113 protein-coding genes and 1 tRNA gene (2 of these 114 cut by a window edge) are annotated in these 115343 nt (G+C 36.2%); 29 read left to right on the top strand and 85 right to left on the bottom strand.

Going from position 1 to position 115343, the window contains the following annotated elements; translation table 11 throughout:
• The 4 genes from DF185_RS20045 to DF185_RS20030 form a co-directional block, all read right to left on the bottom strand.
• Positions 1-615: the 5' portion of a sensor histidine kinase gene (locus DF185_RS20045; RefSeq protein WP_110362999.1), read on the bottom strand. It extends 876 nt beyond the left edge of the window; 615 of the gene's 1491 nt are visible here — the first part of the coding sequence; its start codon is at positions 613-615; its stop codon lies off the left edge, out of view.
• 541 nt (positions 616-1156) lie between these two features.
• A complete protein-coding gene (gene rnc, locus DF185_RS20040) occupies positions 1157-1897 on the bottom strand; it encodes a ribonuclease III (RefSeq protein ID WP_110362997.1) in 741 nt (246 codons plus the stop codon).
• A gap of 3 nt (positions 1898-1900) precedes the next feature.
• Entirely contained in the window at positions 1901-3154 is a 1254-nt protein-coding gene (fabF, locus tag DF185_RS20035; RefSeq protein WP_110362995.1) for a beta-ketoacyl-ACP synthase II, read from the bottom strand.
• A 21-nt stretch (positions 3155-3175) separates the two neighbouring features.
• Positions 3176-3412, bottom strand: coding sequence for an acyl carrier protein (locus tag DF185_RS20030; RefSeq protein ID WP_054718918.1), 237 nt, complete (start codon positions 3410-3412; stop codon positions 3176-3178).
• Positions 3413-3609: 197 nt separating this feature from the next.
• Between DF185_RS20030 and purN the strand changes: the two genes are divergently transcribed.
• Positions 3610-4170 carry a phosphoribosylglycinamide formyltransferase gene (purN, locus tag DF185_RS20025; RefSeq protein WP_110362993.1) on the top strand — a complete coding sequence of 187 codons (561 nt, stop codon included), beginning with the start codon at positions 3610-3612 and terminating at the stop codon, positions 4168-4170.
• Positions 4171-4200: 30 nt separating this feature from the next.
• Here purN and DF185_RS20020 read toward each other — a convergent pair whose 3' ends face one another.
• From DF185_RS20020 to leuS, 4 genes are all read right to left on the bottom strand, one after another.
• On the bottom strand, positions 4201-5514 hold the full coding sequence (locus DF185_RS20020) for a peptidoglycan DD-metalloendopeptidase family protein (RefSeq protein ID WP_110362991.1): 1314 nt from the start codon (positions 5512-5514) through the stop codon (positions 4201-4203).
• Between the two features lie 96 nt (positions 5515-5610).
• Positions 5611-6477: a YitT family protein gene (locus tag DF185_RS20015; RefSeq protein ID WP_110362989.1), complete on the bottom strand. Its 867-nt coding sequence runs from the start codon at positions 6475-6477 to the stop codon at positions 5611-5613.
• 11 nt (positions 6478-6488) lie between these two features.
• Entirely contained in the window at positions 6489-7349 is an 861-nt protein-coding gene (locus DF185_RS20010; RefSeq protein ID WP_110363066.1) for a YitT family protein, read from the bottom strand.
• An 87-nt stretch (positions 7350-7436) separates the two neighbouring features.
• Positions 7437-10196, bottom strand: a complete 2760-nt coding sequence (leuS, locus tag DF185_RS20005) for a leucine--tRNA ligase (RefSeq protein WP_110362987.1) — start codon at positions 10194-10196, stop codon at positions 7437-7439.
• A 212-nt stretch (positions 10197-10408) separates the two neighbouring features.
• On the opposite strand from leuS, the gene DF185_RS20000 reads away from it, so the two are divergent.
• A tRNA-Arg gene (locus DF185_RS20000) sits at positions 10409-10482 on the top strand.
• 99 nt (positions 10483-10581) lie between these two features.
• Positions 10582-11793 (top strand): site-specific integrase, encoded by a 1212-nt coding sequence (locus tag DF185_RS19995; protein WP_110362985.1) that lies wholly within the window; start codon positions 10582-10584, stop codon positions 11791-11793.
• 93 nt (positions 11794-11886) lie between these two features.
• Here DF185_RS19995 and DF185_RS19990 read toward each other — a convergent pair whose 3' ends face one another.
• The 44 genes from DF185_RS19990 to DF185_RS19765 form a co-directional block, all read right to left on the bottom strand.
• Positions 11887-12429: a DUF4468 domain-containing protein gene (locus tag DF185_RS19990; protein WP_165836081.1), complete on the bottom strand. Its 543-nt coding sequence runs from the start codon at positions 12427-12429 to the stop codon at positions 11887-11889.
• Between the two features lie 46 nt (positions 12430-12475).
• The gene (locus DF185_RS19985) at positions 12476-15265 is read right to left on the bottom strand and encodes a hypothetical protein (protein WP_133250100.1); all 2790 of its coding nucleotides are present in this window, start codon (positions 15263-15265) and stop codon (positions 12476-12478) included.
• A 45-nt stretch (positions 15266-15310) separates the two neighbouring features.
• The gene (locus DF185_RS19980) at positions 15311-15760 is read right to left on the bottom strand and encodes a hypothetical protein (protein ID WP_110362979.1); all 450 of its coding nucleotides are present in this window, start codon (positions 15758-15760) and stop codon (positions 15311-15313) included.
• The gene (locus DF185_RS19975; protein WP_110362977.1) at positions 15753-17963 is read right to left on the bottom strand and encodes a hypothetical protein; all 2211 of its coding nucleotides are present in this window, start codon (positions 17961-17963) and stop codon (positions 15753-15755) included. The genes DF185_RS19980 and DF185_RS19975 overlap by 8 nt, the downstream gene beginning before the upstream one ends.
• Positions 17960-19105 (bottom strand): hypothetical protein, encoded by a 1146-nt coding sequence (locus DF185_RS19970; RefSeq protein WP_110362975.1) that lies wholly within the window; start codon positions 19103-19105, stop codon positions 17960-17962. The genes DF185_RS19975 and DF185_RS19970 overlap by 4 nt, the downstream gene beginning before the upstream one ends.
• Before the next feature lie 2 nt (positions 19106-19107).
• Positions 19108-19605 carry a hypothetical protein gene (locus DF185_RS19965; protein ID WP_110362973.1) on the bottom strand — a complete coding sequence of 166 codons (498 nt, stop codon included), beginning with the start codon at positions 19603-19605 and terminating at the stop codon, positions 19108-19110.
• 84 nt (positions 19606-19689) lie between these two features.
• Positions 19690-19995 carry a helix-turn-helix domain-containing protein gene (locus tag DF185_RS19960; RefSeq protein ID WP_110362971.1) on the bottom strand — a complete coding sequence of 102 codons (306 nt, stop codon included), beginning with the start codon at positions 19993-19995 and terminating at the stop codon, positions 19690-19692.
• Positions 19996-20002: 7 nt separating this feature from the next.
• Positions 20003-20212, bottom strand: a complete 210-nt coding sequence (locus tag DF185_RS19955; protein WP_110362969.1) for a hypothetical protein — start codon at positions 20210-20212, stop codon at positions 20003-20005.
• Positions 20213-20354: 142 nt separating this feature from the next.
• Positions 20355-20630: a hypothetical protein gene (locus DF185_RS19950; RefSeq protein WP_110362967.1), complete on the bottom strand. Its 276-nt coding sequence runs from the start codon at positions 20628-20630 to the stop codon at positions 20355-20357.
• Positions 20630-21532 (bottom strand): hypothetical protein, encoded by a 903-nt coding sequence (locus DF185_RS19945; RefSeq protein ID WP_110362965.1) that lies wholly within the window; start codon positions 21530-21532, stop codon positions 20630-20632. Before DF185_RS19945 ends, DF185_RS19950 begins: the two co-directional genes overlap by 1 nt.
• A 32-nt stretch (positions 21533-21564) precedes the next feature.
• On the bottom strand, positions 21565-21843 hold the full coding sequence (locus tag DF185_RS19940; protein WP_110362963.1) for a co-chaperone GroES: 279 nt from the start codon (positions 21841-21843) through the stop codon (positions 21565-21567).
• Positions 21840-22229, bottom strand: coding sequence for a hypothetical protein (locus DF185_RS19935; protein WP_110362961.1), 390 nt, complete (start codon positions 22227-22229; stop codon positions 21840-21842). The genes DF185_RS19940 and DF185_RS19935 overlap by 4 nt, the downstream gene beginning before the upstream one ends.
• Positions 22226-22789 (bottom strand): P-loop nucleotide/nucleoside kinase family protein, encoded by a 564-nt coding sequence (locus DF185_RS19930; protein ID WP_110362959.1) that lies wholly within the window; start codon positions 22787-22789, stop codon positions 22226-22228. The genes DF185_RS19935 and DF185_RS19930 overlap by 4 nt, the downstream gene beginning before the upstream one ends.
• Positions 22786-23277 (bottom strand): N-acetylmuramoyl-L-alanine amidase, encoded by a 492-nt coding sequence (locus tag DF185_RS19925; RefSeq protein ID WP_110362957.1) that lies wholly within the window; start codon positions 23275-23277, stop codon positions 22786-22788. Before DF185_RS19925 ends, DF185_RS19930 begins: the two co-directional genes overlap by 4 nt.
• Positions 23264-23488: a hypothetical protein gene (locus tag DF185_RS19920; protein ID WP_110362955.1), complete on the bottom strand. Its 225-nt coding sequence runs from the start codon at positions 23486-23488 to the stop codon at positions 23264-23266. Before DF185_RS19920 ends, DF185_RS19925 begins: the two co-directional genes overlap by 14 nt.
• On the bottom strand, positions 23485-24480 hold the full coding sequence (locus tag DF185_RS19915) for a DUF6712 family protein (protein WP_110362953.1): 996 nt from the start codon (positions 24478-24480) through the stop codon (positions 23485-23487). The genes DF185_RS19920 and DF185_RS19915 overlap by 4 nt, the downstream gene beginning before the upstream one ends.
• Positions 24480-25838 (bottom strand): hypothetical protein, encoded by a 1359-nt coding sequence (locus tag DF185_RS19910; RefSeq protein ID WP_110362951.1) that lies wholly within the window; start codon positions 25836-25838, stop codon positions 24480-24482. Before DF185_RS19910 ends, DF185_RS19915 begins: the two co-directional genes overlap by 1 nt.
• Entirely contained in the window at positions 25835-26110 is a 276-nt protein-coding gene (locus DF185_RS19905) for a hypothetical protein (protein ID WP_110362949.1), read from the bottom strand. The genes DF185_RS19910 and DF185_RS19905 overlap by 4 nt, the downstream gene beginning before the upstream one ends.
• Before the next feature lie 266 nt (positions 26111-26376).
• Positions 26377-28029 (bottom strand): hypothetical protein, encoded by a 1653-nt coding sequence (locus DF185_RS19900; protein ID WP_110362947.1) that lies wholly within the window; start codon positions 28027-28029, stop codon positions 26377-26379.
• Positions 28029-28649 carry a hypothetical protein gene (locus DF185_RS19895; RefSeq protein WP_110362945.1) on the bottom strand — a complete coding sequence of 207 codons (621 nt, stop codon included), beginning with the start codon at positions 28647-28649 and terminating at the stop codon, positions 28029-28031. Before DF185_RS19895 ends, DF185_RS19900 begins: the two co-directional genes overlap by 1 nt.
• Positions 28650-28687: 38 nt before the next feature.
• Entirely contained in the window at positions 28688-29545 is an 858-nt protein-coding gene (locus DF185_RS19890; protein ID WP_110362943.1) for a hypothetical protein, read from the bottom strand.
• Between the two features lie 123 nt (positions 29546-29668).
• Positions 29669-29884: a hypothetical protein gene (locus tag DF185_RS19885; RefSeq protein WP_110362941.1), complete on the bottom strand. Its 216-nt coding sequence runs from the start codon at positions 29882-29884 to the stop codon at positions 29669-29671.
• Positions 29884-30423 carry a hypothetical protein gene (locus DF185_RS19880; RefSeq protein ID WP_110362939.1) on the bottom strand — a complete coding sequence of 180 codons (540 nt, stop codon included), beginning with the start codon at positions 30421-30423 and terminating at the stop codon, positions 29884-29886. Before DF185_RS19880 ends, DF185_RS19885 begins: the two co-directional genes overlap by 1 nt.
• A gap of 96 nt (positions 30424-30519) precedes the next feature.
• Complete coding sequence (locus DF185_RS19875; protein WP_110362937.1) at positions 30520-31494, bottom strand: hypothetical protein; 975 nt, start codon at positions 31492-31494, stop codon at positions 30520-30522.
• 12 nt (positions 31495-31506) lie between these two features.
• Complete coding sequence (locus DF185_RS19870) at positions 31507-32784, bottom strand: S49 family peptidase (RefSeq protein WP_110362935.1); 1278 nt, start codon at positions 32782-32784, stop codon at positions 31507-31509.
• 66 nt (positions 32785-32850) lie between these two features.
• On the bottom strand, positions 32851-33162 hold the full coding sequence (locus DF185_RS19865) for a hypothetical protein (protein ID WP_110362933.1): 312 nt from the start codon (positions 33160-33162) through the stop codon (positions 32851-32853).
• A complete protein-coding gene (locus DF185_RS19860) occupies positions 33162-33452 on the bottom strand; it encodes a hypothetical protein (RefSeq protein ID WP_110362931.1) in 291 nt (96 codons plus the stop codon). Before DF185_RS19860 ends, DF185_RS19865 begins: the two co-directional genes overlap by 1 nt.
• A gap of 61 nt (positions 33453-33513) precedes the next feature.
• A complete protein-coding gene (locus DF185_RS19855) occupies positions 33514-37812 on the bottom strand; it encodes a hypothetical protein (RefSeq protein ID WP_110362929.1) in 4299 nt (1432 codons plus the stop codon).
• Entirely contained in the window at positions 37802-38284 is a 483-nt protein-coding gene (locus DF185_RS19850; protein WP_110362927.1) for a hypothetical protein, read from the bottom strand. Before DF185_RS19850 ends, DF185_RS19855 begins: the two co-directional genes overlap by 11 nt.
• A 70-nt stretch (positions 38285-38354) precedes the next feature.
• Complete coding sequence (locus DF185_RS19845; RefSeq protein WP_110362925.1) at positions 38355-38849, bottom strand: hypothetical protein; 495 nt, start codon at positions 38847-38849, stop codon at positions 38355-38357.
• 853 nt (positions 38850-39702) lie between these two features.
• Positions 39703-40077: a hypothetical protein gene (locus tag DF185_RS19835; RefSeq protein WP_110362921.1), complete on the bottom strand. Its 375-nt coding sequence runs from the start codon at positions 40075-40077 to the stop codon at positions 39703-39705.
• A gap of 29 nt (positions 40078-40106) precedes the next feature.
• Positions 40107-40331 carry a hypothetical protein gene (locus DF185_RS19830; RefSeq protein ID WP_110362919.1) on the bottom strand — a complete coding sequence of 75 codons (225 nt, stop codon included), beginning with the start codon at positions 40329-40331 and terminating at the stop codon, positions 40107-40109.
• Complete coding sequence (locus DF185_RS19825) at positions 40324-40797, bottom strand: hypothetical protein (RefSeq protein ID WP_133250099.1); 474 nt, start codon at positions 40795-40797, stop codon at positions 40324-40326. Before DF185_RS19825 ends, DF185_RS19830 begins: the two co-directional genes overlap by 8 nt.
• The gene (locus tag DF185_RS19820; RefSeq protein WP_110362915.1) at positions 40787-41311 is read right to left on the bottom strand and encodes a hypothetical protein; all 525 of its coding nucleotides are present in this window, start codon (positions 41309-41311) and stop codon (positions 40787-40789) included. Before DF185_RS19820 ends, DF185_RS19825 begins: the two co-directional genes overlap by 11 nt.
• Positions 41312-41330: 19 nt before the next feature.
• Complete coding sequence (locus DF185_RS19815; RefSeq protein WP_110362913.1) at positions 41331-41723, bottom strand: hypothetical protein; 393 nt, start codon at positions 41721-41723, stop codon at positions 41331-41333.
• A 3-nt stretch (positions 41724-41726) separates the two neighbouring features.
• Complete coding sequence (locus DF185_RS19810; RefSeq protein WP_110362911.1) at positions 41727-42113, bottom strand: hypothetical protein; 387 nt, start codon at positions 42111-42113, stop codon at positions 41727-41729.
• Positions 42114-42125: 12 nt separating this feature from the next.
• Positions 42126-42503, bottom strand: a complete 378-nt coding sequence (locus tag DF185_RS19805) for a hypothetical protein (protein ID WP_110362909.1) — start codon at positions 42501-42503, stop codon at positions 42126-42128.
• Between the two features lie 21 nt (positions 42504-42524).
• Entirely contained in the window at positions 42525-45503 is a 2979-nt protein-coding gene (locus tag DF185_RS19800; protein WP_110362907.1) for a C1orf53 family protein, read from the bottom strand.
• Positions 45500-45847, bottom strand: a complete 348-nt coding sequence (locus DF185_RS19795) for a hypothetical protein (RefSeq protein WP_110362904.1) — start codon at positions 45845-45847, stop codon at positions 45500-45502. Before DF185_RS19795 ends, DF185_RS19800 begins: the two co-directional genes overlap by 4 nt.
• Before the next feature lie 152 nt (positions 45848-45999).
• Positions 46000-46215, bottom strand: a complete 216-nt coding sequence (locus DF185_RS19785; protein ID WP_110362900.1) for a hypothetical protein — start codon at positions 46213-46215, stop codon at positions 46000-46002.
• A gap of 314 nt (positions 46216-46529) precedes the next feature.
• Positions 46530-46808 carry a hypothetical protein gene (locus DF185_RS19780; RefSeq protein WP_133250098.1) on the bottom strand — a complete coding sequence of 93 codons (279 nt, stop codon included), beginning with the start codon at positions 46806-46808 and terminating at the stop codon, positions 46530-46532.
• Positions 46789-46980 carry a hypothetical protein gene (locus tag DF185_RS19775; RefSeq protein WP_110362896.1) on the bottom strand — a complete coding sequence of 64 codons (192 nt, stop codon included), beginning with the start codon at positions 46978-46980 and terminating at the stop codon, positions 46789-46791. Before DF185_RS19775 ends, DF185_RS19780 begins: the two co-directional genes overlap by 20 nt.
• A gap of 11 nt (positions 46981-46991) precedes the next feature.
• Positions 46992-47549, bottom strand: a complete 558-nt coding sequence (locus DF185_RS19770) for a response regulator transcription factor (RefSeq protein WP_110362894.1) — start codon at positions 47547-47549, stop codon at positions 46992-46994.
• Positions 47550-47563: 14 nt separating this feature from the next.
• Positions 47564-47770 (bottom strand): hypothetical protein, encoded by a 207-nt coding sequence (locus DF185_RS19765; RefSeq protein ID WP_110362892.1) that lies wholly within the window; start codon positions 47768-47770, stop codon positions 47564-47566.
• Positions 47771-47898: 128 nt separating this feature from the next.
• On the opposite strand from DF185_RS19765, the gene DF185_RS19760 reads away from it, so the two are divergent.
• A complete protein-coding gene (locus DF185_RS19760; protein ID WP_110362890.1) occupies positions 47899-48339 on the top strand; it encodes a hypothetical protein in 441 nt (146 codons plus the stop codon).
• A gap of 186 nt (positions 48340-48525) precedes the next feature.
• Complete coding sequence (locus DF185_RS19755) at positions 48526-49017, top strand: hypothetical protein (protein ID WP_110362888.1); 492 nt, start codon at positions 48526-48528, stop codon at positions 49015-49017.
• Here DF185_RS19755 and DF185_RS19750 read toward each other — a convergent pair.
• Positions 48946-51063, bottom strand: a complete 2118-nt coding sequence (locus DF185_RS19750; RefSeq protein WP_110362886.1) for a CHAT domain-containing protein — start codon at positions 51061-51063, stop codon at positions 48946-48948. The two genes, DF185_RS19755 and DF185_RS19750, sit on opposite strands and share 72 nt — an antisense overlap.
• A gap of 60 nt (positions 51064-51123) precedes the next feature.
• Between DF185_RS19750 and DF185_RS23640 the strand changes: the two genes are divergently transcribed.
• A complete protein-coding gene (locus tag DF185_RS23640) occupies positions 51124-51267 on the top strand; it encodes a hypothetical protein (RefSeq protein ID WP_165836080.1) in 144 nt (47 codons plus the stop codon).
• 322 nt (positions 51268-51589) lie between these two features.
• On the opposite strand, the gene DF185_RS19745 is transcribed toward DF185_RS23640, so the two are convergent.
• The 10 genes from DF185_RS19745 to DF185_RS19700 form a co-directional block, all read right to left on the bottom strand.
• Positions 51590-52063 carry an ExbD/TolR family protein gene (locus DF185_RS19745; RefSeq protein ID WP_110362884.1) on the bottom strand — a complete coding sequence of 158 codons (474 nt, stop codon included), beginning with the start codon at positions 52061-52063 and terminating at the stop codon, positions 51590-51592.
• A complete protein-coding gene (locus DF185_RS19740; protein ID WP_110362882.1) occupies positions 52063-52641 on the bottom strand; it encodes an ExbD/TolR family protein in 579 nt (192 codons plus the stop codon). The genes DF185_RS19745 and DF185_RS19740 overlap by 1 nt, the downstream gene beginning before the upstream one ends.
• A 44-nt stretch (positions 52642-52685) precedes the next feature.
• Positions 52686-53135 (bottom strand): hypothetical protein, encoded by a 450-nt coding sequence (locus DF185_RS19735; protein ID WP_110362880.1) that lies wholly within the window; start codon positions 53133-53135, stop codon positions 52686-52688.
• A 9-nt stretch (positions 53136-53144) separates the two neighbouring features.
• Positions 53145-53954 carry a MotA/TolQ/ExbB proton channel family protein gene (locus tag DF185_RS19730; protein ID WP_110362878.1) on the bottom strand — a complete coding sequence of 270 codons (810 nt, stop codon included), beginning with the start codon at positions 53952-53954 and terminating at the stop codon, positions 53145-53147.
• Between the two features lie 214 nt (positions 53955-54168).
• Complete coding sequence (locus tag DF185_RS19725; RefSeq protein WP_110362876.1) at positions 54169-55203, bottom strand: asparaginase; 1035 nt, start codon at positions 55201-55203, stop codon at positions 54169-54171.
• A gap of 11 nt (positions 55204-55214) precedes the next feature.
• Complete coding sequence (locus DF185_RS19720) at positions 55215-55982, bottom strand: TatD family hydrolase (protein WP_110362874.1); 768 nt, start codon at positions 55980-55982, stop codon at positions 55215-55217.
• Positions 55983-56104: 122 nt separating this feature from the next.
• On the bottom strand, positions 56105-57439 hold the full coding sequence (gene gdhA, locus DF185_RS19715) for an NADP-specific glutamate dehydrogenase (RefSeq protein WP_110362872.1): 1335 nt from the start codon (positions 57437-57439) through the stop codon (positions 56105-56107).
• A 204-nt stretch (positions 57440-57643) separates the two neighbouring features.
• Positions 57644-58750: a DNA-processing protein DprA gene (gene dprA / locus DF185_RS19710; RefSeq protein ID WP_110362870.1), complete on the bottom strand. Its 1107-nt coding sequence runs from the start codon at positions 58748-58750 to the stop codon at positions 57644-57646.
• A 49-nt stretch (positions 58751-58799) separates the two neighbouring features.
• Positions 58800-59390 carry a putative outer membrane beta-barrel protein gene (locus tag DF185_RS19705; RefSeq protein ID WP_110362868.1) on the bottom strand — a complete coding sequence of 197 codons (591 nt, stop codon included), beginning with the start codon at positions 59388-59390 and terminating at the stop codon, positions 58800-58802.
• A gap of 62 nt (positions 59391-59452) precedes the next feature.
• Positions 59453-59914 (bottom strand): hypothetical protein, encoded by a 462-nt coding sequence (locus DF185_RS19700; protein ID WP_110362866.1) that lies wholly within the window; start codon positions 59912-59914, stop codon positions 59453-59455.
• A 315-nt stretch (positions 59915-60229) separates the two neighbouring features.
• On the opposite strand from DF185_RS19700, the gene DF185_RS19695 reads away from it, so the two are divergent.
• Both DF185_RS19695 and DF185_RS19690 read left to right on the top strand, forming a co-directional pair.
• Entirely contained in the window at positions 60230-60760 is a 531-nt protein-coding gene (locus tag DF185_RS19695) for an adenine phosphoribosyltransferase (protein WP_110362864.1), read from the top strand.
• An 81-nt stretch (positions 60761-60841) separates the two neighbouring features.
• Positions 60842-62068, top strand: coding sequence for a 3-phosphoshikimate 1-carboxyvinyltransferase (locus DF185_RS19690; RefSeq protein ID WP_110362862.1), 1227 nt, complete (start codon positions 60842-60844; stop codon positions 62066-62068).
• Positions 62069-62781: 713 nt separating this feature from the next.
• Here DF185_RS19690 and deoD read toward each other — a convergent pair.
• Complete coding sequence (deoD, locus tag DF185_RS19680) at positions 62782-63498, bottom strand: purine-nucleoside phosphorylase (protein ID WP_110362858.1); 717 nt, start codon at positions 63496-63498, stop codon at positions 62782-62784.
• A gap of 253 nt (positions 63499-63751) precedes the next feature.
• On the bottom strand, positions 63752-64213 hold the full coding sequence (locus DF185_RS19675) for a nucleoside deaminase (protein WP_110362856.1): 462 nt from the start codon (positions 64211-64213) through the stop codon (positions 63752-63754).
• Positions 64214-64421: 208 nt separating this feature from the next.
• Here DF185_RS19675 and aspS point away from each other — a divergent pair, with 208 nt between their 5' ends.
• Positions 64422-66173 carry an aspartate--tRNA ligase gene (gene aspS, locus DF185_RS19670; RefSeq protein ID WP_110362854.1) on the top strand — a complete coding sequence of 584 codons (1752 nt, stop codon included), beginning with the start codon at positions 64422-64424 and terminating at the stop codon, positions 66171-66173.
• Positions 66174-66231: 58 nt separating this feature from the next.
• Here aspS and DF185_RS19665 read toward each other — a convergent pair whose 3' ends face one another.
• The 4 genes from DF185_RS19665 to DF185_RS19650 all read right to left on the bottom strand — a co-directional run bounded on the left by DF185_RS19665 (position 66232) and on the right by DF185_RS19650 (position 68622).
• Positions 66232-66513 carry a hypothetical protein gene (locus DF185_RS19665; RefSeq protein ID WP_110362852.1) on the bottom strand — a complete coding sequence of 94 codons (282 nt, stop codon included), beginning with the start codon at positions 66511-66513 and terminating at the stop codon, positions 66232-66234.
• 259 nt (positions 66514-66772) lie between these two features.
• Positions 66773-67051, bottom strand: coding sequence for a hypothetical protein (locus DF185_RS19660; RefSeq protein WP_207784709.1), 279 nt, complete (start codon positions 67049-67051; stop codon positions 66773-66775).
• A gap of 81 nt (positions 67052-67132) precedes the next feature.
• On the bottom strand, positions 67133-67348 hold the full coding sequence (locus DF185_RS19655; RefSeq protein WP_110362850.1) for a hypothetical protein: 216 nt from the start codon (positions 67346-67348) through the stop codon (positions 67133-67135).
• A gap of 104 nt (positions 67349-67452) precedes the next feature.
• A complete protein-coding gene (locus DF185_RS19650; protein WP_110362848.1) occupies positions 67453-68622 on the bottom strand; it encodes a 1-acyl-sn-glycerol-3-phosphate acyltransferase in 1170 nt (389 codons plus the stop codon).
• Between the two features lie 275 nt (positions 68623-68897).
• Between DF185_RS19650 and DF185_RS19645 the strand changes: the two genes are divergently transcribed.
• Together DF185_RS19645 and DF185_RS19640 are read left to right on the top strand one after the other, a co-directional pair.
• Positions 68898-69575, top strand: a complete 678-nt coding sequence (locus DF185_RS19645; protein ID WP_110362846.1) for a zinc metallopeptidase — start codon at positions 68898-68900, stop codon at positions 69573-69575.
• 111 nt (positions 69576-69686) lie between these two features.
• On the top strand, positions 69687-70124 hold the full coding sequence (locus tag DF185_RS19640) for a hypothetical protein (protein WP_110362844.1): 438 nt from the start codon (positions 69687-69689) through the stop codon (positions 70122-70124).
• 148 nt (positions 70125-70272) lie between these two features.
• On the opposite strand, the gene DF185_RS19635 is transcribed toward DF185_RS19640, so the two are convergent.
• Positions 70273-71853, bottom strand: a complete 1581-nt coding sequence (locus DF185_RS19635; RefSeq protein WP_110362842.1) for a M28 family peptidase — start codon at positions 71851-71853, stop codon at positions 70273-70275.
• Positions 71854-72352: 499 nt separating this feature from the next.
• Between DF185_RS19635 and DF185_RS19630 the strand changes: the two genes are divergently transcribed.
• The 14 genes from DF185_RS19630 to DF185_RS19565 all read left to right on the top strand — a co-directional run bounded on the left by DF185_RS19630 (position 72353) and on the right by DF185_RS19565 (position 86391).
• Positions 72353-73003 carry a CoA transferase subunit A gene (locus DF185_RS19630; RefSeq protein WP_110362840.1) on the top strand — a complete coding sequence of 217 codons (651 nt, stop codon included), beginning with the start codon at positions 72353-72355 and terminating at the stop codon, positions 73001-73003.
• Between the two features lie 14 nt (positions 73004-73017).
• Positions 73018-73401 carry a 3-aminobutyryl-CoA ammonia lyase gene (gene kal, locus DF185_RS19625; protein WP_054718840.1) on the top strand — a complete coding sequence of 128 codons (384 nt, stop codon included), beginning with the start codon at positions 73018-73020 and terminating at the stop codon, positions 73399-73401.
• 9 nt (positions 73402-73410) lie between these two features.
• Positions 73411-74235 (top strand): 3-keto-5-aminohexanoate cleavage enzyme, encoded by an 825-nt coding sequence (gene kce, locus DF185_RS19620; protein ID WP_110362838.1) that lies wholly within the window; start codon positions 73411-73413, stop codon positions 74233-74235.
• 34 nt (positions 74236-74269) lie between these two features.
• On the top strand, positions 74270-75304 hold the full coding sequence (kdd, locus tag DF185_RS19615) for an L-erythro-3,5-diaminohexanoate dehydrogenase (RefSeq protein WP_110362836.1): 1035 nt from the start codon (positions 74270-74272) through the stop codon (positions 75302-75304).
• Positions 75304-76566, top strand: a complete 1263-nt coding sequence (kamA, locus tag DF185_RS19610; protein WP_110362834.1) for a lysine 2,3-aminomutase — start codon at positions 75304-75306, stop codon at positions 76564-76566. Before kdd ends, kamA begins: the two co-directional genes overlap by 1 nt.
• A complete protein-coding gene (kamB, locus tag DF185_RS19605) occupies positions 76553-77581 on the top strand; it encodes a lysine 5,6-aminomutase reactivase subunit KamB (RefSeq protein ID WP_110362832.1) in 1029 nt (342 codons plus the stop codon). Before kamA ends, kamB begins: the two co-directional genes overlap by 14 nt.
• A complete protein-coding gene (gene kamC / locus DF185_RS19600) occupies positions 77568-78980 on the top strand; it encodes a lysine 5,6-aminomutase reactivase ATPase KamC (protein WP_110362830.1) in 1413 nt (470 codons plus the stop codon). Before kamB ends, kamC begins: the two co-directional genes overlap by 14 nt.
• Positions 78980-80548 carry a lysine 5,6-aminomutase subunit alpha gene (kamD, locus tag DF185_RS19595; protein WP_207784708.1) on the top strand — a complete coding sequence of 523 codons (1569 nt, stop codon included), beginning with the start codon at positions 78980-78982 and terminating at the stop codon, positions 80546-80548. Before kamC ends, kamD begins: the two co-directional genes overlap by 1 nt.
• A gap of 66 nt (positions 80549-80614) precedes the next feature.
• Complete coding sequence (gene kamE, locus DF185_RS19590; protein WP_110362827.1) at positions 80615-81403, top strand: lysine 5,6-aminomutase subunit beta; 789 nt, start codon at positions 80615-80617, stop codon at positions 81401-81403.
• A gap of 33 nt (positions 81404-81436) precedes the next feature.
• Positions 81437-82099: a 3-oxoacid CoA-transferase subunit B gene (locus DF185_RS19585; protein WP_110362825.1), complete on the top strand. Its 663-nt coding sequence runs from the start codon at positions 81437-81439 to the stop codon at positions 82097-82099.
• A gap of 4 nt (positions 82100-82103) precedes the next feature.
• Positions 82104-83309 (top strand): acetyl-CoA C-acetyltransferase, encoded by a 1206-nt coding sequence (locus tag DF185_RS19580; protein WP_110362823.1) that lies wholly within the window; start codon positions 82104-82106, stop codon positions 83307-83309.
• Between the two features lie 122 nt (positions 83310-83431).
• The gene (locus DF185_RS19575; protein WP_110362821.1) at positions 83432-84571 is read left to right on the top strand and encodes an acyl-CoA dehydrogenase; all 1140 of its coding nucleotides are present in this window, start codon (positions 83432-83434) and stop codon (positions 84569-84571) included.
• A 32-nt stretch (positions 84572-84603) separates the two neighbouring features.
• A complete protein-coding gene (locus tag DF185_RS19570; RefSeq protein WP_110362819.1) occupies positions 84604-85389 on the top strand; it encodes an electron transfer flavoprotein subunit beta/FixA family protein in 786 nt (261 codons plus the stop codon).
• 9 nt (positions 85390-85398) lie between these two features.
• Entirely contained in the window at positions 85399-86391 is a 993-nt protein-coding gene (locus DF185_RS19565; protein WP_110362817.1) for an electron transfer flavoprotein subunit alpha/FixB family protein, read from the top strand.
• Positions 86392-86487: 96 nt separating this feature from the next.
• Here the strand turns inward: DF185_RS19565 and DF185_RS19560 are convergent, their stop codons facing one another.
• The 10 genes from DF185_RS19560 to DF185_RS19515 all read right to left on the bottom strand — a co-directional run bounded on the left by DF185_RS19560 (position 86488) and on the right by DF185_RS19515 (position 101476).
• Positions 86488-87114 (bottom strand): hypothetical protein, encoded by a 627-nt coding sequence (locus DF185_RS19560; protein ID WP_110362815.1) that lies wholly within the window; start codon positions 87112-87114, stop codon positions 86488-86490.
• Between the two features lie 93 nt (positions 87115-87207).
• A complete protein-coding gene (locus tag DF185_RS19555) occupies positions 87208-87804 on the bottom strand; it encodes a hypothetical protein (RefSeq protein ID WP_133250097.1) in 597 nt (198 codons plus the stop codon).
• Positions 87805-88162: 358 nt separating this feature from the next.
• The gene (locus tag DF185_RS19550; protein WP_110362811.1) at positions 88163-91087 is read right to left on the bottom strand and encodes a T9SS type A sorting domain-containing protein; all 2925 of its coding nucleotides are present in this window, start codon (positions 91085-91087) and stop codon (positions 88163-88165) included.
• Between the two features lie 815 nt (positions 91088-91902).
• A complete protein-coding gene (locus DF185_RS19545; RefSeq protein WP_110362809.1) occupies positions 91903-92379 on the bottom strand; it encodes a hypothetical protein in 477 nt (158 codons plus the stop codon).
• Between the two features lie 276 nt (positions 92380-92655).
• Positions 92656-93258, bottom strand: a complete 603-nt coding sequence (plsY, locus tag DF185_RS19540; RefSeq protein WP_110362807.1) for a glycerol-3-phosphate 1-O-acyltransferase PlsY — start codon at positions 93256-93258, stop codon at positions 92656-92658.
• Positions 93255-93842 carry a peroxiredoxin gene (locus DF185_RS19535; protein WP_207784707.1) on the bottom strand — a complete coding sequence of 196 codons (588 nt, stop codon included), beginning with the start codon at positions 93840-93842 and terminating at the stop codon, positions 93255-93257. Before DF185_RS19535 ends, plsY begins: the two co-directional genes overlap by 4 nt.
• A gap of 16 nt (positions 93843-93858) precedes the next feature.
• Complete coding sequence (locus DF185_RS19530; protein ID WP_110362805.1) at positions 93859-94641, bottom strand: DUF1295 domain-containing protein; 783 nt, start codon at positions 94639-94641, stop codon at positions 93859-93861.
• Between the two features lie 163 nt (positions 94642-94804).
• A complete protein-coding gene (locus DF185_RS19525) occupies positions 94805-96589 on the bottom strand; it encodes a DegV family protein (protein ID WP_110362803.1) in 1785 nt (594 codons plus the stop codon).
• A 460-nt stretch (positions 96590-97049) separates the two neighbouring features.
• Positions 97050-100421 (bottom strand): PKD domain-containing protein, encoded by a 3372-nt coding sequence (locus tag DF185_RS24120; RefSeq protein ID WP_110362801.1) that lies wholly within the window; start codon positions 100419-100421, stop codon positions 97050-97052.
• Between the two features lie 2 nt (positions 100422-100423).
• Positions 100424-101476, bottom strand: coding sequence for a right-handed parallel beta-helix repeat-containing protein (locus tag DF185_RS19515; protein ID WP_110362799.1), 1053 nt, complete (start codon positions 101474-101476; stop codon positions 100424-100426).
• 404 nt (positions 101477-101880) lie between these two features.
• Between DF185_RS19515 and DF185_RS19510 the strand changes: the two genes are divergently transcribed.
• Together DF185_RS19510 and DF185_RS19505 are read left to right on the top strand one after the other, a co-directional pair.
• On the top strand, positions 101881-104790 hold the full coding sequence (locus tag DF185_RS19510) for a sensor histidine kinase (RefSeq protein ID WP_110362797.1): 2910 nt from the start codon (positions 101881-101883) through the stop codon (positions 104788-104790).
• 7 nt (positions 104791-104797) lie between these two features.
• Entirely contained in the window at positions 104798-105637 is an 840-nt protein-coding gene (locus DF185_RS19505; protein ID WP_110362795.1) for a LytR/AlgR family response regulator transcription factor, read from the top strand.
• A 474-nt stretch (positions 105638-106111) separates the two neighbouring features.
• On the opposite strand, the gene DF185_RS19500 is transcribed toward DF185_RS19505, so the two are convergent.
• The 3 genes from DF185_RS19500 to DF185_RS19490 all read right to left on the bottom strand — a co-directional run bounded on the left by DF185_RS19500 (position 106112) and on the right by DF185_RS19490 (position 111513).
• Complete coding sequence (locus DF185_RS19500) at positions 106112-106702, bottom strand: GDYXXLXY domain-containing protein (RefSeq protein ID WP_110362792.1); 591 nt, start codon at positions 106700-106702, stop codon at positions 106112-106114.
• Entirely contained in the window at positions 106692-108002 is a 1311-nt protein-coding gene (locus tag DF185_RS19495) for a DUF2157 domain-containing protein (protein WP_110362790.1), read from the bottom strand. The genes DF185_RS19500 and DF185_RS19495 overlap by 11 nt, the downstream gene beginning before the upstream one ends.
• Before the next feature lie 313 nt (positions 108003-108315).
• Positions 108316-111513: a S41 family peptidase gene (locus tag DF185_RS19490; protein ID WP_207784706.1), complete on the bottom strand. Its 3198-nt coding sequence runs from the start codon at positions 111511-111513 to the stop codon at positions 108316-108318.
• 354 nt (positions 111514-111867) lie between these two features.
• On the opposite strand from DF185_RS19490, the gene DF185_RS19485 reads away from it, so the two are divergent.
• On the top strand, positions 111868-112179 hold the full coding sequence (locus DF185_RS19485; protein WP_110362788.1) for an STAS domain-containing protein: 312 nt from the start codon (positions 111868-111870) through the stop codon (positions 112177-112179).
• Positions 112180-112184: 5 nt separating this feature from the next.
• Here DF185_RS19485 and DF185_RS19480 read toward each other — a convergent pair whose 3' ends face one another.
• Both DF185_RS19480 and miaB read right to left on the bottom strand, forming a co-directional pair.
• Positions 112185-112703 (bottom strand): GNAT family N-acetyltransferase, encoded by a 519-nt coding sequence (locus tag DF185_RS19480; protein ID WP_110362786.1) that lies wholly within the window; start codon positions 112701-112703, stop codon positions 112185-112187.
• Positions 112704-112769: 66 nt separating this feature from the next.
• Positions 112770-114101, bottom strand: coding sequence for a tRNA (N6-isopentenyl adenosine(37)-C2)-methylthiotransferase MiaB (gene miaB / locus DF185_RS19475; protein WP_110362784.1), 1332 nt, complete (start codon positions 114099-114101; stop codon positions 112770-112772).
• A 410-nt stretch (positions 114102-114511) separates the two neighbouring features.
• On the opposite strand from miaB, the gene DF185_RS19470 reads away from it, so the two are divergent.
• On the top strand, positions 114512-115343 hold the 5' portion of the coding sequence (locus tag DF185_RS19470; RefSeq protein ID WP_110362782.1) for a universal stress protein. Its footprint extends 5 nt past the window's final position; only the first 832 of its 837 coding nucleotides appear in the window; it begins with the start codon at positions 114512-114514; its stop codon lies off the right edge, out of view.

The following is a 115343-nucleotide window of genomic DNA, read 5'->3' as shown; positions in this document are numbered from 1 at the left end:
CTTGATAGCCGATGGATTTCTAAAATAATTTTTTGATGCGGTTTCAAATTTGATATTGTTTATTTTAACGGCATACTCGAAATTCAGTTTAATACCATTATCTCTCAGAATCTGTTCAATTAGTTTCGGAAGTTCTTTAAGGTCAATGCGGTCGTTTAATTTTAAATTTTCGTTTCTTAGTTTAGATGCAAATTGACCAATATTACCACCACTGCTTCTTAGAGCTTTATTGAATTGCTGCTGAAAATTAGCTAATCCACCCGATTTTAACGGTCCTGAAGCGATATTAATATTTTTATTCTCATGAGAAATACTAAAGGTCGCCATGTCGTGTTTTGGATCCATGGTATAGGTAAACTTTGAACTTTCATTTATGATGGAAGTTTGTCCGGAAGTACTAGAACTATTCGTGCCATTCCCTTTTACTATGGAATGCCATTTTTCATCATGTTCCAACTTTTTAACAACTTGATCTAAAGCTTTGCTAACGGTTAAAGCAAATTGTTCTTCTTTAAGTTTTGATGCAGATTGAAAGTATTTTATTTGGACCAATATTAATCCAAACAGTGATATACACAAAACAATCGTAACTAACCAAATGTACTTCTGATTCATCTTTTTTTATTTTCTTCCACTAGTCATCCCAATATTAATGGGAGGAAGCTGCAAGATAAAAATAATCATTGTTGTGTGTCCCCGATAGCTATAGGAAGAATAATTATTTTAATCATGCTTGTTTCACGTATACAAAGATAAAAAAATCATCATCCTACAATTACGACTTAACAATCTTTAACACAAGTGATGTATAAGTTTGTTATTGATCAGGATATTAGAAAATTTAAATGAAATTTAGCTTCTCTAAATTAGGATTGATTATAATTAAGGCAAAAATTCGTTATTTCAACAAATTTTTACTGAAAAGGTATTTGAAGTTTATAATTTGATACTATATTTGCTAACGGAGAGCGAATCTATAAGGAACAATCTCCTTGATTAAAAATTTTGGTTAATAGTTAGATGAAAGGGCGGTTGTGGTTACCGTCCTTTTTTTTGTGCCTATTATTTACCAAAGGATCCTTTCAATTAGACATAGCAATTCCTGTCAGGTTAATTCAGACCTGAAGAATTTTAATAATACAAAGGGTAAATTGAATTAAGATGCCAGTTCTTTCTGGTTGATTCTTTTCAGGGCTTCACGAGCAGCTTTTTGCTGGGCTTCTTTCTTCGAAGTTCCAATACCTTTACCCATTTTAACTTCTTCTACTTCAACTTCAGAAATAAATAAAGGCAAACGCAATGTTTTATCAACACCATCTTCTTGAGTATCGAAGAAAACGTCTTTTTTGTTCTTTTGAGCCCATTCAATCAATTTGCTCTTAAAGTTGGTTTCAACGGTTACAACTTCTTCCAAATTGATGTATTTCTTAAAGATTTTATCTTCGATGAAAATACGGGTTTTAAGATATCCCTGATCCAAATATATTGCTCCAATTAAAGCTTCGAATGCATCACCATAAATATGCTTGTTGTTATTCATATTTACATTGGATACAACATGATTGTCCAAGCCAATTTTAAGAGCAAGTTTGTTCAGTGATTCGCGACTAACAATTTTAGAACGAATTTGAGTTAGGAAACCCTCGTCTTTGTTAGGGAAATACTTGTAAAGAATATCGGCAATTACGGCACCAAGAATTGCATCGCCCAGATATTCCAGACGCTCATTATTCATGTTGAAGCCATTCTTAGGTATACTGGCCGATTTGTGTATGAAAGCTAGTTCATACAGGTCGGGTTTATTAGGATAAAACCCTAGAAAATCAAATAACAATCCATAAAACTCCCTCCTAGGAAAGAAAAAAAGTTTTATGGATTGAATAATAGACTTAATCACAAATTATTCACTAAATGATTTGAAAATTACGGATGCATTGTGTCCGCCAAAACCAAAAGTATTACTCAAAGCAGCTCTGATTTCGCGCTTCTGAGCTTTGTGAAGTGTAAGGTTTAGTCTTTCATCGATTTGTGGATCTTGCTCCTTGTGATTGATGGTAGGAGGAACTGTTTGATTGTTCATTGCTAAGATACTAGCAATTGCTTCAACAGATCCTGCAGCACCTAACAAGTGTCCTGTCATCGATTTTGTAGAACTAATGTTTAATTTATATGCATGCTCGCCGAAAACAGTTTGTACCGCCTTAGTTTCAGGAATATCACCAACTGGAGTTGATGTTCCGTGAACATTGATATAGTCGATATCTTCTGGTTTCAAATCAGCGTCATTCAAAGCCATATTCATTGAGTTAATGGCTCCTCTACCTTCAGGGTGAGTTGCAGTAAGGTGATAAGCATCACCGGACATTCCTCCACCAACAACTTCAGCATAAATCTTAGCTCCTCGTGCTTTGGCATGTTCATATTCTTCAAGAATTAAACAGCCTGCTCCTTCACCCATAACGAAACCGTCACGAGTTTTACAGAACGGACGAGATGCAGTTTCAAACTCTTCATTGTTAGTAGACAATGCCTGCATTGAATTAAAACCACCTAATCCTGCTTCATTTACTGATGCTTCAGATCCACCTGTGATAAAGACATCAGCTTTACCTAGACGGATGTAGTTCATCGCATCAATAATAGCGTGTGAAGAGGAGGCGCATGCAGAAACTGTACCGTAGTTTGGTCCTTGGAATCCATACTTCATCGAAATATGGCCGGCAGCAATATCCGAAATCATCTTAGGAATGAAAAACGGAGAGAAACGAGGAGTTCCATCCCCGTTTGCATATCCTTTAACTTCATCTAAGAAAGTTTTAATACCGCCGATACCAGAACCCCAAATTACTCCGGCTTTTGTTAAATCTTCCGATTCAAGATCTAAATCACAATCAGCCATAGCTTCTTTAACAGCTACAAGCGCATACTGAGTATATAAATCCAGTTTGCGAACTTCTTTGCGATCAAAATGCTCTTTAGCGTCGAAATTTTTAACTTCGCAAGCGAACTGAGTCTTGAATTTAGAGGCATCGAAATGAGTGATCATTCCAGCACCGCCTACACCATTCTCCAAATTCTCCCAATATTCGGCAATACTATTACCAATTGGGTTAATTGTTCCGAGCCCAGTTACAACTACTCTTCTAAATTCCATAAAAAAGGGTCTGGTTAATAATTACTTAGCGTTTTCTTCGATGTAAGAAACAGCGTCACCTACTGTACCGATGTTTTCTGCTTGATCATCTGGAATAGCGATGTTAAACTCTTTTTCGAATTCCATGATTAGCTCAACTGTATCCAATGAGTCAGCTCCTAGATCGTTAGTGAAGCTAGCTTCTGGAGTTACTTCAGTTTCGTCTACACCCAACTTATCAACAATGATAGCTTTTACTCTAGATGCAATATCAGACATAACTTTAAAATTTAAATGATTAATATTAAACTAATTAATTTTCAACTGTGCAAAGAAATAAATTTACTTGAAAAAATTCAAATCTTTTTCACAAAGTTGGGGACAAATGTAATTCTTTTTCCTTTTCTAGCGAAATTATTTTACATCCAATGGCTTTTATATACCTTTGAACATACCTTTTAAACAACAAATTCACCATGAAAAAAATCGCATTATTTGCTTCGGGGTCAGGGACTAACGTAGAAAATATAGCATCGTATTTTAAAAATAACTCGAATGTTGAGATTGCTTGTATTCTCACAAATAATCCTAATGCTTTTGTGCTAAATCGAGCAGAAAAGTTAAAAATTCCTTCTTTAGTTTTTTCTAAATCAGACTTTAAAGAAACATCTATAGTGGTGGATTATTTAAAAGAAAAGCAAGTTGATTTTATAGTGTTAGCTGGGTTTTTATGGTTGATACCAATTAATTTATTGCAAGAATTTTCAGGTAGAATTATAAATATACATCCTGCTTTGTTACCAAAATATGGTGGAAAAGGAATGTATGGCATGAATGTTCACAAAGCGGTTGTCGAAAATCAGGAAGCAGAATCAGGAATAACCATTCACATGGTAAGTGAGAAATATGATGAAGGGGAAATTGTATTTCAGGCCAAATGTCCTGTCAACTGCCATGATACAGCCGAGGATGTTGCAAATAAAGTTCACAAATTGGAATATGAACACTTCCCAAAAATAATAGAGCAATTACTTTAATGTAATTGCTCTATTATTTTTGACTGTTTTTTATTTTGTTGATGCTATAGAATTGTTTAAAGAATCCTGTATTAATTGCTCTGGAATATTATCTAAACCATTTAATTCTTTCATCAATTTGTTTTTAAGAACTTCAAATTGAGCCTGATTTTCTTTTTTAACGGGAGCTACTGGAGGCGATTTCATTTTTAATGGGTTAATTGGACTTCCATTTTTATAAACTCTAAAATCGAGATGCGGTCCTGTTGATAATCCCGAAGAGCCTACATATGCAATAGTTTGCCCTTGTTTTACCCTAACACCTGTGTTCATTCCTTTGGCAAAACGCGATAAATGCATATAAGTTGTGGTGTATACACTATTGTGTTTTATCTTTAAATATCTTCCTCCGCCTCTTTTTTGGTAGCCTTTCTTGATAATTACTCCATCTCCAATTGTGTGAACCGGAGTTCCAGTTGGTGCAGCATAATCAACTCCATGATGGGCTCTATATCTTTTTAAAACAGGATGGTATCTCCTGTTTGAAAACCTGGAGCTGATTCTGGAATATCTCAATGGAGCTTTTAAAAATGCTTTTTGTAGGCTTTTTCCTTCTTCATCGAAAAATCCATCTTTATCACCTTCTTTAAAAGCAAAAGCATAATTATCTGATTTGTGATGAATAAAGTTGGCTGCCAGTACCTTTACATCATGAATTGGCTTATCATCTACAAATGCTTCCTCATATATAATATTGAACTCATCTCCTTTGCCAATACCAAAAAAATCTATAGTCCAGGCATAAATTTCGGATAATTCAATGGATAGAACAGGGTCAGCATTAGCTTCAACCATGGCATTCCAAAGTGAACTTTCAATGGTTCCTTTGATTTGTTTGCGCTTATAAATAATCTCTTTTTCCCCTTTGTATACATGCAAAGTATCGCGTAAATCAAAAACAATATATTCTACCGGAGTATTTTCGTATACAAAATACTCTGGAGTTCTTAAGCTATCTTTAGAGAATAAAACTGAATACTCTCGTCCTGATTTTATTCTTCTTACATTAAAAACCTTTTTTGCTTTTTTGGCAATTTTGTCGATTGCAGCATATGAAACATCGTATTGTCTTAGAATTGTTGACAAGCTTTGATTTCTTTTTACTTTACTTTCTTCAACTTCGAAATCATCAATAGGGAATCCATATTTTAAATTAATAGGCTCTAAGGCAATTGAATCGATCATTTCATGACTATCACTTTTTACTTCCTCAGGTACATCTGACTTAAAGTATTTAAAAAGCAAGAGGCCAACCAATACAAGCGCTGCAATAAATAGAGTTTTATAGTTGAAGAAGTTTTTCATTTGGGAAATTTTGAATTCGAGCCTAAAGGTATAACTATTTTTATAGTCACACAACTTGGAGGGCTAGAGATTCCAGTATTTAAGCTTTTTTAAGTTTTAAGATTTGATCTTGTCGAAACCTTGTCCATAAACACCCATTACACTGCCCATCGATATGAATGCGTCAGGATCAATATGCTTTATCATTTTTAAAATGGTCTGCGAATCACGCTTTTTTGCCAGTAGCATTAGAATCTTTACATCCTCATTACTATAGCCTCCAGTGGCATTTATTACAGTAAGTCCTTGATCTAAATTGTGAATCACTTCATTTCGAATTAATTCAGGCTTCTGTGTAAATATTATTATTTGTACAGACTGCTTGCTTCCTTCAATAATCATATCGACACAATAAGCACTTACTCCCATCGTAACAAATCCATACACGACTTGTTCTATTGAATTCTCCAAAAAATAAGAGGAAGAGATTATTATTACATCGATTGTTAAAAGTAACTGGCCTGGACTGTAGTTTTTGTACTTGTTGATCATCATGGCCAAAATGTCGGTGCCACCTGTACTTCCACCACGTGAGAGAATCATTCCTGCGCCTGCACCAGCCATAATACCGCCAATAATTGAACACATAAATCGATCAGAAACCAAAGGTTCGGTAATAATGGATTGAAACAGCCAAAGAAAAAATGAAATTACGGTTATTCCATACAATGTTTTTATTCCAAATGAGAAGCCTAGTACACGTAATGATATCAGTAGAAATACAGTATTAATTAAAAATACACTATAGCCAACCTTTATCCCTGTTACAAAATAAATCATGGTTGCAATTCCACTAACTCCGGAGCCTACAATTCCAGATGGTATGATGAAACCGGTCCATGCCAAAGATCCAATAAGTAACCCTATAGTAATAATAAAATAGGAACGAATGTTTTCTGATAAACTGATTTTCTGAGTAGTCATTATTTCTTTTTTTATGCTCTAATTTCTTCAAAACCTAATCCATAAACACCCATTACACTTCCCATGGAGATAAATGCTTTTGGATCTACTTCTTTAATCACTTTAAATACGTGCTGTGTTTCATGCTTTCTCACAACAAGCATTAACATCTTTGTTTCCTCACGAGTATACCAACCTGTTGTATGTACCATGGAGAGTCCACGTCCTGTTTCTTCGCTTAATTTGGCAGCAACTTCTTCGTAATTTTTAGAAATAATAAATAGCTGAGCCGATTGTTTTGAACCGGAAATCATCATATCTATGGTATAAGCAGCAATTGCCATTTCCACATATCCATAAACTATGGTTGAAATATCTTTAAAGATAAAGTACGAGGATGCAATGATAAAAATATCGATATAAAGGATAATTCTGCCAGGACCAATATTTCTGTATTTGTTGATCATCATGGCAACAATATCGGTACCACCTGTACTTCCTCCTTGTGTGATGGTTATTCCTACGCCAACACCAGCAAGAATCCCACCAATGATACTTGCCATAAACTTATCGTCCACAAAAGGTTCAGTAATCCATCTTTGTTGAAGGGCCAATAGTACTGATCCGACAACAATAGCGAAGATGGTTTTGATTCCAAATCTGCTACCTAAAATACGCAGTGCAATTAAAATTAACACCGAATTGATGGCAAAAAAGGAGTATCCAACAGGAATTGATTTTCCTGTAGCGTAATAAATAATTGTACCAATACCTCCAACGCCTCCTGCAACAATCTCAGAAGGAATTAAAAAAGCTGTCCATCCAAAACTATAGATGAACAATCCTAAAGTAATAATCGCGTACGATTTTATTTCAGAAATTGATATTCTCATTGGTTTGTATATGTTAGATGTGAAAAAAGGCTTCATTTTACCAAGAAAACGAAGCCTTTTGTGTTATTTAAACTGTTTGTTTTCTACTTATACTACTATGTTGATGATCTTTTTAGGAACGATAATCACTTTTTTAGGAGTTTTACCATCAATCCATTTTTGTGCTTGCTCGCAATTTAGAACTTCCTGTTCAATTTCATCTTTACTCATACTTAATGATAATTCTAACTTAAATCTCATTTTACCATTAAATGATACTGGGTATGAATGAGTATCTTCAGCAACAAAACTTTCATTGAATTCGGGGAAACTAGCTTTGGTAATACTTTCGTTATTTCCACACTTGCTCCAAAGTTCTTCAGAAATATGTGGTGCGAAAGGAGCAAGAAGTTTTAGTAAGTCTTCTAATACCGCCTTGTTGTTACACTTTAAGCTACTTAATTCATTCACACAAATCATGAAAGCAGAAATTGATGTATTAAAAGAGAATCTCTCAATATCGTCCTGAATTTTCTTGATGGTTTTATGAAGAACTTTTAATTCATCTTTTGTTGGTTCAGCATCAGAAACTTCAAAGGTTTCTCCTTTATAGAATAATCTCCAAAGTTTCTTTAAGAATTTGTGAACACCATCAATACCATTAGTATCCCATGGTTTGTGAGCTTCCAATGGTCCAAGGAACATTTCGTATAAACGAAGTGTGTCAGCACCATATTCTTCAACAATAACATCAGGATTAACAACGTTGAACATCGACTTTGACATTTTTTCAACAGCCCAACCACAAATGTATTTGTCATCTTCAAGAATGAATTCCGCATCTTTAAATTCTGGTCTCCAAGCTTTGAAAGCTTCTGTATCCAATACATCATTCTTCACGATGTTTACATCAACGTGAATTGCGGTGGAATCGTACTCTTTTCTTAATCCGTAAGAAACAAATTTGTTGGTGTTTTTTACTCTGTAAACAAAGTTCGAACGACCTTGAATCATTCCTTGGTTGATCAATTTCTTGAACGGCTCATCTTTGCAAACTTCGTTGATATCGAATAAGAATTTGTTCCAGAAACGTGAATAAATCAAGTGACCAGTTGCATGCTCGGTACCTCCGATATACAAGTCAACATCTTGCCAATATTCATTTGCTTCTTTAGAAACCAACGCATCGTTATTGCGTGGATCCATATAACGTAAATAATATGCTGATGATCCTGCAAAACCAGGCATTGTATTCAATTCAATTGGGTGACCATCTGCTGTTTTCCAATCTTTAGCACGTCCCAATGGTGGTTCCCCACTTTCAGTTGGCAAGTACTTGTCAATTTCAGGTAATTCCAAAGGCAACTGATCCATTTCCATCATGTATGGCATGTTTTCTTTGAAATAGACTGGGAATGGTTCACCCCAATATCTCTGACGAGAGAAAATAGCATCTCTCAATCTATAGTTTATTTTTTTCTTTCCTAAGCCTCTTGCTTCTACCTCTTCGTTTGCCTTTACAATGGCATCTTTAACATCTAATCCGTTTAGGAAATCAGAGTTCATCGATTTTCCTTCCTTGGCATCATACGATTCCTCAGAAATATCACCACCAGAAACAACCTGGATGATTGGTAACTCAAAATGCTTCGCAAATGCGTAGTCACGGCTATCGTGAGCAGGTACAGCCATAATAGCACCAGTACCATATCCAGCCAATACGTAATCGCTTACCCAGATTGGAATTTCTTCTCCAGTAAATGGGTGAATAGCATAAGCACCGGTGAACTCACCGCTAACTGTTTTTACATCAGCCAAACGCTCTCTTTCGGTTCTTTTCTTAGTAGCTTCAATATAAGCATCAACTTTTTCTCTGCATTCTGCAGTGGTTAAAGTATCAACCAATTCACTTTCTGGAGCCAATACCATAAAAGTAACTCCAAAGATGGTGTCAGGGCGAGTGGTGAAGATCTCCATTTTGATATCAGAATCTTTCACTCCAAAATTAACCTCAGCACCAACAGAACGGCCAATCCAGTTTTTCTGAATTTCCTTTAATGAATCGGTCCATTCCAAATTGTCAAGACCATCCAATAATCTTTTTGCGTATGCAGATACACGCAGTGACCACTGGCGCATTTTCTTTTGTACTACTGGATGTCCTCCACGTTCAGATAAACCATCTTTCACTTCATCGTTGGCTAAAACGGTTCCTAATTCTGGACACCAGTTTACCATTGTGTCTGCAAGGTAAGCCAGGCGGTAATTCAAAAGAATTTCCTGCTGTGCTGTATTTGATAAAGCTTTCCATTGTTCAGCTGTAAAAATTTCAGTTTCTGAACAAGCAGCATTTACATTTGCATTTCCTTCTGTTTCGAATTTTGCTACCAATGCTGAAATTGGCTGAGCTTTTTCTGTTTCGTTATCGAAATAGTGGTTGAACATTTGAATGAATGCCCATTGTGTCCATTTGTAATATTCAGGATTACAAGTGCGCACTTCTCTGTCCCAATCGAATGAAAAGCCAATTTTATCCAATTGTTCTCTATAGCGTGTAATGTTTTGCTCTGTGGTAATTGCCGGGTGTTGCCCGGTTTGAATTGCATATTGCTCTGCAGGCAATCCGTATGCATCGTATCCCATTGGGTGGAGCACATTAAAACCTTTGAGGGTTTTGTAACGAGAATAGATATCAGACGCAATGTAACCGAGTGGGTGACCAACATGTAATCCCGCTCCTGATGGGTATGGGAACATATCAAGCACATAAAATTTTGGCTTGTCTGCATCGACATTAACCTTGTAGGTTTTATTGTCGTTCCAGTACTTCTGCCATTTTTGTTCTATTTCTTTAAATGTGTACTCCATTGTAATATTTTGATAAAATATGGTTATTTCAATGTATTCAGTCCGCAAAATTAGTAAAAGTTTAGAAATAAAAGAGCTGTTTTTGAGTGAACTGATGTTATTATTAAAAATTGGTTAATAGAGGATTAGAAGAGTTGTTAAAAATCAATTATAGATTGAATGTTGGAGTAGGAAAGGAGAACAAAATAATTTTTTAAATTTGTGCACACATTGGCCCGTTAGTTTAGCTGAATAGAACATCAGATTCCGGTTCTGAAGGTCACAGGTTTGAATCCTGTACGGGTCACAATTGTCACATTTTAGACCAAAATGGAAAATTTAAAGCAAAGTGTATTTTACTGATGTACTTTGCTTTATTTCTATTTACACCATTGTTGAAAATTGAATGGAAACAGGGCTTTCAGATAAAAACTTCCCACAAAACTTCCCAACAAAAATGAGTGGGAAGTTGACACATAAGATAATCATCAAGAATGATTACGTGAGAGCCGATGGAACATGCGCTTTGTATGTTCAAATTTTCCTTGATGGAAAGATGAAAAGACTGCCTTTAAACATATCTATTGAGCCGAAAAACTTTGATAAAAAAAATCAGAGAGTAAAGGGGAAAAGTCAACATGCAAAGGATCTAAACCTAATTATATCCCAAAAATTGGCCGATATAAATAAGATTGCAGTCTCATATAGATTAAATGGAACTTATTTATCACTGGAGAAATTACTGGAGGAACTGGCAAATCCATCGATCAAAGCCGACTATTTGAAGTTTTACGAATATCATTTAGAAAAGCAAAAGGAGATTCTTAAACCAGGAACTTACAGACAACAAAAAGCGACCTTAACCAAGCTGAAGAAATTCAGAGAAAATATCTTCTTCTATGAAATCACTGATGAGTTCCTGAATGAGTTGGTTGCTTATTGCAAAAACAAACTAGGAAACGAAAAAACAACAATTCAAACCACACTTAAAAACTTCAAGAAATATCTTCATATTGCCAATAAGAATGGCATCAGAACACCATTAATATATGAAGACATTGAAGTGAAATCTTTCAAAGGCCAGAGAACCTATCTAAATTCTAATGAGGTGAAAGCCTTATATGAGTATAGAAATTCAAGTTTCACCATTGATTCACATCGATGTGTATTGAATAGATTTTTGTTTTCATGCTTTACCGGATTGAGAATTTCTGACAACCTAGCCATAACAGAAGAAAATGTTATTGGAGATCATCTGGTATTCGTTGCTTCTAAACCAGGAAAGTTTCAAAAGATCTTATTAACCGAATCAGCAAAGAAGTTTATAAATATTAATGGCCCTTTATTCAATGATAATTTTACTGAAGAGCATATTAATAGAGAGCTAAAAAGCATTGCCAAGGTTTGTGGAATAAAAAAAACACTAACCTTTCATGTATCCAGACATACATTTGCAACCAACTTCTTACTTACTGGTGGAAGGGTAGAGGTGCTGCAGAAACTTTTAGGACATTCCAATATTCGGGAAACAATGATCTATGTCCATATTACGGATTCAATAATGGATGAGCAAATTGTAAATCTCGATACCATTATAAAAGAACCCCAACCTGACTAAGTTGGGGTTCTTTTTTTTATCAATTTGTATGTTGGGAATACATACTTATAGTAATAAGGCAATTATACCATTACAGAAAAATTACAAACAATTTTACCAATCATCTTCATTGGCCAACATTGCTTTCTTCAAACTTTTGGCAATTTTTTCAATTTCCTGTTCAAACAAAGGATAGTTTAATTTATTAGCAGCCATTGTTTTTTGAATCAATTTATCCTTTGGGTTTCTCATACCTGCTTTTATTAATGCAGCTTTTGCACCTTCATAAGTACATGCATGCTCATATTCTTCCAAAGTACTTTTATACTGGCCACCTATAAGAATACTATTAATATCATATTTGTATTTTCCATCTTTCACAAAAACCTTAATAGAAAAACTCATATCAACAGGCACCGTCATACTTCTAACTGTAATATGAACCTGACTAATTCCATTACCAATCAACTTTCCGGCAACAGGATCATCCATCTGCAGTACAGCATTTGCAGACTTGAAAGTTTCAGCAAACCACTCTCGAGCTGAAGAGTATAGTTGATCTGCAGTTTTTCCATCAACATTCACAACTTCAGTATATTCTTTAGAGAATCCAGTGAAGCTGCACAATAGCATTATTGCTACTAAAAGCTTTTTCATTTTCACAAATTTTAATTTTACAACAATCGAATTTAACAAAAATATTTTAATCAATTCTTCCCATTTTATACAGATTAGCCATTTCGTTGTTTGCTTTCTGCAATTCATCCCAAATTATATAAGCTTTACGGTTATTTGGATCCGACAAATAAAGCAGTAATTGCTCATTTTGGGCAATAATAACATCAAACTTGTCACTCGAACCGCTTCCTTGATTGTTGGTTGTATAATTATTGGTAACAGTATTTGAACTATCACCATAACCACCAACTTGAAATCCAACTGCAGGAAGAGCTTCTTCAAAATTCGGAGAAGAAGAAAAATTCTCAATCCACTCTGGAGTCCTGATCCCTCTCTGGTAATCATCCAAATCTCGAATAATAGGAGCTGTTACTGAATCATTGGTTGTCCTGGCATTTGATACCCATTCATTGGAATGAACAACACCAGCAACTTTCTTATTGGATCCATCCCGATCTGTGTACCCTCCAGATTCAAATCCGGTTAGAGTTTGAGCAGCGATCAAAGCTGTGCTGGCAATTGCCTGTGCAGTATTAATACCAACCCAAGGCTGTCCAAAAGTTAATGGTGAAGCTGCTGTTGCTTTTGCATTTGCAATCTGAGTATTAAACCAAACCTGACCAATAGCAAAAGCTTGCTGTGCCAAATAAGCCAATTTACCAATAGCTGTTTCTTCTCCCAATGCCGTTTTAACTGCTTCCAATGCAGTATTGGCAACCGCTATTTTTGCATCACGAATTTCCCTTTCCTGTTCTAATCGTGCAATTTTTTGTTGTAAGGCATCCTGTTCAAGCTTATTAACTTCCTTCTGGTAATTCTTCTTAGCCTGCAGCTGTTTCAATTGGTTATCTCCAGCCAAAGCCATTTCCTGATCATACCTCGATTGCAACAATTCCAATCTAGCCTGAAACTCTTCTTCATCAGTTTCAGCCTCCAGTACTTTCAATTCCTGGGCTGCAATATCTTCAGCAATTTTCCTATTCTTTTCAGCTTCATCTAATTCAGCCAATCTATCAAAGTGAGCCTTTTTCTTCTCTTCCAGAATACCATAAAGAATCTCATTTTTCTCTAATTCTTCAGCATTGGCAAAATCCTTATTAATCAGTTTGGCCTCCAGGTTCTCTTTCTCTTCAGCCCAACGCGCTTCCTCCATTGCACGCTCTTTCGCAATACCATCCTTCATGTTGGCAATGCCTGAATCTTTTAACTGAGTTTTAAGAGCTTGTACCTCCTTTTGGTATTTATCCCATTCTGCCAAATACTTTGCCATATCTGCATCCATTTCAGCTTCCCATTCAGCATCATCATCATACAAGGTCAAATTCGATTCAATGGTTTTTACCTCATGAGTTTCCACTTTCTTTTGTTCCGATCCGGAAAGCAATTCCTTCTCCAGCTCCTTTTTCTCTTTAATGCTTCTACCTAGTTCTTCATTATAATTATAGAACTGAGTTTTGTATATTTTGTAAGAATTCAAAGCATTCCCTAGGTCAGCATTACCAAAACTACTTTCCTTAAAAGCCAAACTATTCAAAGCTTCCGCCTTTTCTATAGTTCGTTTCGATTCATCGTTTAAAATGGCATTGGCTTCTTCCTGGTATTTCTCAAACCACTGAACTTCCTCTCTCATGGTATCAATCAATCTTCTTTTCGATTTACCTACCAATTCCAAAGCTTCATTTTTTTTCTTTTCCTGCGAAGCAATCAACTCATCTTCCTTCTGGAGAACAATCTTATTCTCCATTTGCTCATTGTACTTGGTTAAATTTTCAGTAAGCTTTTCATAGGAGATATTTTCAGCATCAATATTTTCGATAACCTGTGGAGCAATACGCTGCAATTTGCTAAGAATATCCTTTCTTCTCTCTTCCGATAAATTGGCATCATTCAGTTCAATAGTCAGGTTATTAACTGCATTTTTCTCACGCTCCATCTTTTCCGATGGCTTGGTCAAATAATACTCAACAACAGCTTCCTTCTGTTTTTGCCACCACTTAACAACATCCTTTTTAATACGCAAATACTTGCTTTCTTCCGCTAAATAAGCAGTTTGTGCATCAGCAGATTTGTTCTTGATCATTTCAAGAGTAGCCAATGCTTTTGCCTGTTCAGTAGTCGCTCCAATATCTTCCTTTTTCTGTTTTACCAACTTACGGAACTCTTCACTTTCCATACTCACGGCAATACCCAGTTGCTTCAGCTGTTCATTTTCACCCAACAATGCTTTGGTTAAAATTTCACTCACCTGTTTAGCACCCAAATGGCCACCGGTCCAATCATTCAATGCTCCCGATAATCCAATCAATTCAGTTGACATCTTTGCCGATTCCTCTCTGGTAAATCCTAACGGAATAAGAAGGTCACCTGCAGCTGTTGCAGCTTCTTTAAACTGCAAAACGGTTAATCCCATTTTATCAGCCATTCTCACAGCACCTTCCTCCACTATATTGGCACTATCACCAAATACAATATTAAAACGCTTCTCCAGCTGTTCAGTCTGAATGGTTAAATTAAAGATTTCTTTTCCTGCAGCTATTGCACCGGTAATTACTGCAGCGAATGAAACAGTTGGAAGCAAAGCTTTCAATCCACTCCACGAAGCAGAAGTATAACCCAAAGTTTTATTGTGATCCTGCAGATGCTTTTTCAATCCTTTTACTTCTGCAGCTTTCTTATTGTATTCTTTCGAACCAATAATCATTTTATTGAGCTGATTGTTCGATTTTTTATACTCAGCTCGTATTCCTTTTACACTATTCTCAACCTCTTTACCATTTATATAGAGGTTAATCCTTCTGTTTTCTGTCTTAGCCATATTACTCCCCATTTATTGGTTTGGGGGTTGATAAGAGGGAGTAATCTATTTAAGTCTTGAAATTTGCATTGCATTAACCGAAGCATCAGCCTGGTGTTTCACTACCATATCGGCCAATATTCCAATTCGAGAATCCAGTACCGGATTTGCCCAGTCTTCTTTCCTTCTTGGCGATGAAAGTTTGTGACCACTACTTACACCCTTCAGCATAAACAAACCTTGTTTCGGGAACGAAAAACCAACTCTAAAAACAACACCTTCGGTTTTGCTACTATTGGAAACAATGTCATTGGCCAAAATACCTTCCTTATTAATTCTATCAAGTACACCTTTTAAGCCTTTAGCACTTTTTACTTTCATTAATAACTTCTGTTTCCCACGAATATCCAATCTGGAAACCATGGCAGAAAGCTCCTTTTTTGTGGCTACCTGCCATTTCTTTATATCTCGATTATATTCTTTTGGTAAGAAATTACTTATTCCCTCATTACTCATGCTCACCTCCTTTCTTCACCAGTATCGATTCTGTATCTTCAATACCATTCATTGAAAGCAATGCAGTAAATTGTTTAGGAATGTAGTTGATAGATCCAACTCTAATCTTTCTCACTTTATCACCTGCAGGTTTTTTTTGCGGACCAAACAACTCAATAACCTGCAACAGCTGCTGTGTATTAATCAGGAATTTTCTTTTTACTTCTTCCGAGTATTGCATAAAATCACACCATGGCTTCCAATTTTGTTTAAATAAACCTTTGATTCCATCATGCCTTAAATCCAAATTTCCAACTTCATTTCCCCTGGCATTAAATCTGGTTGATGATGCCGATGGAAAACTAGTAGGTGTTTGTGGATCCTCAAATCCATGATAAAACATCAATCTAAATTCAGGCTTATCACCATCCGAATTAAACGATGAAGTATAACCTTCCTGCTTTATCATTGGAATAAAATTATCCTTCATCAACATCGGAGAAACACCCGAATTAATATCTTTCTGATTTTCCGAACTTCCAATCTCCAGTATTTCATGATTGCCACAATAATATTTCCAATCCAATTCTCCTTCCGAATTATAAACAGTCACATAAATACTATTGTTTTTTGTAGCAATTGCGTAGTGGTTCTCTTCCGGAACAGGAAAAGCAGCCCTAGTCAAATATTCACCGGCAAAAGTTCTATCCTGTATCGATTGATCATCATTGTATTCATCATCCGATCCCGATCCTAATGAAAACTTCCATCCTGCAGGTTCAAACAATTCAAAGTCTTCATCCCACAAAACAGATCGGGTCAAATCAATATAATTCCTACTTTCTACAATATTCTTGATCAATTCAAATTCCACTTGCTTCATTTGGGAATCAATGAACACAGCCAATCCAAACTGATTTTTCAGATTGTTCAAAAACTCTCCAATTCTCAATTCAGGCACCAATGTTTTCATGTCAATGGTATTCGAAAATGAATTGATAATAGAACCTCCAGCATTGGTTATTTTAATATATCCTTCAGCAAAGTATCCCCAAGCTCCAGCGATTAAATGGCCATCTTCCTTTGCCTGAAACTCCACTCGAAAGGTAAATTTCTCCCCAACTTGTTCTTCAGTGATATCAACTTCCTGATCAACATCTACAAATTCAGGGAACAATCCATCTGCAACACCTTCCATAAAAGGAGTCTCATACGACCAAACACTATTGCTTTCTTGCAGTAGCGATAATCTATACTTATAAGTATAGATTCCTTCTTCATTTCCCCTTTCAGGATCATATTTAATACCACCATTAATTATCCCAATTTTGGCAACAATTCTATGCAAACCGCTTCTTCCGATAGTATACCTGGTTCCATCAAACAAAGCTTGAGGATCTCCATTATCCAAACTGCTTTCATCCGGAAACTCCAAACTTCCAAATCCAGATATTTCTTGTGGATCCCCTTCATTTCTCGAAGCCTTCATAAAGCCTTCTTTCCTGTTGTCCATCGCTCTATTACTATAAATCAAAAGTTTCTGCATTTCTGCATCTTCATACCAGGAACCAAACCTATCAAACTTCTCGAGAGCTTTTGCAATCACCTCAAACAAGTAAGGTTGTGGACACATTACATACTTATTCCCATTAGCATCATTTCTAGGAAAACCGCTAGCAGTATTGTAATAATTCATGTGTTCCAGGTAAGCAGGATTATTACTTTCTATTTGCCCTTCATCATTAGTTTTTCGCTCACCGTAAAAATCAGAATTGAATATGGTAGGAAATTGCATAGGTACTTCTGGCCACTTCTTCTTTACAGCATCATTGGCATAAGTAACAATATCACCGGCATTAATAAACTGCAGCTCCAGTTTATTCAACTTTACATCCTTTAAATTCTCATTGTCCTGGTTTAAAATAATCGAAATCCTAAACTTTTTCTTGGTAGGATTCAGCAGAACCAAACGACCATACAGCTCTAAGCTATCATCAAATTCTAACTGACAATTATAAACCCTCTTTTTATTCCAGGTTTCAACGTAATTCGAATGTTTAAATATCCTGGTATTTATCCCACTGTCATCAACCGGAACATCAAAAGGATAAACCACATTTGGAGGAATGGCCTCCGAATCAAACATTGGCATATTCATCTCCAGTCTCAATTGAGTCTTCGGATCCAATACCAATGTTTGTGAATCAATCTTCAATCTAATCATCGTTCAAAGGCATATTTGTATTTAAATTTTATTGGATGATTATCATTTTTATCATCCGTAATCGCAAAAGATCCACGATCCAATTCACATCTTATAAACCTTCCATATTCCATAGAGAATAATACATTGTTGGTAAGCATCCCTTCCAAATGAATAGCCTCATAGTCTGGCTTCAACCCTGTTGATATTTGGAAATTATTGCGCGATTCATAAATAACACTTTCATGCTCCGAATCTGTAGCCTTATAATCATATGGCAATTCCTTCCGGTACGACTCACCTGCAGTCTTCAGTTTTCTTTTCTTCTGGCCAGTGCACAGCAAACTTTCAAACACACCAAAATCATTCATAAACAAAAATTCATACGAATACAATGGTTTAGGAATAATTCTGAATTGCAGTGTTGCCTGATCTTCTGTCGGAAGAGTAGTTTTTACCAGAGTCAAATCATATCGATAGATGGATCCATTGCCGGCAATCGAATTTAAATCCAATTGCGCAGCTCCAGTCGGAATCAAAACAATCTCCTTTGGCTGAATATTGGCAAAACTCAACAAATCCTGTTCTACCACATCACCACCCGAAAAATATGCTTTCACCTTCAGTTTTACCGATACTGCAGTATCAAAGTAATTTCCCCAGTATAAATATTGTTGGGCATCATACCAGGTCTTTACTCGCTTTCCAATATTGGTTAAAAAGCCTTTTCTAGCTTTCAAGTCTCCCCAAAAATTATGTCCGGGAAATTGCCAAAATGGTAATTTCCCCTTCAGCATAAAACAATGAGAGCTTTCAGTCCATCCATGCAGCTCCGGAACTTCACCATAGTACTCCGATACTTTGATATAATATTCCTTTATAGAATGTTGACATCTCGATATCACAGATTGATTGTAACCAGGTAAATCCATCTGATCAAACATATCTCTCACATTCCTACCAACCGAAACAACAGCAGCTCCATCTTTGTCCACATCCAGCAATCGCATTGGCAATTCAACCCAACCTCCATTCTGATACACCACCACAACAACAGCCAGTTTATAGTTTGGCTGTGCAGTCTCAGTTCCCGATACAACAAAAGCAACCGGACTCTTACAAAAATCCACTACTTGTGGACTATGAATAACATTTACACTCATATCTATTCAGCTTTTATCCACAAATCCGGATTCGTTTTTAATGGTGCCAAAGCATCCAGCTCAAACACATATCTAATTGCATACACTCTATCAGGTGCAGTAAATTGCACCCCACTTACATTATCCAAATCAAACCCCTTCAAAAATGGATGCTCTCTGGTTGCTGCATCATTGGCCATGCTTACAAATATTTCATCTCCAATTTGTTCGCATTCCACAAAAGCCTGCTCAATATCCTCTGCAGAACAGGTTTTCGAAAGTCTTTTACCAATAACAATGGCACAAGTCATTCCTTTTCGTCTTTTCCCAGCTTTGTTATCCTTGTAGTTAAATTCGTAGTTCTCGAGAGAATAAATCGGATAATTCAAATCCTTTTCACCAAGTAGAATATCCTCAATATTTAAGCGGTAGAAATGCTTATCCTTTTCAGTATGTGCAATTCCTCTCAAGCGCGTAGCCTGATCCTTGCAGTAATCCTTCAAATTATTAAATGTTGCCATATTCTCTGTTTTCTGGCAATATCAATTTTATCCGGATTTCGAAAAAGGACAAAAAAAGCCCCTGCAAATGCAGAGGCTTGTACTTTAATTTTGAGATAAGTCATCTGGCCTGCGACCTAATTCAGTCATTGCCTTTTCAAATATCTCATTTAATTCTGTTTTAGATTCTTTGTCTTCAAAGAAAAAGTTCACTTTAATGGCTTTTGCTATTGCCAGAAAATTGGACATCGAAGGACAATACTTTAATGAAAACATTCTACTGACATTCGATCTTTGTAAACCAGTTTCATCTGCAATTTGTTGCTGAGTAATACCTTTTTCTTCTGCTATTAATTTTAGCATTAAAACGAGCAACCTCCAGTGCTGCTCGTTTGCTTGTTGTTTGTTCATGTAATTCTTATTTAGAATTTAATTCCTTTGCTTGTTCACCTCTTAACTCCCAAGCTGCCTTTTGACTTTCAGTTTTAGAAAATTTGATACCAATTTTTACTTTAAAGTCAATTACTTCCTCTACTGAAATACCTTTTCTTTCTGCAAGTTCAACTGAAGAGTTGAATAAGTTTCTTACTTGAATTTCGTTTTCTTTAACTGCTAATCTTGCGTTCATCTTTTATTTTGCCGTATTGTTACTGTTGCCGCCAGCTTTAGTTGAATATTGTATTACAAAGATAGTATCGTTTTTGATACATACAATAATTTGGAGTAAAAAAGTATCGTTTTTGATACTAATTAAATTCATTCTAAATAATTCACTTTTCCTTCAGCATCCAATAAAAACTAAAATCACCTGGAGATCTAACAATGGTCAAATGAAAACCAGATTCTTTCAATGCCTTATGAACCGAAAGCAACGGAACTTCCATAGGAAATAACTCCTGAACCTTTTCTGCAATTTGCTTTGTTGTCATCAAAATACAGCCCTTTGGCATAATCGAAGGACCATAAAACATACAAATTACATTAATGTATGGACTAAGATCTATACCATCACTTACCCCTTCATCATTAATTTCTTCATCTTCCATCACTTCTTACGTTTTGATTTTCTCGACTCAACAATCCGCTGATCCATTTCATCTAAAATAGCATGAAGCAAAGCTTTCCCAACCTTATCATCTTCTGTAGGATTTCCACCAGTAAACGACCTTACAACCTTCAACCAATTATTATGAGTTCTCAGCTTTTTCTTATTGCGTTTTACTGCTTCCGGATCATCCTCATGTATTGGCAACACATTCGGATACTGAGTACACAACCATCGACGAATCCCAATGTAATTCCAGAATATAGCCATTCTATAATCCAAATCCATTTTACCAATTTCTTCAGCTCTATAGCTCAAAATATGCTCATTAAATACTTCGCGCCTGTCACCACCGTAAGCCGATGAATGAGGTTTGTATCCTTTCCTTTGTGGTCGATACATCGCGGCAATCATCTTATTCAAAGTATTCTCATCCTTGTTAGCCTGGTAAGCCAAAAAGTAACTATCCACAAAAATAAATTCAGCAAAAGTCATGTTCCTAAACTTGTCTCCAGGTCCATAATACTTTTTCGATTTCACTTTCACCTTTGGCATCAAGTTATTCTCAATAATCAAATCATTCTTGATGAAATCACTCAATTTAATTACTGCATTCAAGTTCTCCAATCGCTGAAACTTTTCATCCAACTCAGCATCAGTATCAGTCAACTTTGCAGGCTCAACATCAAAAGTTCTCACAAACAAATCACCAGGAATACTCAAAAGCGCAAAAGCAAACAACACCCTATCCTGAAAAGTTATCTTCCCTTTTCTATACAACTTTACCAGGTGGATCCATTGCGGAGAATTCAACTCATTAAATCCATCTGGATGTTTTGCCACCAATGTTTTCTCTTTTGATATTTCCGGTACAGGTCGATAATTGAAGGTTAATTCTGTCATTTTTTAGATTTTTTTTTGAAATGGATTACTGATTAATAGATGTATAAAACATCACTTTGTGACATTAACAGATAGTTTTCAGCTTCGATATTCAATTCTATTCCAGAATATTTTGCATAGAAAACAACATCACCTACTTTTAATTCCATAGGTGCATCCTTTTGGTCTGCTCCAACCAGAATAACTTTTCCTTTTATGGGTTTTTCTTTTGCAGAATCTGGAATAATGATGCCACTTGTAGTTTTTCCCTCTGCTTTCATTGGCTCAACTAGAATCTTTCCTGCAAGAATTTTACCTTTTAATTCTGTCATAATTTAGCTTTCTTTTTAAATGGATTGTTGTGAATAAAGGCATATGTGCCAAAGAAGAAAATAACTACTGCCAAGAATGCAGTTCCAAGGAATTTAGCTAACTCAAGAAGAAATTTTGCATATTCTGGATCAAATTTGTAAGCTACTGCAGCAGCCAACACCAACAATAATTCCACATCCACAATTTTACAAGCAATCTTTCTTCTTGTAATAGATCTCACTGTGCTTTCGCCAAGTGTTTTGGTAATAAATTCTAAATACTGATCATGCGAAGCCTTTAAATCATCAGCTTGCTCCTCTCGAGTGTAAAATAACTTATCAACTCCAGAACCAACCAGATCAGTTACCTTTTCTGCTAAATCCTTTTTCTTTCCAAATATTTTCATCTCATGATATCATTAATCAGCTCAATAGCCTCGTTTGAATAATCTGTCTTTATTGTATTTATAATTGAATCTGCAATGAGTTCAGTACTCAACTTAGTACTATCATATTTCAAATCTGTCTCCAGCTTTTTTTGTTCCCAATGGAAATACCTAATTCCCTCTTTTATATTCTTTCCTTTGGCATAAGCAAAAGGAGCCTGAAAATGGCCCGAAGCTTTTCTTTTCTTGTATCGATCCCAACACGTTTCCTGGTCACACATCAACATCACCTTGGTAATTTTATAATCCTGCCTAACCAGTTCTTTTATTGCTTTGCTGTAAAATCTGGTTACTCCTGTCGATTCAAAAATTACCAGATCTTCAGCTGTCAGTTTTCTCAGGCAAAGTTCTTGAGCAAGCCGATCAGCATGTCCACGACCATTTCCCAATCCCTGCTCAACAACTTCAACCCTCGAATCATCCAAACACACAACAACACAATTAAGCCTTTCAGCCAATACTTTACTCAAAGTACTTTTACCTGCAGCAACATTTCCAATAACTAGAATACAATGCTTCATACAATCAAATCTTCAGGAATTTCAATCAACTCTAAAAATTCACCAACATTAAAATTCGGACAGGTTTTAGTGTCAGAGAAATAGTAATGTCCTACAACTTTATCATTTGGATCTTTAGCAATAAACTCTTTTGCATATTCTTGCAATGCACAAAATTGTTCTGCAGTAAACAAATCCATAAAATCAGCCATGCCAGGATCCTTATTCTCTTCAGTTCTTCCACCTTCTAAAACCACATGTCGAGCATAAGCATTTACACCAGCTGCACCCCAAGTCATTTCTGAGCTCGATACAAAATCATCATCATCGTAAGGAGTCAGATTGATAACAGATCCATCACGCTTGATCAGATCAGAATAACCCAAACGATCCCAACCACGACCTTTCGGCTTCGGACTCATATGCCATTCCTCCAACTTGGCCTTATCAACATTCATGTTCGGAGGCGTATCAGTGCAATGCACTACCAAATACTTAAGCTTTCCCATTTTCCTCTATTGCTTTTTGAAGTTGTTTAATCTGCAATCTCTTGTGCCTTATCGAAATCACCACAAGGTATAAACCCAACAAAGCTCCACCCACCTGGATAATCCTTTCCATGTTTTCAACCAATGGCATTCCAATACTCATAATCATACCGACAACACCCTTTTTTGTGTTTGTATCCATCAGTACTTCAATAAAGATTTTCAAAATCATACTCTACAAGTTTTCTTGTTTGTGTTATCAAATCCCCATGCAGGGGTTTTCTCCTGGTAAACTTCCGATGATTGATATGTTGGGAAATCTGCAGCTTTCTTGTACAGATAATCTTTTAGGTCCGATAAATAACTTTCACCTCTCGATCTGGCACGATCAACAGCCGAATATATTTTGCCATCCGGTAGAGGTTCCTGGCTTGGCAAGTTGTTACCACTGTAATCTTTACTCGATTCAAAAACCAATCCTTTATCATTGATTTTTATTCCAAGATCATCAGCAGCTTCGGCATAACTCATAAAGGCAAAAGCTTTCTTTAATAACTGAATAGGCTCTTTATACTTAGCATCACTATCAGCTTTCTTCATTTCAGCTTTCAATTCCTGAAGGAACTCAGCTCCCAATTTTGGAGACAACTGCAGATCTTCCACAATCCCCATAAATGGCTGAATATTTCTAAATACTAGGTAAGAATGGCCAATTGGCTGAATCGCATTAAACTCTTCAGTTCTGGTAATGATATATTGAGTAGCTACTTTGTAAGCATCCGAATTGGCAAACAATGGGAACTTATCCAAATTATCAAACAAGTACTCCATCATTTCCTCCAGGGCATTAAAACCATCATACTGGAATTTCATTCTGGCTCTTTCCTTATCCGATGAATAAGCCGATTTCTTATCTCCACTCTCATTTCTGTTGGCACCACCATCACCCACATCAATAATCATGTGTGGCCAATACAAGAAATAACCCAAATTCACTTCAGCACATTGGGCCAGTTCCAGCAATCCAACCAAATGCTTTTTCTCTGCAGGAATAGGATCCGGAACATCATCACAAAAAGCCTGCAGCTCATTAAACTGCTCAGTACCCATCAGCTTCTTCAGGTAACTCTTATCAGCTTGCCTCAAATGTGGATTAACCGTATTAATATCTGCACCGGTAACAACAACAAATTGCTTTATTTCACTTACATTTTTTACTAACATCAGCTAACGGTTTTTTTAGTTCCTGCACCAGTATCCAAGGTGGTTAGTACAGTTTGACGAGTTCTAATACTTATTTCTTCATTTCTGAAATTGATCCTACAAGCCATTTCTATTGGAGAAATCACCTCCTGTCTATCAGCCCAGCTCAAAGCCAAATCAACCAAAAAAGCTTCCCTGATATCCGATCCGGATCCTGCACTTCCTGCATATGGACCTGCAGCCATACTCATTCCCTTAATCGATGGATTAATACTCATCGATGTCATAACTTCAGCATTACCAGCTGCAGATTGAGGCAAATACATGTCATTCTTGAATTTGTCATCCATAACCTTCACTTCCCACTTCTCTTCAGGTTTCCCCTGTGCATTCAACTCAAAGTGAGAAAACAATGCTTTCTTGGCATTTTTGGTACTTGTCAAAGCTTCCTCAATTTTATCAAGCTCTTTTCCAATCAAGATTTTTCGCTCCTTTGGATCTTTATATTCGCTTTTAGGAAACATCTTTTCCCAATAGGCATAAGGAATCTGAACATGATATTTAATCGACATCTGATTATCGAACATTGCATTCAAGTACTCTGGAATCTTCTCAGTAATTTTCAACCAACCGGCTTGTCTGGCTGCATCCCAAGCAGGAAGTGGGTAATACAAATTTCCTGTAGTTGGAATATTCACTGGAAAAACTGATCTCTCGAAAAACTTCATTTGAGCCATGATCTCATCATCAGTAGCATCAATATCAATCACATCAATTGCATCAACATCCGATTTTTCAACAACATTTGGCCACTTTCCAGAAAACAAACACTTGTCAAAAACTCCATTCTTCATCTCAGTAAACCTGCAGAAAGGAGAATCTTTCACTACTAATTTTGAAATGTAATTCTTAGTGGCATTGGGAATAACAGTTGGGAAAGCAATACCATACTCATACATATTCATATAAGCTTTCAATCGATATCTATACAACATCCTTGATCGCAAAAATTTATCAATACTTGCGTCAAATATTGGCTCAATAATTTCAGCACCATCATTATCGTAACCCTTCACTTTGCATGCGAACAAACCTTGTCCCATTCCAAGTCTCACCTTGTAATCAATACTCGAGCGCAAAATTCCCGACTTCCTTAAATGCTTCTGCAGTACTGAAGGGAAATCATTATCATCACCCCAAGGCGAAACCTTGTAACTTCCAACCTGTGCCAAACCATCATCATCCAGCTTAATATTCACATCAGCTTTCTTTTTCTTTCCGGAAGCAGTTCCACCACCCCCCATCGATGTAGCAACAAAGTTTCCACCAACCGCAAAAATCGGATTACCACCTTTATCAAACTCAGCTCTTACACTCATAAATACACTCTTTTACCATTGAACTCCAAAATACTCCAGATCAGCACCGGATAAACATGTCCTAGATTTTGCCCAAACTCATCTACTGGCCTAACACCACGCATCGCATGTTTGGTCATATCCATCTTAAGCCCAGTTTTTACAGCCCTGTTCAAATACACAACTTCACCACCTTTTTTCACAAACTTTATCGCGAAGGTTTTCTGTGTACCTTCCGGAGTTACTGTCTCATTCAACTCACGAACTACTTCCGCCAAACTGATTGTTTTCATACCTCCAATTTGGTATAATCCTCATGTCTAAAAAAGGACAACAAACCCTCCTAAAAACGGCTGTCTCAAAATCTCAAAATCAATTACTTAAGTATCAATCACTTACTTGAAAATCACCCCTTTTCTGATATCAAACTCTGAGCAGGGGGCACGGCTCCGGCCTACCTATCTGGGCAACTGCCCGGAGGCAACCTTATGATATATGAGCATGTGTTGCCTGACAGTCAGGCAACTGAACAACAAAAAAGGCAACTGAAATCAGTTGCCTAGAATCGTATAGGGATGAAGCCTGCCGACGGTCGGTGTACATCATGGTAGTCTATCCATATGACCTTATCCGCAGCATCGGTTGAGTGAGTTGCCTCCTCGGGTGGTACTCCAGAGTTCTTATGCTCTGAGCTTTTATCTTTCTTGAACTTGTTATTGCGTTCAACAACCTTTGTGTTATTCATTGCAATAAGAAGGAATTTACAGTTGTTTCCATTGATCCTAACAATAGGATGAGATGGATCCTTCTCCTTTAGGATATTTCCCCATAACAAGTACTTCTCATGATGTGGAGGTTCTTTTCCTGCATATTCCTTTATATCAACAAACCAACCTTTCTTCTGCAGTCTGTCTATTGCTTGATCGTTATAAGTGAAAGAATTATTCGCCTGACCTTCATCACCATATTTATCGCGATAGTAAACTACTGTCTTATCCTGGTGATATTGGTAGTAATCGCAAAAATCATCAATGATATCATCAATCATTACATGGCCAACATCAGGCTTAACAAAGAATTCCTTTAGGAAGTTGAAGCTGCCACGTCCTTCTTTAACCACTCTATGATTCTCTTGACATGCCAACATTACCGAAATATTAGACCCCCAATCTACCACTAACTTAATAGGCTCATTGGCAACACAGTCACCATCGAACCTACTGTCTGGACTTCCGAGTTTCTTCCAATCGTAATCCAGGGAATCTATATAAGAGTAATCGTAACAATCATAGTAGATTTGCTTTTCCTCATTGATGTTATAATAACAATCTTCAACGCGATCCATCACCATATTCATGATCTCAATCAGGAAGTTCAGGTGGGTCATTTTCTTACGTTCACGCTTAATATACGATAGGCCAATGTTGTGGATGTTATCAAAGCAATTCCCCAGCTCAAAATAAAATCCATCCTTACTGGTGAATGGTATAATCTTTCTTCTTCTTCGTTGGATCTCGTTCCACTGTAATTTAAAATCGTGTGGATCCTCGATATCCAACAAATCAATTTGCATCCTTACAATCTGATTCCATTCATCGAACAAACGAATACCAGCTTCAGTTTCATAGTACTCCCCAAACTCCAGCAACCACTTACCAGTATTACTAAATGGCATCGAACTTACATAGTGAAAACCATGATGCCAGGGAAGATGTTTGAAGTATTCCAGGTTCCCACGGTTAGCAGCTGATACTTCCTGATCATACCGTTCTTTATTAATGGTCAATCCTTCATCCATAATCTCAAAATCGATGGAAGGACCTCTACCACTTCCGGCCCGATCTTGAGAAATTAGCATAGCACCAAGGCCAGTATTGAAAGAAATAAAATTATCATAGCTCAATGGAGCATTATAAGGCTTTGGCCAGTTCTTTGGAGGCTTTTGATTTATCACATAGTGAACATCGCGTACATATCCCAACCTTTCCAAGAAACCAAATGTTGGAGTTAATGTTCTGGTAAGTAGCTGAGCAAAACTACTACCTGTTACAGATATAACCCCTCTAGGCATGTGGTGATTGAATACATTAAAATCCCATGCCATTTCGGAAGACTTACCAGTTGCACGGCCTTTTACTCCAATCTTACAAGGAGCAGGTGAGGTAATGGAGCAAAGCTGAGAAGGATTAAAAGTAAGTTGTTTTATTGCCATTATGAATTCATGATTTCTTCACATTCAACATCTGTAGCCGGTCCAAACGCAGCCTCTAAAACTTGTTTTCTGGAAGCTTCCGGAGTATCCTTCATTTTCATCAGATCCAACTTCACCGGCCTACCGCCTGAGTTCACAACAATCATATATTCATCCTTTTCAAACATTGATGGATCAATTGCATTGGCAGGATCGTTCTGATCCAATCTTTTCAGCTTGATCATATTGCTGATGGCACGGTTCATTCCTTCCACATCATGATTATCAACAGCCATTCTAAATGTTTTCATGGCCAGCTCATTCAATATGTATCTATCAGCTTCTTTGTTTGATTGAGTGATATCACCAAACAATTGCTTGGCATTGGCAATATCGCGGTAAGCAGCAGCTCTGGAAATGCCAAAACGCTGCATAAGAATAGGAAGAGATTGCTCATTACTGTGATAATTACACAGCAAACTAAAAGCAGCTTCCCACCTTTCTTTTAATTCCTGGTCTTTATGTGAAAGCACCAAACGATCATCATCGTACAGGAAGGAAGCCTGAATCTTATCGAAACTGGTTCCTTCCTGGATAACTTTCTGAATATGGCTTTCTTTGGCTTTGGCTGGTAATTTCATCAGCTAACTGTTACAGTTATAGGAAAGGAGAGAAGGGCTTACCCCTTCATCAATCCTTTTTTAATCAATTCATCTTTCATTTCTGCTAGCTTAGCATCCTTTTCCTCCAGGCGTTGCTTAGCAGATTCCTTTTTTGGACCTTCAGGAAGTGGATCCTTCTTTTTCTTTGGATCACCATACACTTTTATATAGTCCTTTCTTCTCGAGCTTTGCAGGTTCTTGTATTGCTTCACTAAGTCCACATCACTGATCTCATTCTGCTTTTCTGGAGTGGTATCCTGTTTTTCTGGATTTTTATCCTTGTTTTCAGAATTCTCATTTTCTGGTTTTTCAATAGGAATAATATCAGCTGCAGGTAATTCTTTGGTAGTTTCGTAATGACGAATAGCCTTGTAGATAGTCTCAATTGTTCTCGAGTGTTCCACAACCAGCTCACGAATCTCACCACGGCGAGTAACTAATTCCTGGATATTCTCATCCGGCATTCGAACCATTTCAGAATGAAGCTTTGCTCTTTTGTTGAACAATTGACCTTTGTAGATAACCAACTTCTGAAGCATATCAGGAAGATCTTTAAAATGGATCTGATATTTACCCTTATCTTCCGGATGACGTTGCCCATTTAAATACACCTTTCGAAATTCTTCCGGATTAGTTGCTTTCAATAATGCTTCATCGAATGGCTCCAGGCGAATATCTTTCTTGGGAACAAAATTTGGAGCCGTTAGTTTCACAATTTTCTCCAGCTCATATTCCAATCTCTTTTGCCATGCAGGTCCGCGCCTAATTAGCAATCTTCTTTTTAGCAATGGGCTACCTCCATATTCCTGGTATAACTTTACACCTTCTTCAAAATTTCGGTCACCATCCAACCATTCTTGTATTTCTGATTTCATAACAAAACTCTTTGGTGAATACTGTTTACTTCAAATCTATTTGCAGGCAACAAAATGAAAAAGGACAAAAAAAGGGATCCATTTAGGATCCCTTTTATTCACTTATAAACCTTATAACCATGATTATTCCATGGAAACTTCAACTTCTAATTTGTACTTCTTTTTCCCTTCTTCTGTAGGAACAATGTAAACACATTTGGCATCGTACAATGCTTTAATCTGTTCTACCGGAATACTTTCATCAGAAAGATCTATTCTACCAAGTTTGGTATGCTGGATTATTCCTGGTTTAATTCCCTTAACAGAAAAATACTTGGTCCAATTCGATTTCCTTGCCATTACGCTGCAGGAGTCAACGGTATTACTCCTTCAATAATAGGAGCAGGACCAGGACCATAAGAATAGAATGATAATCCGGCACCATTACGACCTTCGTTGTTGCCAGTTCCCGATCCGCCTCCAGCTTGACGCATTGCAGGAAAATTTTCATTACCAATCATTACATTATTGCCATTCGCATCAGGAACAACAAGGAAAACTTTTCTATTTAATGAAGCTCTTGCAAAACCACGCAATTGAGCGTTCATCTTGGTAATAAACAAATCGAAAATATGTTTGTAACTCATACCTCCAACTTCACCAATTTCTTCATCCTTGGCTTCTCCAGAGTTCAATGCAATTTCCACTTCGTACATACGTTTCCCAGTTTCCATCTCAATAGTTCCGGTTACCTTTCCTAGTGCTTCCAAATCAGCAGCTGCTTCAGGAGAAGGCAAAGTTGGCCAAGTCTTCACTTCATCGCAAAACCCATAGTAAAACCTCGGTAAAGTTCCACCCTGGTTATCGCTGTCATCCCTTTTTATATCAGTAAAATCCATAAAGCCTTTAATTAACTATTAGAAAAACAATGAGTTCTTTTTTTAGGGAAAAGAACTTTAGAAAAACCACACCCTCTATATCAACCCAAAATTATTTTAAGATATAACTACCTCACTCATTCTGAATCTTAGTTTACTGAAGGTTCCGAATTGAATGCCGAATACATATTTCATTGCTGCAGTAAACTTGTAAATATTACTGAAGAATGGAATCAATTTCTTCATGTCTTTCAATTTGTCGAATCCCCAGAAACGATTCTTCTTATCAGTGAAGATTGTAGTTTGATCATCTGAAGGAATACAAGTCATTCGTATCAATCGACATTTTTTATTCGATCCTTCAAGAAAAACTTGACCGTGCTGATCTACTCCAGGTGGACGATCGTGCTGTGTTTCGTACCAATCATCGTACATTTCACCCATTGTTACACTTAAGATACAATCAACACCTTTCTTTTTTTGCTTTTCAGGTAAGGCTCTGAAATCCGCTAATAATCGATCACGAATATTACCAGAGTCGTAAGCAGAAGTGTAAGTTTTAAGATTTCCTTTTGCCACACTAATCTTACCATCAGTTTTACCTGTTTCCAAAACTGTTTTGATACCATCAAAAGAATCTTCCAACTCTTTTTTAGCAGGATCAGGATCATACTTTGCAGACCAAAGAGCATCGTGCAATTCTTCCGAAGCACCATCTAATCCAAATTGCAACAACCACTTTTCAAATGGATGCTTTCCTGGTTCTAAACCACCGGCAACTTCAGTAATATACGATTCGCGATAACGCTCCGGCTCATCGCTCATTTCGTAAACAATTGGGCGAACCTTGATCTTGTTAGGCTCAATCTCACCAATCTTACCTGATCCAGTAAATTCACCATCGTATTTCTTAGAACCTTTACCAGTTCTAATCACATTAGTCAATGTTTTTTCATCCGTGATACCTGGTACCGGAGTAAAGTGCTGTAGTACTTCAGCAGCTTGTAATTGACTAATAACTCTCAGCTGGCCATCCCACTTTTTGGCAGCTCCTTGTACTTTTTGAATGTCAATAGGTTGCGTTAAATCCATATTATCCTCCTATCAAATTGATTTTGCATACTCAGTTACAGGATCAGATACAAACTCTTCTTCAGTTTCAATATCATCCTTTTTGCCTTCTACTTTAGGATCTTCAGTCCCTGGCTTTTCTGCCAACTTTTCAGTCAAAGTGGTGATTTCACCTTCCTTTTCCTGAATGGTTGTATTAGCAGTGGCCAATTCACCTTCAGCATTTTCTCTGGCAGTTTTTTCGGTAGCCAATTCAACCGAAGCCTGGTTACCGGTCCCGATACATAAATCAAGGGCTTGCAACTGATCTTCGTTCAAGTAAACCCCTTTATCATCGGCACTCTCTAGCTTGTCAACACCTAGAGTTTTGTTCACATTTTCAAACTGTTTCATATTCTCATTTTTTGATTCTAAAACTTCATCCTCCAAAACATTTGCATCTTCCACTTCAGTAACGGTCATAGCAATTGCATCCTGTAAAGTTCCTTTGGCATCGGCTAAACCTGCAGCAATAGATTCCGATCCGAAGTAAACCTTACCCTTCAAAGCATCTTCATCTTCAATCTCACGATAATCTTCCATTGTAGTCATGAACAACACATTCACCTTATCAACTTCAGCTTTCATCGGATTAAAGTTTCCTTTCTTCGCTTCTCTCCAGTCATGATTTTTCAAAGTAGAATGAGTGGCATAAATGTCTTCAGTCTTTACACCGTTCTGTTCATACCATCCAGCATCATCGAAAAAAGTACGGTAAGTACCAATGGATCCCAATCGGGTCATTTCATCAGCAAACAAAATTTTGTCGCAAGCTGCAGCAATCCAATAAGCAGCACTGCAAGCTCTACCACTACAAAAGGCAACCGTTTCAGTTTTGATTGATTTAATCAACTCAGCAAAAAGAAGAGTACCATCAGCTTCTCCTCCTGGAGAATCGATATCGAACACCATTCTTACGATGTTCTTATTGGCTTCAGCTGACTTTACAAATTCTGATAGGGTTGTAGTTCCTGGAGATCCACAGTAATTATACTTACTGATAACATCTTTAATAGGAATTACAATGGTGGTATTCTCCGGAACATCTTGGAATTCGTTCCAGCGAATTTCCCAGGTAGGAACTTTCTTCACATATCCTGCAGCAGCAAAACAAGTGATATTAAATTTAGCATCTTGTTTCTCCGAATCCTGATCATACGCAACCGCTTCACCTTTAAAGGCTGCAGCTACTATTGGCAGGTAAGCTTGAACACTTTCGTGCTCAATCAGGAATACAGAGTTACGTGCTTCAACTAAAATCCTTGGTAACATATACTTTTCTTCAATCGTTCAAAGCAATGTTATCAAGGATTTGTTCTACTAAAAAGGACAACTATATTAATCTTCCAACTCCTTTAACAAGCCATCAACAAAGCAGCTTGTAAGTGGGCAATTGTCTTGATTTAGGTAGGTGATTAAAACGATTCTTTCTTTTGGATCAAATGTTACTTTGCCACCATCGAAAATTCTTGATGCTAAACGACTGCCACGTACTCCAATTAAATTGGTGTAAAGGATATCACCTAATCTTTCGTGAAATTTACCATCGCCTTTAATTTCTTTACCTTGTAAAGTGGTGAATTTGATATTGTCAAAATCTATGGTCCATTCTGTTTTTTTGGCTTCTGGTGTTGAGTTTTTCTTTGCCATTACGCAGTAGTATTAAAAGATTCAACAATAGCGACAATTTCAGTTTCGATAGCTGAAGTTATCAGAGCTAACTCACCTTTTGGCATATTAAACACCTGGTATCTCGAATAGGATTCTGTGGCAACATCAAAAATCATTTGGATATTTTCCGATTTACCATCCTTAACGGTTTGAGCATTCACATTAATTGTTTTAGGCTTTTCGCCTTCGGTGTGCTCATAGGTAAAAACAACTTCGCGGCCTTCGATAGTTGCTTTACCTGTTTCTTTCAATTGTTTTTCAAAATTCATGATTCTAAATATTTAGTTACACATTAAAATTGCTTGTTATCGGTATTTTTGGAAAGGACAATTACCAGTTGTTATTGTGCCAACCTATAATCACCCAGTAGCCTCCCGATTTACTTGGTAGATAAAAATCGGATGTAAAGTATTTAGCAATAATACCACCGCCACCTTCAAGACCATAGTATTCGTTAGCAGTTGCTGAATTATGAATGAATCCTTGCACCCAAATGCTATTCCCCTGATTTCTGTTTACAATAATTACCTCTTGGCCATCCTTCATACCCGACATCTTATAATATCTGTCGCTTGAAGGACCTCCCAAAAGCAAAGAGTGCTTGTTGGTCATATCGATATTAGTAGGATAATTTGAATTTGTTGATCCATGGTTTTCATACACATCATTTACAACTCTTCCTCCAACTTCTAAATTCCTTGTAATTTTTACATCGCCAATAAACAAACCTGCTCCTTTGTGATTTCCTGAGCTTTCGGCAACTATACCATAAGCGTTTTCCGAATCATCATTGGTTCTGGCATATACACCTCCTGAGTAATTACGATTTGACATTAATAGATCCGATGCACCTTGGTATCCAAACAATCCAAAGGCCCCGTCTTCGGTTGAAGTATGAACAGCTACTATCGCACCCCACCCGACACTAGCATCGTTGTCTTTCCAAATTTGCACTTCACCGGCTCCCAAATACGATGATCCTTCATTACCATCATGTTTTAATATGCCATTTTGGATGATCCAATCACCAACATTACCAGATTCCGCCTCGATATGTCCGGTAAGATGCACATTGTTACCACTTGCATTATCGAAGTTGATTTGTGCTGCAGTTAACTGATCGAGAATATTAACGGCACGAACTTTCATTTGCTCGGCAATTACATTGGTGGTTGCTATGGTATTGTTGGTGATAGTGGTAATATTATCATCTACATCATTAATTGATCTTGACCATGGTGCAGGTTTGTTTCCTTGCGTAAGTTGAAACCCATCGTGCAGAGTAATATCAATTGTACTATACGAGTAAATAAATAAGGTTACTGAAGTACTAGTTGGGATAAAAGTTAAAGAAAACATTTTTCTCCTATCTCCATTGTTTACTGTCAATGTATTGCTCCAAGTGTTATCATCTCCAGTTCTTGCACGAAGCTTCATGTTGATATTCCAATCGGCAGAAAATTCACAGGAAAATGTCAACTCTTTACCTATATATTCTTCAGGAATTGTTCTAACCAAGGCTAAATAACAATCGCTATCAGATGAAAGAGTTTTCTTAAATTTTAGGGTGTTCTCAATATATTGAACTGTTGCACGCCCTGATGAATAGCTATTGTCTTCAAAATAGGTATTATTAAGAAGGTTAATTGTATTTATTTGAACATCGGTTACCTTATCCCATGCGATAACGGCATTTGAACCCATTGCAATTTCATTACCAACTTGCAATGATAAACCTGCAATAAATGGAGATGTTACTGTATTTTGAGTAATTACTGTTGCTTCTGCAACAGTAATCTTTGTATCTGCCAAACTATAAGCAGAATCGGCTTTGCTTTGAGCTGCATTGGCTACGGCAGTAGCATTACTTTCGGCTGCATTGGCTTTATTGGTAGCATCGGCAGCTGCAACAGATATGGCAGAATTTTCAGCAGAATCAGCTTTTGATTGCGATCCTGTAATGGTTTCAACATTTTCATTGTCGTCAACATTATTCCAACTAATTCTAGCATTTGCACCCATTACAATTTCATTACCAACTTGTAATGATAAACCTGCAATGAATGGAGCTGTAACAGTATCCTGAGTTATTACGGTTGCTTCTGCAACAGTGATTTTAGTACCTGCCAAACTGTATGCCGAATCAGCTTTCGATTGAGCTGTGTTAGCAACGGCTGTGGCAGCAATTTCAGCAGCATCGGCTTTAGCTTGAGCATCATTTTGTATATCTAAAAAAGAAGGTGACCAAACAATAGGTTTGCTTCCTTCAGCAAGCATGAACCCATCGTGTAAAGTTAAATCAATAATACTTGTAGAATAAACAAATAAGGTGATAGATGTACTGTCAGGAGTAAATGTGATATGAAGCGTTTTTCTTCTATCTCCATCATTTACAGTTAATGTATTTGTCCATTCGTCAACAGTATTAGCACGAGCTCGCAGTTGTACATTAATATTCCAATCAGCAGAGAATTGACAAGAAAAGGTTAATTCCTTTCCGATGTATTCTTCAGGAATCGTTTTATTAAGCGCAAAATAGCAATCCGAATCCTGAGAGCTTGTTTTTTTAATCTGTACAGTATCACCAACATAAACAACTGTTGCACGGCCTGAAGTGTACGCTTGATTTTTAAATGCAGTATTATCAATTATATTGGAACTGGCAATTTGAACATTATTAACTCGCTCCCAAGAAATCACAGCATTTTCACCCATCAGAATTTCATCGCCAACCTTTAAGCCTAAAGTTGCGATGTATGGTGCTTTAATCTCACGATGAGTAATGGTAACGGCATCGGCTTCGGTAATTTTTAAATCGGCAAGATTGTAAGCGGTATCGGCTTTGGTATCAACTAAAGCAACATCGGCTTGTGTGGCTGCATTACCACCAGTAACATGTATTTCGCCCGATACCTTAACGTTTTCGAAGTATCCGTTATCTTTCACATAGATACCTTTATCCATATCGCCAAACACAGCCGAATGCATATTAAGATATCCTATTTGTGTAATGATGTTCGAGAAATCGGTATTGTGATCGTTTACACCGCCAAGCACACAAATAAAACCATTTAAACCATCAACAAAAACTGAGGTTTGTCTATCGGTATCAGTCTCGTTTCCTTTACGTGCCAACACCATATATTTACTTGGTGCTATTCCGTTTCGAGAATTCAATACTGCCTGGTTGTTTGCCAAATCAACCGATACAACATCGAAGTAAGCGGTTTCGAATCCGTTACCATCGTTGTATATCCCGATCAGGATATCATCAACTTTATGGGAAACTCCATCGCCTTCCTCAATTTTATAAGTAATGGTATATGGTCCGGTTCCCGATACATCTTGAATGATACCAGGATCGGTAAACCAAAATTCATTACCTGCCACTCGCACCTGATTCTTAATCAATTCAGGAGTACGAATAAATTCACGAACGATTAAAGATTGCAGTTCCATGTTCCCTGCCTGATCCATACGGCCACCAACTCCGCCAATTATTCCTGGAGCAAAGTTCTTGGTTGTAAATGTGCCGTTTACTATTGCATCGGCCATTTCCCAATTAATGGTTGGCAAATCGGCATTGTACTTATTAAAATAATCAGCAGCAGCTATACCTCCTAAATGATTTGCATCGTTGGCAATGTCGGCATAACCGGCTTTAATCTTGTCATTGGCAATTTTAAGATATAGGGAATCATTAACAAGCTCTGTTTTATTCCAGTAATCAGCTGCAGAAATATTTCCCAATCTGTCGGCATTGGCCACCCATACTTCACCTCCGTTTTGCTCGAGGTAATTGGCGGTTATTGCAATAGAATCGAGCAGCGCTTTTTGTGATGGATTGTGTACATCTACTTTTTTGGCGTAGGGTGTTAAATCAATATTAGCATCATCACCATCCACACCTTTCAAATTCACAGCAACACCCCAAGTTCCATCCTCATTCTGAAATTGCAAACTTGTACCAACCCAACGATGAGCAGGAACCTCACCACGAAGATCCACTTCAGCTCCCCAGGATAAATTTGGTTTTTGAAGCTGGAGCTTCGATCCATTCCAACGATGATCCGGCATTGGTCCGGCCGGACCTTGTTCACCTGTAGCCACATGAGGAACCATTTCCAATTCCTCATTACTACGGTTGAATTCATCAACAAGATCCTGGCTAAATAAATATGGAGGATTCTCCGGAAGTTGGGCCGAAAACTTAAGAACGTATCCTTTTCTGTCTTCAACTTTTTCTCCAGAGTTAAAACTATTCGTATAAGTAAGAGCCACATCTACGCCCAATAAACGCATTCGCGCCCTATGGTCCTTCACTATCAGCACAAACTTATGCTGATCCATTTTTGCAAGTAGAGTGGTAAAAGCAAGTGAGTCTCCAGGAATAAATACAGTAAAATCGATATTGTAAACAACACCATCAGCAGTATCCTTTTCTTTAATCTGCAGCTTTGCCGATTCTTGAGCAAATTCAATTTCACTCCAGGAACATCCCTCCAGTAAAGAAACTGAATTTACAATACCATTAATAACATCACTGATATTTGAAACTTCTTTTTCTGGAGCAAACCAAAATTTCCAAATTCCTCCCTGATCTTCCGGATACTTTACTTTATGAATCATTCAAAACGCCCTCGCTAACTTTTACAGACTTCTGTGGAAACGAGCCTGTAAACTTTAGCCAATAGCCTTTTCTATCTTCAACTTTCTCCCCTGAGTTATAATCAGAAATACCTTTTAAGCCACCATCTTCGGTACCCAACAGAGTCAATCGCTGTTCATGATCACCAACTATCAGCATCAGTTTACAGGTCTCAATACAGTTGGCAAGATCAGAACCTTCGAAATCATCGCAAAGGACAAACAGCTCGAGCGTTGGTTTGTACACGTTGCCATCACTTGTATCCTTTTTAGGTTCTTTAAACTTTATCGATTCCAAAACGAATGGAATCTTTTTCCAATTCGTTCCTGGAACACGATCGATATTTAACACCAATCCTTCAGCTGGAGGATCTATTGATTCCAAATTTGGAAAAGGAAGATAATGCAGCTGAGCCATTCCTCCCATGTTGTCAAATATTTTGCTATCTGTCATGATCTGCAATAGTTTGCATGAATCAATACTGATTCATAAGTTTTAATTTATGTATGTTGTGAAAGGACAATTATGCAGCTTCAGCTGTTGATTTTTTTTGTTTTTTCTTCGATCTTTTTTTGTTGTACTTTCTTTGCCTCCATCTGTAGAAATCTTTCTTCATTCGTTCAATGGTTTTTTCATCATCTGGCAATCCGTATTTATAAATTAGCATGATTATGGCATCGTTTTTCAGATATCCATCAGAATGCAATTTGCACATGTCGCTATGGAACTCCAGTTGGTAAAGATCAATTACCCTTTGCTGGAACAAAATCAAAGCTTTTTCCGGAAGGTAATAATTCACCTTCTCATCATACGGCTGGAGTGGAAATTCTATTTCGAATGTTTCATCACCAAAATCATCAGTCTTTCTTCCTGGAGGAGTTGGCTTCTTGCAAAACGACAATAAGGTGTTTAAATCATGATCGCGCGGAAACTCAAAATTCAAGCGATTTGATTTAAAATGATTCTTTAAAAAAAGTTGATAGAAGGGTTCAAGTTTGGTAATAATTACTGTACTCATGTGCAAGTATTTAGAATTGAATATAAGTGAATGGTATTTCAATTAAAAAGACTTGTGGCGGCTATGAAATCAAAGATAATAAAAACCGTAGTTAAACAAATCAAAAACTTTCAATTTTCTTAACAATAATCCAAAATGGCATTTTTCCACTAAAAAGTAGCACCCCTAAAAGTTGAAGCTTTTTTGTATTAAAATGTAATGACCTTTGCAAGTTGTTAAATATCAATCTGTTTACAATTACAATATACAAAACTCTAAAATGTATGTGCTTGATTTTCATCAATTACATTTTTGTAATTGGATGCCAATTTATGTAATTCCTCAATTTCTTTTAAATTGGACTTAATCTAAATAAGGTTAAAGCCTTGAAAATTACAATCTTCAATTAAAAATGTAATTCTTTTGTAATTCTATAAGTATTTAATTTCGACCAATATATATATGAAAATTACAAATTACAATTTTTTTAAGAGATTGGGGTTTAAGGGGGAAGGGGGCTAAAGACCGCAGGGCGAACTATGTTTTTAGTTGTCGATTTTGTACGCATTTGGTTTCGCAGATTTGCAAGGGCAAATGTTGAAATATGGCGTGCCTATCTGGTGCCTGGTTAATGCAGTAAATAGGAGCTGCAATTTGAAGTTTTTGATTCGCCTGAAGCTTTGGTATTACTTGAGCTGAAGAATCTCTGAGTGGGGGAGTGTAAAGCTTGTGGCCAATACAACAAATAAAGGCAATCGGCACACAATAAAAATGCCCCTGGAGGGGCATGGCATAACCGGCAGCATAGTCCGGAAAAGAATAGTGAATAATACTGCAGAAAAAAACCGAACTGATTAGGTCCGGTTTAATGTATTTAGAATGGCAAATCATCCTTTTCGTTTTCTGTGAGAGTCTCATCTGGCTCTATTGGGTTAGGTTCTCGTTTGCCCCAGTAAATAGCCCCCCCAAGTATGGCCATTGCTTCCTTTTGCTCTTTGCTCATCTTCTCATACACTTCTTTCGGAAGATCCTGCTTCAATAAGTGCGTATCCTTACTTTTATTATCGGCACTCTTGTTCTTTATCTCAAAAGCTCTAACGTTTAAATACAAGCCTTTTTCACCTCTAAACAAATGATTGTTATCGATAGGAATTACAAGGCATTCTTGCTTTCCTGATTTCTCTCCGTTATAAGTTCTAACGAAGCTTTCTAGTTGTCTTAAATTGATTTTAATGCTAATGTCAGCCATAATATTAAATTGTATAGATTGTTAGATATTTAATTCTTTTTTGCTGGAGCTTCTCGCTCCTCTATTAGTTCCCAGGAAAAGATATCATGGATGAAATGAAACTGTCCATTATCCAATAAAAACATATCATCTTTCTCGATGTAAGTTCCTACTAAATCATCATAGTTGTAAATCTCAAATCTGATTCTCTGTCCATCTTTAGGCAAAGTTGATCTGTCAATCTTTACCACATTATTGTATGAATAATTACTCATAGCCTAACTTCTCCATAACCCAAAGTCCAAATTCTTCAAGATCCATTACATCCATGCTATTACCAGACTTCAGATCTATCTCATCATAAGCAGCTGCTTTTGCCTTTAATTTGTCCAAACAATGAGTGCACAGCATCCGATCCACATCTACCCAGGAGCAATTCCCTTTCTCCGGATCAGCACAAGCTCTATTGTCAGTGCAACCACAAATTGAACAAACACCAGGAACTTTGTTTTCCTGCAGGAATTCAGTTCCTTCTTTCGTATCAATCATTGCAATAATCTGAGCTTCTTCACCTTCATCCAACGTTTCATTAAACTTCTCAATGCAGTTTAATACTCCAGTTGCTTCAACAATTCGGCTATACTCTTTTGTAAATACTTCGTAGGTTATTAGTTTCATCTTCTTTTCGTTTTCAATTGGAACAATATTCAATTCGCCTGGCAAATGATGCTTATGCTTCATTTCTATCATTTAAGTCTTTTTTAAATGTTTCTGCAAGAACTCTTCTTGGATGTTTGATATTTTCACCGTTAATTCCTGTCAGTCCAACATCTCTGCAGGCACCTCCAGTACAATCATCTTTAACTTCAATACATTCATACATGATTAGTGAAGTTTCGAACACTTCAGTTATTATAGCCTTTACGCCCAATTCTTTAACGATCACTTCCAACCCTTCTTCTGCAACTATATCAGGTTTGTCTGGATCCATTTCTTTTTCCCTAAGATCAATTTCACGAATTGGGAATGGCTTAGTCCATTGTGCCTTTTTCATTCCTTCTCGTTTCAACAGCAATTCAAATGTAGGATGACACTCTTCCATTGTTTTCATATCCATAATTGTTGCCGTTCCCTTTCGAATGTCTAATACATCAAACTCAAGAGGTTCTTTAATTTCATTTTTATATGAAAATAGCGAGCCACTACATTTCTGTTTTGTCCCAACTAAATCCTGATATTTTTTAGGTAAATCCATCCGTTTATAAGTTTATTTGTTAGTATTTAAATCTAGGTCCAGCAGACATTCTCGGCTTATCTATTCTGGTGTTTTCACGTCCAAAACCTTCTAGTATTTGATATAGCTGCATTATCTCATCCGGATGAAAAGTGTATGTCTTAACAATCTCTTCTTTTCCTCGTTTCATAATTATTAAAACACTGGGTTCATACTTGAAATTAACATCTGCAGCAACGCAAAATTCTTTGTTCAAAAATCGAACATGGCTTAATATGGTTTGATTTGTATCGTTAACTTCAGCAACAATATTTATCAAGTTTCTTAAGTGATTTTCTAAAGTCTCAATTCTAGTCTTTTGGTTAATCAATCTATTCTCAATTGAAGTAACTCCTAGCTTCAATTTAATCCAGGCCTTTATCTTTTCTATCATCACTTATTCTTTTGGTTTCTCAGCTAATGCAAATTCCATTGGCTCGTATGGAGAAGTATTCACAAAATCCTTTAATTCGCACTCAACCTTGGTAAATACAGGATATTTGTATCTGAATGGATGAAAGTGCAGATCTTCTTTCTTTACTTTCATTTCTCCATAACCTTCCATTGCATTCATTACAGAAAATCCAATCGATAGGATATCATTGATCATGGCACCAAGTCCATTTTGATAAGATGGATTATCATCGTATGCAAATCCTGGATTCATCTTTGCCATTCTATAATATGACTCAATCTCTTCCGGACCAAAACCATCTATTTCACAAAGCTTCTTAAGCTGCTGTTCTGATAAATGTATTTGAATATTGAAAACTGTTTTTTTCATTGGTTTATAAGTTTATTGGTTAGCTGTAATTACTTCGTAGTATTGATTAAAATATTTTTCGTAAAAGTGATCAGGCTTTCTATCAGTAATGAATATGAGCTTTGGCGTTTTTCTAATGAATGGAGCTTTACCTTTACTATTAACAAGTATGTTACCATTGATAAACGGAAACCAAAAGGTGTAATTATGCATTGGGTCCCGATCCCATAAGTAAATTACTATCACATCAGTTTCTTCATTAACGCTGCCAAATAGGAAAGTTCTAATCTCTAAACACTTGTTACTGTAAATCTCCATTCTACATGGATGCTCATAATTTTCTAATAATTTGGCTACTTCTTTTTCGCCTGTGTGTATTCTAGAACTTACAATAATTGTTGCTTTTTCCATCGGTTTATAAGTTTATAAGTATTAAAATGCCATTGATGCCTGTTCTGCTTCGGTTAATTTCTCATCCTTTGGAATTGATACTTCAGCACCTGTGAAGATGTAGAAGTACTCTCTGGTAGTTCCTTCAGTAGTTTTAGTAATTCTTCTGTGAACTTTATCGTTACAAGCTCCTAGTGGATTAAACTCAAAATCATGATAATCACAGAATGCCATAATAGCTTTCTTAAACTGAGTTTTCTTGTATTCTTCGCGCTGTTTAGAACTTAAACCACGTTTGAAATCTTCAAAAGCAGTTTCCTTGTTTATTAAAGTATTGTAGTAACCAATTCCTTCAGGTGAAATTGTAGGCTTATTATCTCCTTTGTACAATTGGAAATAACCGCTTGCCCAGTAGAAGAACTCTTCATCCTTCGATCTTAAACCTTCAGTCATTTTTCTTCTCAATTGACGTTTGTCCAGGTTACCCATCGGAGGATTAATCTTCTCAAATCGCATGGTCATTTGTATTGCATATGCAATAATGTTATCAAATACCACCCATTCTTCATCCGTAAAATCATCGAATAAACGCTTGCCAAATTTCATGGCCGGATTAACCGTTTGCTTGTAGTCGTTTTGCTTGGTGCTTTCATGGTAATAATCCGAAACACCAGAAAAAAGCATTCTGGCCAAAGTGGAGTTATCGGTATTTCTCAATTCAAAGTTCGATGATATAAGCATTTTACCTGAATCCTTATATTCCAATGTTTCCGGAGAAAGGTGTTTGTTATTCACTTCACGCTTACCGGTTACCTGAGTATAGAAGAAATCCATTTCGGCATACTCATGCAAATCATCAACCTCAATAGCCTGGTGAAACTTAGTAAAACCATCGTAAATAAACTGGTTCTCTGTTAACTTCTTATTTCTACCACCAATGTAATAACAAGGTCGAACTTTATTAATGGCCATAGTTAAAAGCGATTTTCCCGAACGTCCGGAAGATTTTCCTACTTCAGAAATCTTAAGATCCTGAAGGAATACCATCCAAGGCTTAGCAGGATCCTTGTACTGTGCGCACATGTAACCAAGCGTGAAAAGGATATTGGCCAATAACAGATCCTGTTCTTTCTTTTCCTGTTCAGTTAGTCCTTTCTTCAGCTCCAGTTCCTTTTTCCAATATATATGAGAGATATCTTTCAAGAATCGAATAAAAATATTCTCCTTGTCATTAATGGTTACTTTGTAACGTTCCGACTCTTCAATCTGTGAGATTTTAATATTCAACTCTTCACGTTTATCCTGGTCGGTAGTTTGTCTCAGCTCGTCTATCAGCTTTTTATACTCACCAGTTTCTTCCACCTCAATTGGTGGTTTCTTCAGTAGCCTGATACTTCTATCATTTATATGAGAAATATCCTTTTTGTTCACGGTAAGTTTTCCCAGAATATAATTCGGAAGATCTCTGTGATCTATTCGTGTAATTTCATCCTTGGTTATTTTTAAAGCTCCATTTCGGTAACAAATTGTATCAAACTTAGAATTGAAATTATTGAACTCAGGTGCAATTTCTGCAAGTTCCTGTAGGTTGTTTTCCGATATTTGGTTACTCGAGTTAATCTTGTTTAAAATGGCATTTTCATCCATTAGGTAACGCGATCGGATCCACTCCTTACTAAATCGCTTTGTAATTTTCTTGATGTCATCCGGATGAATCAGCTCTACAGTTTTACCATTAACCCTGGCATAACAGTAACCTGCTTTTTTGTGATATTGCGAATCCATCACATAAAAACCATTCGCCTGGAGAAAGAAATAATAATACTCTAAATTGATATTGTATGTATCATTACCATTCTTGTCTTGCGACTTGGTCCAAAACTTCATTGGTTTGGCATTCGCCTTAAGTACTGTAAATTTTCGGCTTGTTTCTTCCTGATTTTTGCCGGCAACATTTACAAAATCTTTAGCATCCTTACAGGGATTTCCTCTCCAGTCTTTTTTAGTTTCAATCCATTTCGGAAGCTCCAGAGTGAAAATGTTAATGTATTTCAATCCCATTTTAATGGCCTGAGCTCTTCCGGTAGCATCACGATCCATAATTTGGTAGTGGTTCTCACACATATAATCAAGCTGCTTATATTGGCCATCGGCATAATTAGCCGATTCTGAGTTCAACCAATAAACATGAAAACCAAGCGAAGCAACATTTAAGGCATCACTTTCACCACTGCAGCGAAACAGATCTTTAATATGTGGTTTTTTGTGATCAGGACCTTTGTAGGTACTTTCACCTTTTTCATCTACCAATTCATTTTTAGCATCCTTAAGTTGCTTTAATCCATAGATGTAATTTTTCGGCTTTTCACCAATGTAAAGAAATCGATATCTTTTCTCCACTTCCATTGGTCGGTAAAGCTTTTTAAAATCACCATAGTCGAATAGGAAAATTGGAAAATCTTCCGTTGCAGCGTATTGGTGAACCACATCACGATTCATCTTCTTTGAAGTGCCGCAGTATTCGTAACTCTTTACAACCCTACAATTAAACTTCTCCAGTAATGCTGGAGTAACATATCGGCCAAAGTATCGGCAATCTGCTTCATTTATCTCACTTCGTTCTTTAAAGTTCCAGGAATAATCTCCTTTTACATCTTCAGGCTGCATTTCCCTGAAGGAATAATCAGCTTTATATTTTGGCTTCTTAAAGTCACCACCCGAAAGATCTTTTCGAACAATTACTTGTTCTATAAATTTCAATGCATCGGGAAATTGCAATCCTTCAGTACGCATTACATACGAAATGGAATTCATGCTGTTTACCTCGTTCTGATTACCAAAATCAGTAATTCTCCACTGACCTTTGTAAAATGCTACTCGAGCCGAAGCTGTTTTTTCTTCACCGCGATCTTTAACTCTATGTTGTGGATTATTGAAATCCACTCCATGGAAATAATAGGCAAAAATGTCATATCCTTTATTTGTTTCTTCAAAAACAATTTCTTGATCAATGTAGCTCATACTTGTTTAAGTAGTAGAAATTCAACTTCAGAGTTAGTTTTTAGTATATCGTACTTTTCAATTAGCTGGTGTCTTAGCTTTTTCATTGGCAAACCATAAGAGGCAATTGCAAAAGCATTCATGGTTTCACCTTCTGGTCCATTCAAATCAAATCGAGTCCAAACATCCACCAATTCAGCACGAATTATTTCTTCCGGATTTTTCGGGTTGGTCATTTCGTAAACCGGAGCTTCAAAATCCTCTTTCTTGTCCCAGTTTACTCTTTCACCATAAGGAGTATCGCTTGCCGGTAAGCAAATGGTGAAATAATCATGGTTTGGTCGGGCATGTTGTAGTTGTATCATCTGGTTTGTCGGTTTTTAGTTTTTCAAAAAAGAAATCTTGAGTGTATTTATCTAGGTTTAAAGCATTCAAGGAAAAAACAGTCTTATATTGTATTTGCAACTTCGGTTTTCTATGGATTAATGCCATGTATGACATTCCATCTCTATTGTCTTTATTTTGACTCATAATCATTCCCCTTAACCATTATTTCCAGTTCATGAGCAATTTGCTCAGCTCTCATTTTCTCTTTCAATTGATCAATGTCCATTACTCGAGCTGCAGCTCCTAAAACAATATCTCTGGTTCTATCGTGCTGTAACATCAAGAGAGCCAATTCAGAAATGCAATCTTCTGTTGATCCTACCGCTAAAATTCGTACTTTTGACATACTGATTAATTTAAATTAGTTAACAACATGAAAGCCGTCCTAGCCTCCAAGCAATGTGGACGGCTTTCTTAATTCTCACTCTAAACTAAAAGGTTTTGCAAAAGGCTTCGAGCTTCTGTTGCTTTCACGCACCAAAGCGGAAGCCTTTTGTTCTGATCAGAAAAATATCTTTTAAATGGAGCTGCCGAAAGCCCCACAAGTGGCAGCCCCATTTATATCGTGCGTTTCGTTTCCCGGCTTTACTGATGTTGTAAATAATGAAAAAGTAAAATGAGGTTGCTCCCCAGATTTCGGTATCCACACACACATTATCTTTATTCTTTTTGTTGACAGCTGCACTGTTTATTTTCATGTACGATTCCTTCGGTATGGCCATGAAACTCTTCAGAATCTATAACACCGGTATCTTTACAGCGGTAACATTTATATTTTGGCTTTTGTACCAACATAGCTTTCACCTTATTGGCTGTACATTTAATCGAATTCTTATAATGGCCAACATTACCAGGAGTCAATCGATCCGCTTCGTTTTCAATTACATTAAGCAGTAACTCAACCATCTGTAAATCTTCTTTAGATATCGTGCAATTCATTTTTAATCGATTTTTTAATTCTTACTATTCTTTGTTTTCTCTCCAGATGATCATTCTTATCGGAGAATGAAAGCTGATTGAGCTCAGAACTCACAGCCTCAAATATTATCTTGAGATCGACTTCATCCAGCTGATGTATCGAATACTCATTATCTGATTTATCAACATACATGATTGATCATTTTAAACGATTCCCTTACTTTGCGCCCATAGTGCAATCTCAATCCGGTTATTTACTTGCAGCTTTTCTCGAATGTGATTTAGATGAGTTCTAACTGTTGGAATTCTTATATTCAAATCAAGAGCAATCTCTTTGTCTAATTTTCCATTACCAACCAAACGGATGATAAAATATTCCTGCTTGGTAATCTTTCCATTAGGAGCTTCAGGGATTTTACACAATACATTAAAACCCTTGCAATGCTTTTCTTCTGAACAATTAGGAGCGTCATGCGTAGTTATTCCATTGGCCAAATCAGGAGTTTTATCCCAATTTCCATATCTACAACCAACAAACTTTTCTTCCTGGGCATCGGCCAATTCAATTCCAAAATCATTTACAATACAATGCTGAGCAGCTTTATCTGCTATATATTCGGCCTGAAATGGCTCTCTCATTTCCATTGGTAAATCAAGGTAAGAACCTTTCTTTCCGTCATAAACGGCATTAACCTCTTTTCCATAACGGTAAATTTCAAGGTTCTTATCTTCTATTCCTGCTGGTAGTTTAGTGTGTGGCATAACTAGAATTACTCTTAGTTCAACAATGCATTTTGATCAGCTTCTTTCTCTTTTTCTTCCTTTAAAATCTCAAAAGCAGCATCAATAATTTTCTGGTTAAATCTTCTACCTCCAAAAACTGCATCAACATAGGAAAGAGTAAAACCTGTTCTTTTTGTAATCTCTTCTCTGTGTCCTCGAGGTAACTTGTCTTTTAATTTTCTTAACTTTTCTTCTTTCATCACTTTACTGTATTGTTTTTGTATTGCGGTTGTAGTAATATTGTATTGTAATTGTAGTGTAAAAGTATAGTAAAAACACTATACCAACAACTGAAGGTATAGTAAAATGCACTATTTAGAATTATTCTATGTTTGATAAAGCTGTAAATAAACGTGTTAAGTTGTTTCTGGAAAACAAAGAAATTTCTCAGGAACAATTCAAAAAGGATATAAGTGTAAAATCAAAGCAACAGGTTTCAAATTGGATCAATTGCAATGAGAAAATACCAGAGCGTCATCTGTTTACTATGATCCATATTTATAAGGATCTAAATGCACGCTGGTTAATTACCGGGGAAGGAGAGATGAATGAACCCGAAGGTAAAGACATTGTTATCCACGATGGACAAACCATTTTTGCCGATAATGTTGGGCAATATGGAGGTAAAGGAAACGTAATTGGTAAGCAAGCCCCAGCTGAGGATTCATCACTGAAAAAGATGGTGGAATTAAAAGATATGGAAATCGACTTACTAAAGAAGACCATCGAGCAAAAAGATAAAATGATAGAAAAATTACTAGACAAATAAGCCTCACAAGCATATTTGAAAGGAGAAGTGAAAGCTTCTCCTTTTTTTTATTACTGTTATTTACGTATTACAGCTATCAAACTGACCCTCTAGTGTGTTACAAAACAGTGTTAATTTAGGGTTACTTTTTACGAAAATCAGGAATTAACAGATGTACGTACAAAATACTTGAAGATTAATCACCTTATGAATGTAAACAACGTTAAAATTACTGGAGGCGAAGTATTTTTCACTTTCCAGTTTAATTTTAAATACCTCTTATTTACTGCTTTATTAATATTAATGGCAGTTACTACTTATCTTCTTTACCCTAAAGGAGACTATACAAACGAAGCTCTTTTTAAGGAGTACTTTGCCGATTTGCATTATAACGATCGGGCCGGAGATGATGAGATAGGTGCTATGGTTCGAGCAATGCAATTGATAAAAGATGAACATTATCATGATGCAATTCAAAAACTCGATGAGATATACCAGGATAAAAAGATTTACTCATCAAAAGCACAATGGTACAAAGGTCTTTGCCTCCTAAAAACCAATGCCGAAGATGATGTTATAATGCAGCACTTTGGGCGAATCATTATGGAAGGAGGCGATTTTGCCAATTTATCTCTTGAGATACTTAGCAAAAGGAATCAGCAAAAGAAGAAGAAACAACCAAAGATATTGGCTCCTTGATTCCGGAAGAGCTTCAGGATTCCCCAGTAAAGTTAAACCACTCCAAAAAACTGGAGCTCTTAATTCGCTGTCTGCATTATTCAAATGATTTCTCATAGCTTTCTGAAGAGCTTGATCTTTGGCATTACCTTCTGAGTAATACCAATAGAAATCGCTCATTATTTCGGAAGTAACCTTGTCATTTACTCTCCAGAGTGAAGCAATAACCGAACTGGATCCGGCTTCAATAAACTTTCTAGCCATACTCATATAACCTTCGTTCATCTTTATACTTCCAGTATTACTTTCACAAGCAGATAATACTGTTAGAGAATTATCAAGATTAAGCTGATAAAGATCTTCACTATGGATAGTATCATTCTGTAAAAGGATTTTACCTGTTAAACCATGGCCAATAACAGATATGATATCATGTTCCGGAAGCTCCCTGAAGAAGTTCTCTTTACTTGCATCTTCATCTTGCAATACTTCAGCATTAAAATACTTGTCAAGTGCTTTAAACTCGTTCTCAGCAAACTTTAATTGTTTCTTATCCGAATATTCAGGTATAAATGCAATTGCAGATCTACTGCCATATTTTGAGCTTTGAATCGTAGATAAGGATGATGAATAAGATATTGCATACTTTTCTATCAAGTATTTTGTATCTGAGAAACTTGCCCAATCCATCGATGGATCCGAATTTGTCAAACAAGTAAATGGCACCTGGTATAATTTCCCATATGGAATGATTAAAACTCTTTTAATATTCTGAGATATTTCCGGAACAAGTATTGAATAAAGATATTTCGATGCCTTAAAAAAGCTATTGTAATCATTGAATGAATCCTTAGATCTATCGGAAGCATTCAAATAAAAGTCATTTATTCTATTCTGAAAATGTTCATTTATCCTGGTTAAATCTATTTGTGTATTTGTACCGGTGGAAATAGTGCGAACCAATAACGAATCGGAATATGAATAATTCAATACTGCCATATCTTCTGGAAGAACCTCCAGCACTTCCTTGTAGTTTCTTTGTCCAGGAACAGGAAACTGCTGCAGTAATTTCCCCTTTTCGGTTACCAACTTATCTAAATCTTCGAGTTCATTTTTTAATGCCTGGTTAATCTTGTGATCTAATTCTTTCAACTCCACTTTTACCGAATCCGGCAATAAGTTTTCTCTAATCTTAAACGACAAAACAGGAGCTTTCAGTTGTTCCAAATAATAATTAGCAAGATCTTGATTAGAGATCTTAGCAGCACATTCAATGGCAGAAGTATAAATATCCCTAACCATTACTGAAGAATTTAATTTGGTTTGATCTATTAAGTACAGATCACGCAATCTTTCATAGGAATGAATTGCTGTGTTGTAATATTTAATAGCCAATTCTTTATTATTTCTTGAATAATACAAATCGGCAATTTCTTTATTCAAATCAATCGCAACAGGTGAATACTGATTTTCATGTATGTTTAAAGCCTTTTGGTAATTCTCAACTGCAGATTCAATATCATTAATATTGGCATATAACCTGGCTAAGTTCTGATAGATTTGATAAATCTTAAGATCTCCTTCAGCTAACTTTTTGAAATAAGTAATCCCTTCAGTATAATCTCCAGTAGTAAAAGATAACCTTCCAATATTATTTAATGCTGATACTTTAGTTTGGCTCGATTTTGATTGTTCGAAACTTTTCTGGTAGCATTCCAATGCTTTACATGTTCTATTTAACAACCTATAAGAACCCCCCATATTTATTAATGTTTGGGAAGCAGCTTCCTTGTTTTTGTCCTGCTGGTAATGCTTTAAAGCAATATCATAGTACTTGATTGCTGATAGATAATCCTTTTGTAAGTAATGAAGCAAACCAATATTGTTCATTGTTTTCCCTTTATTCTCATTTGATGTAGAAATGGAATAAGCTTTTTTAAAATATAGCGTTGCATTATTAAAGTCACGTTTCATTGCAAATTCTCTTCCAACTTGCATTAAACTATCAACTTGACCGTAACTAATAGAAATATAAAAAGTAAGAAGAACTGTTACTAGTAATCTCATTATTTTAATTTTACGAAGAATAAGCAATAATGCTTAAGTAATCAAAAAACATTTAAAGTTATGAAAAATTTAAACTTGTTTGAACAATGTGCTTTAGAGCAGAACGAAATGTCTAATGTCAAAGGTGGAGTTAACGAAACAGATAAAGCCGCGACTAGTGATAATAACGATGGAAACGATGGTGATGTTATCATTTGGCAATAGATAAGAAGGTCCGACGTTTGTCGGACTTTTTTTATGGATTCAAACTTATTCTTTTGTATTGTTATTGTCGTGTATTTGTATTAGTTTTGTCGTGTTGTGGTTGTGTTTCAATCAGATAGAAGGTCAATATTTTACATTAACACTTCCCAAAAACTTACCACACGATAACTTACAAAACTGAAAATGAATAAAATAAAAAAAATAAGTGAATCCTGTACGGGTCACAAAGCTTGGAAATACTTCCAAGCTTTTTTTATACAATTCATTGTACAAAAAAAAGGAGCCCTAATGGACTCCTTTTATATTTTAAGCGCGAAAACGTTTAGTTTCCTTCAGCACCTTGAAGAGCTGAGTAGTTCAGTTTCAAAGCACTTGCTTTTCTTAACTCTTGTTTGATGTCAACAATGATACCCATTTTAGTGTATCTGTCAACTTTTAGAGATGTTGTCAACTTGTTACGTAATTCTTCTTTTCTAGCTTCTCTTTCAGAAGCAATGAAAGCTTGAATATCATCAACAGTTGCAAACTTGTCATTTAATTGGATTCTTGATTCAGTACCAAAAGTTTTTTGGTATTTTCTCAAAGGAACACCAACATGGATGTTACTTACCAAATCCTTTTTTTCAAGCTTTGTCAATTCCTTAGCTTGTGGCTGTACATAGCTTACATTCAATTCTACATCGCGCATGGTAGTTGATACCATAAAGAAGAAAAGAAGCATGAATACGATATCAGGAAGTGACGCTGTTGAAATTTCCGGAGTTTCTTTACCTCCGCCTTTTCTAAATTTTGACATTATCTTTTCCCTCCTACGTTTTTAGGTTCAGCCTCGGATATTGCCATTGGGACATATTTCTTCACAGCATCTTGTTGTTCTTTATCCAACTCGCTGTAAACTTTCCCCCATTTCGACATTGCTTTTTCGTCTTTTAATTCACGTGCAGCAATTGCCAGCTCATCCTGTACTCTAATATACATTTCGTAACTCGTACCGCGGTCGTTCTGTAATGAAACCAATCCTTTCGAAACCATAACATCTCCAAAATATGGAACAGTTTTAACATGTTTTTCAGGAAGGTCTTCACTATTGTTTGGATTCAAGATAAACTCTTTGGTTTTTTCACGCAATTGTGAAATGTCTAAAAGTTCTCCATTCACCAACAACTCATCGTTACGGTTCACCAATATCGCTAAAACATTACGTTTTTTTACCTTAATTTCTTCATCATTGGTTTGATCTTCTGGAATAGGAGGTAACTTTTTATAGATACCAGTGTCCACATCCATCGTAGTCGATACCAAGAAGAAAATCAGCAACAAGAATGCAATATCGGCCATCGAACTTGAGTTAATCTCTGGTGTTTTTCTTGCTATAATAAAGGTATTGCGATCCGAATCCTTAAATTCGGATCATATTCTTAACGTAATCTTCTAATAATTTCAGTAACTACAATTGAAGCTACAGTTCCTATACCTAAGATGTACATAGTGTAAAGTACTGTATCAGCAAATTGAAGTGAAGCAGGGTTGTTGTCAGTACCTGTGTAACCTGGAAGGTTTAACAAAGTAGCATCTGACATACTATATGATACAAGGATTACTAATCCAAGTACTACTAATCCCATCAAACCTTTAAGTGCTCCTTTTGGGTTAACAACGATCTGAATGATTGGGAAAAGAATCGCTAATGCAGCAGATGCAAAAAACAATACTTTAGCCCAGTTGATCAAAAGATCAGTGTAAACTGGAGTTGTGTGTGCTTGATTTGGGATTTCTCCACCTAAGTAAAACATGATCACAAAAACAGCTGTAAGACCAATCATTACATAGGTAAGAATATTTAAATATTTACTCAATGTATTTGACATAGTCTATAATTATTTTTTCATGTTGTATTTTACAAGGATATCTAGAAGAGAGATAGAAGCATCTTCCATGTTGTTTACAATACTGTCAACTTTAGCAGTACAGTAGTTGTAGAATACTTGAAGAATCATTGCTACGATCAAACCAGATACAGTTGTAATCAAAGCGATTTTAATACCACCTGCTACAGCTGCTGGAGAAATAGTACCCATAGACTGAATTGAGTCGAAAGCGTCGATCATACCGATTACAGTACCCATAAATCCTAACATAGGAGCCAAACCGATCATCAAACCAATCCAAGAAAGACCTTTTTCCAATAGACCCATTTGAACAGATCCGTAAGAAACAACTGATTTTTCTACTACTTCAATACCTTCATCTACACGGTCAAGACCTTGGTAGAAAATGCTTGCGATAGGACCACGAGTATTTCTACATACTTCTTTAGCAGCTTCAACTCCACCGTTGTTTAATGCATCTTCAAGGTTAGCAATTAATTTCTTAGTGTTTGTAGTTGAAAGGTTCAAATAAATAATTCTTTCAATAGACAAAGCAAGACCTAAGATAAGAGCTAGCAATACGAAGCTCATAAACATTGCACCACCTTGGATGAATTGCTTCTTAACAACTTTGTGGAAAGATGTGCTTTCGATAGCTTCTTCCTCCATAACTGGAGCTGCAGGCTCTTCAACAGTAGTTTCTTCTGCAACCTGAGTTGTGTCTACAGCTTCTGCTGTCTCATCCTGAGCAACTGCGTAAGATGATGCTCCTAAGCTTAGCATCCCGATAACTGCTATAAATGCAAATAACTTTTTCATAGTCTGTTTTTCAAATTTTAATTAACGAAATTATTTTTTACAAAATTAAACGATTGCGATCTTATAAACAACTAATTCCTTAGTTGTTTGTGTATTATTCTTTAAAACTATTCTGTTTTTAATGCTTTCAACAACCTTTGATTAGGTATTTATGTAATATAGAAAGCTTTAAACAGTGCACCAAATTACAAAAAAAATGTGAAAAACAAATATTCTATTGGCTTAATTCGCCCTTTAGAGATTTATTTAAAAGCAATTTGGTTTGTTGCATGTCTAGCTTTTTACCTAAGATGAACATCAGTTTGCTAATTGCAGCCTCAGTGGTGATGTCGTGTCCGCTTACTACTCCTGCGTTAAGTAGTTCTAAACTTGTCTCATAAAGGCCCATTTCAACACTTCCAGCTGCACATTGTGTAATGTTGTATACAACAATTCCTCTGCTGATTGCTTCCTTTATGGAATCGATAAACCATTTATCGGTTGGGGCATTGCCTGCACCATAAGTTTCCATTACTACTCCTTTTAATCCTTCGATATTTAAAATGGAATCGATTACCTGTTTGTTGATTCCTGGGAAGATTTTTAAAATTGCAATATTAGTATCAAACTCAGTGCTAATTTCAAGTTGTTTTGGATGACTTGGATAATGTATTGCGGAATAATTGTAATTGATATTGATTCCAATTTTTGCCAAATCAGGGTAATTGTAAGAGTAGAATGCGTTAAAATGTTCTGCATTGTGTTTTGTGGTTCGGTTTCCTCTGAATAATTGATTTTCGAAAACAATACAAACCTCAGGTACCATTGCTTGTCCATTTTTGTATGCAGCAGCAATTTCGATAGCTGTTATTAGATTTTCTTTCCCATCTGTTCTTAAGGTTCCAATCGGTAATTGAGAGCCAGTTAATATTACTGGTTTTTGCAAATTATCAAGCATAAAACTTAAAGCAGATGCAGTAAAAGACATTGTATCTGTGCCGTGAAGAACAACAAATCCGTCATAGTTGTTGTAATTCTCCTTAATCAGTTCTGCAATTTTCACCCAAACTTCTGGATTTAAATTTGAAGAATCGATTAATGGATCAAAGGCAATGGAAGTAAGTTCATATCCGAATTCTTTTAATTCTGGAACTTGTTTTAGGATATGATCAAAATCAAATGGAATTAAAGAACCAGTTTCTGGATCGTTTACCATACCGATAGTACCTCCGGTATATAATATTAGAATAGAAGTTTGTTTTTTGTCCATTGAGAGAGGTGTTATAAGTTGAACAAATTTCTTGCATTGTGGCTGGTTATTTCGGCCACGTTCTCTATTTTAGTTTGATAAATTTCTGCAATTTTTTGTGCGGTGTACTTTACGTATGAACTTTCGTTTCGTTTTCCTCTTTTCGGAACAGGAGCCAGGTAAGGGGCATCCGTTTCCAACATTAGCTTTTCAAGAGGTATTTCAGCAATGGTTTTATCTAAACCTGAATTTTTGAAAGTTACGATACCATTAATACCAAGTAAAAAGCCCAATTCAATAGCTTTGTTTGCTTGCTCAAGATTTCCTGAGAAACTATGAAATACTCCCTTTAAGTTGGAATTTTTATAATTCTCTAATATCTGAAATATTTCATCAAAAGATTCTCTGGAATGGATCACTATTGGTAGATCGAAGTTTAAGGCCCAATTAATTTGGGTATCGAAAGCTATTTGTTGCTCTTTTACGAATGTTTTATCCCAGTACAAATCAATTCCAATTTCACCAATTGCACAGTATTTTCTGGAGTCTAACCAATTTTTGCAAATGTCTAATTCATTCTGATAATTCTCCTTTACCGATGTAGGATGTAAACCCATCATTGGAATGCAGTAGCCAGGAAACATCTCTTCCAAAGTGTGCATTGGATCAATTGATTGAGAATCGATGTTTGGTAAAAGTATTTTTTCAACTCCTGCTTCTTTCGAATTTTCAATGATTTGATGAATGTCACCATTAAAATCTTCAGAATAAATATGTGAGTGTGTATCGATTAGATTCATGTTTTTACTTTTTGTGCAAACTTATTGAATCGCAATAGGAATACAAAAGGAATTGGAACAGAAATTAGTTAAAAAAAAAGCCGGCAGAGCCGGCTTCTTTATATATTAGGCGTGATTGTATATTAAACGCAACCTTGAGCTAGCATAGCTTCAGCAACTTTAACAAATCCACCAACGTTAGCACCTTTAACGTAGTTGATGTGACCGTTTTCTTTACCGAAACGTACACAAGTATCGTGAATATCTTTCATGATACGACCCAATTTTTCATCAACTTCTTCAGCTGACCAGTTGTAACGCATAGAGTTTTGAGACATTTCTAAACCAGAAACAGCTACACCACCAGCGTTAGCAGCTTTACCAGGAGCGAATGCACAATTTTCTACCAAGTAGATCATAGCTTCAGCAGTACAACCCATGTTAGAAGTTTCTACTACATACTTACATCCGTTTTCAACCAATTGCTTAGCATCTTCTTCGTTCAACTCGTTTTGAATTGCACAAGGGAAAGCTAAGTCAACTTTACATTCCCAAGGCTTTTTACCAGGGAAGAACTCAGCACCGAATTTTTCAGCGTAAGGAGCAACAACGTCGTTGTTAGAAGCTCTAAGATCCAATAAGTATTCAATCTTTTCAGCATCTAAACCTTCTTTGTCGTATACATATCCGTCAGGACCTGAAATTGTAACAACTTTAGCACCTAGCTCAACCAATTTAAGAGCAGCACCCCAAGTTACGTTACCGAATCCTGAAAGAGCAACAGTTTTTCCTTTGAAATCTTCGTTGTTTTCAGCCAACATGTGTTGAGCGAAGTATACAGCACCAAAACCAGTAGCTTCAGGACGAATTAAAGATCCACCGTACTCAAGACCTTTACCAGTTAATACACCAGTAAACTCGTTACGGATTCTCTTGTACTGTCCGAATAGGTATCCGATCTCGCGACCACCTACACCTATATCACCAGCTGGTACGTCAGTGTTAGGACCAATGTGCTTGCAAAGCTCAGTCATAAAGCTTTGGCAGAAGCGCATGATTTCGTTATCTGATCTTCCTTTAGCGTTGAAGTCAGAACCACCTTTACCACCACCCATAGGTAGAGTAGTTAATGAATTCTTGAAAGTTTGCTCGAAACCTAAGAATTTTAATGCACTTAACGTTACAGAAGGGTGGAAACGTAAACCACCTTTGTAAGGTCCAATAGCACTATTGAACTCAACGCGGTATCCACGGTTGATTTCAACTTCACCGTTATCGTTGATCCATGGTACGCGGAACATGATTACGCGCTCAGGCTCACACATTTTTTCAAGAATCTTTGCAGCTTTATACTTAGGATTTGCATCATAAGTATCCCAAACTGTTTCTACTACTTCTTGTACTGCCTGATGGAACTCAGCTTCACCTGGAGTTTTAGCCTTAAGGCTATCCATGAATTCAATTATTTTTGCTTCCATATCCAAACTTGTTATGAAATTAAAATTGTTTGTTGTGTTTTAATTATTAGTTCTTGGTGTCAAATGTATACAAATTTTCATAATCACAAATTAAAAGCTGATTTTTTTTACAACGTTTTCGAAAATTTTAAAACGCAGTAAATCAATCAAATAAAAAGGTGTGATTTCTGTTCTACAACATGAAACCATAAAAATTGACAATTTTCATGAATTTAGGGAGTAGATTTTTCCCGGATGTGACTTCACCATGCCATCAAATTCTAATTTTAAGAGCAAACTTGATACCTTGCTCATCGGAAAAGAACTCTTCAAACAAATTAAATCAATAGGTGTTTTTCCGGTATCACGAAGTGCCGAAATTATTTTTTCTTCCTCCTTAGTAAGCTCTACAAATAGTTTCGTTTGGATTTCCTTTGTTTTTGGAGCTTGATCGTCCCAACCTAAGATATACTCTAGGTCTGCGATGTTTTCTATTAAGTGAGCTTGGTTGGTTTTGATTAGAAAATTACAACCTTCAGAATATTTGTCGCTGACTCTTCCTGGGAAAGCAAATACATCTCTATTATATGAATTAGCGATGTCGGCAGTCACCAATGAACCGCCCTTTCTTGCAGATTCTATGACTATAGTTGCATCCGACATGCCTGCAATTATTCTATTGCGACGGACAAAGTTTTTAGGATCGAACTTGCTGTTTGATGTGAACTCACTAACAATTGCTCCTCCTTTATGGATGATTTCCTCGGCATAGTTTCTATGCTGGGCAGGATACATTTGCTGGAAACCATGACCAATAGCTGCAATAGTAGGAAGTTGATATTGCATGGCGGCTTTGTGTGCACAAATATCAATACCGTAAGCCAGGCCACTAATTATTGTTGATTTTATCGATTTTTCAGATAAATCCTTAACCAGTTTGGTGCATTGTTCTTTTCCGTAATCGCTCGCATTTCTTGTGCCGACTATACTGATATTTCTGCTTGCATTAAAATCAGCATTACCTTTATAATATAGTGTGCAAGGCGAATCGGAACAATTAAGAAGTCTTTTTGGGTAATCGGCATCCAGGTAGAATGCAATTTGAATTTCATTCTGCTCAATAAACTTGAGCTCCTCTTCGGCTTGAAGAAGAGCTGTTTCTCTATCGAGCTTTTGAATAAAGGCCTGACCAATTCCTGGAATTTTCAGAAGATTTTGTTTCTTCTCAGTAAAGAAAGCTTCAACACTTCCTATGTAAGCAATGGCTTTTTTAATATTAACTGGTCCAAAACCAGTGATAAAGCTTACTGCAATTTTGTATATTCTATCCATACCTTAATTAATAGGAATACCATAATATGGATATGAATTTACAAAAGATTTATAAAGTAAATGATGTTCCGATGGTTAAAAAACCGGCATTAGCCCAACCTAATTCTGTAAATAAGCCAAATTGATTTGAAAAATGATAACGTGCACCCAGAACAACTCCTAAATCAAACAACAAATCATTTGATGTGTTGTCAGAATATACCGCATTAGAACTTGAATTTGGGCTTACGTTTTCATATTTCTTATGCTCCCATGAAATACCTGCCTTTACTGAGGTGTATAAGTCAACATCATAACCAGTAGAGATATTCATGCCCGATAGCCAATCGTTCAACTCGTAAGTAAGAACACTTCCCAACCTGTAATAATTGTAGTTTGTTTCGCTGTGGCCAAAATCGTATTCGTGTTTCTGGCCGGCATAACCAATGTATGCACCTATGCTTAAATTGTCCTGCCATTCTTTTTCAAGTTGTATTAAAATTGACGGGTGGTTGGATTCATCCGAACCTGCAAAGTTGTGATCGAATTTGCCATACTTGCCTAAAGGAATTCCTATATTAAGGCGTAAATCGTTGTTTTGAGCAAAAGAGTTTAAAGACAATGTACATAGCAAAATTGCTACTAGTGTTTTAATTTTCATTCCTAATAGTATTTGTTAATGGTATGGCTAACGCTTAAATAATAATTATAGTATGCTCTTAATTATTTATTCAGGCTGTTTCGAGATAGAGAATCAATTAATTTCTTTCTTTCTGTTCCGGAAAGTGCAGACAAACAAACCGATGGATACTTTGCAATTCCTTTTTCGGTTAATTGATACAGAGTAACAATTGGTTTAAGTCCAAATGTTTTGGTTTCCAAATCGTATTTGGCAAGACAATTTTTAGGAATCTCGATAGATTTAAAATTATCATGAAAAGGATGAAGGGGATAGTATCGAAGAATAATTTTATCATCGCCTTCCTTATATATGATGAAATTAAAATTCAAATGAAAGGAAAAGATAATTACCGAAATTACAGAAGCACTTATGATTCCAATAACCTGATATGGTTTGTTGATATTTAAATACAACAAAAGAATAATAGTAGCTAAAAAAAGGAATATTAATAAATAGTAGGCTAGTTTGATCCAGCTTGCTCGATTTTGATTGTTTATTGTCATGATTTGTGTGTAAAATTACATACCAAAGGTAAAAACTAATGGATATATTCGACAAGAACTGATCGAAAATATCTTTCAGAATGTTGTTGATAGTCTTTATTTAAATATCTGTAAAAAGATTATGCGATTTTTGCAATTTAGAATGTTTATTTAAACGGACTTTTTTATTTTTACCCGGAATTATCCCACACTTTATCAAGTAAATATTTTGAATAATTAAGTGATGAGGGGGTGAATATTCCACTTCTTCCGAATTGTTGCGCCTTTTAGCCAAGTCGGATTTGTGTTTTTTACACCTGGAAAAATAAATTAATAATGGAAGCAAGACTTCAAGAAGCAAAAGATTCAATCAGAGACGTGATTGACTTCCCAAAGGAAGGAATCGTTTTTAAGGATATTACTACAATGTTGAAAGATGAAAAACATTTGGCAACATTGGTAGAAACATTATACGAGCAATATAAAGACAAAGGAATTACCAAGGTAGTAGGACTTGAGAGTCGCGGTTTTATTTTGGGAACAGTGTTGGCTTACAAATTAAATGCTGGATTTGTGCCAATTCGTAAACCAGGTAAATTGCCTGCTGCAACTTATTCTGAAAAATATACATTGGAGTATGGCGAGGATGAAATTCACATCCATCAGGATGCGTTAACAGAAGATGATGTTGTTTTGTTGCATGACGATTTGTTGGCAACAGGAGGAACAGCTGCAGCTTCTATCAAGCTATTGGCAAAATGTGGTGTGAACAAAGCTTTTGTAAATTTCCTTGTGGAGCTTGACTTCTTAAAAGGTCGTGATAAGCTAAATACTGAATTCAAAGTAGATTCTTTATTCCACTTTTAAGGAGTTTTACTTTTATATGATATGCGGCCAACAATCATTCAAAATTGTTGGCCTATTTTTGTAATACAAAATCAATAGATCATGCAATATTCCATTTCTAAAGCCAATAAAGTTCTGGAAGGAAGAGTTGTACTTCCATCGTCGAAAAGTATTTCGAACCGAGTTCAGATAATTAATGCTTTAAGCAATAGTTTCGAACCGATTAAAAACCTATCGGATTGTGATGATTCGAGAGCAATGCAAAACATTCTATTCTCGAATACCAATACTTTTGATGTGGGGCATGCAGGAACAACCATGCGTTTTTTGACTGCCTACTTGTCGAAAATTGTTGGAGAATGGACTTTGACAGGATCTGATAGAATGAAAGAACGTCCCATTGGTGTTTTGGTGGATGCATTAAATTCTTTAGGAGCTCAAATTTCTTACCTGGAGAAAGAAGGCTATCCGCCTTTAAAGATTTTTGGATCAAATATCACTGGTAAAGAAGTAGAGCTGAAAGGTGATACCAGTTCACAATACATATCGGCACTTTTATTAATTGCGCCAACTCTGGAAAATGGATTGCGCATTAAATTAAAAGGGGATGTGGTTTCACGATCGTACATCGAAATGACTCTGAATATTATGGAAGAGTTTGGTGTAAAATCGGAATTTAAAGGGCAAGAAATATTTGTTGCCAAACAAGCTTACCAAAGAATTCCGTATACGGTTGAAGGCGATTGGTCAGGAGCATCATACTGGTGGTCGTTTATGGCATTGGCCGCTGAAGGGAAATTGTACCTGGATGGATTGAGAAGAAGAAGTTTCCAGGGGGATTCGGGTTTGGTACCTGTGTTCGAAAAGTTGGGTGTGAAAACACAATTCTCGAAACGAGGCATGTTTATTGAAAAGAAGGAGAGCGATTGCAAAAAGTTGGTGTATGATTTTTTGCAAATGCCCGATTTGGCTCAGACTTTTGCCGTGTGTTCCTGTTTAAAAGGAATTTCTTTTCACTTTAAAGGACTAGAGACTTTAAAGATTAAAGAGACCGATAGAATTCACGCCTTAATTACAGAGCTTGGCAAGTTGGGATATGTACTTCATGAACCAGCAGAAGGTGAGTTGGCCTGGGATGGAGAACGAAAAGAGGAGGATGAGAAAATTGTGATCGAAACCTATCACGATCATAGAATGGCCATGGCATTTGCTCCGGTTGCCATCTTACGAAACGATGTTTTGATTGACGATCCGCAAGTGGTGAAAAAATCTTACCCTGAGTTTTGGGAACAGTTAAAGTCTTTAAACTTTGAGGTAAAAGAAATATAATATTAGAAGCTCGGTTTGATTCCGAGCTTTTTTTATGCTCACTAACACTTGATGGAAAAGTGTTTTAAATCTTTTGAAAGCAAAGCCGTCAGCTTGTATGAGCTTCAAAACTTTTTTGAATACCATCATGAAAGCATGAAATATCTTCCTGACTTTTTTGAATGCCAACATGAAAGTAGGAGATAGCTTCCTGACTTTTTTTAGTGCCATCGACAATGCTTGATGGTGTTTCCAGGGTTTTTTGAAAGCCATCATGGAGTGGAGAATGATTTTTGGCTCACAAAAAATTGAATCCACAGCACGTGATGAGGCTCAAAAAGTTTGAGAAGTGCCTTCCTGAGGTTAGGTTGGCATTCAAAAAAGTTCAAAAGGGCATTTGTGAGTTGTGGGTGAGGCTAAAAAAAATCAAATACAGCTTTCCTGTTATGTTGATGGCATTCAAAAAAGTTAAGTAGTGCTTTCGTATTTTTGGTTTGGTTCTAAAAAAAGTTGGGAAGTGATAACCGCAATGTTCCAAAGCTTTCAAAAAAGTTGGGAAGTGTTTTTCCTTTCGGTGTTTTGGATTAAAAATACTGGAGAAGCTATTTCAAGATAGAGGGTGTGGATTCAAAATATCGGGTTAATAACAATTTATTTTAAGATTTCCCCAAAAAAAGAAAGAGGAGCCCCGATAGCTCCTCCATTCCGTACATTAAAAATGTATCTGATCTAAATTATTGCCTAATTGCAGTTTCCAAACCAATTTCAATCATCGTGTTCAAAGTGGTTTGACGCTCATCAGCACTTGTTTCTTCTCCTGTAAGGATGTGATCACTTACAGTCATAATTGCTAGTGCTTTTGCGTTAAATCGAGCAGCTAGAGTGTACAATGCAGTAGCTTCCATTTCTACAGCAAGAACTCCGTAATCTGCCCATAGTTTAAATGGTTCAGGATTGTTGTCAAGGTCGTGATAGAAAATATCAGAAGTTAAAGTTGATCCAACTTTTACATTTACACCTTTTTCAACTGCAGCTTTGTGTGCATCGCTTAACAATCCAAAGTCAGCACATGGAGCATAATCCATTCCTCTAAATAAATTCTTGTTGATTGCAGAATCGGTACATGATGTCATCGATAAAATTACGTCGCGTACGTGAACATCTTTGTTGAATGATCCACAAGTTCCAATTCTAATCAAGTTTTTTACACCATATTGGTTGATTAACTCATGAGCATAAATAGAGATTGATGGAACTCCCATTCCTGTTCCTTGAACCGAAATTCTTTTTCCTTTGTAAGTTCCGGTAAATCCAAGCATGTTTCTTACTTGGTTGTAGCATACTACATCTTCCAGAAAGTTATCAGCAATGTATTTTGCTCTTAGTGGATCGCCTGGTAAAAGTATAGTTTCGGCAATTTCGCCCATTTTTGCTTCGTTGTGTGCACTCATGGTATCCTTTTTTAAAAATTACTAATAAAGATAATCGTTTTACGTATAAAATGAATCATACCGCAATTAATATTGCGCTTTACTCGCTTTCTAAAAAAAGAGAATGGATTATAAAATGGGTTGGACGGTAGTATGCTTTTTGATTTTTAAGCAGGCGAAATTATCTCTAACACAATCTGCTTAAAAATTTAAAGCCGAGCACAAAAGTAATCTTTTTTTGTAAATAAGTAATTCTGATTTGATTTTTTTAAAGCTAGTTTCTTTTTTTTGCGAAAAAGCTTTTGATGAGTTCTGAGCTTTCCTCTTCTAATATGCCAGATACCACTTCGGTTCTTGGGTGAAGGGGAGAAGGCGTAAATCGTGAGAAGCCTCTTTTTTCGTCGCCAGCGCCATAAACAATTCTGGAAATTTGCGACCAGGCCAAAGCGCCTGCGCACATGTTGCAAGGCTCCAAAGTAACGTAAAGGGTGCAATCTTTTAAATACTTTCCGCCCAAATAATTTGCGGCCGAAGTAATGGCTTGCATTTCGGCATGGGCGGTTACATCGTTCAATCGTTCGGTTAAATTGTGCGAACGGGCAATTATTCTATTGTTACTAACGATTACAGCACCCACAGGAATCTCATCTTCTTCGAAAGCTTTGTAGGCTTCCTGCATGGCTTGTTTCATAAAATATTCATCGGAGAAGGGAGTAATTGTATCGTTCGAATTCATAAATAATCTTTTTTATAAATCTGTTAATGAAAGCTATTCTGTTTCACAAATTGTTAGTATTTTCGCAAAGTTAACAAAACCAGTAACAAAGAATGAATTCCATTTTAGAATTGATGGTGTGATTTGGATGTTCTGGTGTGGAATTTTAAAAGCTAAGAGCTAATAGCTAAAGGCTAAAAGCTAATTTAATTCAATTAATTGGTAAAAGATGTACAGAACTCATACTTGCGGAGAATTAAGAATTGAGAATGTAAACGAAACGGTAACATTAAGTGGTTGGGTGCAAAAAGCACGCGATTTGGGTGGAATGACTTTTGTCGATCTTCGAGATCGTTATGGCATTACACAGTTTGTTTTCAATATGGAAACAAATGCTGAATTGTGTGAGCAAGCTCGTAAGCTAGGACGTGAGTTCGTTGTTGCCATTACAGGTAAGGTTGCAGAAAGAGAAAGCAAAAACAGTAAAATGTCTACTGGTGATGTAGAAATTATTGCTGAAAAACTTGAGGTGTTGAGCAAATCGGCTTTGCCTCCATTCACAATTGAAGATGATACCGATGGTGGTGATGAGTTAAGAATGAAATATCGTTACCTTGATTTGCGTCGTTCTTGTGTTCGCGAAAATCTTGTGATGCGTCATAAAATGGGTATCGAGGTTCGAAATTATCTTGACCAATTAAACTTCATCGAAACAGAAACTCCTGTTTTGATTAAATCTACTCCTGAAGGAGCACGTGACTTTATCGTTCCATCGAGAATGAATCCGGGTGAGTTTTATGCATTGCCACAGTCGCCACAGGTGTTTAAGCAATTGTTGATGATTTCTGGTTTCGACCGTTACTATCAAATTGTAAAATGTTTCCGCGATGAGGATTTGCGTGCCGACCGTCAGCCTGAGTTTACTCAAATTGACTGCGAAATGGCATTTGTGGAGCAAGATGATATCTTGAATACTTTCGAAGGATTGACCAAAAACTTATTCAAGAAATTGAAGAATGTGGATATCGATTACGATTTCCCACGTATGGATTACGCTACAGCAATGGAAAAATATGGTAGCGATAAGCCAGATATCCGTTTCGGTATGGAGTTCGTTGACCTTAGTGTTATTGCAAAAGGAAACGACTTTAAAGTATTCGACGAAGCAGAATATATTGGAGCAGTTTGCGCCGAAGGATGTGCAAGCTATACTCGTAAACAATTGGATAAATTAACTGATTTTGTAAAGCGTCCACAAATTGGTGCTAAAGGATTGGTTTACGTGAAGTATAACGAAGATGGTTCATTTAAGTCATCGGTAGATAAGTTCTACAGTGCTGAAGACCTACAAAAGTGGTCCGAAGCTTGTAATGCAAAACCAGGCGATTTGATCTTGATTTTGGTTGGTGATAAGAAATCAACTTTATCTCAACTTTGTGAGTTGCGTTTGGAAATGGGTACTCAGCTAGGTTTACGCGATAATAATGTATTCAAACCAATGTGGGTTGTTGATTTCCCTCTATTGGAATGGGATGAGGATTCTCAAAGATATCATGCAATGCACCATCCATTTACTTCTCCTAAAGCAGAGGATTTCCACATGTTGGAAACAGAGCCAGGAAAAGTTCGTGCAAATGCTTACGACCTTGTTATTAATGGTGTTGAAATTGGTGGAGGTTCTATTCGTATTCACGATACCGATTTGCAAGCTCAAATGTTCAAGCATCTTGGATTTACCGATGAGGAAGCAAAAGCTCAGTTCGGTTTCTTAATGGATGCATTCCAGTATGGTGCACCTCCTCATGGTGGTATTGCTTTTGGTTTCGACCGTTTGGCATCATTGTTCGCAGGAATCGAATCTATCCGTGACGTAATTGCATTCCCTAAAAACAATTCAGGTCGTGATGTGATGATTGATTCACCTTCAACTATTGCTGACGAGCAAATGGTGGAGCTAGGACTTGACTACAGAAAAGAATAATTTAAAATTCAGATAAAGAAAAACCCGATCAATCGATCGGGTTTTTTTATGAGGCAATTTATAGTGTCGTTTCTTCTTCGTTTTCTTCACTTGAAGAAGTTTCTCTTTTTATCATGTCTTGGTACATTCTTCTCATGAATCTGGTACCGTATTTTACAGCTTCATCTTTGCTTGTAAAATTCCCTTTAATTAGTTGGTGAACACTTAATTCTTCGTTTGGATCATCTGTATAGTAAAAGATACTAACATTAGGCCTGCTGCCTTTCTTTTTGATGTCCATGCCAAACCAGGTTTCGAATACCTGATCATCAACTTTAATATGACGTTTAAACTTTATCATCTCTTTAAATTTTATCAGCTGCGAAGTTAAGCTAATTTTTCGAATTGGAAATGGGTCACTGATAGTAAATTATACCATTTAAATTTCAGAGTGAGCTTTAGCGAAACTGTGGAATATTAAATTGAAATGCCGATATATAATTAGTTAGTCTTTTGGAGTAATGCGAACAAAAGGCTCCTACTAATTAATAATCGGTATTACAAACACAAAAAAAAGAGAGGTGTGATACACCTCTCCGTATTATTGGTTGTTACAAATATTATAAAGACAATTGTGGGTGGAGAACTTCACTTGCGATTTCATCGAATCTTCCTGAAAAATTTTCCGAACACCAGTTTTTAAGAGCGGCTACTTCTGATGGTTGTAACCATTTAAGAGCCTTAATAAGTTCTTTTCGAAATAAGCCTAAGTCAAAGCTGACATTAGATAGTACAATTTTTGTTTGTTCAAGCATTAATTTTTCTTTTTGTTTTGAGCCTGCATTCGAATATACCAAAATCTTTATTGAAATATTGAATGCATTAACAAGCCTTAACATTATTTAGGATTTGGGTAATTCAATTTTTAAGGTTTCTTAATGCCATAGATTTGTGAATTTTAAGCATAAAAAAAGGAGCCATTAAAGCTCCTGATCCTGTTTGTTTTCCAATTGTTTCATCTTTTTTTCTACGTTGTTCAATAATACCATCGTAAGCGTAAGAACGAACATTACAACAAGTTCGATGTAAACACCTGTTCTATCCGGCGCTTCTGCATTAGCATTTAAAAGATTAAAAATTGCGGCTACCATTATTAAAAAGGTAGACATGATCAGAAGAAACTTTATCAATTTCATAATTGTATAGTTGATTTTTCGTTGACCGAAATTATTAAAATTCTCGTTCAATAAAAAGAAAAAGCAATAAAAAAGGCTTTCGTTATGAAAGCCTTTTGAGTTATTTAATCTTCAACAAATTCTGGTTTTGTTAATTCTAGCCTGTTTTTTACAGGGTTTGCGTAAATCTCAAAGAAGATCTGGTGTAATCTTTCCATGTCTTCAGCACGATCTTCGATTGTAGCAATTTTCTTCTCCATGTGTTTAAGGAACAATTCTTTTTCCTCAATGGTATACTTGTCAAGAAACTCTTTGCTGTTGTTAACAATGTCGTATGCAATATAATTATCAGGCCACAATTTGTAATTTTTGTGAATTCTGTAATCAATTAAATCAGCAAGAGCTTTGAATTTATCTTTGCTTTCATCCATATCTTCAATGGTATCCAACATGTGAGATATTGGTTTGCCGATATTGAAGTGAACACGACCTTTTTCGTTGATCATTCCGCGAATCATACTTCTTAAGTCATCTTTCGCAGTTTTTTGATACCCAGATTCAGTTTCTTTTAAATGAACCTCAAGAGTTTTCATTGCATCGCAAGGTTCATATTCATAAGAAATGGCAACAGGAACAATTCTTAGGTTTTTAAAGTGAGAACAAAATTCTTTTCCGCCACTCATTTGTAGCATTTTTAAAAGACTTTGTTGGGTTCTGTCATCACCATCTTTTGTTCTACCTTCACGTTGAGCAATCCAAATTGAGGATTTCTTGGTGTTTAAGGCAAAGTTAATGTAATTGGAAAGTTGTTTTGAACTTTCCAACATTTGGCGAACAGTTACATTTCTGTTTACGACAAAACTTTTGTTCAGCTTTACTAAATCAGCAATCCAAGGCTGAATTAATAAGTTGCTTCCAATTGCAATTTCAGTAGTTTCAAAACCATGGTGATGCATCATTACATTAAGCAATGCTGAATCAAGGATAATATCACGATGATCAGAAATGAATAGATAACTTTCGTTAGGGTCTAAGTTTTCCAATCCGTCAATTGTGATTCCTTTGGTTGTGTTGTCGATAATGTGTTGCGCCAATCGGATAATAAAATTACCCTGAAATTCCTTGATGGATTTCACTTCGCTCAAGGCTTTTTCTATCATTTCTTTTGTGAAACCAGGAAAAAGTTGCTGCGCAAACTTAATAAACGCTTCTTCTTGAAGAAGGCGATTAATTACTTCAACTACCTCTGAATCGTTATATGGTCTTATGTCATCAAAATCTGATTCGGTGATCATTCTTTGGTTGAATTAGTTTTTTAAGGAGTGGCAAAAATAAGCATTATATGTGTAAATCTAAGAAAATGTAGCGATTTTTTGGATTTCAAGCTCTTAAATCTGTCTGAAATTCAAAGATTTGGATTTTAGGATAACAGGTTTAGGGGTGTGATTTTGATAGTGATACAAACAGCATGTGCTCAAAGTTGTGACTGACAAATCGGCACTAATATGAAATGATTATATATTGGCAAAGAATTTGATCCACTTGAATTGAAATAATAAAATGAGAGAATATGAGTATTTGGATAGTTTTTATAGGATTTACTTTGTTGAGTTGGCTGGTGAGTCATCAGTTGAAGTCACGATTTCAAAAATACTCTCAAATTCCTACCTCGAATGGAATGAGTGGAAAAGAGGTGGTAGAGCAAATGTTGAGAGATCATGGGGTAACAGGAGTTAGGATAGGATCGGTGAGTGGGCAGCTGTCAGATCATTACAATCCAGCAGAGAAAACCATTAATTTGAGTCAGGAAGTGTATCATGGACGAAATGTTGCAGCTGCAGCAGTTGCTGCTCATGAAACAGGGCATGCAATTCAGCATGCGCAGGCTTATTCGTGGTTGCAAATGAGATCCGCTTTGGTGCCAGTGGTGAGTTTTAGTTCGAAATGGTTGCAGTGGATTTTATTGGCTGGTATCATCATGATTAATTCTTTTCCTGAGCTTTTACTTGCAGGTATTGTAATGTTTGCCGCAACTACATTGTTTAGTATTATTACTTTGCCAGTTGAAATTGACGCCAGTAATAGGGCTTTAAAATGGTTGAAGACAACTGGGATTACAACCTATGAATCGCAAAAAAATGCAGATGATGCATTGCGATGGGCAGCTTACACCTATATCGTGGCTGCATTATCCTCATTGGCTACATTGATGTATTATGTGATGCTCTACATGGGAAGAAGAGAGTAGATGTTAGAATAAATTATAATAGAAAAGGCTTCATTGTAAATGGAGTCTTTTTTTTGTTTGTACTAATTAATCTTTTTTTATTTTTAATGGTTCAAAATAAAAATAAGATATATGGGTAGATTTATAAAATACGGCTTTGTAGTCACTTTTATTTGGGCAGGCTTTATTCTTGCCATTAGTTTTATGGAAGCTTGGGTTAAATTTCGTGCAGAATCACTAGATACTCCAACAGCTTTAGATGTGGGAATGCATGTGTTTGGGGCATTAAATTTTGTAGAGCGGATTTTTACTGCCATTATGCTGGTGTACCTGTTTGTATACTATGCCGATAAGGTGGTTGTGGTGACCGGGATCACAATCTTTACATTTATTGTGGCGCAATCGGGTTATCTCCTTCCGGAACTTAATGAGCATGCACAATTAATAATGCAAGGAATGCAGCCCGAAAAAAGCTCGGTTCATATAATGTATATAGTGATGGAAGTGATTAAGTTGCTTGCTCTTTTTGTTCTTGGGTACAGACAAGTTAAAACATATAAAAACATGTAAAAGATATAGAGAAAAGAATTATTATCTCGTCACAAGTTGTTGTGGCTTATTACCTCAAAATATAAACCGAGGTTTGTTGTATTTATACGGCAAGCCTCGGTTGTTTTTTAATAGCCTATTTATTCTCCGATTGTTATCGAAAGCTTTCTTATTTCTGTGTTAGTTCTTTTTTATCTTTCTCTTCTAGATAATATCCTTCACGGGAAAGAAGATGATTCAGGTTCGCAATTCCATATACCACAACGGCTGTTACGATAGAAGAATGTTCCTGGTATTCTGCAATGCTCATGTTGTACAAATCTCTCTCGGTATGCCAGATTTCCCTGTAGCTGAAATCATATCCAAAATGATCGGTTTTTCCAAATTCCATTGTAGGAACGCCTGCTACGGCAAATGGACCACTATCTGTTCCCCATGGTGTTTTAGGGCGCTTGGTTGGCTTTCGCTTTTTAAGTATAAAAGGAATATTTGGATTAATTGTTGATAGAGGTTTACAGATCTTTTCCATATCGTCCCACATGGCTTTTGTGACACTTAAGCTTGTTGTTGCTGTTGGTCCGCTGTCGCGGTTAAACATGTTGGCAATTTTATCCAGCTTATCCTGATTTGTTTTGATCCAATGTTTTGAACCTAGTAAGCCAAATTCTTCTCCTGCCCATAAACAAACCAGAATTGTTCTTTTGGGTTTTCCTCCTGCTTTCATTATTAGGCGGGCGGCCTCCATGGCTGGCGAAACACCAGATCCATTATCAACACCTCCTGTTGCAATATCAAAAGCATCCAAGTGTCCACCCATAATTACATACTCATTTGGGTATTTGCTTCCCTTGATGACACCAATTACACTATGGTATTTCACAGGTCCCATTCTAAAATGATTGCGAATATCAAACTCCAGTTCAAATCGCTGACGTTCTTTTGCCATTTGTGCAATGGTTTTATATTGATGTTCATTTAGTTTGATGTCTGGAATTTTGGGTAGTGTCTCGAAAGTCATATTCATTAGGTTCTTTCGGTCGTACATGGCAGTAATTGGAAGTTTTGCAGATTGAATAATTCCTAGAATGCCCGCATCTACCATTTGTTTGTAAAATAAGGCTGGCTCTTCTTTCAAAGGAATTAGTTCAATTTGTTCTCCATGTCTGTTTCTCCAGTTGATTCTTCTGATGCTGTCGTTTTTCTTCTCAATCTTTGCATTTTCCGCGCGAATTTCTGCTCTATGTTCTTCAGCTTTTTCCGAATAATCGATTGGCCATCCTTTGTTTTTTCCACCGATAAGCACCCATGCTCCTTTTAATTTGCCCTTCATTCGATCGAATTGTCGCTGGGTTTTTGGTTCTAACAGTACATGGCCTTTTTGTACTCCTTTTGTCCCTACAGTGTACGAAGGAGTTGCAAAGTGAAGGTGCATGTTGTCTCCGCCAAGCATTCTCCCGAACCAAGGACCACGATTAAATCCCACTGGTAAACTGCCAACTTCATCCATGATGACCTCCATGCCCCATTCTTTGAATTTGCTTGCCGCCCATTCTGCAGAATTGTCATATGCATTTGAACCGATTAACCTTCCTCCAAATCGGTTACTCAGAATGTCGAGGTGGGACATGCACTGATTATCATTTTTTCCGATTTCGATAATTTTTTTGACTACAGGATCTTTTTGTCCAAAGGAATTGTGACCTGCCAGAATTAAAATGGCAATGACAATGATTTTTAGGTTGCGTTTCATAAAAAGTGTGTTTTGGTTGTTTAATTAAAGGTTGAATTGTGAGCACTAAAAGTAGTGAAATCAATTGAGCTGATATGATGTTAAGATATGTTGAATGGCAACTTGATGTGATTTTGTATAATTAGCTTGGATTACGTCATTTTAAGCTTCATGCTGTATAACATATGCTTAGAATGATTCTGTATTACATGTTTTGTAGCAGTTACTTTTTTTGTATGTGATTTATTATTTGTGATTTTTTGAAATAAATAGTTAAAAATACAACAAGGAAATTGGATTTTTTAACGAAAAATTGTTCGATCTTGATCTTGTTTAGAATGGTTTTACGCAATAAATGTTTCTTGGTTTTTTCGTTTAGAATCAGTCTTAATATGAAGATTTGCAATCGTTTTCAAGAAATGAATATTCCGTTATCTTTGTCATTGAATTAATCAATGTGATTTCTGATTTTCCTTGAAAATAATGGGATGAGAAGAAATCTCTCCAAAAAATTATTTCAATGAACAAGATAATCTCAATTAACGAAGCAGTGTCGAAAGTAAAAGACGAAATGACTCTTATGATTGGAGGCTTTATGTCTGTAGGTACTGCAAATAATATGGTTGATCAGCTGGTAAAAGCTGGTGTTAAAAATTTAACTATCATTTGTAATGATACTGCTTTTGCAGATAAAGGTCTTGGTAAATTGATTGCTAATAAGCAAGTGAAGAAGGTAATTACTTCTCATATTGGTACCAACCCTGCAACTATCGAGCAGATGAATAATGGTGAAATTGAGGTTGAGTTTAGCCCTCAAGGAACGCTTGCAGAACGTGTTCGTTCAGGAGGGGCTGGCCTGGGAGGTGTTCTTACTCCAACTGGTTTAGGTACCATTATAGCTGAAGGAAAAGAAGTTGTAAAGGTCGATGGTAAGGAATATTTGCTTGAGAAACCTTTACGTGCTGATATCGCATTGATTGGTGCAAGTATCAGTGATAATCAAGGAAACTTGATTTACAAAGGAACCACTCAAAACTTTAATCCGTTGATGGCTACTGCAGCTGATTTGGTAATTGCTGAGGCGGAAAAAATGGTTGAAGTTGGAGAGATTAGCCCTGAACAGGTAAGAACTCCTTCAATCTTTGTGGATTATATCGTTAACAACAACTAAACTAATATAGACAAATGGAAAAGGCAATGATTAGAATGCGTATGAGCTCTCATGACGCACATTATGGTGGAAATCTTGTTGATGGAGCAAAAATGCTTCAATTATTTGGTGATGTAGCAACAGAACTATTAATCCGTCGTGATGGTGACGAAGGATTGTTCGCAGGTTATGAAAATGTTGAGTTTTTAGCTCCTGTTTATGCTGGTGATTATATCGAAGCAGTTGGTGAAATTATTAAAGAAGGAAATTCAAGTCGTAAAATGACTTTTGAAGCTCGTAAGGTTATCGTTCCTAGAACTGATATCTCTGAATCTGCTGCAGATTTTCTTGAAGAACCAGTAGTAGTTTGTCGTGCTACAGGAACTTGTGTTACACCTAAAAATTGTCAACGTAAATAATATACTGCCATGGAAAAATTGATCATCACAGCTGCTATTTGCGGCGCCGAAGTAACTAAAGAGCATAATCCAAATGTACCTTACACTGTAGAAGAATGTGTTCGTGAAGCAGGTTTAGCTTTCGAAGCTGGTGCAAGTATAATTCACCTTCATGTTCGTGAAGATGATGGTACTCCTACTCAAAATAAAGATCGTTTTAAAGCGGTTATGGATGCGATTCATGCAAAATATCCAGATGTAATCATTCAGCCATCGACTGGTGGAGCTGTTGGAATGAGCAACGATGAAAGATTGCAGCCAACAGAGTTGAATCCAGAAATGGCAACTCTCGATTGCGGTACTTTGAACTTTGGAGGAGATGAGATTTTCGAGAATACTGAAAATACCATCAAATACTTTGGTGAAAAGATGATCGAAAGAGGCATTAAGCCTGAGTTGGAAGTGTTTGACAAATCAATGATTGACATGGCACTTCGTCTTCACAAGAAGGGATACATCCAATCGCCAATGCACTTCGATTTTGTAATGGGTGTAAATGGAGGTATTTCGGGAACACTTCGTGATTTTGTTTTCTTGCGTGAAAGTATTCCTGCGGATGCCACATATACTGTAGCTGGTATTGGACGTTTTGAATTCCCATTAGCAGTTGCTGCTATTATTGATGGAGGTCACGTTCGTGTAGGATTTGAAGACAACACAATGATTGCAAAAGGTCAAGTTGCAGAATCAAATGGTCAATTGGTTGAGAAAGTGGTTCGTTTGGCTAAGGAATTAGGTCGCGAAATTGCTACTCCAGCTGAGGCAAGAGAAATTTTAGGATTAAAACAAAAATAGAGGACAGTCTTTGTACTTGATACTAATATAGAAAATGAACAAAGGAAATAAATACGGAACTCATAGAGTACTTGAACCAAAAGGTACTCTTCCACAGCCAGCTCAAAAGTTGGATAACACAATGTCGATTTACGACAATGAATTGTTGATTGATGTTCAGACTTTGAATATCGATTCTGCAAGTTTTACTCAGATCAAAGGTGCTTGCGATGCTGATACCGCTAAAATGGAAGAAATGATTCTTTCAATTGTTGGCGAGAGAGGTAAAATGCAAAATCCGGTTACCGGTTCGGGTGGAATGTTGATTGGAACCATCAAAGAAGTTGGCCCTAATTTCCCAAATCAGGATTTAAAGGTTGGTGATAAGATTGCAACATTGGTTTCTCTATCATTAACTCCTTTAAAAATTAATAAAATCAAGAATATAAATGTTTCTAACGATCAAGTTGATGTTGATGCAGAAGCAATTTTATTCGAGAGTGGTTTGTATGCAGTTCTTCCAACTGATGTTCCTGAAAAATTAGCTTTAGCAGCTTTAGATGTTGCTGGTGCTCCTGCTCAGGTTGATCGTTTGGTAAAAGAAGGCGACACTGTTTGTATCATCGGTGGAGGTGGTAAATCGGGTGTGCTTTGCTGCTACCAGGCTATGGAAAAAGTTGGTCCTAAAGGAAAAGTAATCGTTGTAGAATATTCTGAAGAGAATGCACAGCGTATTAAAGATCTTGGATTGGCTCACGAAGTACTTGTTGGTGATGCAACTGATGTGATGGATGTTTACACAAGAGTTACTGAAATTGCAGGTGAAGAAGGATGTGATGTTGTAATTAACAACGTGAATGTTGCTTCAACTGAGATGTCTTCAATCTTGATAACTAAAGACAGAGGCTGCGTTTACTTCTTCTCAATGGCTACATCATTTACTAAGGCTGCTTTAGGAGCTGAAGGTGTTGGTAAGGATGTTGACATGATTGTAGGTAATGGATATGCAATTGGGCATGCCGACCTAACTTTAGATATTATTAGAAAATCAGAAGGAATTAGAGAGTTGTTCGAAAAATTATACGTGTAATGGCTAACAACAGTAGAAGAAAAGAATTATTTCCAGAGGTAACTGACATTCAGTGGAACGATTGGAAATGGCAGGTGAGAAACCGTATTGAAACTTTAGAACAACTAAAGAAATACGTTCATCTTACAGAGGAAGAAGAAGAAGGAGTTAAAAAATCATTGGCAACTTTGCGTATGGCAATTACACCATACTACTTGACTTTGATTGATCCTGAAAATCCAAATTGTCCTGTTCGTAAGCAAGCGATTCCTACTGCAGCAGAGGTTCATAAGGCAGATGCTGATCTATTGGATCCATTGCATGAGGATGAGGACTCACCAGTTCCAGGATTGACTCACCGTTATCCGGATCGTGTATTGTTCTTGATTACTGATATGTGTTCGATGTATTGTCGTCACTGTACTCGTCGTCGTTTTGCAGGTCAGTCAGATGCTTCAACTCCACAAGATAATATCGAGAAAGCAATTGAATACATTGCAAATACTCCACAAGTTCGTGATGTTGTTCTTTCTGGTGGTGATGCTTTATTGATCAGCGATGATAAGTTAGAATACATCATTAGCCGTTTGAGAGATATTCCTCATGTTGAAATTATCCGTATTGGTAGCCGTACACCTGTTGTATTGCCACAGCGTATTACTGATGGTTTGGTTAATATGTTGAAGAAGTATCATCCAGTTTGGTTGAACACTCACTTTAACCACTCAGACGAAATTACTCCTGAAGCGGAAGAAGCAGTTGCACGTTTGGCTAATGCTGGTGTACCATTGGGTAACCAATCAGTATTGTTGAAAGGGATTAACGATTGTGTTCACGTTATGAAGAAGTTGATGCATAACTTGGTAAAGAACAGAATTCGTCCATATTACATCTATCAGTGTGACCTTTCTATGGGATTAGAGCACTTCAGAACACCAGTATCGAAAGGTATCGAGATTATCGAGAACCTTCGTGGTCATACTTCTGGTTTTGCTGTGCCAACTTTCGTTGTTGATGCTCCAGGTGGTGGAGGTAAAACTCCGGTAATGCCTCAGTATGTTGTTTCACAAAGCCCAGGTAAAGTGGTGTTGAGAAACTTCGAAGGGGTAATCACAACTTATACTGAGCCTACTCATTACGAAGACAAATGTACTTGTCCGGAATGTGCAATGGATGATCACCGCGAAGGTGTTGCTTCATTGTTACATGGTGAGAAATTGGCAATTGAGCCAGATCATTTAGCAAGAAAAGAAAGAAATAAAAAAGAAGATGCCCTTTCTTAAGGACATAGAAAAATATAAAAGTCTTTCAATTGTTGGACTTGAAAAGAATACCGGGAAAACCGAGTGTTTGAATTATGTGCTGTCCCGATTAAGGGACAGCCATAAACAAATTGCCCTGACTTCCATTGGTATCGACGGTGAAAATCGTGATCAAGTCACACAAACACATAAACCTGAAATTGAATTGAGTGAAGGAATGATGTTCGTAACATCTGAAATTCATTACGCCAAGCGCAGATTGTTTGCAGAAGTTATTGATGTTTCGAATCAGACCACTAGTTTAGGAAGATTGGTAACTGCTAAGGCAATTCATTCAGGAAAAGTGATGTTATCGGGACCTGCTAACAATGCAGAAATTATCAGGTTGATTGCTGATTTAAAAGAAAAGGGTGTTGACCTTACCATTGTAGATGGTGCGCTATCTCGTAAAAGTTTAGGTTCACCTGCGGTTACCGAAGCCATGATTTTGGCTACAGGAGCAGCTTTGTCGGCAAACATTCCTCAATTGGTTTTCAAAACACAATATGTGTATGATTTAATTCAGTTGGCTGAGATCAATCCTGAATTGAAACCAAAATTTAGAGGAATTGAAAATGGAATTTGGGCATTGGATGAATCAGGAGAAATTAAGGATACTGGCATTTCATCTGTATTGATGATCAAAAACAAAAAGGACCAACTGTTTCAGCATGGCACCGATTTTTTTGTGAGTGGAGCAATTACCGATCAGTTTCTTGATTTCCTGAAGAATCAAAAGCAGGTAGATAAAATCAGATTAATTACCAGGGACTTTACAAGAGTCTTTGCAAATCCTGAAACCTACTATGCTTTTGTAAAAAGAGGTGGTAGAATTCAGGTGTTAGATAAAACCAATTTGCTGGCGATTACCATTAATCCGGTTTCGCCTGATGGTTACAATTTAAATTCAGATGAATTAAAGCTGGCTTTGGAAACAAAACTACAAGTGCCGGTTTACGATGTAAAGAAAATAGTTGGAGCAAATGCAGTTTCGTAAAGCAATATCAGAAATAAAAGGATTACAATATCTGGCTGAAGAGTTGGATTTGAAATCACCAATGGGAAAAAGATTTCTCATGGATACTGATATGTTCTGTTCCGAAGCTGAACTGAATATTGAGTATGGCTTGCTTGATCAAATCACACAAGCTGTAAAAGCCGATCAAAAGGTAATTTCAGATATTCAGTCCAAACTATCTCACCTGAGAGAAATTCGCGGTAGTGTTGACAATTTAAAGAGCAACCTGGTTTTGGATGATGTTGAGTTGTTTGAAATCAAATCTTTTGCAATGAATTGTCATGCTGTTTTAAACCTGCAAAAGGAGTTAAAACAGGTGGTGATTGAATTGCCGAACCTTAGTGGTTTGATCGAAATTCTTGACCCGCAAAATACCGGAATCCCTTCTTTCTACATCTACGATGATTATTCATTGGAACTGGCAGAAGCAAGAAAAGAATTGAGAATTGCCAAATCAACGAACGGAGATTCAGAAATTAAGTTGGAAGATTTGTTCTGCAAAGCTCAGGAAATTGAGTCGAAAGTTCGTGAAGAAATTTGTACCAAGATTCGAAGCTTTGCAAGCGATTTGGAGATTGCCATCAGAAAACTTGCTCATTTGGACTTGTTGATTGCAAAGGCAATGCAGGCAATTCAACTGAATTTTAACAGACCGGAATTGGTAAAAGAAAGTACAAGCTACATTGGGATGTTTCACCCAATGGTTAAGCATGAACTTGAAAAACAGAACAAGCAATATCAGGCAATTGACATTGAGTTGCAGAAATCTGTTTGCTTGATTACAGGTGCGAATATGGCAGGCAAAACAGTCGTGTTAAAAACATTGGCTCTTTGCCAGTATCTGTGTCAATTTGGATTTCATGTTCCTGCCACATCAGCGCAAATTAGTTTGGTAGACCAGGTACTACTTTCGGTAGGCGATGAGCAATCAGAACTGAGTGGCTTATCATCTTTTGCATCAGAAATGATGAACGTGAGCAAAATGGTTGAGGAATCGAAAAAGCACAGTAATGTGTTGATTCTAGTTGATGAACTGGCAAGAACAACAAATCCGGTAGAAGGGCTGGCAATAGTGAATGCCGTTGCTGATATCTTCTATCAGAACAATATTAGAAGTGTGATTACCACTCACTACAGTGGATTAAATTCTTATTTCAGAAAACTACGGGTGAAAGGTCTGGATAAGGATTTGGGTGATAAAATCATTACCCAAAAGAATATAAACAGTTACATGGATTATTCATTGGTGGAGGACAACACAGGGGAAGTTCCTCACGAAGCACTACGAATTGCCTCTTTACTTGGAATTAGCAAAGAGATTGTTGAAGGAGCGCAGAACCAATTGAATAAGAAGGCTAGCAAGGAAGAAATTTTATAATGGATAAATTGAATATGCAAAGGAGTAAACTAGGTCTTGACTTTGAAAAAGTTGGACACGCCAAAGAGGTGTCTAAGCGAATTGCAGACGATGTTCAGAAATTCGTAGACAACTACTCAACCGTTGCTGTTGAGCGTACTTTGTGTCGTTTGTTAGGAATCGACGGAGTTGATAACAACGAGGTGCCACTTCCAAACGTGGTGGTTGATTCTATCAAGGATAAAGGAGTATTAAGTGAAGGGGTAATGTTCTTCATTGGTAATGCTGTTCTTGAAACAGGCTTGAATCCACAGCAAATTGCTGAAAAGATTGCTGAGGGAGAATTGGATATCACTACTCTTCCGGTTCGTCCTGCTGAAGATATTAAGAATGCGATTCAGCCATTTGTTGATGAGAATATCACAAAAATTAGAGAACGTAAAGCGAAGAGAGATAACTACCTTAATACAATTGGTGAAGGTCCAAAACCTTACTTGTATGTAATTGTAGCTACCGGTAACATTTACGAAGATGTTATTCAGGCTGAAGCTGCAGCACGCCAGGGAGCTGATATTATCGCTGTAATCCGTACAACTGGTCAGTCATTACTTGACTACGTTCCTTACGGTGCGACTACTGAAGGTTTCGGTGGTACTGTTGCTACTCAGGAAAACTTCCGTATCATGCGTGCAGCGCTTGATAAGGTAGGTGAGGAAGAAGGCAAATACATCCGTTTGTGTAACTACTGTTCTGGATTGTGTATGCCTGAAATTGCAGCAATGGGTGCTTTGGAAGGTTTGGATGTAATGTTGAACGATGCATTGTACGGAATCCTTTTCCGCGATATCAACATGCAGCGTACAATTGTTGACCAGTACTTCTCAAGATTATTAAATGGTTTTGCTGGTGTAATCATTAACACTGGTGAAGATAACTACCTGACTACTGCAGATGCTTTTGATGAGGCTCACACTGTATTGGCTTCTGACTTTATCAATGAGCAGTTGGCGTTGGTAGCAGGTTTACCTGAAGAACAAATGGGACTTGGGCACGCATTCGAAATGACTCCTGATTTGGAGAATGGTTTCCTTTATGAGCTTGCGCAAGCACAAATGATTAGAGAGATCTTCCCGAAAGCTCCTCTAAAATATATGCCTCCAACGAAATTTATGACTGGTAACATTTTCAAAGGAAATGTTCAGGATGCATTGTTCAACCAGATTTCAATTTGGACAGGACAAGGAATTCAATTGCTTGGTATGCTAACCGAAGCAATTCACACTCCTTTCATGTCTGACAGATACCTTTCTATTGAAAATGCCAAGTACATCTTCAGCAACATGAAGAGCATTGGCGATGAAATGGAATTCAAAGAAGGTGGTATCATCCGTCAGAGAGCTGCCAAGGTTCTTGATGATGCAACTGAATTGGTTGAAAAGATTGAGAAAGAAGGATTGTTTACCGCTCTTGAAAAAGGAATTTTCGCTGACATCAAGCGTCCTTTAGATGGTGGTAAAGGTTTAGATGGTGTTGTGGAAAAAGGAAGCAACTACTTCAATCCGTTTATCGAGATTTTGCATAAGAAATAAATTAATTAGAAAGTACAAAGTATCGAACATCTAATTTGATACTTCTTAAATAAAGGAGACAAAAAAATGAGTGGAGGTCTTTATTCAACTGATTCCAACGATTTTGATAAAACGTTAGATCTAAGCAAGATCAAGCCATACGGCGATACCATGAATGATGGTAAAACTCAGGTTAGTTTTACGCTTCCTGTTGCAAAGGGCGAAGAAGCTATTGAAGCTGCCAAGCAAATGATGCGTAAAATGGGTTTTGAAAATCCTCAGGTGGTAATGGTTCAGGAGTTGATGGAAGGATTTACTTTCTTCAATTGCTACGGTAACTGTACTCACACTGTTGATTACACAAGTATTCATGTTCCTAAAGTAGAATCGACTACTATGGATATGCATGAAACTGATGAGTTTGTTAAAGAAAACATTGGACGTCCGATTCGAGTGGTTGGTGCAAGTACTGGTACTGATGCACACACAGTAGGAATCGACGCAATTATGAATATGAAAGGTTTTGCAGGTCATTATGGCTTGGAAAGATATGACATGATGGAAGCCTTAAATATGGGTAGCCAGGTGCCAAACGAAGAGTTCATCGCCAAAGCAATCGAGATGGAAGCAGATGTTCTTTTGGTATCGCAAACAGTTACTCAAAAGGATGTTCATATCAAAAACTTAACTGAACTTGTGGAGCTTTTAGAAGCAGAAGGATTGCGTGAAAAAGTAATCTTGATTTGCGGAGGCCCACGTATTTCACACGAACTTGCAAAAGAACTTGGTTACGATGCAGGTTTCGGAATGAACAAGTATGCTGATGATGTAGCATCTTATGCTGCTCAGGAATTAAGCAGAAGATTGAATGGATAGTATATCGTCAAACTGACCAATAACTAATAAAACATGGATAAAAAAGAAATCAGAGAGGTAATTGCTAAAAGAGCTGCTCTCGAATTAAACGACGGTGATGTGGTAAATCTGGGAATTGGTTTGCCTACAATAATCCCTAACTATGTTTCGGCAGATGTTAACGTGACTTTACAATCGGAAAACGGAATGCTTGGTATGGGTGCTGCTCCTGCTGAGGGAGAAGAAGATCCTGATTTTGTAAATGCTGGTGGTGGATACATTACTTGCAAAGAAGGAGCTAGTAGCTTCGATAGCTCTGTTTCTTTTGGAATCATTAGAGGTGGTCATGTTGATGTAACAATTTTGGGAGCTCTTCAGGTTGATGAGCAAGGTAATCTTGCAAACTGGATCATTCCTGGAAGATTAACACCTGGAATGGGTGGTGCTATGGACCTAATTGTGGGTGCTAAACGTGTAATTCTTGCAATGGAACACACGGCTAAGGGAAGACACAAAATCTTGAAAGAGTGTAATCTTCCATTAACAGCTGCCGGTCAGGTTAATATGATTATTACTGAAATGGGAGTAATGGAAGTTGTACCTGAAGGTATCGTACTTAAGGAGTACAACCCTTTATTTACATTGGAGCAAATTCAGGAAGCTACTGATGCAAAATTGATTATTGCTGAAGATTTAATTGAAATGCGTAAAAACTAAAGATATGAGCAAAGTATATATTGTTGCAGCAAAACGTACTGCAATAGGAAAATTTTTAGGAACATTAACTCCTGTAAAAGCTGCTGATTTAGCTGCTACAGTAATTAAAAATATTGTTGAGGAAACTAAAATTGATCCAGCAAACTTAGATGAAGTTGTGGTAGGTAACATCCTTATGGCTGGTCAAGGTCAGGGAATTGCTCGTCAGGCTTCTATTAAAGCTGGTATTCCTCAAGAAATTCCTGCTTACGGAATCAACATGATTTGTGGTTCTGGTATGAAAACCATCAACTTGGCTTATGCAAACATTAAGGCAGGTGAAGCAAACATGATTCTTGCCGGGGGTACAGAATCTATGTCTGGTTCTGGTTTTGTGATGCCTGGACAAGTTCGTGGCGGACACAAAATGATGGATTTGAAAGCGGTTGACCACATGGTATTTGATGGTTTAACTGATGCTTTCGAAGGATATCACATGGGTATTACAGCAGAAAATATTGCAGATAAATATAACTTGACTCGCGAAGAGCAAGATGCTTTTGCTTTTGCTTCTCAGCAAAAGGCTGCTGCGGCTCAAGACAATGGTAACTTCAAGAATGAAATTGTTCCTGTTGAGATCAAATCTCGCAGAGAAACTATTGTATTTGACGCTGATGAATTCATCAACAGAAGAACCAATGAAGAAAAGCTAGGTGGTTTGCGTCCTGCATTTAAGAAAGATGGTACTGTAACTGCTGGTAATGCATCGGGTATTAACGATGGTGCTGCTTTTGTATTGGTTGCATCAGAAGAGGCAGTTAAAGAGCATGGTTTAACTCCATTGGCGGAAATCGTAGCTACTGGTCAAGGTGGTGTAGATCCTGCAATTATGGGTATGGGACCAGTTCCTGCTGTTGCTAATGTATTGAAGAAAGCTGATATGACTCTTGAACAAATGGAAGTTCTTGAATTAAACGAGGCTTTTGCTGCTCAATCATTAGGAGTTGTGAAACAATTGTGCGAAGATCACAAAGTTGACATGGATTTCTTCAAAGAGAGATGTAATGTGAACGGTGGTGCTATCGCTTTGGGTCACCCAATTGGTGCTTCAGGAACACGTATCACTGTAAGTTTGATTCACGAAATGAAGCGTACTGGTAAAGAGTACGGTTTGGCTTCACTTTGTATCGGTGGTGGTATGGGTACCGCATTAATTTTGAAAAACGTGTAATTAGTACTGAGTAGGTAAAACGCAGTAAAAAAATATCTTATCTCAAATGCCCTTAATTAGGGCATTTTTGAGGTGAGAATAGGGGTGAATTGCATTAAACCTACTAACATCTAATAAAAAATATGGATTTTAGCTTAACAAAAGAACAAGTGTTGTTTCAGCAAATGATTAAAGATTTTGCTGAGAGAGAGGTAAAGCCTTTAGCTGCTGAGGTGGATGAGCAGGAACGTTTTCCTATCGAAACTGTAGAGAAAATGGCAAAAATTGGAATTATGGGGATTCCAATTCCTAAGCAATATGGTGGCGCTGGTGGTAACAATGTAATGTACTCTATGGCTGTTGAAGAATTATCAGCTGTTTGTGCTACTACTGGTGTAATTGTATCAGCTCATACTTCATTGTGTGCTGCTCCTATTATGGAGAATGGTACAGAAGCACAAAAACAAAAATACCTTCCAAAATTGGCTTCAGGTGAGTGGATTGGTGCTTTTGGTTTAACAGAGCCTAACGCAGGTACCGATGCTGCAGGTCAGCAAACTACTGCTGTTGAAGACGGTGATAACTATATCATTAATGGTAGTAAAATCTTTATTACCAATGCTGAATATGCTCATGTTTATGTGATTTTTGCAATGACGGACAAGTCGAAAGGTACTCGTGGTATTACTGCATTTATCATTGAAAAAGGAACTCCAGGTTTCTCAATTGGTAAGAAAGAGAAGAAAATGGGTATCCGTGGATCTGCAACTTGTGAGTTGATTTTCGAAAACGTAGTTCTTCCAAAAGAGAACATGTTAGGAAAATTGAACAAAGGATTCGGTATTGCAATGAAAACTTTGGATGGTGGTCGTATTGGTATCGCTGCACAGGCATTAGGTATTGCACAAGGAGCGATCAATGAAACTGTTCGTTACGTGAAGGAAAGAAAGCAGTTTGGTCGCCCGATTTCTGGTTTCCAGAACACTCAGTTCCAGTTGGCAGACATGAACACCAAAACTGAAGCTTCTCGTATGTTGGTTCGCAAAGCTGCCAACAAGAAAGATCAGAAAGTTCCTTATTCAGTTGATGCTGCAATGTGTAAACTTTACGCTGCTGAAACAGCAATGGAAGTTACCAATAAAGCAGTTCAGCTTCATGGTGGATATGGATATACAAGAGAATATCCTGTTGAACGTATGATGCGTGATGCGAAGATCACTGAGATCTACGAAGGAACTTCAGAAGTTCAGAGAATGGTGATTTCAGCGAATATGCTGAAGTAATTAAGGCTATTATTACGTAAATAATAAAAGAAATGAAAATAGTTGTCTGTATTAAGCAGGTACCGGATACTACCGAAATTAAAATAGATCCAAAAACGGGTACTTTGATCCGTGATGGTGTGCCAAGTATCATGAACCCGGATGATAAGAGTGGTTTGGAGATGGCACTTCAATTGAAAGATGAAAATGGAGCTCACGTAACAGTAATTACCATGGGACCTCCTCAGGCTGATTTAATTCTTCGTGAGGCTTACGCTATGGGAGTTGATCGTGCGATCCACTTAACAGATAGAAAATTTGCCGGAGCGGATACTTTGGCTACTTCTCATGCTTTGGCTGGTGCATTGAGAAAGATCGATTTTGATCTTTTGATCACAGGTCGTCAGGCGATTGACGGTGATACTGCTCAGGTAGGTCCTCAGATTGCTGAGCACCTTGATTTACCTCAGGTATCATACTTGGAAGATTTGAAATTTGACGGTGATAAAACTTTCACTATGAAGCGTCATATCGAGGAAGGTTACCAAATGTTAGAGGTAGAAGCACCTTGTGTTGTAACTGTTCTTTCATCAGCTAACAACCCTCGTTACATGAGCGTTGGAGGTATTGTTGATGCTTACCAGAATGAAGTGGAAGTTTGGGGATTCAACGAAATTGAAGTTGATGAGAAAAACCTTGGATTGAAAGGTTCTCCAACAAGTGTACATAAAGCATTTGCACGTGGTTTGAAACCAGCAGGTGAATTGTACGAGGTAGAGACTGATGAGGCAGTAGGAATCATCATCAAGAAATTAAAAGAGAAATTCATTCTTAACTAATATATAGCCATGAATTTAGAAGATTACAAAGGGATTTACGTTTTCATTGAACAACGTGAAGGTGTTATTCAGAATGTAGCTTTAGAGTTGTTAGGACAGGCTAGAAAATTAGCTGATGAGTTGAACGACAAAGTGTATGCAATGTTATTGGGACACAATATTGCTGATCAGGCGCAGAGCTTAATTGCAAGTGGTGCTGATGAGGTAATTGTTGTGGATGCTCCTGAATTGGCAGAGTATACTACAGAACCATATACACAGGCAATTTGCCAGATTATTGAAGACAGAAAACCAGAATCGATGTTGATCGGTGCTACGACTTTGGGTCGTGACTTAGGTCCTCGTGTTTCAGCTCGTGCAGCAACTGGTTTAACAGCAGATTGTACTAAGATTGAAATTGGTAAAAAAGGAGAGTTGTTGATGACTCGTCCTGCTTTCGGAGGTAACCTAATGGCAACTATTGCATGTAAGAATCACCGTCCACAAATGGGTACTGTTCGTCCGGGAGTATTGTTCGCAATGGATGCTGACGAAAACCGTACTGGTGAAGTTGTGAACTACGAAGTGAAATTCAACACTGCCAAGTTCAAAGTGAAGTTGTTGGAAACTGTAAAAGAAGATACGGATTTGATCGACATTACTGAAGCTAGAATTTTGGTTTCGGGTGGTCGTGGTATTGGTAATGAAGAAGGTTTCAAAGCAATGGACGGATTGGCTCAGACATTGGAAGCAGAAGTTTCAGCTTCTCGTGCAATGGTTGATGCTGGTTATATCGGACACGAGCGTCAGGTAGGTCAAACAGGTAAAACTGTTCGTCCTGACTTGTATTTCGCATTTGGTATTTCTGGAGCTATTCAGCACGTTGCTGGTATGGAAGAATCAGATTTGATTATCGCAGTGAACAAAGATAAGGATGCACCAATTTTCCAGGTAGCAGATTTGGGTATCGTGGGGGACGCTAAACAAATCATTAAAAAGCTTACCGAGCGATTGGAAAAGTAATTTTGGGGTAACCACTAACTAAAAGTTGAAAGACCTGCTTAGAATCATTCTGGCAGGTCTTTTTTGTCAAGGGGTGACTGATAAGCATCATGTAAATCAGTCACCCCTTGACTGGTAATCCAGCAATCCTAATTCTTTTGCCTTACTCTTGTCTACTAACTTTCCATTTCTAAGGGAAGCATAATCTCTTGCAGAAGAAAACTCCCAATCGATGCTCTTCGTTACAATACCTGCTTTAACAGGATTTTGGTGTATGTAATCGAAGCAGATCTTCGGATAATTTTTAGGAGATGTATCAATTTGAGTAATTCCATTGCTTATGAACCATGCTGTGGATACGTCATTAATTTTATCAAGACAATTTGCTTTTGTAGTCATTCGAAATAAAGAACCACTTCGGTTTTCAGCTTTATTTATGGCTCGTGTATAGGACCGAAGCATAATTGCAATAGAATCGTTTAAGGTGCGATATTTTTTAGAGGGTTGAAGGGATGAAGCTATTTCGTTGTTTAATTCAGGAGACGTGATGTTTAGTTTACGAACAGATATCATTAAATGAAAATGATTAGGCATTAAACACCATGCAAAAATGTCTGCAAAAGGAGAGATGTGAGTTCTTATTTTCTTCAGAAAAAGAAGATAATTATCTCGATTGAAGAAGATTTTTTGGTGATTGTTACCTTGGTTGTATACATGGAAGAGGTAGTCTTTCTCGAAATTCATTATCTGTTTGTTTTTACAGTTTGATTTAAGTAATCAAGTCAAGGGGTGACTGATTTACATATCGCTTATTAGTCAACCCTTGACAGGTGTAATCTAACAGGATGAATTGTTGTCCATATCATATGCATACTTTATCAGATAAAGACCTTTAGTTGAACTTTTGTCACTTTTTTTAAGTCCCTTTTTTATTTGATCGTAATAGGTTTGTAGAATGCAAAACAATTGCATAACTTTTTCATCTGTTTGGGGAATGTCAAAATATTCAGAAAGATTCAAAAAGCAATCTCTGGTAATACTGCCAATAGTTGAAGCATTTTCAAACATACTTTTAATGTAGTTTTCACCTCCATTTCCTGGGTGTATTTTACTTCTGATCTCTACATATCTTTTAACCAAATAGGGATGATAACCGTGCTCGAAAAAATAAAAACACATTAAGGATTCAACTATATCTCTAAATGAAAACATTAAGTCTACAGGATCAATTTGATAGACATCCAGATCGAAAAGTTTTTCTTCTCCAGATGGCTCAAAGCAGGTATCCAAAGCCATTACGCTATAGTAAAGAAATACTTGTAATTCTTCATCTTCTTCTGTTAATTCCTTTTCAAGTTTAGCTGGGTAATCTAACATTAACCTCTTCCAGAGATTCGTTTTGCCATCCAATAGGCTTAGGAGATCTTTGCGCATAGTTTAATATTAAGAAATTAATTAGTGTTAAGTTTGTTTGTAAAGGATAATTGAGGAAAATTTTATCCGGAAAGAAAGAAAATGTAATTGTAGATTATCATTTTATTATTGGCTTTAAAATTAGAATACTAAAGTTAGTAAAGCAGAAGAATTATAAAAATAATAATGGAAAATAAATGATCATAAGAAAAAAATAAACATCAAGATTGATAATTCTGAGTAAGTATCAGGGGGATTACTAACTAGTATCTTCAAAATTGACTATACCTTTTCTTTATATTGTGCCACTTAGCTGGTAGTAGAAAGGCCCTGCTAGAACTTCTAGTAGGGCCTTTAAAACTTGAAATAAACTGCTTATCTATTGCTTTACTATTTTTCGGGTAATCGTTTCGTTTTCCGATTGAATTTTTAAAATATAAATGCCTTTACTGTATTTCGAAATATTGATTTTTTCAGTACTTGAATGGGATTCTTTTTGAAACTTGATATGACCAGTTAAATCGTAAAGATAAATCATACGGTTTCCTCTTTGTTCAAAATTAATATTCAATTCTCTAACAACTGGATTCGGATAAATTTGAACAGAAGCTGTACGTATGTCATCAATACCCGTGGCAATATCAACTGTAAAGCTTATTGTAGTTTCTGCAGCTTCGTATTCGTCATTTCCTGCCTGAATTGCTTTTACTTCAACAGTTCCTGTCTGGTTAAAAGTAATATTGTTGCCATTAATGTTTGCATCTCCCGAAAGTATTTCAAATGTAACTTCAAGGCCAGAACTTGCAGTAGCTTGTAATTCTATTTCGTCGTTTGCTTTAACTGATGAAGGAGTTGCTAAAAATTCTATAGTTTGTTCTTTCTTAGTAATATTTATTCTTGAAGTTTGTAAAATGGTGGAATTAAAAAAATCATTGAACATCTTGCAATAAAAACTCCCAGATTGTAAGAACTTAAATATCCCAGATCTAATTTCTTTGATAGTACCTGAACTTACTTCGTTATTTTCTTGATTATACCATTTGAATGATGTTTTGGTTCCATTAAATTCGGATTCTATTGAGTAATCAATTTCAAAGCCATACTTTTCGTTTTGTTCTTTAAAAACTAACTTATTAGAGGTGTATTTCAAACTTGTATAATAGTCCTTGACTTTTTTAAGCTCCGAAAATGGAAACAAATTGTTATTACATTTTAAATCATATAAGTTAGTGTTTTTGCTAATATCTAGTTTATTCAATAAATTGTTAGAACAATACAATATATTCAAAGAGGTATTTTTACTAAGATCCAAATGACTAATTTTATTATTGTAACAATCTAATCTTTTTAAATTGAAATTATTGCTAATGTCAAGTTTTTCTAATTTGGTATTATAGCAATATAATGTCTCCAAAAGTTCATTTTTGGATAAATCCAAAGTGCTAATCTTTGTATTTCCGCAAAGTAAGCTCGTTAATTTAGTATTGTTACTAACAATCAAAGTTTCGATATCATTCTCTTCACAGAACAACTTCTCTAATTCAGTGTTCTTTGATACGTTAAGTTGTGTTAATTCGGCACCCATGCAATTTAGAGACTTCAATTTAGAATTATTGCTGAGGTTTAAATCCTTAATATTAGTATTGAAACATTCCAATTCTTGAAGTAGAGTATTTTTGGATAGATCTATCTTACTTAAAGGATTGTCTCCACAATTTAAGGTTGTTAACTTGGTATTTTTTGAGATGTCAAGATTGCTTATCCGGTTATAAGAACAGGTGAGTGAGGTTATGTTAGGAAATTCCTCAATGCCAACTACATTTTCAATATCTCTTTCACTTATCCAGATATCACCAGTATATTGTTTTGCTTCGTTTATAGATATTTCAGCATCTTTATTTGTATTAATTTCAGAATTGTTAACTAGAATCTGCTTGAAATTTTTATCTGGAATGCTTACAATTTTTTCTACAGATTTAATTCTAATGTTGTTTGTTTGGAGGATTAGGTCGGGAAAAGTTTTATTTGTCATTAGGCAATAATAGGTCCCTGCTTTTAGAAATTGAAAAATTCCAGGTTCTAATTGTTTTACATTTTCAATACTAACTTTTCCAAGAATCACTTCATACCATTCGAAAACTGTTTGTTTGCCATTTATTTCATATTCTTTGGAATAGTCTAGTCTGAAAGAAATATTTTCTTCTAATGGGTAAAATATTTTCTCATTAGGATAATAACTGAATAAAGGAAATAATTCTTTTATAGCTTGTAATTCTGAAAAAGGAAAGTTGTTTTGGCTACAATGTAGTGTGTTAATATTGTTGTCACTGGAAATTTTTAATCTGCCTAATTTGTTATTGTAACAATTTAATTTCGAAAGTGTTTTAATATGACTTACATCTAATTCCAATAAATTGTTATTTGCGCAGTTCAATTCAGTCAAAGATGTATTGTTCTCTAAGTTTAATGAATCTAATCCAGTGTCTGTTATGCTTATTGTTTTTAAATTAATGTTTTGACTAATATCTATTGTTGATATTTGACAGTTTGAGCAGTCAAGAATTGTTAATAAATGGTTTTTAGATAAATTTAAATTTGTTATTAAATTATCGGAACAATATAATTCTTTAAGATTTATATTATTTTTTATATCCAGATTAGTGATTTTATTATTATAACAGCTTAATGTTAAAATATTGGGATTGTTGCTTAAGTTGATGTTTTCAATTGAATTGTACTGGAAATCTAAATAATTCAACTCTGAGTTTTCGTCAACATTTAATTTATTAAGGAGGTTCTGATTGCAATCTAAATCTGTTAAATTAGTGCATCCAGTTAAAATTAGATTATGAATTTGATTGTTATAGCAATGTAATAGTTTTAGTTTGTGATTATTGCTTACGTTTAAGGTTTTGAGATTATTATTGTAGCAATCAATAGATTCTAGAATTGAATTATCGGCAAAGCTAATTTTATTTATAAAATTATCATAACAATAAAGTCTTTCTAACTTTAGGTTTTTACTAAGATCAAGAGTAGTAATTTTATTGTTTTGGCATTGGAGCATTGTGATATTTATGAAATGTTCAATTCCAGTAAGATCACTAATTGATTTATCTCCTAAGTATAATGCTCCATTGTACTCTTCTGCTTCAGAAATTGAAATATGATTATCATTATTCGTATTAATAAGAGCATCATTAATTAAAGCCTTTTTAAAATTAGCATCGGGAATGTTAATGTTTTGTGCCTGAATGGCAAAGGGTGCAAATAAGAATATTAGAAGAGTAAAGATTTTAACCATATTGATTTATTTAAATAGTTTGTTTATTGCAAAGTCTCAATGTATAACTTAAAAAGTTACAAATTCGATTGTTTCGTATGTTTAATGGTGTAATATTTTATTATAGTTAGGTGTTGTATTAATAGTAAACAAATGTAATGAAAAATATAATCTAAGATTACTGTTTAGTACTAAGATCGATTTGATGTGAATCTTAAAAGGCTATTTGTCCTAGTAAATAAAGATGTGTGTGGGGTTGTTGTGAGATGGATTATTGGAAGAAAAAGACTAGTATATGATAAAGATAAATTGTAGAGTGAAGTGTCAATGTGTGTTTTCTTAAGATGAATTGAAATTTTATTACTTAGATTTATAGGAAATCATAATGAGAAATGTTAGAGTTTAACTTTGACATGCATATCTGTTGATTAAAGTAAAACGAAATGCAAATGATGGAATGAGAAAGGGAGTAGGTTTATTTCAAAACATCCTTAAGTACCAAAATCAGATCCTCGAGTACCAAATTTACATCTTAAAGGATCTCAAAAACATCCTGGAGGATGTAAATTATATCCTTCGAGACCAAAATTAGGTCTTCGAGCATGTCCCAGACATCCTGCAGGACCTTCAAAACATCTTCAAGGACCAAAAAAACATCCTCGAAGATGTTTTGGAGCTACCCTTAGGGGGTAGGAAGGTACCCTTTGGGGGTCGGGAAGTACCTGTTGGGGGTAAAAAGGTACCCTTTTAACGAACTTAGGTGATAAAACAAAAAAATCTCCCTTGCAGGTGTGACTAAGGCCTGTAGGGAGATTCACTCTACAAAAAGAAGTTACTTATTCAGCAACTTCCTTATTCTTTTTGTGATTAGGATACTGTTGCTTTAGTTCTTCGTAAATTGGCTTTGCACTAGGTACATTGTCTTTAGCAGCTTGTTTTACATTGTTGTAGTAAGTAAGCGCTTGACGATAAGCCTCATTTCCACATAAAGCAATTGTATCGTTAATCAAACTGTCTAACTCTTTGATTTGTGAACCTATTGGAGCTAGATCATTCCAAGCTTGTAAATCAATACTCCATTCATTCTGATCTAAATAGCTTGGCAGAAATTCTGGATTCTGTTTTGAAAACATCAGGTTTTTGTTTACAAAACTTAGAGATCTATCGCCCAAAATTAACATTGACTTTTTTTCGTCGGGAGTAAGACTGGTTAATAATGGACTGAGGGTGTCTTTTAATGATTTTAAAGCTGCATTGATTGCAGTCTTTTGCTCATCGGTAAATTGAATTTTTACCTTGTTTTCTGTACTCATAGGATGAAAATTAAATAAGTAAATAATTCGATTACAGTCTATAATCGTAATTAAAGTTAATAAATAAATTTTCAAACAAACAAATATTATGGAATAAAATATTGAATTAACTTAAAGAAATATAGGTATTTATTGTGTTGTAGTTATTATAAATAAAGGAAGACATTGGAATGTCCTTTTTTTATATTTTGTTTTTAGATGACCAATAATTTGTGCGAACTATTCACAACGAGAAAGAAGCTATGCATAGAAGCAAGGCAAAATATTAAATGTTATCTACCTCAGCTCAGTTCCTTTAAAAAGTCGTTTGATGTTTGCAGTATGTCTAACAAATATGAATAGAGAGCAAGCCAATAAATAAAGGATTGTATGTTGATCGCGCCCCAGGAAGTAGGCTGACAGCGGAAGACAAATGGCAATTGCCATTGAGCCTAGGGAAACAAACTTAAATCCCTTTTTCACAATAAAATAAATTGCAACAGAAATGAAAACAGATATGGGAGCAATTAAGACTGAAGCTCCCAAAGTGGTATTAACACCTTTTCCACCCTTAAATTTTAGAGCAAAACTAAAGTTGTGACCGAGTATTGTTGCCAATGCAACAAAGTAAATCAGCAATTGGGAAATGCTGAGGAGTTGGTATTCTTGAATAAGAAGGACAAATAAGACAGGCAATAATCCCTTGGCCATATCGGTAATTTGGGTGTAAATGGAAATTTTACTGCCTGCAATTCTTTTTACATTGGTAGAACCGATATTGCCACTCCCGAAATTGCGAATGTCTTTTCCGGTTGAGATTTTGGTATAGACATATCCTGCAGGGAAAGATCCCAACATATAAGCTATCAGAATTAGTGCATAGTCCCAAAAGAATGTCATTCGAGTTGTTTTAAGATATTTTTGGCTTGTTCAATGTGCTCTTCTGCTCTAAATTGTGAATTAAAGATATGAACAATTTTCCCCGATCTGTCAACCACATAGGTAACTCTTCCGGGTAAAAGACCAAAAAAGTTGGTAGGTACTCCAAATTGCTTGCGTACCGTATTGTTTACATCACAAAGTAAGTTGAAATTTAGTCGGTGTTTTTCGGCAAACTCTTTATGACTGCTAACCGATTGCCCGCTTATGCCAAAAACTTCTGCATTTAGATGGTTGAAGTCTTCGTACTGATCACGAAAACTACAAGCCTGTTTCGTACAGCCTGGCGTATCATCTTTTGGGTAGAAATAAATCACGAGATTCTGTTTTCCGATAAAATCTTGGATGTTGATGAGTTCTCCATTTTGGTTTTGAAGTTGAAAGATTGGGATTTGATCACCGATTTGTAATTCTTTTGATTTGTTTGCCATTGCTGATATTGGAAGAATAAGTATGATTATTAAAATTAATGTCTTTATGAACAGGGGCCAAAGAAATTGGCTGGAATGATCCTTTATTTTGATATGTGTTGCTTTCTGTATCATGATAAACCCATTTGATTTATTGTACTTGCTTTTTAGGAAACCATGGAAAAAAGGCATTGGTTCTCTCCACATAATCCTTGTAAGCAGGTTTGTCTGTAGTTAAAGTTCTTTCCAACATGGCAACACCCGATATTTTAATGATGAGGTAAGTCATTAGCAGGGAACCCAGAACAAACCAATATTGTTGAGCGGCAATGGCAAAGAGTGCATAGCTCCACCAAACAGCCGCATCTCCAAAATAATTTGGATGCCTGGTATACTTCCAAAATCCTGATGAAAGCACTTCGTCTTTGCTTTTTCTTTGGCTTCTAAATTTGGTCAACTGGTAATCACCACCTGCTTCGAAACTGATTCCGACAATCCAGAGTGCTATTGCTACAAAATCAAAAACATTTAAAGGAGTATTTTCTTCTGTTAGGTATACACCAAACAAAGGAGAGGCAATCATTAACATTAATACTCCCTGCAAAAGGAAAACCTGGAAATAACTGAACCACCAGTAGCGGTGTGCGCCGTAATCTTTCCTGAATTTTTGATATCTGAAATCTTCGGGTTTGCCTACATTTCGAATGAATAAATGGATGGTGAGGCGTAAGCCCCAAATGGCAACCAGGGCAGATAAAATGATTTGGCGCAGCGATAAACTATCGGCTGTAAAAAACAGGTAAGTTGCGATTATAACAAATCCAAATCCCCAGAAAATATCTACGATACTGACATTTTTAATGTAAACACTGTACATCCAAAGCAGTGTTACCAAAACGATAATAAGGATGCTTGCATTGAGATATAAATTCATAATTTCTAATCTAATTGTTCAATCTTAAAACAATAAAAAATTGAAAATGTTCCAATCAAATTACTATGACTTTGATATTGTCACTTCAAGTGAGATTATCAATATTGGGTTTTAGAATTTGTATTGGTAATCCCACTTTAAGTGGGAAAGCTAGGGAGTAGAGTTATTCGAATTGAAAAGCAACAGCAACAGCTCCTTCTCCTGCATTCATGCCAATAACAGGCGAAATGTTGATCACTTCAACCGGAGCTTTTCCCAAGAGATCATTCAAACGAATGCCAAAGCTTTGAGCAACCTCATGATTATTGGCGTGCAGTATGATATAGTTCCAGATTTTTTGATCTTTCTTCAGATTCAGAACATGCTTTATGACTTTGTTGATATTGGCTTTCTGACCAATGGCTTGTCCAAATAATTTTGATTCTCCCAATTCGTTAAGTGATACAATCGGATTAATACTTAGAAACATGGCAAATTTTCCCACTACTGGAGGAACACGACCTCCTTTAATCATGGCAGTTAAACTCTTAACACTCACAAATATCTTGGTTTTATTTAGCCACGAATCTAGCTGGGAAAGAATGGTATCAATGTTTTCTCCTTGTTCAATCGCTTTCGCGATACGCAGGACTGCCAGACCTAATCCACCAGATACATTGCGAGAATTGATCACATGTATTGGAATATTGAGCTCTTTTTGTACCCTTTCGGCTGCTTTTTGAGCACTGCGGAAAGTGCCACTGAATTTCTCAGACAAATGAATGGAGATGATGGCATCGTAGTTCTGAGCCATCTGGGAATAGGTGTTTACAAAAGTATATTCATTAATTTGAGAGGTTTTAGGAAAATGATCCGATTTATCTAAAAGCTCATAAAACTCTTTGGCTTTAAGGGTTACTCCATCGAGATATTGGCTATCACCAAAAGAGAGGTGCAAAGGCATTACATTCACCTGGTAAGAATCGATAATTTCTTGCGGTAGATCGCAGGTTGAATCGGTTACAATTCCAATTTTCCATTTTTGATTCTTACTGATTTCACTCTGCCTTAACATATCGTCAACCTTTGGAGAATTAATGGTGGCAAAGCTTTCCAATTGATGAAAGAGCTCCGATGGATGGTTGGTATGCACATGAACCCTGCAAGAGCTTTTCCCTCCATTAATTACTACAGAATCGCCATTTTTATTTAATATCTCTTTGATTTCTTTTAAGGGAATAGAAGAGTTTTTAAGGATGGCTTCTGTACAATATCGATAATTGATATCTTCCAAATGCTCAATGGTAGCAGTAGCGGAAGGAATGAAATTAGGCGACTTTATTCTATCGATAATTCCATGATTCACAAAATCCATAACACCCTCAATAAATACCACAAAGCCCTTTGCTCCAGCATCAACAATGTTGTGCTTTTTTAAAACTGCCAACTGATCGGTAGTTTTTTTAAGTGATGTTTCTAATACTTGCATGGATTCATTCAGAACTTGTTTGAACTCTTCCAATTGTTTCCGTTTAGAATAGAGAAATTCAGACCAGTCTTTGATTACCGTGAGCATGGTTCCTTCAACTGGTGTACCTATCGATTCGTAGATGTATGGAATTGAAGATTGAACACTCTCAACAAACTCTAGAAAGCTGATACTCTTTTTCTCTGATGTTTCACTGCTTAATCCGTACAGAAACTGGGCCATGATGATTCCTGAATTCCCTCTTGCTCCTACCTGCGCTGCTTCTGCAATCTGATCGACCATGAATTTGTAGGATACATTGGGAGAAATGCGATCCATTACTGATCGCATGGTAGACGCCATATTACTGCCTGTGTCCTTATCGGCAACAGGATATACATTAATTCGGTTCAGCTCATTCAAGTTTTTTATCAACTTGTTGGCTCCCGCCAGAAAGGCGAAGTAGAGGTAACGACCATCGATATTTTGCATGGTATTCATATGTGATTCTTAAGATTGACTTTAAGGTACTTATATTATTGCATTTTGAAAACTACTTGACTATAAACAATTGTACCGACCGAAAAGTTTAATACTGATTTTACACGCTAAATACCTTTTGAAACATTAACCTGCAGAAGTCGATTTACTAATTCTTACAACACATAGGCATGAATCAGGCAATGTTTCTCGTCGAGAAATATTATAATCTTCGGCGAAGAGTACTACAGATTTCGACGAAAAAAGTTGAAGTCTTCGACGAGGATTATAATGTAAGAATTACGATCCCTATACCTATTCAAGTAAATGAGGTGTGATATGTGATGTTTGTTACAAGGGCAAACTCATCTTCGATTGAATTTGTAGATGCAAATGACTTTTACAATGTGTAGACAAAAAGAAAGGAACCCATCACTAACAGACAGATTCCTTTCGAGCTAACTTAAATGTACTACTACTCTTATTGCTTAATGATTTTAAAGCTTACGATTTCGCCTTGGTTGATAAAGTGAATAAAGTACAGACCGGCCGAGTACGAACTTAAGTCAATTGTGGTTATAGGGTTTAATTTTTGTTGAATAATTAGTTTACCATTTGCATCGAATAATTTCAATTGAATATTGGTGCTGTAATCGAAATTATTACTTAAATCAATAACCACTTTACCTTTAGTTGGATTTGGATATATCGAGATGTTTTCTTTGATTAAATCTTCAATACCCACTAATATTACTTCAACAGCTTCAGATCGTTCCGATTTACATCCATATTGATTCCAAACCTCTACTGTGTAATTTCCGTCTTGTTCTGGTGTAAATTCTTGAGAGGTTTTTCCCGCAAGAATTTCATCATTCAGATACCATTGGAACTCTTCTTCGTATGTTGATGAAAGTAATCCATTCTCATAGGTAACCACTGGAGTTTCCGGTAATTCCTGGAAAGTAACTGTTGCTTCATCAATTGACGAACATCCATTTTCAGCAACAACTTTTAGAGTGTAAACTCCAGTAGTAGTTACATCAAGAGTGTTAGTTCCTTCTACATCATTCCAGAAATACTGGGCATATTGATCAGACACTGTGAAACTGAAAGAATCATCTTCACAAACATCAACATCATCGCCTAAATTAATATCAGGAACATCAATAAAAGTAACGGTAACTGCGTCTTCTGCTTCACATCCATTATCATCTACTACCCTTAACTGATAATCTCCCGCAACAGTTACCGTTAACTGGCTCGATCCTTCTGTGTTATTCCAAAAATATTTAGAGTGGTTGTCCTCAACCGATAGAATAACCTCTTCACCATCGCAAGCAGTTTGGTCATCGCCTAAACTAACAACTGGCAAATTGTTAATGCTTAGTTGAATCTGGTCGCTTGCTTCACAACCATTTGCATCAATCACCTTTAGTGTATAGCTGCCTTCTGTATCTGCAATGTATTCATTGCTTCCTTCTATATCATTCCAAAAATATTGGGTAAATTGATCACTTACGCTAAATGTATGCTCATTTCCTTCACAGATTTGTACGTCAGAACCCAAATCAACAATTGGAGACGTATGGAATGAAAGGTTGGCCACATCAGTAGCTTCACATCCATTTGCATCAATCACTTTTAGTGTGATATTACCTTCTGTTGATGCTGTAAATTCATTGCTACCTTCCACATCGTTCCAGAAATATTGAGCAAATTCATCAGTCACACTAAATGTGTGTTCATTGCCTTGGCAGATTTGAATATCTGCTCCTAAATCAACAGTTGGAGGCGTATGGAATGAAAGGTTGGCTACATCAGTAGCTTCACAACCATTTGCATCTATAACTTTAAGTGTGATATTTCCTTCGGTTGATGCGGTAAATTCATTGGTGCCTTCCACATCGTTCCAGAAATATTGAGTGAATTCATTACTCACGCTAAATGTATGCTCATTGCCTTCGCAAATTTGTACATCGTCACCTAAATTTACTGCAGGGGATATGAAGAATGATAGATTTACTATATCAGTAGCTTCACAGCCATTTGCATCAATCACTTTAAGTGTGATGTTTCCTTCGGTTGATGCAGTAAATTCATTAGTGCCTTCCACATCATTCCAGAAATACTTTGCAAATTCATCGGTTACGCTAAATGTATGTGAACTTCCTTCGCAGATTTGTACATCGGCACCCAAATCAACAGATGGGGCAGTAAAGAACGACAGGTTTGCCATATCACTGGCTTCACAACCATTTGTGTCTACTACTCGAAGGGTATAATTACCTTCTACTCCAGTAGTGAATTCGTTGGTGCCACTAGCATCGTTCCAAAAGTATTGCTCAAAATTATCGGTAATACTAAAGGTGTGCTCGCTGCCTTGGCAAATCTGAACATCAGTACCTAAATCAACCGTTGGAATTGTATGTATGGTAATAAAATCTGTCATGGTAGAAACATCCGATTTTGAATATGTATCGTTAGTAGTGGTTAACTTTACGGTATAGGAACCGGATGTTTCATATGTGTGATTTGGATTTTCTTCTGTACTAGTGTTGCCATCACCAAATTCCCACAAATAGCTTTCACCATCAGTAGAATTATTGGTAAACTGCACAGTTAAAGATCCACAGCTTTCTGTTTTGTCGGCTGTAAAACTGCTTGTAACATGAGGTAATCTTTCAATGGTATCTGTACTCACAACACTCCATAAGTTGGAATCATCTTTAAATTGAAAATGGATCAATTGATTATCACCTATTGGGATATGGTTCAGATTAATAACAGTATTTAAGTCTAAAGGAGTTATGTCTTCACTTAAATTTACCTCTTCAACAGTACTAATATCATCATTGAACCAATAACGATAAGCAGTAAGTTTTCTGGCAATTAGTTCAGATTCATTTCCATACTTTCTAAACATAGATGTTACAGGAGAGCTCCACAGCCCCGAATCGTCTCTAAATCGGAAGTGAATGGAATGAAATCCATTAGATAACTCTTTTGTATTCTGAACTTGACTTATTGCAGCAGTTTCTGCCAATGGAAGTTCTGAACTAATTCTGTTATCGAAATCATCATCAATCCAATATTCGAACTTATTAATTTTTCTTACCAATGCTTCACTTCCAGCATTGTATTTACGGAAAAATGAAGTTACAGGTGTACTCCATTGATTGGTATCATCTTTAAAACGAAAATGGATAGAATGAAAACCGTTCGAGAGACTTTTTGTATCGATTACCTGATCGATGTTCACACTTGTATTTGCAGGAATTGAAGATGAAATTCTATTGTCAAAGTCATCATCAACCCAACATTCAAATTGATTCACTTTTCTCACCAAAGCTTCGCTTCCAGCATTGTACTTTCTAAAAAAAGTAGTTACAGGAATACTCCACTGTTTGCTATCATCTTTATATCTAAAATGAATGGAGTGAAAACCATTTGATAAGCTTTTTGTATCAATTACCTGATTGATGTTTGCAACCTCACTTATGGGTATTGCAGATGTTTGCCTATTGGAAAAATCGTCGTCAATCCAATATTCAAAACTGTGTATCTTACGCACAAGCGCCTCGGTTCCTTGAGGGTATATTCTAAAAAATTCCGTAATAGGAACCGACCACCTGTTCAGATCATCTCTAAACCTAAAATGGATAGAGTGAAATCCTTCTGACAGGTTATCAGTGTTAATGTTACTGCTGATTTCAACTGTTGCTGATGCCGGTTCGTCTACTGAAATCCTGGTATCAAATTGGTCATCGATCCAATATTCATATTTGGTAATATTTTGAGAGAATATTGGGAGTATGGAAGAAAAAAGCAATAATATGAGAATTACTTTTTTCATTATTATCTGTTTTGAGCTGAAACTTTAAATTGAATTGGCAGATCTCCATCGGTGTTTGTTTTTCTGGAGATTGTTTTCTCCTCTATTAATGGAATTACTGGTGCGCAATTGTCCTTATAAGGTGTTGGATTATCAAGGTTGTCTTTCGTACCATAAATACCAATTTGAGTTCCATCCTCTCCATTTATTGCATCATATGGCGATTTTAAATGAAAATCAAAATCGTAACTGTATTCAGTAGTTGTCCCATCCCAATTTACAAAAACACCTGTTGCATCAGCGGTAGCAACAGTTTGGTTACTAGTAAAAGTGTTATCTGCTATTGGATTAGCTTGATAATCGTAATCGCAGATGATTAGATTGTTATAAAGAGTAACATTGTTTGAACTTCTTAGTAAATAACCTGTATTGGTACCGGTGTATTGTATGATATTATTTTCAAAAGTACATTCGGAGCAAGAGTAGCACAAGTATCCTGTTCCCTCTAGTAGAACATTATTGGAGAATAGACCATATTTTGCATTTTGGATATATGAGCCAAAAATATTCTTTTCAAAAACGTAGGTAGTACAGTTGTTTATATTCACTGTTCCTCTTATTACACATTCACTTACTAAAAACGAATTGGTAAAAGTGATCCCTCCTGGTAAAGTAATACCTCCTGTGTTGCATCTTTGGATGGTGTACCCTGTAATATCGTTGGCATTATAGTAAGACATATCGATATGATCGCAATATAATCCAGATAATTTACCTAGCGTAACACCAGCTCGCAGGTAAATGGTTCCTGAAATTTCAGTTATACCAGTTGCCGAGGTTGTTGTTGGATGATGACCCGCACCAAATATGGTTATGTCTTTATTGATATGAATATTTCCAATATAGTTTCCTGAAGAAAGGTAGAGAGTATCACCAGCAGCTGCTGCATTTATAGCATCAGGAATTGTAGTGAATACCGAAGCATTACCATTGTTATGAAGAATTACACGTCGTTGTGCATTACTAATTGAAACAATTGCAATTAAAATTAAGCTTAAGAGTAGAGTTTTTTTCATGTTAATAGTTTTTGGGATTTTACATTTTGTATCTAAAATACCTTGATAGATGGAGAGCTAATAGTGAAAAATAACAAGTGGGAGAATTCGATAATAAGTGGGAAATTCAATGAGTAATTAATAATTGTCCATTTATGAAGTGATATGCAAAAATGTTAACAATGAAACTCAATTGAGGAAAGTATTTTTTATAATGTAAGATCTTAATTCAACAGGCATTACTTTAATAATATAAAACCTCAATGAATCTATTTATTACCAATTATTCATTATTAATTACTCATTGTTTATAGATTAAGTCCACTTGTTGTCTTATTTGCTCACTTGTTATCTAGCAAACTTTAATTCGCGATAGAATTCTTATCTTGAGCTTGAAATTCCCAAACTTATCTGTTCACACTTAAATGAAACACTTCTGTTTTGTATTGATATTATCCTGTGTTAGCCTATTGGTAATGGGACAGCAACGTCCTTATATCAACTACACCACACACGATGGTCTGCCTCAAATACAGGTTATGGCAGTGCATCAGGATAAAACAGGATATATATGGGCAGGTACAAAGTCTGGTTTGGTGAAATTCAATGGCGAAAGCTTCGAGCACTTTCTTCCTAAAAAAAGAATCTACGAAATTTATAGCGATAGTAAGAGTAGGGTGTATGTACAAACCTATGATGAATTATATCGTTATGATGGGAATCAGATGAAATTTATGGCGAATTTCAAATATCAGGCAGCGGTTAGGTTAGCAGCTGAGGATGAATACTGGATTCTATCTCCTGATGGATTGGTGCATTACAAGGATACTTTGGCCATAAAAACCTATCGATACAATAAAGAACTTCCAGGCAAACTTAATTCCATTGCTTACAATAGTAAAGATGGAAACTTGTATGTTGGTATTCACAACCAGAATAGAATTGTTACAATTAAAAATGGTGAAATTACGGATGTTAATTACAACACAAATTGCGATGATATTTCGGTAGGATTATTGGGAAAGCATTTGGTATATATTGAAAGATACGGAGAAAGCTTAAAGTGGTTGAATCCCAAAAATAGAGAAGAGTATTTTACCATTTCTAAATCGAACAACTTGGTTGATAGTATTAAAGTTAAATCGGTACCAGTTAAACGATTTATTCATTTTCATGATTATTCTTATTACTTAATTGATAGCCTAAGTAATTCGGGTCGAAAAATTAATCTTGATTTTATAAAAGCACCTTACCCGGTAATTTTTGATAAGGATAACAATATTTGGTCAGGTTCGGATAATGGATTGTATCAAATATTTAATGGTCCTGTAAAGAACTTCTCACGCAGTTTTATGAATGATGTTTGGACTTTGATTCAAGGGAAAAACAATGAATTTTATGGAGCTGTTTACAAAGAGGCATTGTATCATTACGATATAAAGAATGAGAGGAAAATGGAGATAATAGCTCCAGGGCAGTTCGGAAAAAAGGAGACTGATTATTATTATGGATCGTCGATGGATGCCAAAGGGAACTTGTATTTTCCTACGCATTACGGATTGGTTAAATACAATTACAAGCAAACCAGAAAATTTGATACAGGCATTTCATTAATTAGCAAATATGATTCAATCTCGAAGCGAATTGTATTTGGTCAGATGAATGGGCTTGGCTTTATTGATGAGAATGAGAAAGTAAGTACAATTATCGATTCCACAGGAAAGTTTGTAGCTTCTCATCCCGCCGCAATAGAGTTCGATATTGATGGGAATATATGGATTGGAACCAAGGCAAGTCTTTGCAAATGGGATAGAAAGAAGAATGAATTTACAAAAGCCATTTCATGTCCAGCAGATGCTGTTACCGTTATCCAAAAAGATTATCGCAATAACATTTGGCTTGGAGGAAAAAATGGATTGTGGTTGTTTAATGATCAAACAAGAGAATGCAAGAGAGTAGATAAAGGCATAATCAATTCGAATATTACTGGCATAATAGTTCCGAACGAGAAGTATTTAATTGTGGGGACTTCTTTAGAAATATATGTAATGGATTTGCAAGCATTTTACGATTCGGGAGAAATAAAAATGCGTTTGTTCAACTTCAGAAATGGCTTTTTATCTGAAGAGGTGTGTCAGAATGGTTTTCTTTTAGATGGTGATCGACTTTATATACCATCAACTACCATGACTTCGGTTCTTGAATTGAACAAGTTGAACTTTGAACCTGAATTTTATAATGTGAGAATTACAAGACTAAACAACAAAGGCATTGAATATTCAGATACTACGGAAAGAGCCATCCTTTCACTGGAAAGAGGACAAAATGAATTGGATTTCGACTTTGAAACCGTTGGTTTTGGATTACCAACAAAACCTGTTTTTCGATATAAATTGGATGGTGTTGATAAACATTGGAGCAATTGGACAACCAAAACATATGCGAACTATAGAAATTTATCTTCTGGCAAATATACTTTCCACGTTATGGCTCGTGCAGGAGGAAATCCTAATATTATAAGTTATAAGGAAGATTCTCTAAGGGTAAAGGTTAGTAATCCTTTTTATAAGGAACCGAGGTTCTACCAGCATACCTTCTTCGGTTTTGTGGTTTTGGTGCTAATTCTTGGATTTTTTGTTCATTCTCGTTTTCACATCAAACTAAAAATGATCGATCGAGAAAGAAAGATCAAGCTTCTGGAAATTGCTACCCTGCAAGCTCAGCTGAATCCACACTTTATTTTCAATATATTATCGTCGGTGCAAAACCTAATTAGTTTGCACAAGCAGGAAAAAGCAAATGAGTACCTCATTAAGTTTTCAAGATTGATTCGGGCTTATATGGAAGCATCCATAAAATCTTCGAAAGTGTTGCTGGGAACTTCTATTAGCAATGAAATAAGCATTAAGGAGGAGATTGAACTATTGGAAATGTATATTGAACTGGAGAAGGTAAAGCATGGCAATGAAAAGTTCGATTTTGCCATTGAAATCAGTTCCGATTCTATTTTAAACAGAACCATACCACCAATGATTATACAACCATTGGTAGAAAATGCAATTAAACATGGCTTGGAACCCAAAGAGGAAAAGGGGTTTTTATTGGTTCAGTTTACAGAGGACGATGAGGTGGTGGAATGTATCATCAAGGATGATGGAATTGGGAGAGAGCGATCTATTGAAATGAAGAAAGATTCAATTAAGTTGTATCAATCCAGGGGCTTGGAGTTGATCAACAAGAAAATAGAAATTTTAAACGATCTGGATTACCAGATAAGCATTGAATATATTGATTCGGAAGTGGGGACAGAAGTTCGAGTGAAATTTACAAATTGAGAGGATTATGCAAGAAATGTATAGCGCATTGGTAGTTGAGGATGTTAAGGATACATCCGACTATATCCGTCAAAGAATAGAAAAATTGTGTCCTTTATTAAAGGATATTCATCAGGCCTATAGCATTGATGAGGCTTATGAAAAAATCATATCCCAACATTTTGATATCATTTTTCTCGATATTCAATTGCCAAAGGGAACTGGGTTTGATTTGCTTCGCAGGTTATCGGATGAAGGTAAAATTGATTTTGAAATCATTTTCATAACGGGCGAAAGTGCAAAGGAGTTCACATTACGAGCCATAAAATATTCTGCTTTAGATTTTCTTTACAAACCACTTGATGATACGGATTTAATTAATGCCGTGAATAAGGCAACAGAGAAGTTGAAAACACAGTATTTTAACCGACAAATAAAGTTGTTGTTGGATCGTGTTGGAGGCGATAACTTAAATAAAACCAATAAAATTGCCTTACACCTTCACAATGGTATTGTTGAGTTTGTTAATGTAAATGAGATAAAATACCTGGAAGCTGATGGTGTAGTTGCCTATGTGTACCTAAACAATGGTGATAGATTAACCACAACTCGAAACCTGGGATACTATAAAGAAATGCTGATGATGGATTATAACTTCTATCCAATCAGCAATAGTTTGCTTATCAATCAAGAATATATTCTTCGTTACAATCACAAAGAGCTACAGCTTACACTTAATGATGGAACGGTTCTGTTTGCTTCTAAACGTTTTGGCAAAAGTTTTAAGGATACCTTTTCCAATCAAAATCAAAACAGGCCAAAGGTATTTAAGAGTATCGCTCAAATTTGGCGTAGGATTTTGGAATAAAGTAATCAACAGATTGGATTTGTTATCTTCCTATTAGAAATTATAGTAGTTTTTGGATAAAATAGTAATGGCATTGTAGTATTTGGCGGGTACTATTTGCTGAATGGTATTCATTTAAGATTAAAATCATCATCTTTCCGCTTATTTAGAAGTCTTTCCATTAAAAACAGAATCTTTCCGATAATTAATAAGTCTTTCCAGGAAAGATTAATGAAATAACCGAAAGAGAGAAAGAAATCATGCAAGACTAAGAAAAAAGCTGCAAGATGTGATTCTTTATGGAAAGATTAAAATATTTTCCGCAAGGTTATCTTTTAACTGGTTTTGAATACCTCATACCATAAAAGATAGCTTCATTGTACAATAAGCGAAAATTGCATCTGGCCAAGTTGTGCGATTTCTGGTAGCTTATTTATACACTTCTTAATTTAGATAGAAGAGAGAATTAGATGATATTCGTAGTAGGAATCCTTCTTATTTTGAATCATTCACTGCATCTTTTATTGAGATGTCGTTTATCATTACATCTTTAAGAGTTGCTTTCCCGTTTTTTATATTCACCAATGCATAAGTTGAAGTTTTGCTGTCTGATGTTGATTTTCGATAAAGATCTTCAGCTGCTTTAGCTTTTGATTCCTCCATGTAAAACCTGTTAAAAGGATACTGAATTGTAATTTCCTTACTAATGATATGATTGTATTGATCTTTATGTGTATTAACATTTTGAATTTTGGCTGTAAGATAATGTTTCTCATTGGTAGGTTCTTTTAGCAAAGCGCGCAAGGGGTTTGCAAATCCTTCTTTATTTTCTGTAATAACCACAAACACTTCCTGCCCCTTTTCCCAATCCTCATAGCTGTTCACTCTAATTTCATTTTCTTTGAATCGCAGGGCAATATATTTTCCTCTGAAAGGATCATTTGGGTCGACAGGAGCCGTTTGAAATTTAAATTCTTTTCCTTCAGAAAGGATTTGCTCTTGATTGTAAATGCTTTTAACAGGTATGCTTAACTGGATTATTGCAATTACAATGAATATTGGGAATATGATTTTCTTATGCATCATGTTTTTTGAGTTTTAATAATTGATAATTGGCAATAAAGAATCCAAATCCAATGGAAAGGAAAAGAATACCTCTCACTACAAAACTTAAATCAGTATCGAAAAAACGACAGATGATTAGAGCTGTAATAATGAGTAGACCTGAGTTCATTAACTTTAAATTTCGTTGTGTAGTTCCCGATACAATAGTTATTAAGCCTAATGCAAAAACTAGCAGGTTAACCAAAATAAATGCGAAAGAAGATTGAGAGCTTAGAAGGAAAATCAGAATTAATACAAAAAATAAAGTCTCATTTGCCTTAAGTTTATTTTTTGCCCAGTTTTGGTAGACAAGAAATATTGCAATTATTGAAGTTAGGAAAGTAGCATAAACTTCCGGAGCATTTTTCAAGCTCGCATAATCGTAAATTTCTCTTCTTATACCTACCCACATATCATCGAAACTCAACATAAGAAGGATAACAATACTGCCAATCCAACCCATTATTTTAAATCCATTGTTAATGGCGGATCGCTTGGTGAAGAAATCTCTACTACCCACTAAAGTGAAAATGCCAAACAAACTCATGTAAGCCAGGTACATGATTTCTTCATGGCTATCAGCGAACGTTCCCAGGCAAACGATAAGCGAAAGGGGAATCATCCAATTGTGAAAAGAAATACTGTTGCTTTCCGGCTTTTGTTTTATCTGATATAGATAGAATAATAAGGTAGCACTTATGAATAATATGTACCAATATGATATGGTATCTGGATGTTCCCAATATCCTATGTTTATTGCGTAAAATGAACTCCCCATTAGAAATAACAAGGAACCTATTGAAGAGTTCATTACAAAAGGAATGGGAAGAAATAGAATCATCCAAATAAAAAGGAATGATCCAAGTTCTCCCGGAATATTATAGATCTGACTAATGAGAGAAATGCAGGATCCAAGGGCAAAGAATAAAAAACTTACACTTGCCTCTCTCCAGGCTTGTGAGCTTTTTTTCTTTAGGATAGTATATCCGCAGGCTACTTGCCCAATGATAAGTGGTAGCAGTGCCAAACTTGTTTTTAGTGGTCTTGCAAAATTATCCCAATTGTGAGCGACAATTAAAATGATGCCTAACCCGATTAGAATTGCACCCAAAGTGCCAAAAATTGCCAAGAGTTTGTTTGGAGATGCTTGTTTCTTTGAATTGTAATATTGAATGATATCATCTGCTGTACTTTGTGAAATGACATTTGCTTCAATAAGTTTGGGTATTTCTTTTAGAATACTCATAATTAATAGGATTGGATTTAAAACAAATCTAATCATATTATACTTTTAGTGGAAGTAATTAATAAAAAACCGAAAATTGCGGTGCCCCTATGCTGTGCAATTTTCGGTTTTATTTTGTCTGTTCAATTTATAGAAGAGGAGGGAGGAACAGACTCTTCCAAAGTGCGAGTTTTCTTTGGAAGGGGGTATATTTGTTGTTGTCCATTTAAAGCGAGGACAAAGCTCAAATCATTTGAGGTGAAATGAGAAGTATTGAGCCTTGCCTCTTATTTTTTGCTACTAATTAAGATTTCCCGAAAGCACAAGCCCAATTTGAGTTGTGCTTTGCGGGGTATCTTGACTACACAGACTAATTATTTTTAATTTCTTCAAGCAAATGTTCCACAGCTTTTTCAAGTTGTTGATCACGTCCTTGAATAACCATTTCGTAATCGTTACGAACTTTAATATCAGGTTCAACTTGTTGGTTCTCGATATATTTTCCTTTCATATCTTTTACACCTACCATTGGCATTCCAAAATACAAGCTTCTGTCTTGTAAAGTTTCCCACCAAACGGCTGTCATTGTACCTGGTACAGGCATACCAATTAATTTACCAATTTTTAAAGTTTGATATGCGTATGGGAATGCACATGCATCAGAATAATTTCCTTCTCCGGTTAATACTGCAGATGGTTTCTTCCATTTGAACATTGGTTCTTTACCAAAGTCTTGTCCACGTGGTGATAAAGTTGAATAGATTTGACCACTTAATAATGTTACAAGATCATCGTGTAACCAGCCTCCGCCATTGAATCTTGTATCAACGATAATTGCATCACAAGTACCATATTTACCCAACATTTCGGAGTAGACTTTACGATAACTTGGAGAGTTCATACCTTGAACATGAACATATCCAATTTTACCATCAGATAAACGTTTCACTTCTTCTTGGCGACTTTTTACCCAACGTTCATAAAGCAATGTCCTATCACTTGAAATAGGCTTTACTACTTCTTCCCAGCGCTCTTTGGTGTATGGGCTGTATAAGCTCAATAATACCTTTTTACCAGCTTTGTGGTTAAGCATTGGGTAATGACTCTTATCCTTTGTAATTGCAGCACCATCAATTTTTTCGATGATTACACCTGGCTTAATTTTAGAATCAGCTTGGTTTAAAGGTCCTTTTTCCAGAATTTCAGCAATTCTTAATCCATTACCTTCATATTTCCAATCATAGAATGCACCTAGTTTCGCTGTTCTATCTGCATTTTTTGAGCTGTGACGGTATCCAGAACCTGTATGAGAAGCATTTAATTCACCTAACAATTCGCTTAGCATTTCTGCAAAATCGAAATTGTTATTAATGTGAGGTAAAAACTTTTCGTATTCCGACTTGTAGAATTCCCAGTCAAGCTGATGCATCTCCGGATCGTAGAATTTTTTCTTCATGGTTGTCCAAACATGGTTGAACATGTATTCTCTTTCCTTTGATTTATCAAGATACATTTCGGCAACGTAACTGATGTTTTTGCGTTTGTTCGAAGCAACATCTACTTTGATAATACTTCTACCTGACATTAGGAATAAATTCTTTGCGTCTTTATCGAACTGCATAGCTCCACCGCCACCTTGAAGATCTAGAACTTTTTGAGTTGATTTCTTTTCCAAATCATTTACCCAAAGGTCATATCCATCTTCGAATTTACTTAGGTAGAATAATTTTTTTCCATCAGGAGTTAAAATTGCATCCGATAGGTTCGATGGATTGATGGTCAGACAAATCTGACGATCCTCCATTCCTGAGAATTCAATGTCAAGAGGAGTCTTTTCATTATCCTTCTTATCTTTTTTGTCTTTCTTATCCTTCTTGTCTTTTTTATCAGACTCTTCTTCTTTTTTACTTGCTTTTTTTGCCTTTTCTTCTTCTTTAGCTAGTTCCTTTTCTTCTTTCGAAAGTTTGAATTCATCTAATGCTTTCTGATTAAAGAATTGAATGTAAACATCCGATTGAGAACCCCAGCTACCATGAGAACGATATCCTCTACGGTCGGTGAACCAAATCATCGCATTGCCTTTCAGCGACCATTTCGCATTTGAATCGCTATAACCACTTTCGGTAATATTGATCATTTTACCATTTCCTTGAGCATCTACAATTGCTACATCAGGCATAAAGATGGTATGAGGATAAAAGTCAACCAAGAACCATTTTCCATCATTCGACCAATCGTAATGTTGATCACCATCAGAGTATGAATAGTTGTATTTTTTGCCTAAAATCTCACGAACTTTCTTGGTTTTAAGATTAATCACTTTAAGGATTACTCTTTCTTCAAGGAAAGCTACCTCTTTTCCATCAGGAGAGAATTTAGGTTGGAAAGTTTCTGCCGGAGATTCTAGAATTGCTTCTTCTTTTAATGTAGTTGCATTTGAGAATTGAGTTTCTCCCTCGCGAACCAATTTGGTTTGATATAAGTTCCAACTTCCATTTCGTTCCGATGCGTATAATAATGCTTTGCCATCAGGACTAAAGCTAACCGATCTTTCTTGTTCAGGAGTATTGGTAATTCTTTTGGTAGTCCCGTATTCTACAGAGGTTACAAATACTTCACCTCTAACAATAAAAGCAACTTCTTTACCATTTGGAGATACGCTCATTTCTCTCGCTCCGCTGCTCAATCTTTCGAAACTAACGGCATTTTCTTTATTATCTGTAGCTAAACTAACTTTAAGCTTGACAGGATCTTTGCCTTTTTCCTGAGTGTATATTTCACCATTGTAGGAATAGCATAGTTTGTCATTGTTTGAAATGCTTAGGAATCTAACAGGATGCTTATCGAAATTAGATATTTGAGTCAATTCAGATTTATTGTCAACTGGAGCTTTCCAAACATTAAAACTACCTGACTTTTCTGATAAGTAGTAGATCTCATTGTTATCAGTACTAAAAACAGGGTACAAATCCTCCCCATTAAATTCAGAGAACATACTATGTTTTTGAGTTTTGGTATTGTACAACCAAATGTCTCTTGTTACTGCAGATGTATGATGTTTTCTCCAGTGATCTTCATATCCTTTACTGTCGCGATATAGAATATATTCCATATTGTTGCTGTACTTAGCATCCAATGCCGGAGTGGTAAGAATTTGTGATATTTTTCCACCATTGCTAGGTACGCTATAAAGTTCAGATAAAGCACCAGATGGGAACATTACATTTTTCGTATCATCACTAATTAACGCTGAGAATAAAATGTGCTTGCCATCAGGAGTAAAAGAAGATGGAGATTCGCTACCAGAATAAAATGTTAATCTTTCAGGAGTACCTCCATTAATGCCAACTTTGTAAATGTCAAAATTCCCAAATCTGTTCGATGCAAAAGCAATAGTAGAACCATCAGGAGACCATACTGGTTTGTAATCGTATGCTGTGTTAGTTGTTAGTGGGTATGCAACACCACCTTCAGATGAAACAGTAAATAGATCGCCACCGTATTCGAAAACAATGGTTTCACCATTTGGAGAGATTGCCGGATACCTAAGCCATAAAGGTGTATCCATTCCGAGTAAACTTTTTGCTAGCGCAATTAAAAAGGTTGTAAGAAAAAACAGTTTTTTAATCATAACGAATTGGTCTAGTTTAAAAACTCTAAATTGTGACTTGATATATTTTTGACAAAGCATTCTTATCAGATACTATACCAAAAAATACAATAGATTGATTATTAGGAGAATTGTTGATTAAGATCTTGTTTTGAAAAAAAAAGTTGTTCGAATGTGAACAAAATCATGTTCGGTATCGTACTATGCTATTGGAATCGGATCAACTTTAAATTAGAATGATAAAATTGGATTTTAAAGAATTTCCTTTTTCTTTGTTTGATGCTATATAGTTAAAAATCAATTAGAATTACAATGTTAAATTTTCGAATACAAGAACAATCTGTAATTGCATCTTTAGAAGGAACGCGCAGAATTAATAGTATGATTTCGGAAATGGTGAAGAAAGAAATCATTGATTTTATTGAAAAATCTGGAAAGCAAGTTGTGCTGGATTTAAATGGGGTAAGCTTTATTGATTCGCAAGGATTTTCGGCATTAAAAGCCATTGCAGAGCTAGCCAAAGCCAACGAGAAATTGTTTTCTTTAGCGAACCTTTCCGATGATGTTATTGAATTGGTAGATCTTGTTGGAATGAAAGAATCATTCGCTATTGGCAAGAACTGAAGCTGCTAAACTTCATCAAATTCTTTTGGATATTCAACGGTTCCTTCAACTGTTGACAAAGCACCTTTGACCATTTCCAAAGCCATAAATACATTTTCAGGAACATCAAATGGTGCACTGATATTAAATTTATTAGCTGGTTTAAAACCAAATTTAGGATAGTAATTTTCGTGACCTAATACGATTATGGATTCGTGTCCTAGTTTTTTTGCTTTGGCAATACCCTTTTCAACCAATTGGCTTCCAATTCCCAAACCTTGTAATTCTGGAATAACTGACATTGGCGCTAATGCCAATGTGTTGAATTCTTGTTCATTTCCCTTAATTGTAATTGGAAATAAAAGAATGTGGCCAATGATTTCGTTGCCCATACAGGCTACTAATGACAAATCTTTTATAAACTTTTTATTCTTTCTTAATTTCTCTATCAATTTGCCTTCTGCTTCCTGACCAAAAGCCATATCATTTATCATTGATATTGTAGAGTAGTCATTTTTATTTTCTGGGCGGATAGAGATTTTCATTGTAGATGTTTTGAAATAAATTTAAGAATAAAAAATGAGCCATACATTTTGCATGGCTCAATGGAATTATACTGATTCTCCTCTTAATGTTGCTTGAGTACAATCGGTGACTTTTACCTGAACAAAATCACCAACTTTATTATCCTTTCTTGGGAATACAATAACTTTATTTTGAGAGCTTCTTCCAAAAAGTTCTTCTTCAGATTTTTTAGAAACACCTTCAACTAAAACTTCGAATACTTGTCCAATATCTCTTTGGTTGCTTTCCAATGATAATTGATTCTGAAGTTCTATCATCTGAGTTAAACGTTCACTTTTAACATCTTCAGGAATGTTATCTTCCAGATTTTTATAGGCAAATGTTCCTGGTCTTTCAGAGTATTTAAACATGAAAGCCAAATCGTATTTTGCCCATTTCATTAGATCTAAAGTTTGCTTAAAATCTTGTTCACTTTCGTTATGGAAACCGCAGAAAATATCAGTTGAAATACCACATTCTGGTACAATTTCACGAATGGCTTCAATTCTGTTCATGTACCATTCGCGAGTATATTTTCTGCGCATGTCTTTAAGAACAGAATCACTACCTGATTGAACTGGTAAGTGAATGTGTTTACAGATATTTGGATATTTCGCGATTACTCTAAGGGTATCATCACTCATATCTTTTGGATGTGAAGTTGCAAAACGAATTCTCATGTTAGGTTCTGCCTTGGCAACCATTTCCAATAATTCAGGGAAACTAATTTCTGAAACCGAGTTTTTAAATTTGAATGAGTTTACGTTTTGTCCAAGTAAGGTAACTTCTTTGTAACCTTTTTCAGCCAAATCTCTAACTTCTTTAATAATGCTTTCTGGATTACGACTTCTCTCTCTTCCTCTTGTATAAGGAACAATACAGTAAGTACAGAAATTATTGCAACCACGCATAATTGAAACGAATCCCGAAATAGCAGTTTCATCAATTCTTGAAGGACAAATGTCTTTGTAGGTTTCCGTTAGTGACAATTCAATATTGATGGCTTTTTCTCCATTCTCTGCTTTTTTTACCAGCAAAGGTAGATCCATATAAGCATCTGGGCCAACCACAATATTTACATTTTTCTCTTGTTCAAAAAGTTTATCACCTAAACGTTCTGCCATGCAACCAATAACTCCTACCAAAAGTTTAGGGTTCTTTTTCTTTAGTTCCGAAAATCCCTGAACTCGTCCTCTAACTCTCTGCTCTGCATTTTCACGTACCGAACATGTGTTGACTAGAATTACATCTGCTTCTTCTCTTGTTTTGGTAATCTCAAATCCATCGTGTTGCATAATAGCAGCAACCACTTCACTGTCTGCCACATTCATTTGGCAGCCGTAAGTCTCCAAAAACAATTTCTTGCTAATTTCGCTCATTCTGATATCCTCAGTTTAAAATTTCGTGCAAAGGTACATTATCTCAATTGATTAACAAGGCGGAATGTAATCATTTAGAATTGTTATAAAAACTCTGTTGCTTAGGAATTAATTGAGTTTGAGTTAGAAAAATAGATGTCTTTTGTTCCCCGATAAATTTGTAAATTTAATGGTGTTAGCTTTTATTCTTCTCGAATTCATTTTGTTCTGTTTTTAAGAATGTCTTGGGTTGAAAATTGTGTTTGTTGCTAAATAATTTTGTGTATTTTTATCCCGCAAATTCAGCTTTTTAAAAGGTCTTGATATTGAGTGGGTTTAGAAATGAATTCTCTCGTTGTTGCCAATTTTGTTTATGTAAATTGAAGTTGGGAACTGTATTTGTATCACAGAATAATGAAAAACTAAGAAAGATGAAACGTATTTTGGTTCCAGTAGATTTTTCCGGTGATTCGCTCAAGGCTTTAAAGTTTGCGCTTAATTTGGCAAACCATCTCGGTACGGATTTGAGAATGATTCATGTGAAAAAATCAAAGAAATTTGAGATTCCATTTCACTTTAATGAATTTGAGGATCAAATAGTGCATACCGTTCAAGAATATTTTGAAAAACTGATAGAACTTCATTCGCCTGCTTACCAAGTAGAGAATGGAGTTTTTGATTTTAAAATAAGAACTGGTAGCGTGTATAGAGAGATCGTTAACCAAGCAAAGTATGGTGATTCTTACTTGATTGTAATGGGGGCTTTTGGTGCATCGGGGTTTGAAGAATTCTTTATTGGGAGCAATGCTTTTAAAGTGGTAAGCAACGCAAGTTGTCCTGTGATTACGGTTCGTGAAGAATTGTCGAAGAGTGAGGTTGGTACGATCTTAATGCCATTTGATGCCAGTAATGAAACCAGAAAGAAAATTCCTTATGTGGCTGAATTGGCTGAAGCTTGTAAAGCAAAAGTTCATGTTTTAGGCGTTCATGAATCATCCGACGCTGCAATTGTTGGAAAAATTGAACACTATATGAGACAGGCTGAAGAATATTTGAATGAGAAAAATATAGAAGTGGTAAAAGATATCCGTAAAGGAGATAATAATACCACAACCGCTCTCGAATATGCAAGAGAGATAAATGCAGATTTAATTGCCATTATGACTGAACAGGCCGAAACAACTTTTAGCATGTTTTTTGGATCTTATGCAGAGCAGATGGTTAATAAATCGGAAGTGCCAATTCTTTCTGTTCCTAATTGGA

This window comes from Marinifilum breve, from assembly GCF_003202155.1.
In the GTDB taxonomy this organism is placed as follows: Bacteria; Bacteroidota; Bacteroidia; order Bacteroidales; family Marinifilaceae; genus Marinifilum; species Marinifilum breve.
This window is presented reverse-complemented; position numbering and strand designations above follow the sequence as displayed.

What these genes read in the sequence shown, in the direction of transcription:
- fabF (WP_110362995.1), bottom strand. Translation starts at nt 3,154, where the DNA reads ATGGAATTTAGAAGAGTAGTTGTAACTGGGCTCGGAACAATTAACCCA.
- DF185_RS20030 (WP_054718918.1), bottom strand. Translation starts at nt 3,412, where the DNA reads ATGTCTGATATTGCATCTAGAGTAAAAGCTATCATTGTTGATAAGTTG.
- purN (WP_110362993.1), top strand. Translation starts at nt 3,610, where the DNA reads ATGAAAAAAATCGCATTATTTGCTTCGGGGTCAGGGACTAACGTAGAA.
- DF185_RS20020 (WP_110362991.1), bottom strand. Translation starts at nt 5,514, where the DNA reads ATGAAAAACTTCTTCAACTATAAAACTCTATTTATTGCAGCGCTTGTA.
- DF185_RS20015 (WP_110362989.1), bottom strand. Translation starts at nt 6,477, where the DNA reads ATGACTACTCAGAAAATCAGTTTATCAGAAAACATTCGTTCCTATTTT.
- DF185_RS20010 (WP_110363066.1), bottom strand. Translation starts at nt 7,349, where the DNA reads ATGAGAATATCAATTTCTGAAATAAAATCGTACGCGATTATTACTTTA.
- leuS (WP_110362987.1), bottom strand. Translation starts at nt 10,196, where the DNA reads ATGGAGTACACATTTAAAGAAATAGAACAAAAATGGCAGAAGTACTGG.
- DF185_RS19995 (WP_110362985.1), top strand. Translation starts at nt 10,582, where the DNA reads ATGGAAACAGGGCTTTCAGATAAAAACTTCCCACAAAACTTCCCAACA.
- DF185_RS19990 (WP_165836081.1), bottom strand. Translation starts at nt 12,429, where the DNA reads ATGAAAAAGCTTTTAGTAGCAATAATGCTATTGTGCAGCTTCACTGGA.
- DF185_RS19985 (WP_133250100.1), bottom strand. Translation starts at nt 15,265, where the DNA reads ATGGCTAAGACAGAAAACAGAAGGATTAACCTCTATATAAATGGTAAA.
- DF185_RS19980 (WP_110362979.1), bottom strand. Translation starts at nt 15,760, where the DNA reads ATGAGTAATGAGGGAATAAGTAATTTCTTACCAAAAGAATATAATCGA.
- DF185_RS19975 (WP_110362977.1), bottom strand. Translation starts at nt 17,963, where the DNA reads ATGATTAGATTGAAGATTGATTCACAAACATTGGTATTGGATCCGAAG.
- DF185_RS19970 (WP_110362975.1), bottom strand. Translation starts at nt 19,105, where the DNA reads ATGAGTGTAAATGTTATTCATAGTCCACAAGTAGTGGATTTTTGTAAG.
- DF185_RS19965 (WP_110362973.1), bottom strand. Translation starts at nt 19,605, where the DNA reads ATGGCAACATTTAATAATTTGAAGGATTACTGCAAGGATCAGGCTACG.
- DF185_RS19960 (WP_110362971.1), bottom strand. Translation starts at nt 19,995, where the DNA reads ATGAACAAACAACAAGCAAACGAGCAGCACTGGAGGTTGCTCGTTTTA.
- DF185_RS19955 (WP_110362969.1), bottom strand. Translation starts at nt 20,212, where the DNA reads ATGAACGCAAGATTAGCAGTTAAAGAAAACGAAATTCAAGTAAGAAAC.
- DF185_RS19950 (WP_110362967.1), bottom strand. Translation starts at nt 20,630, where the DNA reads ATGGAAGATGAAGAAATTAATGATGAAGGGGTAAGTGATGGTATAGAT.
- DF185_RS19945 (WP_110362965.1), bottom strand. Translation starts at nt 21,532, where the DNA reads ATGACAGAATTAACCTTCAATTATCGACCTGTACCGGAAATATCAAAA.
- DF185_RS19940 (WP_110362963.1), bottom strand. Translation starts at nt 21,843, where the DNA reads ATGACAGAATTAAAAGGTAAAATTCTTGCAGGAAAGATTCTAGTTGAG.
- DF185_RS19935 (WP_110362961.1), bottom strand. Translation starts at nt 22,229, where the DNA reads ATGAAAATATTTGGAAAGAAAAAGGATTTAGCAGAAAAGGTAACTGAT.
- DF185_RS19930 (WP_110362959.1), bottom strand. Translation starts at nt 22,789, where the DNA reads ATGAAGCATTGTATTCTAGTTATTGGAAATGTTGCTGCAGGTAAAAGT.
- DF185_RS19925 (WP_110362957.1), bottom strand. Translation starts at nt 23,277, where the DNA reads ATGGGAAAGCTTAAGTATTTGGTAGTGCATTGCACTGATACGCCTCCG.
- DF185_RS19920 (WP_110362955.1), bottom strand. Translation starts at nt 23,488, where the DNA reads ATGATTTTGAAAATCTTTATTGAAGTACTGATGGATACAAACACAAAA.
- DF185_RS19915 (WP_110362953.1), bottom strand. Translation starts at nt 24,480, where the DNA reads ATGTTAGTAAAAAATGTAAGTGAAATAAAGCAATTTGTTGTTGTTACC.
- DF185_RS19910 (WP_110362951.1), bottom strand. Translation starts at nt 25,838, where the DNA reads ATGAGTGTAAGAGCTGAGTTTGATAAAGGTGGTAATCCGATTTTTGCG.
- DF185_RS19905 (WP_110362949.1), bottom strand. Translation starts at nt 26,110, where the DNA reads ATGAAAACAATCAGTTTGGCGGAAGTAGTTCGTGAGTTGAATGAGACA.
- DF185_RS19900 (WP_110362947.1), bottom strand. Translation starts at nt 28,029, where the DNA reads ATGGCAATAAAACAACTTACTTTTAATCCTTCTCAGCTTTGCTCCATT.
- DF185_RS19895 (WP_110362945.1), bottom strand. Translation starts at nt 28,649, where the DNA reads ATGAAATTACCAGCCAAAGCCAAAGAAAGCCATATTCAGAAAGTTATC.
- DF185_RS19890 (WP_110362943.1), bottom strand. Translation starts at nt 29,545, where the DNA reads ATGAAATCAGAAATACAAGAATGGTTGGATGGTGACCGAAATTTTGAA.
- DF185_RS19885 (WP_110362941.1), bottom strand. Translation starts at nt 29,884, where the DNA reads ATGGCAAGGAAATCGAATTGGACCAAGTATTTTTCTGTTAAGGGAATT.
- DF185_RS19880 (WP_110362939.1), bottom strand. Translation starts at nt 30,423, where the DNA reads ATGGATTTTACTGATATAAAAAGGGATGACAGCGATAACCAGGGTGGA.
- DF185_RS19875 (WP_110362937.1), bottom strand. Translation starts at nt 31,494, where the DNA reads ATGGATTTAACGCAACCTATTGACATTCAAAAAGTACAAGGAGCTGCC.
- DF185_RS19870 (WP_110362935.1), bottom strand. Translation starts at nt 32,784, where the DNA reads ATGTTACCAAGGATTTTAGTTGAAGCACGTAACTCTGTATTCCTGATT.
- DF185_RS19865 (WP_110362933.1), bottom strand. Translation starts at nt 33,162, where the DNA reads ATGGCAAAGAAAAACTCAACACCAGAAGCCAAAAAAACAGAATGGACC.
- DF185_RS19860 (WP_110362931.1), bottom strand. Translation starts at nt 33,452, where the DNA reads ATGAATTTTGAAAAACAATTGAAAGAAACAGGTAAAGCAACTATCGAA.
- DF185_RS19855 (WP_110362929.1), bottom strand. Translation starts at nt 37,812, where the DNA reads ATGATTCATAAAGTAAAGTATCCGGAAGATCAGGGAGGAATTTGGAAA.
- DF185_RS19850 (WP_110362927.1), bottom strand. Translation starts at nt 38,284, where the DNA reads ATGACAGATAGCAAAATATTTGACAACATGGGAGGAATGGCTCAGCTG.
- DF185_RS19845 (WP_110362925.1), bottom strand. Translation starts at nt 38,849, where the DNA reads ATGAGTACAGTAATTATTACCAAACTTGAACCCTTCTATCAACTTTTT.
- DF185_RS19835 (WP_110362921.1), bottom strand. Translation starts at nt 40,077, where the DNA reads ATGGCTGACATTAGCATTAAAATCAATTTAAGACAACTAGAAAGCTTC.
- DF185_RS19830 (WP_110362919.1), bottom strand. Translation starts at nt 40,331, where the DNA reads ATGAGTAATTATTCATACAATAATGTGGTAAAGATTGACAGATCAACT.
- DF185_RS19825 (WP_133250099.1), bottom strand. Translation starts at nt 40,797, where the DNA reads ATGAAGCATAAGCATCATTTGCCAGGCGAATTGAATATTGTTCCAATT.
- DF185_RS19820 (WP_110362915.1), bottom strand. Translation starts at nt 41,311, where the DNA reads ATGGATTTACCTAAAAAATATCAGGATTTAGTTGGGACAAAACAGAAA.
- DF185_RS19815 (WP_110362913.1), bottom strand. Translation starts at nt 41,723, where the DNA reads ATGATAGAAAAGATAAAGGCCTGGATTAAATTGAAGCTAGGAGTTACT.
- DF185_RS19810 (WP_110362911.1), bottom strand. Translation starts at nt 42,113, where the DNA reads ATGAAAAAAACAGTTTTCAATATTCAAATACATTTATCAGAACAGCAG.
- DF185_RS19805 (WP_110362909.1), bottom strand. Translation starts at nt 42,503, where the DNA reads ATGGAAAAAGCAACAATTATTGTAAGTTCTAGAATACACACAGGCGAA.
- DF185_RS19800 (WP_110362907.1), bottom strand. Translation starts at nt 45,503, where the DNA reads ATGAGCTACATTGATCAAGAAATTGTTTTTGAAGAAACAAATAAAGGA.
- DF185_RS19795 (WP_110362904.1), bottom strand. Translation starts at nt 45,847, where the DNA reads ATGATACAACTACAACATGCCCGACCAAACCATGATTATTTCACCATT.
- DF185_RS19785 (WP_110362900.1), bottom strand. Translation starts at nt 46,215, where the DNA reads ATGTCAAAAGTACGAATTTTAGCGGTAGGATCAACAGAAGATTGCATT.
- DF185_RS19780 (WP_133250098.1), bottom strand. Translation starts at nt 46,808, where the DNA reads ATGAATTGCACGATATCTAAAGAAGATTTACAGATGGTTGAGTTACTG.
- DF185_RS19775 (WP_110362896.1), bottom strand. Translation starts at nt 46,980, where the DNA reads ATGTATGTTGATAAATCAGATAATGAGTATTCGATACATCAGCTGGAT.
- DF185_RS19770 (WP_110362894.1), bottom strand. Translation starts at nt 47,549, where the DNA reads ATGCCACACACTAAACTACCAGCAGGAATAGAAGATAAGAACCTTGAA.
- DF185_RS19765 (WP_110362892.1), bottom strand. Translation starts at nt 47,770, where the DNA reads ATGAAAGAAGAAAAGTTAAGAAAATTAAAAGACAAGTTACCTCGAGGA.
- DF185_RS19760 (WP_110362890.1), top strand. Translation starts at nt 47,899, where the DNA reads ATGTTTGATAAAGCTGTAAATAAACGTGTTAAGTTGTTTCTGGAAAAC.
- DF185_RS19755 (WP_110362888.1), top strand. Translation starts at nt 48,526, where the DNA reads ATGAATGTAAACAACGTTAAAATTACTGGAGGCGAAGTATTTTTCACT.
- DF185_RS19750 (WP_110362886.1), bottom strand. Translation starts at nt 51,063, where the DNA reads ATGAGATTACTAGTAACAGTTCTTCTTACTTTTTATATTTCTATTAGT.
- DF185_RS23640 (WP_165836080.1), top strand. Translation starts at nt 51,124, where the DNA reads ATGAAAAATTTAAACTTGTTTGAACAATGTGCTTTAGAGCAGAACGAA.
- DF185_RS19745 (WP_110362884.1), bottom strand. Translation starts at nt 52,063, where the DNA reads ATGTCAAAATTTAGAAAAGGCGGAGGTAAAGAAACTCCGGAAATTTCA.
- DF185_RS19735 (WP_110362880.1), bottom strand. Translation starts at nt 53,135, where the DNA reads ATGTCAAATACATTGAGTAAATATTTAAATATTCTTACCTATGTAATG.
- DF185_RS19730 (WP_110362878.1), bottom strand. Translation starts at nt 53,954, where the DNA reads ATGAAAAAGTTATTTGCATTTATAGCAGTTATCGGGATGCTAAGCTTA.
- DF185_RS19725 (WP_110362876.1), bottom strand. Translation starts at nt 55,203, where the DNA reads ATGGACAAAAAACAAACTTCTATTCTAATATTATATACCGGAGGTACT.
- DF185_RS19720 (WP_110362874.1), bottom strand. Translation starts at nt 55,982, where the DNA reads ATGAATCTAATCGATACACACTCACATATTTATTCTGAAGATTTTAAT.
- gdhA (WP_110362872.1), bottom strand. Translation starts at nt 57,439, where the DNA reads ATGGAAGCAAAAATAATTGAATTCATGGATAGCCTTAAGGCTAAAACT.
- dprA (WP_110362870.1), bottom strand. Translation starts at nt 58,750, where the DNA reads ATGGATAGAATATACAAAATTGCAGTAAGCTTTATCACTGGTTTTGGA.
- DF185_RS19705 (WP_110362868.1), bottom strand. Translation starts at nt 59,390, where the DNA reads ATGAAAATTAAAACACTAGTAGCAATTTTGCTATGTACATTGTCTTTA.
- DF185_RS19700 (WP_110362866.1), bottom strand. Translation starts at nt 59,914, where the DNA reads ATGACAATAAACAATCAAAATCGAGCAAGCTGGATCAAACTAGCCTAC.
- DF185_RS19695 (WP_110362864.1), top strand. Translation starts at nt 60,230, where the DNA reads ATGGAAGCAAGACTTCAAGAAGCAAAAGATTCAATCAGAGACGTGATT.
- DF185_RS19690 (WP_110362862.1), top strand. Translation starts at nt 60,842, where the DNA reads ATGCAATATTCCATTTCTAAAGCCAATAAAGTTCTGGAAGGAAGAGTT.
- deoD (WP_110362858.1), bottom strand. Translation starts at nt 63,498, where the DNA reads ATGAGTGCACACAACGAAGCAAAAATGGGCGAAATTGCCGAAACTATA.
- DF185_RS19675 (WP_110362856.1), bottom strand. Translation starts at nt 64,213, where the DNA reads ATGAATTCGAACGATACAATTACTCCCTTCTCCGATGAATATTTTATG.
- aspS (WP_110362854.1), top strand. Translation starts at nt 64,422, where the DNA reads ATGTACAGAACTCATACTTGCGGAGAATTAAGAATTGAGAATGTAAAC.
- DF185_RS19665 (WP_110362852.1), bottom strand. Translation starts at nt 66,513, where the DNA reads ATGATAAAGTTTAAACGTCATATTAAAGTTGATGATCAGGTATTCGAA.
- DF185_RS19660 (WP_207784709.1), bottom strand. Translation starts at nt 67,051, where the DNA reads ATGTTAAGGCTTGTTAATGCATTCAATATTTCAATAAAGATTTTGGTA.
- DF185_RS19655 (WP_110362850.1), bottom strand. Translation starts at nt 67,348, where the DNA reads ATGAAATTGATAAAGTTTCTTCTGATCATGTCTACCTTTTTAATAATG.
- DF185_RS19650 (WP_110362848.1), bottom strand. Translation starts at nt 68,622, where the DNA reads ATGATCACCGAATCAGATTTTGATGACATAAGACCATATAACGATTCA.
- DF185_RS19645 (WP_110362846.1), top strand. Translation starts at nt 68,898, where the DNA reads ATGAGTATTTGGATAGTTTTTATAGGATTTACTTTGTTGAGTTGGCTG.
- DF185_RS19640 (WP_110362844.1), top strand. Translation starts at nt 69,687, where the DNA reads ATGGGTAGATTTATAAAATACGGCTTTGTAGTCACTTTTATTTGGGCA.
- DF185_RS19635 (WP_110362842.1), bottom strand. Translation starts at nt 71,853, where the DNA reads ATGAAACGCAACCTAAAAATCATTGTCATTGCCATTTTAATTCTGGCA.
- DF185_RS19630 (WP_110362840.1), top strand. Translation starts at nt 72,353, where the DNA reads ATGAACAAGATAATCTCAATTAACGAAGCAGTGTCGAAAGTAAAAGAC.
- kal (WP_054718840.1), top strand. Translation starts at nt 73,018, where the DNA reads ATGGAAAAGGCAATGATTAGAATGCGTATGAGCTCTCATGACGCACAT.
- kce (WP_110362838.1), top strand. Translation starts at nt 73,411, where the DNA reads ATGGAAAAATTGATCATCACAGCTGCTATTTGCGGCGCCGAAGTAACT.
- kdd (WP_110362836.1), top strand. Translation starts at nt 74,270, where the DNA reads ATGAACAAAGGAAATAAATACGGAACTCATAGAGTACTTGAACCAAAA.
- kamA (WP_110362834.1), top strand. Translation starts at nt 75,304, where the DNA reads ATGGCTAACAACAGTAGAAGAAAAGAATTATTTCCAGAGGTAACTGAC.
- kamB (WP_110362832.1), top strand. Translation starts at nt 76,553, where the DNA reads ATGCCCTTTCTTAAGGACATAGAAAAATATAAAAGTCTTTCAATTGTT.
- kamC (WP_110362830.1), top strand. Translation starts at nt 77,568, where the DNA reads ATGCAGTTTCGTAAAGCAATATCAGAAATAAAAGGATTACAATATCTG.
- kamD (WP_207784708.1), top strand. Translation starts at nt 78,980, where the DNA reads ATGGATAAATTGAATATGCAAAGGAGTAAACTAGGTCTTGACTTTGAA.
- kamE (WP_110362827.1), top strand. Translation starts at nt 80,615, where the DNA reads ATGAGTGGAGGTCTTTATTCAACTGATTCCAACGATTTTGATAAAACG.
- DF185_RS19585 (WP_110362825.1), top strand. Translation starts at nt 81,437, where the DNA reads ATGGATAAAAAAGAAATCAGAGAGGTAATTGCTAAAAGAGCTGCTCTC.
- DF185_RS19580 (WP_110362823.1), top strand. Translation starts at nt 82,104, where the DNA reads ATGAGCAAAGTATATATTGTTGCAGCAAAACGTACTGCAATAGGAAAA.
- DF185_RS19575 (WP_110362821.1), top strand. Translation starts at nt 83,432, where the DNA reads ATGGATTTTAGCTTAACAAAAGAACAAGTGTTGTTTCAGCAAATGATT.
- DF185_RS19570 (WP_110362819.1), top strand. Translation starts at nt 84,604, where the DNA reads ATGAAAATAGTTGTCTGTATTAAGCAGGTACCGGATACTACCGAAATT.
- DF185_RS19565 (WP_110362817.1), top strand. Translation starts at nt 85,399, where the DNA reads ATGAATTTAGAAGATTACAAAGGGATTTACGTTTTCATTGAACAACGT.
- DF185_RS19560 (WP_110362815.1), bottom strand. Translation starts at nt 87,114, where the DNA reads ATGAATTTCGAGAAAGACTACCTCTTCCATGTATACAACCAAGGTAAC.
- DF185_RS19555 (WP_133250097.1), bottom strand. Translation starts at nt 87,804, where the DNA reads ATGCGCAAAGATCTCCTAAGCCTATTGGATGGCAAAACGAATCTCTGG.
- DF185_RS19550 (WP_110362811.1), bottom strand. Translation starts at nt 91,087, where the DNA reads ATGGTTAAAATCTTTACTCTTCTAATATTCTTATTTGCACCCTTTGCC.
- DF185_RS19545 (WP_110362809.1), bottom strand. Translation starts at nt 92,379, where the DNA reads ATGAGTACAGAAAACAAGGTAAAAATTCAATTTACCGATGAGCAAAAG.
- plsY (WP_110362807.1), bottom strand. Translation starts at nt 93,258, where the DNA reads ATGACATTCTTTTGGGACTATGCACTAATTCTGATAGCTTATATGTTG.
- DF185_RS19535 (WP_207784707.1), bottom strand. Translation starts at nt 93,842, where the DNA reads ATGATACAGAAAGCAACACATATCAAAATAAAGGATCATTCCAGCCAA.
- DF185_RS19530 (WP_110362805.1), bottom strand. Translation starts at nt 94,641, where the DNA reads ATGAATTTATATCTCAATGCAAGCATCCTTATTATCGTTTTGGTAACA.
- DF185_RS19525 (WP_110362803.1), bottom strand. Translation starts at nt 96,589, where the DNA reads ATGAATACCATGCAAAATATCGATGGTCGTTACCTCTACTTCGCCTTT.
- DF185_RS24120 (WP_110362801.1), bottom strand. Translation starts at nt 100,421, where the DNA reads ATGAAAAAAGTAATTCTCATATTATTGCTTTTTTCTTCCATACTCCCA.
- DF185_RS19515 (WP_110362799.1), bottom strand. Translation starts at nt 101,476, where the DNA reads ATGAAAAAAACTCTACTCTTAAGCTTAATTTTAATTGCAATTGTTTCA.
- DF185_RS19510 (WP_110362797.1), top strand. Translation starts at nt 101,881, where the DNA reads ATGAAACACTTCTGTTTTGTATTGATATTATCCTGTGTTAGCCTATTG.
- DF185_RS19505 (WP_110362795.1), top strand. Translation starts at nt 104,798, where the DNA reads ATGCAAGAAATGTATAGCGCATTGGTAGTTGAGGATGTTAAGGATACA.
- DF185_RS19500 (WP_110362792.1), bottom strand. Translation starts at nt 106,702, where the DNA reads ATGATGCATAAGAAAATCATATTCCCAATATTCATTGTAATTGCAATA.
- DF185_RS19495 (WP_110362790.1), bottom strand. Translation starts at nt 108,002, where the DNA reads ATGATTAGATTTGTTTTAAATCCAATCCTATTAATTATGAGTATTCTA.
- DF185_RS19490 (WP_207784706.1), bottom strand. Translation starts at nt 111,513, where the DNA reads ATGGATACACCTTTATGGCTTAGGTATCCGGCAATCTCTCCAAATGGT.
- DF185_RS19485 (WP_110362788.1), top strand. Translation starts at nt 111,868, where the DNA reads ATGTTAAATTTTCGAATACAAGAACAATCTGTAATTGCATCTTTAGAA.
- DF185_RS19480 (WP_110362786.1), bottom strand. Translation starts at nt 112,703, where the DNA reads ATGAAAATCTCTATCCGCCCAGAAAATAAAAATGACTACTCTACAATA.
- miaB (WP_110362784.1), bottom strand. Translation starts at nt 114,101, where the DNA reads ATGAGCGAAATTAGCAAGAAATTGTTTTTGGAGACTTACGGCTGCCAA.